Source organism: Mesorhizobium sp. P2_E7 (assembly GCF_056403855.1).
In genome coordinates this window covers 455,278-551,435 of record NZ_JBFUER010000005.1, presented here as the reverse complement: position 1 = coordinate 551,435, position 96,158 = coordinate 455,278, and the positions used below count along the sequence as shown (strand labels likewise).

General features: G+C 63.6%; 97 protein-coding genes and 2 pseudogenes (1 of these 99 running past the window's edge). 46 read left to right on the top strand and 53 right to left on the bottom strand.

Features of this window, described 5'->3' with window-relative positions; all coding sequences use genetic code 11:
• Nucleotides 1-192: pseudogene (locus AC1DYC_RS25615) on the top strand (integrase); the annotation flags it as partial.
• A gap of 71 nt (nucleotides 193-263) precedes the next feature.
• On the opposite strand, the gene AC1DYC_RS25610 reads toward AC1DYC_RS25615, so the two are convergent.
• The 3 genes from AC1DYC_RS25610 to AC1DYC_RS25600 all read right to left on the bottom strand — a co-directional run bounded on the left by AC1DYC_RS25610 (nucleotide 264) and on the right by AC1DYC_RS25600 (nucleotide 2,655).
• The gene (locus tag AC1DYC_RS25610; protein WP_477410539.1) at nucleotides 264-839 is read right to left on the bottom strand and encodes a YceI family protein; all 576 of its coding nucleotides are present in this window, start codon (nucleotides 837-839) and stop codon (nucleotides 264-266) included.
• A gap of 67 nt (nucleotides 840-906) precedes the next feature.
• Complete coding sequence (locus AC1DYC_RS25605) at nucleotides 907-1,482, bottom strand: cytochrome b (RefSeq protein ID WP_477410538.1); 576 nt, start codon at nucleotides 1,480-1,482, stop codon at nucleotides 907-909.
• A 282-nt stretch (nucleotides 1,483-1,764) separates the two neighbouring features.
• Nucleotides 1,765-2,655 carry a LysR family transcriptional regulator gene (locus AC1DYC_RS25600; protein ID WP_477410537.1) on the bottom strand — a complete coding sequence of 297 codons (891 nt, stop codon included), beginning with the start codon at nucleotides 2,653-2,655 and terminating at the stop codon, nucleotides 1,765-1,767.
• Between the two features lie 96 nt (nucleotides 2,656-2,751).
• Between AC1DYC_RS25600 and AC1DYC_RS25595 the strand changes: the two genes are divergently transcribed.
• Nucleotides 2,752-3,747 carry an aldo/keto reductase gene (locus AC1DYC_RS25595; RefSeq protein WP_477410536.1) on the top strand — a complete coding sequence of 332 codons (996 nt, stop codon included), beginning with the start codon at nucleotides 2,752-2,754 and terminating at the stop codon, nucleotides 3,745-3,747.
• Between the two features lie 266 nt (nucleotides 3,748-4,013).
• Here AC1DYC_RS25595 and AC1DYC_RS25590 read toward each other — a convergent pair whose 3' ends face one another.
• The 8 genes from AC1DYC_RS25590 to infC all read right to left on the bottom strand — a co-directional run bounded on the left by AC1DYC_RS25590 (nucleotide 4,014) and on the right by infC (nucleotide 10,886).
• Nucleotides 4,014-4,616: a nucleotidyltransferase family protein gene (locus tag AC1DYC_RS25590; protein WP_477410535.1), complete on the bottom strand. Its 603-nt coding sequence runs from the start codon at nucleotides 4,614-4,616 to the stop codon at nucleotides 4,014-4,016.
• 40 nt (nucleotides 4,617-4,656) lie between these two features.
• The gene (gene pheT, locus AC1DYC_RS25585; protein ID WP_477410534.1) at nucleotides 4,657-7,065 is read right to left on the bottom strand and encodes a phenylalanine--tRNA ligase subunit beta; all 2,409 of its coding nucleotides are present in this window, start codon (nucleotides 7,063-7,065) and stop codon (nucleotides 4,657-4,659) included.
• Complete coding sequence (locus AC1DYC_RS25580; RefSeq protein ID WP_477410533.1) at nucleotides 7,065-7,499, bottom strand: GFA family protein; 435 nt, start codon at nucleotides 7,497-7,499, stop codon at nucleotides 7,065-7,067. The genes pheT and AC1DYC_RS25580 overlap by 1 nt, the downstream gene beginning before the upstream one ends.
• Nucleotides 7,496-8,581 carry a phenylalanine--tRNA ligase subunit alpha gene (gene pheS, locus AC1DYC_RS25575; protein ID WP_477410532.1) on the bottom strand — a complete coding sequence of 362 codons (1,086 nt, stop codon included), beginning with the start codon at nucleotides 8,579-8,581 and terminating at the stop codon, nucleotides 7,496-7,498. The genes AC1DYC_RS25580 and pheS overlap by 4 nt, the downstream gene beginning before the upstream one ends.
• A gap of 160 nt (nucleotides 8,582-8,741) precedes the next feature.
• The gene (rplT, locus tag AC1DYC_RS25570) at nucleotides 8,742-9,143 is read right to left on the bottom strand and encodes a 50S ribosomal protein L20 (RefSeq protein WP_006201247.1); all 402 of its coding nucleotides are present in this window, start codon (nucleotides 9,141-9,143) and stop codon (nucleotides 8,742-8,744) included.
• A 37-nt stretch (nucleotides 9,144-9,180) separates the two neighbouring features.
• Nucleotides 9,181-9,384: a 50S ribosomal protein L35 gene (rpmI, locus tag AC1DYC_RS25565; protein WP_006201248.1), complete on the bottom strand. Its 204-nt coding sequence runs from the start codon at nucleotides 9,382-9,384 to the stop codon at nucleotides 9,181-9,183.
• A 184-nt stretch (nucleotides 9,385-9,568) separates the two neighbouring features.
• Nucleotides 9,569-10,207, bottom strand: a complete 639-nt coding sequence (locus AC1DYC_RS25560; protein WP_477410531.1) for a methyltransferase family protein — start codon at nucleotides 10,205-10,207, stop codon at nucleotides 9,569-9,571.
• A 142-nt stretch (nucleotides 10,208-10,349) separates the two neighbouring features.
• Nucleotides 10,350-10,886 (bottom strand): translation initiation factor IF-3, encoded by a 537-nt coding sequence (gene infC / locus AC1DYC_RS25555; RefSeq protein ID WP_112559872.1) that lies wholly within the window; start codon nucleotides 10,884-10,886, stop codon nucleotides 10,350-10,352.
• Between the two features lie 233 nt (nucleotides 10,887-11,119).
• Here infC and AC1DYC_RS25550 point away from each other — a divergent pair, with 233 nt between their 5' ends.
• From AC1DYC_RS25550 to AC1DYC_RS25535, 4 genes are all read left to right on the top strand, one after another.
• Entirely contained in the window at nucleotides 11,120-11,890 is a 771-nt protein-coding gene (locus AC1DYC_RS25550) for an alpha/beta hydrolase (protein WP_477410530.1), read from the top strand.
• 6 nt (nucleotides 11,891-11,896) lie between these two features.
• On the top strand, nucleotides 11,897-13,039 hold the full coding sequence (locus AC1DYC_RS25545) for a benzoate/H(+) symporter BenE family transporter (RefSeq protein WP_477410529.1): 1,143 nt from the start codon (nucleotides 11,897-11,899) through the stop codon (nucleotides 13,037-13,039).
• A gap of 117 nt (nucleotides 13,040-13,156) precedes the next feature.
• The gene (locus AC1DYC_RS25540) at nucleotides 13,157-13,642 is read left to right on the top strand and encodes a DUF2852 domain-containing protein (RefSeq protein ID WP_477410528.1); all 486 of its coding nucleotides are present in this window, start codon (nucleotides 13,157-13,159) and stop codon (nucleotides 13,640-13,642) included.
• A gap of 119 nt (nucleotides 13,643-13,761) precedes the next feature.
• Nucleotides 13,762-14,520: a M48 family metallopeptidase gene (locus AC1DYC_RS25535; RefSeq protein ID WP_477410527.1), complete on the top strand. Its 759-nt coding sequence runs from the start codon at nucleotides 13,762-13,764 to the stop codon at nucleotides 14,518-14,520.
• Nucleotides 14,521-14,567: 47 nt separating this feature from the next.
• On the opposite strand, the gene AC1DYC_RS25530 is transcribed toward AC1DYC_RS25535, so the two are convergent.
• A complete protein-coding gene (locus tag AC1DYC_RS25530; protein WP_477410526.1) occupies nucleotides 14,568-14,786 on the bottom strand; it encodes a hypothetical protein in 219 nt (72 codons plus the stop codon).
• Between the two features lie 110 nt (nucleotides 14,787-14,896).
• On the opposite strand from AC1DYC_RS25530, the gene AC1DYC_RS25525 reads away from it, so the two are divergent.
• The 6 genes from AC1DYC_RS25525 to AC1DYC_RS25500 all read left to right on the top strand — a co-directional run bounded on the left by AC1DYC_RS25525 (nucleotide 14,897) and on the right by AC1DYC_RS25500 (nucleotide 20,542).
• Nucleotides 14,897-15,556: a phosphoribosylanthranilate isomerase gene (locus AC1DYC_RS25525; RefSeq protein ID WP_477410525.1), complete on the top strand. Its 660-nt coding sequence runs from the start codon at nucleotides 14,897-14,899 to the stop codon at nucleotides 15,554-15,556.
• A 28-nt stretch (nucleotides 15,557-15,584) separates the two neighbouring features.
• Nucleotides 15,585-16,835 (top strand): tryptophan synthase subunit beta, encoded by a 1,251-nt coding sequence (gene trpB, locus AC1DYC_RS25520; RefSeq protein ID WP_352582786.1) that lies wholly within the window; start codon nucleotides 15,585-15,587, stop codon nucleotides 16,833-16,835.
• A gap of 2 nt (nucleotides 16,836-16,837) precedes the next feature.
• Nucleotides 16,838-17,677, top strand: coding sequence for a tryptophan synthase subunit alpha (gene trpA, locus AC1DYC_RS25515; RefSeq protein WP_477410524.1), 840 nt, complete (start codon nucleotides 16,838-16,840; stop codon nucleotides 17,675-17,677).
• Nucleotides 17,678-17,725: 48 nt separating this feature from the next.
• Nucleotides 17,726-18,649 (top strand): acetyl-CoA carboxylase, carboxyltransferase subunit beta, encoded by a 924-nt coding sequence (accD, locus tag AC1DYC_RS25510; protein ID WP_477410523.1) that lies wholly within the window; start codon nucleotides 17,726-17,728, stop codon nucleotides 18,647-18,649.
• 120 nt (nucleotides 18,650-18,769) lie between these two features.
• Entirely contained in the window at nucleotides 18,770-20,095 is a 1,326-nt protein-coding gene (locus AC1DYC_RS25505) for a bifunctional folylpolyglutamate synthase/dihydrofolate synthase (protein WP_477410522.1), read from the top strand.
• 27 nt (nucleotides 20,096-20,122) lie between these two features.
• Nucleotides 20,123-20,542: a VOC family protein gene (locus AC1DYC_RS25500; RefSeq protein WP_477410521.1), complete on the top strand. Its 420-nt coding sequence runs from the start codon at nucleotides 20,123-20,125 to the stop codon at nucleotides 20,540-20,542.
• A gap of 11 nt (nucleotides 20,543-20,553) precedes the next feature.
• On the opposite strand, the gene AC1DYC_RS25495 is transcribed toward AC1DYC_RS25500, so the two are convergent.
• The 9 genes from AC1DYC_RS25495 to AC1DYC_RS25455 all read right to left on the bottom strand — a co-directional run bounded on the left by AC1DYC_RS25495 (nucleotide 20,554) and on the right by AC1DYC_RS25455 (nucleotide 35,682).
• A complete protein-coding gene (locus tag AC1DYC_RS25495) occupies nucleotides 20,554-20,835 on the bottom strand; it encodes a cupin domain-containing protein (protein WP_023681396.1) in 282 nt (93 codons plus the stop codon).
• A gap of 185 nt (nucleotides 20,836-21,020) precedes the next feature.
• Nucleotides 21,021-21,344: a thioredoxin gene (gene trxA / locus AC1DYC_RS25490; RefSeq protein ID WP_023672297.1), complete on the bottom strand. Its 324-nt coding sequence runs from the start codon at nucleotides 21,342-21,344 to the stop codon at nucleotides 21,021-21,023.
• A gap of 73 nt (nucleotides 21,345-21,417) precedes the next feature.
• The gene (gene addA / locus AC1DYC_RS25485) at nucleotides 21,418-24,933 is read right to left on the bottom strand and encodes a double-strand break repair helicase AddA (RefSeq protein WP_477410520.1); all 3,516 of its coding nucleotides are present in this window, start codon (nucleotides 24,931-24,933) and stop codon (nucleotides 21,418-21,420) included.
• Nucleotides 24,930-28,067, bottom strand: coding sequence for a double-strand break repair protein AddB (gene addB, locus AC1DYC_RS25480; protein ID WP_477410519.1), 3,138 nt, complete (start codon nucleotides 28,065-28,067; stop codon nucleotides 24,930-24,932). The genes addA and addB overlap by 4 nt, the downstream gene beginning before the upstream one ends.
• The gene (locus AC1DYC_RS25475) at nucleotides 28,064-28,768 is read right to left on the bottom strand and encodes a nucleotidyltransferase family protein (RefSeq protein WP_477410555.1); all 705 of its coding nucleotides are present in this window, start codon (nucleotides 28,766-28,768) and stop codon (nucleotides 28,064-28,066) included. Before AC1DYC_RS25475 ends, addB begins: the two co-directional genes overlap by 4 nt.
• 14 nt (nucleotides 28,769-28,782) lie before the next feature.
• Nucleotides 28,783-30,294, bottom strand: coding sequence for a tRNA (adenosine(37)-N6)-threonylcarbamoyltransferase complex ATPase subunit type 1 TsaE (gene tsaE, locus AC1DYC_RS25470; protein WP_477410518.1), 1,512 nt, complete (start codon nucleotides 30,292-30,294; stop codon nucleotides 28,783-28,785).
• 8 nt (nucleotides 30,295-30,302) lie between these two features.
• Complete coding sequence (locus AC1DYC_RS25465; RefSeq protein WP_477410517.1) at nucleotides 30,303-32,867, bottom strand: sensor histidine kinase; 2,565 nt, start codon at nucleotides 32,865-32,867, stop codon at nucleotides 30,303-30,305.
• Nucleotides 32,868-33,155: 288 nt separating this feature from the next.
• On the bottom strand, nucleotides 33,156-34,556 hold the full coding sequence (gene ahcY, locus AC1DYC_RS25460) for an adenosylhomocysteinase (RefSeq protein WP_477410516.1): 1,401 nt from the start codon (nucleotides 34,554-34,556) through the stop codon (nucleotides 33,156-33,158).
• 229 nt (nucleotides 34,557-34,785) lie between these two features.
• Nucleotides 34,786-35,682 (bottom strand): LysR family transcriptional regulator, encoded by an 897-nt coding sequence (locus AC1DYC_RS25455; protein ID WP_477410515.1) that lies wholly within the window; start codon nucleotides 35,680-35,682, stop codon nucleotides 34,786-34,788.
• A gap of 290 nt (nucleotides 35,683-35,972) precedes the next feature.
• Between AC1DYC_RS25455 and AC1DYC_RS25450 the strand changes: the two genes are divergently transcribed.
• A complete protein-coding gene (locus tag AC1DYC_RS25450; RefSeq protein WP_477410514.1) occupies nucleotides 35,973-36,707 on the top strand; it encodes an SDR family NAD(P)-dependent oxidoreductase in 735 nt (244 codons plus the stop codon).
• 42 nt (nucleotides 36,708-36,749) lie between these two features.
• Nucleotides 36,750-37,349 carry an NADPH-dependent F420 reductase gene (locus AC1DYC_RS25445; RefSeq protein ID WP_477410513.1) on the top strand — a complete coding sequence of 200 codons (600 nt, stop codon included), beginning with the start codon at nucleotides 36,750-36,752 and terminating at the stop codon, nucleotides 37,347-37,349.
• Between the two features lie 115 nt (nucleotides 37,350-37,464).
• On the opposite strand, the gene AC1DYC_RS25440 is transcribed toward AC1DYC_RS25445, so the two are convergent.
• The 5 genes from AC1DYC_RS25440 to AC1DYC_RS25420 form a co-directional block, all read right to left on the bottom strand.
• Complete coding sequence (locus AC1DYC_RS25440) at nucleotides 37,465-37,755, bottom strand: HPr family phosphocarrier protein (protein WP_477410512.1); 291 nt, start codon at nucleotides 37,753-37,755, stop codon at nucleotides 37,465-37,467.
• A complete protein-coding gene (locus tag AC1DYC_RS25435) occupies nucleotides 37,752-38,153 on the bottom strand; it encodes a PTS sugar transporter subunit IIA (RefSeq protein ID WP_142868692.1) in 402 nt (133 codons plus the stop codon). Before AC1DYC_RS25435 ends, AC1DYC_RS25440 begins: the two co-directional genes overlap by 4 nt.
• A 164-nt stretch (nucleotides 38,154-38,317) precedes the next feature.
• On the bottom strand, nucleotides 38,318-38,770 hold the full coding sequence (locus tag AC1DYC_RS25430; RefSeq protein WP_477410511.1) for an HPr kinase/phosphorylase: 453 nt from the start codon (nucleotides 38,768-38,770) through the stop codon (nucleotides 38,318-38,320).
• Complete coding sequence (locus tag AC1DYC_RS25425; RefSeq protein ID WP_477410510.1) at nucleotides 38,767-40,551, bottom strand: stimulus-sensing domain-containing protein; 1,785 nt, start codon at nucleotides 40,549-40,551, stop codon at nucleotides 38,767-38,769. Before AC1DYC_RS25425 ends, AC1DYC_RS25430 begins: the two co-directional genes overlap by 4 nt.
• A gap of 24 nt (nucleotides 40,552-40,575) precedes the next feature.
• Entirely contained in the window at nucleotides 40,576-41,277 is a 702-nt protein-coding gene (locus AC1DYC_RS25420; protein WP_010912942.1) for a response regulator transcription factor, read from the bottom strand.
• 347 nt (nucleotides 41,278-41,624) lie between these two features.
• Here AC1DYC_RS25420 and AC1DYC_RS25415 point away from each other — a divergent pair, with 347 nt between their 5' ends.
• The 3 genes from AC1DYC_RS25415 (at nucleotide 41,625) to AC1DYC_RS25405 (ending at nucleotide 44,454) form a co-directional block, all read left to right on the top strand.
• A complete protein-coding gene (locus AC1DYC_RS25415) occupies nucleotides 41,625-43,235 on the top strand; it encodes a phosphoenolpyruvate carboxykinase (protein WP_477410509.1) in 1,611 nt (536 codons plus the stop codon).
• An 86-nt stretch (nucleotides 43,236-43,321) separates the two neighbouring features.
• Complete coding sequence (gene arfB, locus AC1DYC_RS25410; RefSeq protein WP_477410508.1) at nucleotides 43,322-43,756, top strand: alternative ribosome rescue aminoacyl-tRNA hydrolase ArfB; 435 nt, start codon at nucleotides 43,322-43,324, stop codon at nucleotides 43,754-43,756.
• An 80-nt stretch (nucleotides 43,757-43,836) separates the two neighbouring features.
• Nucleotides 43,837-44,454, top strand: coding sequence for an alpha-ketoglutarate-dependent dioxygenase AlkB family protein (locus AC1DYC_RS25405; protein ID WP_477410507.1), 618 nt, complete (start codon nucleotides 43,837-43,839; stop codon nucleotides 44,452-44,454).
• Here AC1DYC_RS25405 and AC1DYC_RS25400 read toward each other — a convergent pair.
• From AC1DYC_RS25400 to hisB, 12 genes are all read right to left on the bottom strand, one after another.
• On the bottom strand, nucleotides 44,417-45,955 hold the full coding sequence (locus AC1DYC_RS25400; protein ID WP_477410506.1) for a hypothetical protein: 1,539 nt from the start codon (nucleotides 45,953-45,955) through the stop codon (nucleotides 44,417-44,419). The genes AC1DYC_RS25405 and AC1DYC_RS25400 overlap by 38 nt on opposite strands.
• Before the next feature lie 38 nt (nucleotides 45,956-45,993).
• Nucleotides 45,994-46,389: a GtrA family protein gene (locus AC1DYC_RS25395; RefSeq protein ID WP_477410505.1), complete on the bottom strand. Its 396-nt coding sequence runs from the start codon at nucleotides 46,387-46,389 to the stop codon at nucleotides 45,994-45,996.
• A 50-nt stretch (nucleotides 46,390-46,439) separates the two neighbouring features.
• A complete protein-coding gene (locus AC1DYC_RS25390; RefSeq protein ID WP_477410504.1) occupies nucleotides 46,440-47,477 on the bottom strand; it encodes a glycosyltransferase family 2 protein in 1,038 nt (345 codons plus the stop codon).
• 72 nt (nucleotides 47,478-47,549) lie between these two features.
• On the bottom strand, nucleotides 47,550-48,509 hold the full coding sequence (coaA, locus tag AC1DYC_RS25385) for a type I pantothenate kinase (protein WP_477308431.1): 960 nt from the start codon (nucleotides 48,507-48,509) through the stop codon (nucleotides 47,550-47,552).
• Between the two features lie 133 nt (nucleotides 48,510-48,642).
• Nucleotides 48,643-48,966 carry a phosphoribosyl-ATP diphosphatase gene (locus tag AC1DYC_RS25380; RefSeq protein ID WP_477342700.1) on the bottom strand — a complete coding sequence of 108 codons (324 nt, stop codon included), beginning with the start codon at nucleotides 48,964-48,966 and terminating at the stop codon, nucleotides 48,643-48,645.
• 35 nt (nucleotides 48,967-49,001) lie between these two features.
• Nucleotides 49,002-49,796: an imidazole glycerol phosphate synthase subunit HisF gene (gene hisF / locus AC1DYC_RS25375; protein ID WP_477410554.1), complete on the bottom strand. Its 795-nt coding sequence runs from the start codon at nucleotides 49,794-49,796 to the stop codon at nucleotides 49,002-49,004.
• On the bottom strand, nucleotides 49,793-50,629 hold the full coding sequence (locus AC1DYC_RS25370) for an arginase family protein (protein ID WP_477410503.1): 837 nt from the start codon (nucleotides 50,627-50,629) through the stop codon (nucleotides 49,793-49,795). The genes hisF and AC1DYC_RS25370 overlap by 4 nt, the downstream gene beginning before the upstream one ends.
• Nucleotides 50,626-51,372 carry a 1-(5-phosphoribosyl)-5-[(5-phosphoribosylamino)methylideneamino]imidazole-4-carboxamide isomerase gene (hisA, locus tag AC1DYC_RS25365; protein WP_477410502.1) on the bottom strand — a complete coding sequence of 249 codons (747 nt, stop codon included), beginning with the start codon at nucleotides 51,370-51,372 and terminating at the stop codon, nucleotides 50,626-50,628. Before hisA ends, AC1DYC_RS25370 begins: the two co-directional genes overlap by 4 nt.
• Nucleotides 51,373-51,374: 2 nt before the next feature.
• Nucleotides 51,375-51,665 (bottom strand): DUF1330 domain-containing protein, encoded by a 291-nt coding sequence (locus AC1DYC_RS25360; RefSeq protein WP_477410501.1) that lies wholly within the window; start codon nucleotides 51,663-51,665, stop codon nucleotides 51,375-51,377.
• On the bottom strand, nucleotides 51,665-52,315 hold the full coding sequence (hisH, locus tag AC1DYC_RS25355) for an imidazole glycerol phosphate synthase subunit HisH (RefSeq protein WP_477410500.1): 651 nt from the start codon (nucleotides 52,313-52,315) through the stop codon (nucleotides 51,665-51,667). The genes AC1DYC_RS25360 and hisH overlap by 1 nt, the downstream gene beginning before the upstream one ends.
• Before the next feature lies 1 nt (nucleotide 52,316).
• The gene (locus AC1DYC_RS25350; protein WP_477410499.1) at nucleotides 52,317-52,793 is read right to left on the bottom strand and encodes a DUF2628 domain-containing protein; all 477 of its coding nucleotides are present in this window, start codon (nucleotides 52,791-52,793) and stop codon (nucleotides 52,317-52,319) included.
• Nucleotides 52,794-52,797: 4 nt separating this feature from the next.
• Nucleotides 52,798-53,397, bottom strand: a complete 600-nt coding sequence (hisB, locus tag AC1DYC_RS25345) for an imidazoleglycerol-phosphate dehydratase HisB (RefSeq protein WP_477410498.1) — start codon at nucleotides 53,395-53,397, stop codon at nucleotides 52,798-52,800.
• Nucleotides 53,398-53,636: 239 nt separating this feature from the next.
• Between hisB and hslV the strand changes: the two genes are divergently transcribed.
• The 5 genes and pseudogenes from hslV (at nucleotide 53,637) to AC1DYC_RS25320 (ending at nucleotide 57,820) form a co-directional block, all read left to right on the top strand.
• Nucleotides 53,637-54,188, top strand: a complete 552-nt coding sequence (gene hslV, locus AC1DYC_RS25340) for an ATP-dependent protease subunit HslV (RefSeq protein WP_128302721.1) — start codon at nucleotides 53,637-53,639, stop codon at nucleotides 54,186-54,188.
• A complete protein-coding gene (locus AC1DYC_RS25335; RefSeq protein WP_477410497.1) occupies nucleotides 54,178-54,702 on the top strand; it encodes a GNAT family N-acetyltransferase in 525 nt (174 codons plus the stop codon). The genes hslV and AC1DYC_RS25335 overlap by 11 nt, the downstream gene beginning before the upstream one ends.
• A gap of 4 nt (nucleotides 54,703-54,706) precedes the next feature.
• Entirely contained in the window at nucleotides 54,707-55,306 is a 600-nt protein-coding gene (locus tag AC1DYC_RS25330) for a DUF2585 domain-containing protein (protein WP_477282811.1), read from the top strand.
• A 4-nt stretch (nucleotides 55,307-55,310) separates the two neighbouring features.
• Entirely contained in the window at nucleotides 55,311-56,624 is a 1,314-nt protein-coding gene (gene hslU, locus AC1DYC_RS25325) for an ATP-dependent protease ATPase subunit HslU (RefSeq protein ID WP_023714505.1), read from the top strand.
• Between the two features lie 169 nt (nucleotides 56,625-56,793).
• Nucleotides 56,794-57,820, top strand: a pseudogene (locus AC1DYC_RS25320) (DUF1402 family protein).
• Nucleotides 57,821-57,982: 162 nt separating this feature from the next.
• On the opposite strand, the gene AC1DYC_RS25315 reads toward AC1DYC_RS25320, so the two are convergent.
• The 3 genes from AC1DYC_RS25315 to AC1DYC_RS25305 form a co-directional block, all read right to left on the bottom strand.
• Nucleotides 57,983-59,212 carry an NAD(P)/FAD-dependent oxidoreductase gene (locus tag AC1DYC_RS25315; RefSeq protein ID WP_477410496.1) on the bottom strand — a complete coding sequence of 410 codons (1,230 nt, stop codon included), beginning with the start codon at nucleotides 59,210-59,212 and terminating at the stop codon, nucleotides 57,983-57,985.
• Nucleotides 59,213-59,216: 4 nt separating this feature from the next.
• A complete protein-coding gene (locus tag AC1DYC_RS25310) occupies nucleotides 59,217-59,531 on the bottom strand; it encodes a MocE family 2Fe-2S type ferredoxin (protein ID WP_023744927.1) in 315 nt (104 codons plus the stop codon).
• An 86-nt stretch (nucleotides 59,532-59,617) separates the two neighbouring features.
• Nucleotides 59,618-60,721, bottom strand: a complete 1,104-nt coding sequence (locus AC1DYC_RS25305) for a fatty acid desaturase family protein (RefSeq protein ID WP_477410495.1) — start codon at nucleotides 60,719-60,721, stop codon at nucleotides 59,618-59,620.
• A gap of 168 nt (nucleotides 60,722-60,889) precedes the next feature.
• Here AC1DYC_RS25305 and AC1DYC_RS25300 point away from each other — a divergent pair, with 168 nt between their 5' ends.
• The 10 genes from AC1DYC_RS25300 (at nucleotide 60,890) to AC1DYC_RS25255 (ending at nucleotide 69,706) form a co-directional block, all read left to right on the top strand.
• Nucleotides 60,890-61,921 (top strand): LacI family DNA-binding transcriptional regulator, encoded by a 1,032-nt coding sequence (locus AC1DYC_RS25300; protein WP_352561264.1) that lies wholly within the window; start codon nucleotides 60,890-60,892, stop codon nucleotides 61,919-61,921.
• A gap of 297 nt (nucleotides 61,922-62,218) precedes the next feature.
• Nucleotides 62,219-63,160 carry a sugar ABC transporter substrate-binding protein gene (locus AC1DYC_RS25295; protein WP_477308458.1) on the top strand — a complete coding sequence of 314 codons (942 nt, stop codon included), beginning with the start codon at nucleotides 62,219-62,221 and terminating at the stop codon, nucleotides 63,158-63,160.
• A 112-nt stretch (nucleotides 63,161-63,272) separates the two neighbouring features.
• Complete coding sequence (locus tag AC1DYC_RS25290) at nucleotides 63,273-64,349, top strand: ABC transporter permease (RefSeq protein WP_477410494.1); 1,077 nt, start codon at nucleotides 63,273-63,275, stop codon at nucleotides 64,347-64,349.
• Nucleotides 64,350-64,351: 2 nt separating this feature from the next.
• Entirely contained in the window at nucleotides 64,352-65,119 is a 768-nt protein-coding gene (locus AC1DYC_RS25285) for an ATP-binding cassette domain-containing protein (protein WP_112559919.1), read from the top strand.
• A 125-nt stretch (nucleotides 65,120-65,244) separates the two neighbouring features.
• Entirely contained in the window at nucleotides 65,245-66,240 is a 996-nt protein-coding gene (gene iolG / locus AC1DYC_RS25280) for an inositol 2-dehydrogenase (protein ID WP_477410493.1), read from the top strand.
• Between the two features lie 33 nt (nucleotides 66,241-66,273).
• Nucleotides 66,274-67,068, top strand: coding sequence for an SDR family oxidoreductase (locus AC1DYC_RS25275; protein ID WP_477410492.1), 795 nt, complete (start codon nucleotides 66,274-66,276; stop codon nucleotides 67,066-67,068).
• 87 nt (nucleotides 67,069-67,155) lie between these two features.
• Entirely contained in the window at nucleotides 67,156-67,392 is a 237-nt protein-coding gene (locus tag AC1DYC_RS25270) for a type II toxin-antitoxin system Phd/YefM family antitoxin (RefSeq protein ID WP_477410491.1), read from the top strand.
• A gap of 193 nt (nucleotides 67,393-67,585) precedes the next feature.
• A complete protein-coding gene (locus tag AC1DYC_RS25265) occupies nucleotides 67,586-68,677 on the top strand; it encodes a 3-deoxy-7-phosphoheptulonate synthase (protein WP_477410490.1) in 1,092 nt (363 codons plus the stop codon).
• 176 nt (nucleotides 68,678-68,853) lie between these two features.
• On the top strand, nucleotides 68,854-69,213 hold the full coding sequence (locus AC1DYC_RS25260; protein WP_477410489.1) for an ArsR/SmtB family transcription factor: 360 nt from the start codon (nucleotides 68,854-68,856) through the stop codon (nucleotides 69,211-69,213).
• A complete protein-coding gene (locus AC1DYC_RS25255; protein WP_477410488.1) occupies nucleotides 69,191-69,706 on the top strand; it encodes an SRPBCC domain-containing protein in 516 nt (171 codons plus the stop codon). Before AC1DYC_RS25260 ends, AC1DYC_RS25255 begins: the two co-directional genes overlap by 23 nt.
• Nucleotides 69,707-69,828: 122 nt before the next feature.
• On the opposite strand, the gene AC1DYC_RS25250 is transcribed toward AC1DYC_RS25255, so the two are convergent.
• Nucleotides 69,829-70,464, bottom strand: a complete 636-nt coding sequence (locus tag AC1DYC_RS25250; RefSeq protein WP_477410487.1) for a LysE family translocator — start codon at nucleotides 70,462-70,464, stop codon at nucleotides 69,829-69,831.
• A gap of 128 nt (nucleotides 70,465-70,592) precedes the next feature.
• Here AC1DYC_RS25250 and AC1DYC_RS25245 point away from each other — a divergent pair, with 128 nt between their 5' ends.
• The gene (locus AC1DYC_RS25245) at nucleotides 70,593-71,294 is read left to right on the top strand and encodes a helix-turn-helix transcriptional regulator (protein ID WP_477410486.1); all 702 of its coding nucleotides are present in this window, start codon (nucleotides 70,593-70,595) and stop codon (nucleotides 71,292-71,294) included.
• Nucleotides 71,295-71,305: 11 nt separating this feature from the next.
• Here AC1DYC_RS25245 and AC1DYC_RS25240 read toward each other — a convergent pair whose 3' ends face one another.
• Nucleotides 71,306-72,415 (bottom strand): Gfo/Idh/MocA family protein, encoded by a 1,110-nt coding sequence (locus tag AC1DYC_RS25240; RefSeq protein ID WP_477410485.1) that lies wholly within the window; start codon nucleotides 72,413-72,415, stop codon nucleotides 71,306-71,308.
• 154 nt (nucleotides 72,416-72,569) lie between these two features.
• On the opposite strand from AC1DYC_RS25240, the gene AC1DYC_RS25235 reads away from it, so the two are divergent.
• Nucleotides 72,570-73,415 carry a MurR/RpiR family transcriptional regulator gene (locus AC1DYC_RS25235; protein ID WP_477410553.1) on the top strand — a complete coding sequence of 282 codons (846 nt, stop codon included), beginning with the start codon at nucleotides 72,570-72,572 and terminating at the stop codon, nucleotides 73,413-73,415.
• Here the strand turns inward: AC1DYC_RS25235 and AC1DYC_RS25230 are convergent.
• Nucleotides 73,412-74,302: an AraC family transcriptional regulator gene (locus AC1DYC_RS25230; RefSeq protein ID WP_477410484.1), complete on the bottom strand. Its 891-nt coding sequence runs from the start codon at nucleotides 74,300-74,302 to the stop codon at nucleotides 73,412-73,414. The two genes, AC1DYC_RS25235 and AC1DYC_RS25230, sit on opposite strands and share 4 nt — an antisense overlap.
• Before the next feature lie 139 nt (nucleotides 74,303-74,441).
• Between AC1DYC_RS25230 and AC1DYC_RS25225 the strand changes: the two genes are divergently transcribed.
• The 9 genes from AC1DYC_RS25225 to phnN all read left to right on the top strand — a co-directional run bounded on the left by AC1DYC_RS25225 (nucleotide 74,442) and on the right by phnN (nucleotide 84,287).
• Nucleotides 74,442-75,170, top strand: coding sequence for an SDR family oxidoreductase (locus AC1DYC_RS25225; protein WP_477410483.1), 729 nt, complete (start codon nucleotides 74,442-74,444; stop codon nucleotides 75,168-75,170).
• 274 nt (nucleotides 75,171-75,444) lie between these two features.
• The gene (locus AC1DYC_RS25220) at nucleotides 75,445-77,379 is read left to right on the top strand and encodes a bifunctional 5-dehydro-2-deoxygluconokinase/5-dehydro-2-deoxyphosphogluconate aldolase (RefSeq protein WP_477410482.1); all 1,935 of its coding nucleotides are present in this window, start codon (nucleotides 75,445-75,447) and stop codon (nucleotides 77,377-77,379) included.
• A gap of 32 nt (nucleotides 77,380-77,411) precedes the next feature.
• Nucleotides 77,412-79,262 carry a 3D-(3,5/4)-trihydroxycyclohexane-1,2-dione acylhydrolase (decyclizing) gene (gene iolD, locus AC1DYC_RS25215; protein WP_477410481.1) on the top strand — a complete coding sequence of 617 codons (1,851 nt, stop codon included), beginning with the start codon at nucleotides 77,412-77,414 and terminating at the stop codon, nucleotides 79,260-79,262.
• A 147-nt stretch (nucleotides 79,263-79,409) separates the two neighbouring features.
• Nucleotides 79,410-80,327, top strand: coding sequence for a myo-inosose-2 dehydratase (gene iolE, locus AC1DYC_RS25210; RefSeq protein WP_477410480.1), 918 nt, complete (start codon nucleotides 79,410-79,412; stop codon nucleotides 80,325-80,327).
• 42 nt (nucleotides 80,328-80,369) lie between these two features.
• Entirely contained in the window at nucleotides 80,370-80,618 is a 249-nt protein-coding gene (locus AC1DYC_RS25205) for a DUF3329 domain-containing protein (RefSeq protein WP_477410479.1), read from the top strand.
• A gap of 194 nt (nucleotides 80,619-80,812) precedes the next feature.
• Nucleotides 80,813-81,625: a 5-deoxy-glucuronate isomerase gene (gene iolB, locus AC1DYC_RS25200; RefSeq protein ID WP_477410478.1), complete on the top strand. Its 813-nt coding sequence runs from the start codon at nucleotides 80,813-80,815 to the stop codon at nucleotides 81,623-81,625.
• 151 nt (nucleotides 81,626-81,776) lie between these two features.
• Nucleotides 81,777-82,484, top strand: coding sequence for a DUF1045 domain-containing protein (locus AC1DYC_RS25195; protein WP_477410477.1), 708 nt, complete (start codon nucleotides 81,777-81,779; stop codon nucleotides 82,482-82,484).
• A gap of 43 nt (nucleotides 82,485-82,527) precedes the next feature.
• On the top strand, nucleotides 82,528-83,667 hold the full coding sequence (locus AC1DYC_RS25190; RefSeq protein ID WP_477410476.1) for an alpha-D-ribose 1-methylphosphonate 5-triphosphate diphosphatase: 1,140 nt from the start codon (nucleotides 82,528-82,530) through the stop codon (nucleotides 83,665-83,667).
• Nucleotides 83,664-84,287 carry a phosphonate metabolism protein/1,5-bisphosphokinase (PRPP-forming) PhnN gene (gene phnN, locus AC1DYC_RS25185; protein WP_477410552.1) on the top strand — a complete coding sequence of 208 codons (624 nt, stop codon included), beginning with the start codon at nucleotides 83,664-83,666 and terminating at the stop codon, nucleotides 84,285-84,287. Before AC1DYC_RS25190 ends, phnN begins: the two co-directional genes overlap by 4 nt.
• A 14-nt stretch (nucleotides 84,288-84,301) precedes the next feature.
• Here the strand turns inward: phnN and AC1DYC_RS25180 are convergent, their stop codons facing one another.
• The 3 genes from AC1DYC_RS25180 to AC1DYC_RS25170 form a co-directional block, all read right to left on the bottom strand.
• Nucleotides 84,302-85,291 carry an ABC transporter permease gene (locus AC1DYC_RS25180; RefSeq protein WP_477410475.1) on the bottom strand — a complete coding sequence of 330 codons (990 nt, stop codon included), beginning with the start codon at nucleotides 85,289-85,291 and terminating at the stop codon, nucleotides 84,302-84,304.
• A 41-nt stretch (nucleotides 85,292-85,332) separates the two neighbouring features.
• Nucleotides 85,333-86,871, bottom strand: a complete 1,539-nt coding sequence (locus AC1DYC_RS25175) for a sugar ABC transporter ATP-binding protein (RefSeq protein ID WP_477410474.1) — start codon at nucleotides 86,869-86,871, stop codon at nucleotides 85,333-85,335.
• Nucleotides 86,872-87,008: 137 nt separating this feature from the next.
• Complete coding sequence (locus tag AC1DYC_RS25170; protein WP_181056760.1) at nucleotides 87,009-87,971, bottom strand: sugar-binding protein; 963 nt, start codon at nucleotides 87,969-87,971, stop codon at nucleotides 87,009-87,011.
• A gap of 585 nt (nucleotides 87,972-88,556) precedes the next feature.
• Here AC1DYC_RS25170 and AC1DYC_RS25165 point away from each other — a divergent pair.
• Both AC1DYC_RS25165 and AC1DYC_RS25160 read left to right on the top strand, forming a co-directional pair.
• A complete protein-coding gene (locus tag AC1DYC_RS25165) occupies nucleotides 88,557-89,672 on the top strand; it encodes a LacI family DNA-binding transcriptional regulator (RefSeq protein WP_477410473.1) in 1,116 nt (371 codons plus the stop codon).
• A gap of 315 nt (nucleotides 89,673-89,987) precedes the next feature.
• The gene (locus AC1DYC_RS25160; RefSeq protein WP_477410472.1) at nucleotides 89,988-90,170 is read left to right on the top strand and encodes a hypothetical protein; all 183 of its coding nucleotides are present in this window, start codon (nucleotides 89,988-89,990) and stop codon (nucleotides 90,168-90,170) included.
• 138 nt (nucleotides 90,171-90,308) lie between these two features.
• On the opposite strand, the gene AC1DYC_RS25155 is transcribed toward AC1DYC_RS25160, so the two are convergent.
• Nucleotides 90,309-91,226, bottom strand: coding sequence for a LysR substrate-binding domain-containing protein (locus AC1DYC_RS25155; protein ID WP_477410551.1), 918 nt, complete (start codon nucleotides 91,224-91,226; stop codon nucleotides 90,309-90,311).
• Between the two features lie 87 nt (nucleotides 91,227-91,313).
• Here AC1DYC_RS25155 and AC1DYC_RS25150 point away from each other — a divergent pair, with 87 nt between their 5' ends.
• Nucleotides 91,314-92,024 carry a haloacid dehalogenase type II gene (locus AC1DYC_RS25150; protein ID WP_477410471.1) on the top strand — a complete coding sequence of 237 codons (711 nt, stop codon included), beginning with the start codon at nucleotides 91,314-91,316 and terminating at the stop codon, nucleotides 92,022-92,024.
• Between the two features lie 206 nt (nucleotides 92,025-92,230).
• Here the strand turns inward: AC1DYC_RS25150 and AC1DYC_RS25145 are convergent, their stop codons facing one another.
• From AC1DYC_RS25145 to AC1DYC_RS25125, 5 genes are all read right to left on the bottom strand, one after another.
• Entirely contained in the window at nucleotides 92,231-92,770 is a 540-nt protein-coding gene (locus tag AC1DYC_RS25145; protein WP_477410470.1) for a hypothetical protein, read from the bottom strand.
• Between the two features lie 322 nt (nucleotides 92,771-93,092).
• Entirely contained in the window at nucleotides 93,093-94,235 is a 1,143-nt protein-coding gene (locus AC1DYC_RS25140; protein WP_477410469.1) for a DNA cytosine methyltransferase, read from the bottom strand.
• Nucleotides 94,236-94,399: 164 nt separating this feature from the next.
• Complete coding sequence (locus AC1DYC_RS25135) at nucleotides 94,400-95,116, bottom strand: DUF6339 family protein (protein WP_477410468.1); 717 nt, start codon at nucleotides 95,114-95,116, stop codon at nucleotides 94,400-94,402.
• A gap of 12 nt (nucleotides 95,117-95,128) precedes the next feature.
• Nucleotides 95,129-96,043 (bottom strand): hypothetical protein, encoded by a 915-nt coding sequence (locus AC1DYC_RS25130; protein ID WP_477410467.1) that lies wholly within the window; start codon nucleotides 96,041-96,043, stop codon nucleotides 95,129-95,131.
• A 1-nt stretch (nucleotide 96,044) separates the two neighbouring features.
• Nucleotides 96,045-96,158, bottom strand: the end of a protein-coding gene (locus tag AC1DYC_RS25125; RefSeq protein ID WP_477410466.1) for a hypothetical protein. Its footprint extends 1,686 nt past the window's final position; 114 of the gene's 1,800 nt are visible here — the last part of the coding sequence; the start codon falls outside the window, past its right edge; it ends in the stop codon at nucleotides 96,045-96,047.

The window sequence follows — 96,158 nt, the reverse complement described above, 5'->3', positions numbered from 1 at the left end:
CAGGGCGCCGAAATCTACGTCTCGGCCACGCTGGCAGGCGAACCGGTTGCCATCGAAGAAACGGAGAGCGGCGAATGGGCGATGCGCTTCTATGCCCATCCGCTCGGGTTTATCGACCAGAAGCACAGCAAACTGGTTCGCCGAAGCGCCGCGCCAACCAAACCGCTTGGCGCTGCGGCGAACTCAACATAGGGCAAAACTGTTACCTATGTATCCGGTTCAAACTGTTACCCATCTATCGGCTGGACAAAGTTCTGCCAAGCTCAGCCCTTCTTCCCCGTCAGCGTCATGTCGAAGTCGACGATGTTCGAATAGATCGGCGTGCCGACATCCATTCCGTAGCGGGAGCGCAGCACCTTGCCGGTGACGTGGAATTTGATCGTGCCGCTTTTCAGCCCGCCGAGCTCGGCGGTGAACTTTTCCGCAAAGGTCTTGCCGCGCGCCGTCAGCCGGCCGCTGACCAGCGCCGTGGTGTCGCTGGTGCGCGTCACGCTGGTCGAGCGGAACTGGATTTCCGGATTGTTGGCGGCATCGAACACCGCGTCGGAGCGCAGGAAGGCGTCGATGCGGCCCTGGCCTGTACCGACGCTATCGGGATAGATGGTGAAATTGACCTGTGAACGCCCGACATCGCTGTTGTCGATGCGGATCGATCCCTTGAACCGGCCGAAGGCGCCGTTGAGCCCGCCGCCGCCGACCTTGCCGATGGAGAAGCGGATGCTGGAGCTGGCCGGGTTGACCGTGTAGCTGCCGGCGGCGTCGTTAAGATCCACCGCCGCCAACACAGGCATGGCAAAGCAAGCGGCGACAGCCGCCAATCCTAGGATACGCGCATACATGGGTTTTGTCCTTCTGGGGCAGGCAAAGTCCTGCGTCTTTCCTCCATGAACGAATACGCGGTGCGCCCTATTCCCTGTCGGGCGCTGACGAAGGCGTGATCATGCGCGTAAACACGCTGTCGCGCAGCCAGAAATGATGGCGCAACGCCGCCGCGATATGGAGCACGACCAGCGCAATGCCGGCATAGGCAAGATACCAGTGGACGGCTGCCCAGAAACTCTCGGCAGCGTCGGACAGGCCGAGTGGCAGGTTCGGCATCACGAAAAGGTTGAACGGCATGCTGGGTATCTCCAGCATCGACACCGAAACCAGCGCCCAGCCGGACAGCGGCAGCGCGAGCTGGAAGCCATAGAGCGCCAGATGCGCCAGCGGCGCAGTGCGACGCTCCAGGCCTCCAACCGAGGCCGGCAAAGCCGGCGCAGCATTGCCGAGCCGCCAGGCGATGCGCAGGATGATGAGGCCGAGCAGTAGGAAGCCGAAGGATTTGTGCAGCTGGATGAGCTCGAAGGCGGTGCGCTGGCTGGTCAATCGCACCATGACGAAGCCGAGAATAAACTGGCCAATGAAGATTATGCCGATCAGCCAGTGCAGGATGATTGCCACCCAGCCGTAGCGGGTTGTGGTGTTGGTGATGGGCTGCATGGCAAGAAAACGCTTCCGAATGGCGCTTTCTTCCCGACGTCAGCGCTGCCCCTCATTGCCCTGCCGGGCATTTCTCCCCGTAAACGGGGAGAAAGAAGCAGCGGCCCCGCAGCGCCCTTTCTGCGACGCTGGTAATTGGCGAAATCATCGAGGAGAGCATCCCTCGCCCCGTTTACGGGGAGAGGATGCCGGCAGGCAGGTGAGGGGCGGCGCCAACCTTGGCCAAATGAATTCAATCGAAGCGACGGCGTTCTTCCACCCTCCCCACAACGGGAAGGGTAACTAGCTGCCCACCTTGAAGAAATCCACAAACGCCCTGAGCGCCGGGCGCATCTGGCGGCGGCTGGGATAGTAGACGAAGAAGCCCTCGAAGGGCGGGCACCAGTCCTCCAGCACGCGGATCAGCCTTCCGTCGGCGAGCGGGCCCCGCACATAAGGCTCGAAGACGAAAGCGAGGCCGGCGCCGTCGATGGCCGCCTGGGCGATCAGATGGTCTTCGTCGAGGATCAGCGGTCCTTGTGCGGCGATCTCGATCTCCTCGCCGTCCTTCTCGAACTCCCAGCGGTAGAGGATGCCGCTGGAGAAGCGGAAGCGGATGCAGCGGTGGTCGGCGAGATCGCGCGGGTGACGCGGCTTCGGCATTCTTTCGAAATAGGACGGTGCACCGACGACGGCGCCGCGAATGTCCGGCCCGATGCGCACCGCGATCATGTCGCGTTGCAGGCTCTCGCCGAGCCGCACGCCGGCGTCGAAGCCGCCCTCGACGACATCGGTGAAGCGGTCCTCGATGATGATCTCCAGCACGATGTCGGGATAGGCTGCGGCAAAGCCGCCGAGCCGCGGCGTCAGCGTCAGATGCGCGGCGGTGCGCGGCACGGTCAGCCGAAGGTTGCCGGCCGGCCGGTCGCGCGCCTCGACCGCCGTTTCCAGCGCCAGATCGATCTCCGACAGCGCCGGCCGCAGCCGCTCGAGAAGCTGGGCGCCTTCCTCCGTCGGGGCGACACTGCGGGTACTGCGCGCCAGCAGCCGCACGCCAAGCCTCGCCTCCAGGCTCGACACGGCGTGGCTGACCGCCGAAGGCGCGATGCCGAGCTCGCGGGCCGCGCCCCGGAAGCTGGCGCATTGGGCGACGGTGGCGAGCACGGCGAGTTGGGAGAGGTTCGTTCGGTTCATTGATCTATTTTATAGCACAAGCTGTGCAAAAGACGGATGATTATCGAACGCAAGGCAAGGCGCTATCTCCTGGCCATCGCAACAAGGAGATGCGCCATGAAAACCCGCAAACTAGGCACCGAACTCGAAGTCTTCCCCGTCGGCCTTGGCTGCATGGGCATGAGCTTCGGCTATGGCGGCCAGCCGGAAGTCGAAGCGATCGCCACTTTGCGCCGGGCCGTCGAGATCGGCGTGACCTTCTTCGACACGGCCGAAGTCTACGGCCCCTTTGAGAATGAAATCCTGCTCGGCAAGGCTTTGAAGCCGGTGCGTGACAAGGTGACCATCGCCACCAAATTCGGCTTCAAGATTTCCGAGGAAGGTTCAGGCATGGCGCGCATGGTCGGTGTCGACAGCCGCCCCGAGCACGTCAAGGCGGTGGCGGAAGCCTCGCTGAAGCGGCTCGATACCGATGTCATCGACCTCTACTACCAGCACCGTGTCGACCCCAACGTGCCGATCGAGGAAACGGTCGGCGCCATGGCCGAACTGGTGCGCGAAGGCAAGGTGCGGGCGCTGGGACTGTCGGAAGTGAGCGGCGCGACCCTACGCCGGGCGCATGCCGTGCATCCGATCGCTGCCGTGCAGAGCGAATATTCGCTGTGGACCCGCGATCCCGAAGACGAGGTGTTGGCCGTCTGCCGCGAACTCGGCATCGGCTTCGTCCCCTACAGCCCGCTCGGCCGCGGGCTGCTCACCGGCACCATCGCCAAGCCGGATGCCCTGGGCGACGACGACTGGCGCCGCACCTTGCCGCGCTTCCAGGCAGACGCCATGGCGGCCAACGCCAAGGTCATTGCCTCGCTGGAGAAACTGGCGGCGCAAAAGGGCGTGACCTCGGCCCAGCTGGCGCTCGCCTGGGTGCTGCACCAGGGCGATTTCATCGTGCCGATCCCGGGCGCGCGCAAGATACGCCATCTCGAGCAGAACACGGCGGCGGCCGGGATTGAGCTGAGTGCGGCCGAAGTGGCGGCGATTGGCGATGCGTTGTCACCGGACAAGGTGATGGGCAAGCGCTATACGGAGGAATTGCTGGCGCTGGTGAATGGGTAACCGGTCATCGCGGGGTAAATCGAAAGAGGCGCTTCGGCGCCTCTTTGCGTTGGCGCGTGGCGATGAAGGTTGCGGAGGTTGGCGCGAGGCACCCCCCTCTGGCCTGCCGGCCATCTCCCCCTCAAGGGGGGAGATTAGATGTCATCGGCGCTTTCGCTTTATCGCCAACATTTGCAAGGAAGAGCGCTGACGCTCCAGCTGCCAATCTCCCCCCTTGAGGGGGAGATGCCCGGCAGGGCAGAGGGGGGTGCCTCGCGCCGACGCCCCTACCACGGCACCACCGTGATCTCCGGCCAGCAATCCCTGGCCCGTTTACCCTTGGCCTCATGCGTGCGCTGGTTATCCGTCACCCGGTTCGGCGTGATGCGAAACGAAAAGATGTCATCCAGCCCAAACGGCGCCACCAGCGCCAACTGCCCGTGAGCATCGAACCGCACCCCGACCGCATGCGTCTTCGAGGCAAAATGGCTGACGGATTCGCGGGAACTCGTATAGCGCGGGCAGGGCTGGCCGAATTTTTGCGGGTACCACAGATGCACCCGCGCCTGGTTGCGGACCTCGACCGGCAGCGCAAGCCCTTCGAAATGTTCCGACGCCCGACGAATGACGGCGTCCTCGGCCTCGTAGGACAGGTCGCTGTCATCGAAGTAGAAAAGATCGACGTCCTTGATGCCGTAGCCCGACGGCTTGCCGGTCAGATGGTTCCAGACGCTGTTGTAGAGCACCCCTGAAACCACCAGCCAGTCCGGCAGGTCGAGCGAGCGTGCCCGCGCCAGTGCGTCGCTAACCAGCGGGTCAGCCGACACGATTGCGAAAAACGTTTCCCGTTGTGCTTCGAACGGGAGACCGGAATAACGCAGATGGTCCATCGCCCTTTGGAGAGCGATTCGCCACCTGTCGGCAATCCCCTTACGTCCTCAGCACGCCGCCCGTCTGTTTGCCGACATTGTCGACGATGCGCTTGGCCAGCGCCTCGAAATCTTCGTCGGTCAGCGTCTTTTCGACCGGCTGGATCGAGACTTCGATGGCGATCGACTTCTTGGCGGCACCGAGCGACGCGCCTTCGAAGACGTCGAACACCGAGACGCCGGTGACCAGCTTCCTGTCGGCGGCGAGTGCCGCGCGTACCAGCGTGCCGGCCTCGACAGCCTTGTCGACGACGAAGGCAAAGTCGCGCTTCACCGCCTGGAAGGCGGAGAGCTCCAGCTTCGGCTTGGTTTTCGTCGGCTTGGCCTTCGGCTCCGGCACGGCATCGATATAGACCTCGAAGCCGCAGATCGGCCCCGAAACGTCGAGCGCCTCCAGCGTCTTCGGGTGGAATTCGCCGAACGTGCCGAGCACTGTCTTCGGTCCGAGCTTGATCGTGCCGGAGCGGCCGGGATGATACCAGGCCGAGCCGCCAGGCTCGATCTGCAGCCGGTCGACCGGCGCGCCGCAGGCTTCCAGCGCAGCGATCGCATCGGCCTTGGCGTCGAACACGCCGACCGGGACGGAATTGCCGGCCCAGCTGCGGCCGGAGCCGTCGAGCTTTGCGGTACCACGCCGCACGCCGGCGGCAACGCGCCGCTGCTGCTCCGGCTGGTCGCCTTCATAGGTGCCGGAGACCTCGAACAGCGCGACGTCGCCAATGCCCTTGTCGGCATTGCGCTGCGCGGCGGACATCAGCCCCGGCAGCAGCGAGGGCCGCATGTCGGACATGTCGGCGGCGATCGGGTTGGCGAGCTTCAGCGCCGTCTGGCCGCCGCCGAACAGTTCGGCGTGCCTGGCCGGGATGAACGACCAGGTGACGGCCTCCATCATGCCGCGCACGGCGAGCGAGCGCTTGGCGGTGCGGGTGCGCACCTGCAGCGTGGTCAGGATCTTGGAATTGACCGCATCATGCGCACCCAGCGGCTGCGGCGCGATGTTGTCGACGCCGTGGATGCGCATGACTTCCTCGACGAGGTCGGCCTTGCCATCGACATCCGGGCGCCAGGACGGCACCGCGACATCGACGACATCGCCCGAGCCCTGCGGCTTGAAGCCGAGGCGCGACAGGATGTCGAGGCTTTCAGCCTTGGGCACCTCGATGCCGGTCAGCCGCTTCACTTCCGACAGCGGGAAGGAGACGATCTTGGGCGTATGGCCAGCGTATCCGACGACCTCGGTTTCCGTCGGCTCGCCGCCACAGAACTCCAGCACCAACCTGGTTGCCAGCTCTACTCCCGGCACCATGAATTCCGGGTCGACGCCGCGCTCGAAGCGGTAGCGCGCATCGGTGATGATGCCGAGCGTGCGGCCGGTGCGGGCCGTGGTGATCGGGTCCCAAAGTGCCGATTCGATCAGCACATCCGTGGTGTTCTCGTCGCAGCCGGAATGCTCGCCACCCATGACGCCGGCGATCGATTCGACGCCATTGTCATCAGCGATGGCGCACATCTCAGGCGTCAGCGTGTATTCGCGGCCGTCCAGTGCCATTACCTTTTCACCGTCTTTGGCGCGGCGCACGACAAGATTGCCGGCGACCTTCCTGGCATCGAACACATGCAGCGGCCGGCCGCGGTCGAAGGTGACGTAGTTGGTGATGTCGACCAGCGCGCTGATGGGCCTGAGGCCAATGGCGATCAGCCGCTGCTGCAGCCATTTCGGCGAAGGACCGTTCTTGACGCCGCGCACCAGCCGCAGGGCGAAGCCGGGGCAAAGCTCCGGCGCCTCGATCGTCACCTTGACCGGCGTCTCGCCCTTGCCCTTGATCACCTCGACCGGCGCGGTCTTGAGCCGGCCGAGCCCGCTTGCCGCCAGATCGCGGGCGACGCCGTAAATGCTGGTCGCGTCCGGCCGGTTTGGCGTCAGATTGATCTCGATTACCGGATCGTCGAGATGGGCGTAAGCTGCGAAGCTGGTGCCGACAGGCGCATCGGCCGGGAGGTCGATGATGCCGTTATGCTCATCCGACAGCTCCAGCTCCCGCTCGGAACACATCATGCCGTGGCTTTCGACGCCGCGGATCCTGCCGACAGTCAGCGTCACATCGATGCCGGGCACATAGGTGCCGGGCGCCGCGAAGGCACCGATCAGGCCGGCGCGGGCATTCGGCGCGCCGCACACCACCTGGATGGGCGCCGCACCATTGCCGGTGTCGACCGTCAGCACCCGCAGCCGGTCGGCATCGGGATGCTGCACCGCCGTCAGCACCTTGGCGATGACGAAGGGCCTCAGGCTGGCCTTGTCGTCGACATGCTCGACTTCGAGGCCGATCGATGTCAGCCGCTCGACGATTTCGTCGAGCGTGGCGTCGGTCTCCAGATGATCCTTGAGCCAGGAGAGGGTGAGTTTCATCACTGTGTTCCGTTTTGTCTTTGCCCGTCGGGTCTGGGCACGCTTGTCTTCAAATGGCGCGGCAGGTCGTCGGGCATATGCAGGTAAGGCAGCTGCTCGCGCACATGGGCATGGTGCGTCGGCCGGAAATAGGCCGGCATATCCATGGCGCCGAGCATGAAATAGATGTGGTCTTCCAGCCGCTCGTCGACATAGGCGATCGGCGAGCCGCAAATGCCGCAGAACGAGCGCGTCACCGGGCCGTTCTCGTACATTTTCAGCGCCTTGCCGGTGAAAGCCACCTGCTCGGTCAGGAAGCCGACAAAGGCCGACACCGGCGCGCCGCTGGCCCGCCGGCAATCGCCGCAATGGCAATAGCTGACATGGTGCGGTTCGGCCGAAGCCTCGAACCGCACGGCGCCGCAACGGCAGCCGCCAGTGTGCGGCGCCGTCATGCGGAGAGACCCCCGAACAGCGTCGGCATGTCGAGCGGCCTGAAACCGTAATGCGACAGCCAGCGCACATCGGCGTCGAAGAAGGCGCGCAGGTCCGGCATGCCGTATTTCAGCATGGCGATGCGGTCGATGCCCATGCCCCAGGCAAAGCCCTGATATTCGTCGGGATCGAGCCCGCCGGCGCGCAGCACATTGGGGTGCACCATGCCGCAGCCGAGGATCTCCATCCAGTCGGAGCCTTCGCCGAAGCGCACTTCGCCGGGCCGCGAGCGGTCGCACTGGATGTCGACCTCGAGGCTTGGCTCGGTGAACGGGAAGAACGACGGCCGGAAGCGCATCTTCACCTGCGGCACCTCGAAGAACGCCTTGCAGAACTCTTCCAGCACCCACTTCATGTTGGCGACATTGGCGGACTTGTCGATCACCAGACCCTCGACCTGATGGAACATCGGCGAATGGGTGGCGTCCGAATCCTGCCGGTAGGTCTTGCCCGGAATGACGATGCGGATCGGCGGCTTCTGCTTCTCCATGGTGCGGATCTGCACGGGCGAGGTGTGCGTGCGCAACAGCTTGCGCTCGCCCTTCTCGTCCGGCTGGAAGAAGAAGGTGTCATGCATCTCGCGCGCCGGATGCCCCTCGGGGAAATTCAGCGCGGTGAAATTGTAGTAGTCGGTCTCGACGTCGGGACCTTCAGCAATGGCAAAGCCGAGATCGCCAAAGATCGCCGCGATCTCGTCGATGACCTGGCTGATCGGATGGATGCGGCCGCGCTCGGCCGGCGACTGCCGCACCGGCAGCGTCACGTCGACTGTCTCCGCGGCGAGCCTGGCAGTGACCGCCACGTCCTTCAGTTCGGCCTTGCGTGCCGTCAGCGCTTCGGTGACGCGGTTCTTCAGGCCGTTGATCGCCGGGCCTTTGACCTGCCGCTCCTCGGCGCTCATCGCGCCCAGCGTCTTCAGCATTTCGGACACCGCGCCCTTCTTGCCCAGTGCTGCAACGCGCACCGCTTCGATCGATGCCTCGTCGCCGGCCGAGGCGATGTCGGCCATCAGGGAGTTTTCGAGAGTATCCATGTCACTCATGTTCCGGATCCGATCAGAGCAATTCCAGGAAAAGTGCGAAGCGGTTTTCCGTCCGGAATTGCGTAAAACAAAGACGCTCTAGGCATAAGAAAAACCCGCGCCAGCCGTGCCAGCGCGGGTTCCCCAAATCAAGTGTTGAATAGCTTGGGAAGCGCTGGTCTTAGGCGACAGCGCTCTCAAAAGCATTCGGCGTGGTGTTCTTCAGATATTCGAGCGCGACCTTGGCCTTGGCGACCAGCGCGGCGAAAGCCTGCGGCTCATGGATGGCCATGTCGGACAGGATCTTGCGATCGATCTCGATGCCGGCCTTGTTGAGGCCGTCGATGAAGCGGCCGTAGGTCAGGCCATGCTCGTGGGTCGCGGCGTTGATGCGCTGGATCCACAGCGCGCGGAACGAGCGCTTGCGGTTCTTGCGGTCGCGGTAAGCGTACTGCAGCGACTTTTCCACCGCCTGCTTGGCGATGCGGATGGTGTTCTTGCGGCGGCCGTAGAAGCCCTTGGCGGCTTTCAGGACCTTCTTGTGCTTGGCGTGCGAGGTGACGCCTCTTTTTACGCGTGCCATGTCATGATCTCCTTAAAACGTGTCCAGACCGAATGCCTTAGAGGCCGTTCGGCAGAAAATTCTTGATGACCTTCTTGCCATCCGGTTCAGCCAGAACCATCGTGCCGCGGGCATTTCGAATGAACTTGTTGGAACGCTTGATCATGCCGTGACGCTTGCCGGCCGCAGCCGACAGGACTTTACCCGTACCTGTGATCTTGAACCGCTTCTTGGCGGCCGATTTGGTCTTCATCTTGGGCATTTTGCTACTCCGTATTGGTGGCGCACAATCGCGCTTCTTGTTCGCTTCGGGCGGACCAAAAGCCCGAAAAGCAAATGAAACCGCCACGGCATGCCCTGCCGGGCGGTTTTCTTGGAACGGCGGTCCTATACGTCAAAGCAGGCGCGCGCGCAACACCCGAAGGGCTGCGACGCTCTGTCCGCGATCAAGGGAGCCTGAACAAGACCGGGAGAATACCCGACTGCTGGGCGCCGTCGATGGTCTCGAACACCGGCAGCGCCACCAGGAACACCAGCCCGTCGAGCAAGGTGGTCAACAAAAGCCTTGGCTTGAAACTGCCGGTATCGCCTTCCTGGTAGAGCGACAGTTTGGGAAAGAAGCGCGGCACCCGCTCCAGATAGGCCTGGTAAGGGGCGCCGAGCACTTGCTTGAGGTATTTCTCTTCGCGCAGGATGACGATGTGGAAGGCGCCGGCGCACAGAAGCGCAAACAGGATGATGCCGGAGAACGAGCCGATCTGCGCCCCGACGCCGGCGGCGGCAATGGTCGAAAACACATAGAGCGGGTTGCGGGTAATCGAATAAGGCCCGCCGGTGACCACTTCCGAGGATTTTCGGCCGCCAATATAAAGCGTCGACCACAAGCGGCCGACAATGCCGAGGAAGATCAACAGCACGCCGAACATCTCGATCGTCTCGTGCACCGGGGTCTCCGGCGGAAATGTCGACTGGCCGAAGAGCAGGGCGGCAAACAGCACCACCACCAGCACGGCAAGCACCATCCTGCGCATGTGCTGGTAGCCGCCCAGCTCCTTGACGGGCGCAGGCTTGATTTCATTGGCCATGTCGGGAATCCGATCGTGGAAAAGCTTTGCCGGCGATCGCGGCGTCTGCCAACAAAGCAGGCGCCCCGCCGATCGCCGGGACGCCGTGAGCTATGATTCAGGCCGATTTAGAGCGCTAGATCACGCCTCAACCGAACGTGATCTAACGCGGCGCCAGCACCATCATCATCTGGCGGCCTTCGAGCTTCGGCTCCGCCTCGACCTTGGCGATGGTCGACACTTCCTCGCGCACCTTGTTCAGGAGCTGCATGCCGAGTTCCATATGCGCCATTTCGCGGCCGCGGAAGCGCAGCGTCAGCTTGACCTTGTCGCCTTCCTCGAAGAAGCGCCGCACGGCCTTCATCTTGGTCTCGTAGTCATGGCTGTCGATGTTCGGGCGCATCTTGATCTCCTTGATCTCGATGACCTTCTGGTTCTTGCGCGCCTCGGCCGCCTTCTTCTGGTTGGCGTATTTCAATTTGCCGAGATCGAGGATTTTTACGACGGGTGGCACCGCGTTGGGCGATATCTCGACCAGATCGAGCCCGGCCTCTTCGGCGAGCAGCAATGCGTCGTTGATGGAGACATCGCCTCGGTTCTGGCCTTCGGCGTCGATAAGCTGGACCCGGGGAACCCGGATATCACGGTTGGAGCGCGGGCCATCCTTGGTGGGCGCCGCTGCTTTGAAAGGTCTGCGAATGGTCGTGGTCTCCTTGGCCGTTTCGTTCAGGGTTTCAAATCTAGAAATATTCAGGACGCGCCAATGTGGTGAGCGCGCGGGCGGAGTCAATAGCATAGCGCTGACAGAAAATCACCCTGAACGCTGGTCTGCACCAAACAAAGGATCAGGCGGGCACTTTCCGCCTCGCCTTTGCCTGTGCCAAAAGACCGGCGAGGAAAATCAGGCCCCACAACCAGGATTGGCCGACAGCCATGACCGCGACCATCCTAACCCTTCTGGATGTCCAGGGAATCAGCATCGCGGTGCGCCATGAGGCGGGCACGACGCCAGGCATCGTCTGGCTCGGCGGCTATAAATCCGACATGCTTGGTACGAAGGCCGAGACGCTGTCTGATTGGGCAGCCCGCGAAGGGCGAGCTTTCCTGCGTCATGACTATTCCGGTCATGGTGAATCCGGCGGCGCCTTTGCCGACGGCACCATCTCGAAATGGCTTGGCGAGAGCCTCGCCGTCTTCCGGCGCTTCACCAAGGGCAAGCAGGTGCTGGTCGGCTCATCGATGGGCGCCTGGATTGCGCTGCGCATGGTGCAGGAATTGCGCAAGGCTGGCGACACCGGTGTCGTCGGCCTGGTACTGCTCGCCCCGGCGCCGGATTTCACCAACGAACTGGTCGAGCCGGCGCTGACCGCAGCGCAAAAGCGCGATCTCAAGAAGAAGGGCTTTTTCGAGGAGCCGTCGGACTACTCCGCCGAGCCTTACATCTACACAAGCGCGCTGATCGAGGACGGCCGCAACAACAGGGTGATGACCGGGCCGATCGACACCCATTGTCCGGTCCACATCCTGCAAGGCCTGGCCGATGCCGATGTGCCGGCAAGCCACGCGCTGAAGCTGGTCTCCCTGCTGCCGGCTGACGACGTCACGCTGTCGCTCATCCCCGATGGTGATCACCGCCTGTCGCGGCCGCAGGACCTCGACATGCTGCTGAGAGCCGTGGGCGACATGGTCGTGCGGGCAGGTTAGGCAAGAATGCGCATTTCCATCCCGATATCCGCCTTTGTCGCGGCAATCGTCGGCTTCGGCGGCACGCTGGCCGTCGTCATTGCCGCTGCCAAGGCGGTTGGCGCCACCCAGGCCGAGACAGCGAGCTGGGTGACGGCGCTGTGCCTGGCGATGGCCATCGAGTGCCTGTGGCTGTCCTGGCGCACGAAAATGCCGATCATCACCGCCTGGTCGACACCGGGCCTGGCGCTGATGGCGGCATCGAGCGGCTTTACCATGGCCGATGCCGTCGGCGCCTTCATCGTCACTGGCATCCTGTTGATCGCCACCGGCCTGTTCAAGCCGCTGACCCAGCTAATCGCCAAAATACCGGCCTCGGTGGCGTCCGGCATGCTGGCCGGCATTGTCGTCACCTTCGCCCTCAATGCGGTCAAGACCATTCCCATCGACCCCTGGCTGATCCTGCCGCTGATCGCGGCCTTCTTCGTCATTCGCCTGTTCAACCCGGCGCTGTCGGTGCTGGCGGTGCTGATCGGCGGCGGCACTGCCGCCTTCCTCACCGGCCGTGTCGGCGGCCTGCCGGCGCCGGAACTGTCGACGCTGACGCTGATTGCGCCGCATTTCAGCGCCGCCGCCATTATCGGCCTGGCGCTGCCGCTCTACCTCGTCACCATGGCCTCGCAAAACCTGTCGGGACTGGCCGTGCTGCGCGCCGCCGGCTATCACCCCGAGCCCGGCCCGCTGATCGGCGTCACCGGCCTGTTCTCACTGCTGTCGGCGCCGTTTGGCGGCTCGACCACCAATCTGGCGGCGATTTCGGCGGCGATCTGCACCGGGCCGGACGTGCATCCCGACCCCGCCGAGCGCTGGAAGACCGGCCCCTTCTATGCGCTCGCCTACCTCGTCTTCGCGCTTTTCGGCGCCTCGCTGGTAGCTATCTTCGCGGTGCTGCCGCAGAGCCTGATCGTGCTGGTGGCTGGCCTGGCGCTGATGGGGTCGCTCGCCAACGCGCTGTCGATCGCGCTCAAGGACGAGGACCAGCGCATGGCCGCCACGGTCACCTTCGTGGTCACCGCTTCAGGGCTGACCTTGTTCGGTGTCGGCGCCGCCTTCTGGGGGCTGGTCGCCGGGCTGGTCGTGCTTTTCCTCGAAGCGCTCAAAAAGCGATAATCATTTCAGACCCTTGTCCGGTTTTGGCCGACATTGTCTTGAATCGCCGTTTTCGTCTTCCCATCTCGATTCAACGCAGCCGGGTTTGGCTGTCTCCAACCGAAGGAATGGGAGAAAATGAACACATCCGCATTGATCCGCCCGGGCTGGACGCCGGCGACCATCGCGTTGATGGTGATCGGCTTCATGGTGTTCTGGCCGCTTGGCTTCGCCATGCTCGCCTACATCATCTGGGGCGACCGGCTTGACGGCTTCAAGCGCGACGTCAACCGCGCCACCGACGGCATCTTCGCCGGCTGCCGCCGTGGTTCCGACAAGGCCGCACGCTGGGGCCATGGTTCGGCTCGCACCGGCAACGTCGCTTTCGACGACTGGCGCGAGAAGGAACTCGAGCGCCTCGCCGAAGAGCGCCGCAAGCTCGACGAGATGCTGAGCGAGTTCGACGACTATGCCCGCGAATTGCGCCGCGCCAAGGACCAGGACGAGTTCGACCGCTTCATGGCCAACCGCAACAAGTCGACCGCACCGACGACCTCGGGCTCGACCGAAGCGGGCAAGCCCGCGACCCCCAAGCGCAAGGGCCCGAACCTGCTTGACGACTGAGATCCTGCGACAGGTCTCGGCATGAAAGACGGCGTCGCGCGAGCGGCGCCGTTTCTTTTTTGTTCTCTTTTCGCGTTCGCTCTACTGGTCGTTTTCCTCGAATCGCGTATCGTTCAGCCATGTCCTTCGGCTTCTTTCGCAACCTGACCAAACCAAAGCCCTCGCCTGTCGAAGAGCGAGAGCATGTCGTTGCCGGCCGCACGCTGCCGCTCAAGATCGTCGAGAGCGGCCGGGCCCGGCGGCTGACGCTGCGCATCGATTCCGGCGGCCAGGGCCTGCGCATCACCGTGCCGCCGGGTCTGCGCCGCGGCGAGGTGGAAAAGTTCCTGCACCGCCATCAGGACTGGCTGGAGCAGCGGCTGGCCAAGGTGCCGACACGGCCGCAAGTGCGGCCCGGCATCAAGATCCCGATCCGCGGCGTGGCGCATCGTATTGTCCATGAACCGGCGAAACGCGGCACCGTCACCGTCTCGCGCGACGAGCGCGGCCCGCTGCTGATCGTGCATGGCGAGCGCATACATTTGCCGCGCCGCATCGCCGATTTCCTCAGGCGCGAAGCCAAGAAGGAGATCGAGAAGCTGGTGGTCAAGCACACCGAAGCGGTCGGCAAGCGCGCCAAGGCGATCCGCTTCAAGGACACGTCGAGCCGCTGGGGCTCCTGCACCTCCGACGGCAACCTGTCCTTCTCCTGGCGCATCATGATGGCGCCGACGCCTGTCATAAACTACCTCGTCGCGCATGAGGTGGCGCATCTCAAGGAGATGAACCACGGCCCGAAATTCTGGAAACTGTGCGAGCAGCTCTGCCCCGACACCGACCGCTGCAAGGACTGGTTGAAGCGCAACGGCGGCGCGCTGCAGGCGATTGTTTTCGATTAGTCCGCTAGCGCAAGCGTTTGGGGGTGGCGCCGCCAAGGGGCTTCCGCTCAATCATCATTCGCCGCATTGAGCTCCTCCGGCCGCAGCCCTTCATCGCCGTGGCGCGGCCATGGCAGGAAATTCTGCTCGAATTCATCGCTGCCGAAATAATCCAGCGCCCGGTGCGCCTCCGCCCCGTTGAAGGCCGCCTTGTCCATCAGATGCGCGATCACCTCGCGCGCCTGCGCCATCTTCTGCTTGAGTTGGGTGACGGTTTCGTCTGCCATGATCTTGCTCCCGCCTGCATTGCTTCAGAAGAAGGTAGCGCGTTCCGCCCAGGTGGCAAACAGCATGCTTTTTCTCGACTCTTGTGGCTTTTCGTGCCAATCCCCGCGCCATGGCGCTCGATATCAAGATCTGCGGGTTGAAGTCCGATGAGGCAATGGCTGCGGCATTGGCCGGCGGCGCCAGCCATGTCGGGTTTATCTTCTTTGCCAGGAGCCCGCGCTATGTCGAGCCGGCGGAAGCCGGCCGCCTGCGCCAGGCGGCAATCGGCAAGGCCAGGGCGGTTGCCGTAACGGTCGATGCCGATGACGCCGTCCTGGACGAGATCGTCGCCAAAATGCACCCCGATATGCTGCAGTTGCACGGTTCGGAAACCCCCGAGCGGGTGGCCGAAGTGAAAGCCCGCTACGGCCTGCCGGTGACGAAGGTGTTCTCCGTCAGCGAGGCCGCCGATCTAGAGCGGATAAAGCCTTTTGTCGGCATTGCCGATCGGTTCATGTTCGACGCCAAGCCGCCGAAAGGCTCGCAACTGCCGGGCGGCAATGGCGTCGCCTTCGACTGGCGCATTCTGGCCGGCCTTGACGCCGGGCTCGATTACATGCTTTCCGGTGGGCTCAACGCCGCCAATATCGGCGACGCCCTGAGATCAGCCAATCCGCCCGCAATAGACATTTCGTCGGGCGTGGAAAGCGCTCCGGGTGTCAAGGATCCGGCGCTGATCGAGCAGTTTTTCCGGGCCGTCAGGGCCGCGCGCGACGACCGCGCCGCCTGAACAATTCTTTCGAACCAGGAGATCGGCGATGGACCAGCCGGCGACACCCAATTCCTTCCGCACCGGACCCGACGAGCAGGGCATGTTCGGCATTTTTGGCGGCCGCTTCGTCGCCGAGACGCTGATGCCGCTGATCCTCGACCTCGAACGGCACTGGAACGAGGTCAAGAACGACCCGGACTTCAAGGCCGAACTGACCGACCTGTCGACCCACTATGCCGGCCGACCCTCAAAACTCTATTTCGCCGAGGGGCTGACCAAGCATCTTCGTGAGGTTTCCTCGGCGAAGGGCCTCGGGGGCGGCGCGAAAGTCTATTTCAAGCGCGAGGATCTGAACCACACCGGTTCGCACAAGATCAACAATTGCCTCGGCCAGATCCTGCTGGCCAAGCGCATGGGCAAGAAGCGCATCATTGCCGAGACGGGCGCCGGCCAGCACGGCGTGGCGGCAGCCACGGTTGCGGCGCGCTTCGGGTTCCCTTGTGTCGTCTATATGGGCGCCACCGACGTCGCGCGCCAAAGCCCCAACGTCTTCCGCATGAAGCTGCTCGGCGCCGAAGTGCGGCCGGTCACCGCCGGCCACGGCACGCTGAAGGACGCCATGAACGAGGCGTTGCGCGACTGGGTCACCAATGTCGAGGACACCTATTATCTCATCGGCACCGCCGCCGGCCCGCATCCCTATCCGGAACTGGTGCGCGACTTCCAGTCGGTCATCGGCACCGAGGCACGCGCCCAGATTCTCGAGCAGGAAGGCCGGCTGCCTGACACCATCATCGCCGCCGTCGGCGGCGGGTCGAACGCCATCGGCCTGTTCCATCCCTTCCTCGACGACAAGGAGGTCCGGATCATCGGCATCGAAGCCGGCGGCCGTGGCCTCGACGGCATCGAGCATTGCGCCTCGATGAACGCCGGCGCGCCCGGCGTGCTGCATGGCAACCGCACCTATCTCTTGCAGAATGCCGACGGCCAGATCATGGACGGCCATTCGATCTCGGCCGGGCTCGATTATCCCGGCGTCGGCCCCGAGCATTCCTGGCTGCGCGATTCCGGCCGCGTCGAATATGTGCCGATCCTCGACGACGAGGCGCTGGAGGCCTTCAAGCTGACGACGCGCGTCGAAGGCATCATCCCGGCGCTGGAATCCGCGCACGCCATTGCGCACGCAGTGAAGATCGTGCCCGCGATGGACAAGGACCAGATCGTCATCGTCAACCTGTCTGGACGTGGCGACAAGGACGTGCACACGGTCGCCTCGATGCTGGGCATGGAGATCTGATCATGACGACCCGCATCGACCGCCGTATGGCAAAACTGAAAGCCGAGGGCCGCCCGGCGCTCGTCACCTATTTCATGAGCGGCGACCCGGACTATGACACCGCTTTGTCGATCATGAAGGCGCTGCCCAAGGCGGGCGCTGACATTATCGAAATGGGTATGCCGTTTTCCGATCCGATGGCCGATGGCCCGGCAATTCAGGCGGCAGGCCTGCGGGCGCTGAAAGGCGGCCAGACGCTGGTCAAGACGCTGAAGATGGCGGCCGACTTCCGCGCTGGCGACAACGAAACGCCGATCGTGCTGATGGGCTACTACAACCCGATCTACATCTACGGCGTCGATCGTTTCCTCAAGGACGCGATCGCCAGCGGCATCGATGGGCTGATCGTCGTCGACCTGCCGCCGGAAATGGACGAGGAACTCTGCATCCCAGCGCTGAAGGCCGGCATCAACTTCATCCGCCTGGCGACGCCGACCACCGACGACAAGCGCCTGCCCAAAGTGCTGCAGAACACATCGGGTTTCGTCTATTACGTCTCGATGACTGGCATCACCGGCTCGGCTCTGGCCGACACCGGCAAGGTTGCCGCCGCGGTCAAGCGCATCAAGGGCCATACCGACCTGCCGGTCTGTGTCGGTTTCGGCGTCAAGACCGCCGAGCAGGCGCGCATCATCGGCGCCAATGCCGACGGCGTCGTCGTCGGTACCGCCATCGTCAATGCGGTCGCCAACGTGCTGGGGCCGAAGGGCGAAAAGACCGCCGACCCGGCCGAGGCCGTCGCCACTTTGGTCAGCGGCCTGTCGCAAGGCGTGCGTTCGGCCCGCCTTGCTGCTGCCGAATAGTCGTCTTACCTCTGTAGCCAACTCTTCGTCAGGACAGGAGCCGAAGCGATGAACTGGATCACCAATTACGTTCGCCCGCGGATCAATTCGATGCTCGGCCGGCGCACCGACATGCCGGAGAATCTCTGGATCAAGGATCCCGAGACCGGCGAGATGGTGTTCCACAAGGACCTGGAATCCAACCAGTTCGTCATCCCGTCATCGGGCCATCACATGAAGATTTCGGCCAAGGAGCGGCTGAAATTCTTCTTCGACGACGGCAAATACGAGCAACTTGAGAACCCCAAGGTCATGCAGGACCCGCTCAAGTTCCGCGACGAGAAGCGCTACACCGACCGGCTGAAGGACGCCAAGGCCAAGACCGGTCTGGAAGACGCCATCGTCAACGCGCTGGGCACGGTCGAAGGCCTGCCGGTGGTGGTGACGGTGCAGGATTTCGCCTTCATGGGCGGCTCGCTTGGCATGGCTGCCGGTGACGCCATCGTGCATGCTTTCGAAGTCGCCTTGCAGCGCAAGCGGCCGTTGATCCTGTTCGCCGCCTCCGGTGGCGCCCGCATGCAGGAAGGCATCCTGTCCCTCATGCAATTGCCGCGCACCACGGTCGGCCTCGATCGGCTGAAGGAAGCCGGCCTGCCCTACATCGTCGTCTTGACCAACCCGACCACTGGCGGCGTCACCGCCTCCTACGCCATGCTGGGCGATGTCCACATCGCCGAGCCCGGCGCGCTGATCGGTTTTGCCGGCCCGCGCGTCATCGAGCAGACCATCCGGGAAAAACTGCCGGACGGGTTCCAGCGCTCCGAATATCTGATGGAGCACGGCATGGTCGACATGGTGGTGTCGCGGCTGGAACTACGCGGGACGATTGCGCGGCTGTTGAAGATGCTGCTCAAGGTTCCCGATCAGAAGCCGCTGGAGCCGGAAATCCTGCCGCCGGCGGTCATCCCGACGGAAGCCCGGCCGCAGGTCTGACCCGACATTCCTGGCCGCCTATCAGCGATTGCGCGCGATGTTTCGCGCAGTATCTTATTTGCGCATGATCCTTTCCGAAAACCGATTCGTGTTTTCGGGGTCATGCGCTAGGATTCCCCCATGACCACACTTGCCGCCGACCGCGAAATCGAAGCCCTGATGGCGCTCCATCCTAAAGGCTTCGACCTTTCGCTCGACCGCATCACCAGGCTGCTCGAACGCCTCGGCAATCCGCAGGACCGGCTGCCGCCGGTCATCCACATCGCCGGAACCAACGGCAAGGGTTCGTGCGCGGCCTTTTCGCGCGCGCTGCTCGAAGCCGGCGGCCATCTCGTCCATGTCCACACTTCGCCGCATCTGGTGAACTGGGCCGAGCGCTACCGGCTGGCGGCCGAAGGCGGCGGCAAGCTGGTCGATGACGAGACCTTCGCCGAAGCCATTGCCCGCGTCGCCCGGGCCAATGAGGGCCAGAAGATCACCGTCTTCGAGATACTCACCGCCGTCACCTTCATCCTGTTTTCCGAGCACCCGGCCGCTGCGGCCATCATCGAGGTCGGCCTTGGCGGCCGCTTCGACGCCACCAATGTCGTCGCCCGGCCGGCCGTGTCTGTGATCATGCCGGTGTCGATGGACCACGAAGCCTATCTCGGCGACCGCGTCGAACTGATCGCCGCCGAAAAAGCCGGCATCATGAAGCGCGGCTGCCCGGTGGTGATCGGCGCGCAGGAGAGCGAGACGGCGCTGCAGGTGCTGATCGAAACCGCCGAGCGGCTGGATTGCCCGACCTTCGTCTACGGCCAGGATTTCCTCGCTTTCGAGGAAAACGGCCGCATGGTCTACCAGGACGAGGACGGCCTGATGGACCTGCCACCGCCGCGGCTGCCCGGGCGCCACCAGTTCGCCAATGCGGCGGCAGCGATTGCTGCGGTCAAGGCCGCCGGCTTCGAGATCAGCCACCGCGCCACGGAGAAGGCTATGGCCAAAGTCGCCTGGCCGGGCCGCATGCAGAAGCTGGCGCAGGGCAGACTGGCGGAGTTGGCGCCCGCGGGCGCCGACATCTGGCTCGACGGCGGCCACAATCCGGGCGCGGGCATGGTCATTGCCGAGGCGCTGGCCGAGCAGGAGGAAAAGAACCCGCGGCCGCTGTTCCTGATTGCCGGCATGATCAACACCAAGGACCAGAGCGGCTATTTTCACGCCTTCAAGGGTCTGGTCCGCCACGTCTACACGGTGCCGGTCAGCCTCAGCGATGCCGGCGTGCCCAATGACGAGTTGGCGGTCCGCGCGACGGAAGCCGGTCTCACCGCCGAGCCGGTCAGCTCCGTCGCCAGCGCGCTGATGCTGCTGCGCGACACCTGGGATGGGCCGGCGCCGCGCATCCTGATAGGCGGTTCACTGTATCTCGCCGGCGCGGTGCTGGCCGAAAACGGCACGCCGCCGACCTGAAGCCGGACTTTTCCCGAGGAGCCAGTGATGATCAAGGTGAAGCAGCTCGCCCATGTCTGCATCTTCGCGCACGACCTGGAAGCGACGCGGGCCTTCTACCGCGACGTGCTCGGCCTCGACACGCAGTTCAACTTCCTGCGCGACGGCAAGGTGTTCGGCTTCTACCTCAATTGCGGCGGCCGCAGCCATGTCGAGGTGTTCCAGAAGGACGCCACTGAATACAGCGAACAGAACCAGATCAACCATTTCTGCCTTGAGGTGGAAAACATCGACGTCGCAATAGCGCACATTAAATCGAAAGGCGTCGACGTCACGGCCAAGAAACACGCCTGCGACGACACGTTTCAGGCCTGGATCCGCGATCCCAACGGGGTGAAGATCGAGCTGTTCGAATACACCGAAAAAAGCGCGCAATTCACCGGCGGGGATCGGATCGCCGACTGGTAATTGGCGGGGGTCTATTTCAGCTCAATCTCGATGAAGGCGTATTCACCGTCATTGGCGCTGATGACGTCGTGCTCGACGCCCTCCTTGCGGAAATACGGCGCGCCCTTCTTCATCTCGGCGAAGCTCTCGCCATCCTTGGTCACCAGCTTCACCTTGCCGTCCATCAGCGGCACCACGACGTAGTCATGGCCATGCCGGTGCCAGCCGGTGTTGTCGCCGGGCTGGAAGCGGTATTCGGTGACGATGACGCGCTCATTGTCGATGAAGACGGTGGCCTTGGCGGATCCGGTCATTTGTCTCTCCTGTCCTGCAACAAGCAGATGACATGGAGTGCGCCGGCGCGAGGGCCAGAGAGGTCGGGCGATGACGCCAAAGAAAAAGCCCGGCGCGAGGGCCGGGCTTCGATATCGGGAGTTCTGCTAGGGCAATTCCAAGAAAAGTGTGAAGCGGTTTTCTGTCCGGGATTGCCCAAAAAAGCTCAGGCGAGGCTGCCGTTGATCCAGTGCGACAGCGCGGTCTTCGGGGCGGCGCCGACCTTCATGTCGGCCACTTCGCCGCCCTTGAAGATCATCAGCGTCGGGATCGAGCGCACGCCGAACTGCGCGGCAAGCTCGGGGTTCTCGTCGATGTTCAGCTTGGCGATCTTGATCTTGTCACCGAGCTCGTTGGCGATCTCTTCCAGCGACGGACCGATCATCTTGCACGGGCCGCACCATTCCGCCCAGAAATCCACCACGACAGGCTGCGAGGCGTTGAGCACATCGGCCTGGAAATTGCTCTTGTCGACCTTGACGGTGGCCATGCGAAAATCCTTTCGAAATTTATCTCGCACCAAATGTGGTGGTTGAGCAGCCCTTCTTCAAGCAGAACTTGTGTCACGCTCCCGTGAGTCGGGCAAGGGCATCGTCCATCGCCTCAGCCGGCAGTTCGATCAGCCTCGGCGCCTCGGTAAACAACAGCGCCGCAGTCACCGAGCGGCCGGGATAAAGCGGCCTGAGCAATGCCCGGTAGAGCGCCAGCTGCAGGATATAGGCCGGCTGCACCTGCGCCAGCGAGGCCGGCGCCGGCCGGTTGGTCTTGTAGTCGACGATCGACACTTTTTGCGGCGTCACCGCTAGCCGGTCGATCTTGCCGGAGATCGAGCGCAGTTTGCCCTTCACCTGGAGGCTGCCCATAACCGCGACCTCCGCGCGAGAACTGGACGAAAACAGATCGGCAAAACGCGCATCCCCGAGGATCGCCATCACAGAGGCCAGCGCCTTGTCGCGCTCGGCTTCGGTCCAGTCGGCGCCGGTGCGGCTGAGATATTGCCTGGCCGCGCCTTCCCTATCGCTTTCTGGGAAGCTAGGCAGCATCTGCAGCAATTTATGCAGCGCCAGCCCGCGCATCACCGCAAAGCCAGGCTCCGCTTCATCGTCCAACACCGGCGAGCGCGTATCGACGACCGCCTCCTTGCCCTCGTCGATCAGCGCCGAAGCGCCCGAGGGCGACAGAGGACGCGGCAGCTCGTCGTAAGGCGGCAAGGCCCGGTACAGGTTTGCCGGCAAAAATGGCAGAAGCGGTTGCGGCAGCCGCGCCTCGTCGGCGGCTGCCAGTGCCACCGGTGGCAGCTTGGTCATGATAAAGCGATGCACCGGCTCACCGCTGGCGGGGTGGGGGCGTTCCGTGCTTTCGGGCGCACCTAGCAGCGCGCGGCTGACGATCGAATGCCACGTGCCGGTGCTGGGCGAACGCTTGCCGTGATAGCCGCAGACAATCAGCCGGTCCTCGGCGCGCGTCATACCGACATAGAGCAGGCGGCGGTATTCGTCGTCGGCGAGTTCCCGCGCCCGCTCCGAGGCCGCCCGGGAGAAACCGTTGGCGACATCGCTTGCCGAGCGCCAGAGATAACCTTTGCCGTCAAAGCTGCGCCCCGAACCGTCGAACGGCATCAGCCGTGGCAGATGTTGGTCGCTGAACGGCGCCGAGCCGCCATCGACCAGGAAGACGACAGGCGCCTCCAGGCCCTTGGCGGCGTGGACCGTCATGACGCGGACCTCGTCGCGCGTCTGGTCCATCTCACGCTTGATTTCGGGACCGGTGTTTTCCAGCGTCGCCAGGAAGGCCTCCAGCCCCGGCAGCCCGGTGCGTTCCTCGGCCAGGCAAAAACTCAGGAATTCGTCAAGGATATCGCCGGCCTCCGGCCCGAGCCGGGCAATCATCTTCTTGCGCAGGCCGTCGCGCGCCAGCACCCCGGCGTAGAATTCGAAGACAGGACGGAACGCCGCCTCGTTGGCCCAGCCATCGAGGCGGGCGACGACATTGGTCAGCGCTTCGCTCTCGCCGGCATGAAGGCGCAGTGACGCTATCAGCGAGGCCGGCCTTCCCGCACCAAGCGCAAAAAGCGTCTCTTCCGACACGTCGAAGATCGGGCTGCGCAGCACGGCGGCGAGCGACAGATCGTCCTGCGGCTGGATGAGGAAATGCCCGAGCGCGATCAGATCCTTCACCGCGATGTGGCCGGGCAGGCTCAGCCGGTCGGCGCCGGCGACCGGGATATCGCGGTCCTTCAGCGCGCGCGACAGCGCATGGACGAAGCGGTCGCGCTTGCGCACCAGCACAAGGATGTCGCCGGCTTTCAGCGTGCGCCCCTTGCCCTCGATGACCTCGCGGTTCTTGAGCCAGGCCTGGATCGTCGCCGCGACATGCTCGGCGACCCGCACTGCCGGCGCGCTGGCATGGTTGACCGGCAGCGTCCAGTCGTCGGGCTCCTCGACCGCATCGGCGCCGAGCGACGGCCAGACCTCGACATAGCCCGGGGCATCGTTGCGGATCGCCTTGTGGTCGAGCGGATCCGGATCATGGCTGATGCCACGCCGCACGCCCGGCTCGGCAAAAACGCGATCGACGGCGGCCAGCACGTCGTCGGTCGAGCGGAACGACCAGGTCAGTTTCAGGTCGGCGAAAGAAGCCTCGGCATCACGCACGCGCCCGGCAAACAAAAGCCGGCTGTCGGCAAAGGAATCGGGCGCTGCCCCCTGGAAGGAGTAGATCGATTGCTTCTCGTCGCCGACGGCAAACATGGTGCGATTGGCGCTGCCGCGCTGGCCGTGGCCGACGAAGAACTCTTCCGACAGGCGCTTCACCACCTCCCACTGGTCGGGGCTGGTGTCCTGCGCCTCGTCGAGCAGGATGTGGTCGATGCCCTGGTCGAGCTTGTACTGCACCCAGGGGCCGGCATCGGGCCGCGCCAGAAGGTTGACGGTGCGGGTGATGAGATCGTTGAAGTCGAGGAAGCTGCGGCCACGCTTCAGGCGTTCGTAGCGCACAATCAGCCAGTCGGCGATGGTCAGCGCCGCAGCCGTACCTTCCAGCATCCGGAACAGCGCCAGCCGGTCGGAAACCTCGACGATCGCCTTGACCGCCACCTGGTAGCGGTCGGGGAGATCGGGCAGCCGGTCGAGCAGCGCCTTCTTGAACAGCTTTGCCGGCTCGTAAGGGTCGCCGTCTGCCTTGAGGAAAGCTTTGCTTAGCATCTGCAACCGGCGGATCGGATCCTGGTCGGCGAAGGCCACGCGGGCATAGGGCAGAAGGTTGTTGATCAGGACGCGGGCGTCGGTCGCTTCGACGGCATTCGCGAACGCGGCAAGGAAATCCGGCGGGAAACCGGGCAGCGGCCAGACTGACGCCGCTATGTCCTCGGCGCTTTGCCCGGGGCGGAAATGAAACTCATCGAACAAGGGTTGGAAGCCGGCGCCGGCGCGCCGGACCGCATCGATGAAGCCGCGCAGGCCGTCGCGCTTGCGCACGATTTCGGAGAGCAGCGCGTCGAGCCCGTGTTCGCCGCCGCGCTCCAGCACGGTGGCAAAGGCCTCGGCCAGTCCGGCGTCGCCGGCAGACGTCCCCGAAATCATGTCGCGGCGCGCGGCGGCGAACAGCGAAGCCTCCATCTGCGGGTCGAGCAATTCGAAATGTGCCGGGATGTTGGCTTCCAGCGGGAACTGGTGCAGCACCGATTCGCAAAAGGCGTGGATGGTCTGGATCTTCAGCCCGCCCGGGGTCTCCAGCGCTTCGGCAAACAGCCGGCGCGCCCGGCGCATCGTGTCGCGGTCGGGCCGGCGATCGTCTAGCGCGGTGATGCGAGCCGCCAGTTCCGTATCGCCAAGCGCCGTCCAATCCGACAGGGTCGAGAAGACGCGGTTAGACATGTTGGCGGCGGCGGCCCGCGTATAGGTCAGGCACAGAATCTTCGACGGATCGGTGCCATTGAGCAGCAGCCGGATGACGCGCTGGGCCAGCACATGCGTTTTGCCGGAGCCGGCATTGGCCGACACCCATGCCGAGTTCTTCGGGTCGGAGGCACGCGCCTGGCTGGCGGCCGTTTCGGTGGGGATGGGATAGGCCTTCCTCATGCCTCCCCCGCCTCGTCGTCGTTGTCGCCGCCGGCAGACCATTCCAGCACGCGCGCCAGATGGTCGTAATCGCCGTCGCTCTCGCCCTCACGAAACGGCAGCGCCCGCGACAGATAACCGGTCGTCGGATCGGCATAATGGACGAGCAGCTTTTCCAGCCGCGCCCAGGCTTCTTCGGCAAGGTCTTCGGCGGTCCTCGGCTGGCGGTTGTAGTCGAGGATGGATTCCTCGAACACCTCGCCATTCGGCTTTAGCCGCACGAAGGCAAGCTGCGAGGGTTCGCGCGCGCCAAGCCCCCTGAAGGCGCCGCGCCGCAGAAGCGCACCTTCCAGCGCCAGCTGCGGCGCCAGCAGCGTGTGTGCCTGCGCCTTGGACGGCGAGGAGCCGGTCTTGTAGTCGAGAATGTCGGCCATGCCGCCGGCCAGCTGATCGACGCGGTCGGCATAGCCGGACAGCGTCACGCCGGTACGGCCGACAGCAGTCTTTTCGGCGCGCTCCTCGGCATGCCGCCTTGCGACGGCAGGAGCCCGGCCGCGCTCCCATTCGATGATGTTGGCGGCAAGCTTTTCGAAACGCGGCCACCACACCGCCTCGACATCGGCGGGAAGCGCTATATCGGCAAAGCATGTCCGGCCGGCGGCGATAAGGCGTTCCAGGGCTTCCGGCGCGCGCGGATCGGCAACCTCTGTCGAAAACAGATGCAATATGTCGTGAAACAGCGTGCCGCGCTCGGCCGCACCGGGATCGCGGATCACCGGCTCGAGCGGCAGAAGGCCCAGAATGCGCCTGGCATAGACCGCATAGGGGTCGCGGCGCAGCGTCTCGATCTCGGTGACCGAGAAGTGGGTGGGCCGCACGCCGAGCGGCGGCTTCGGCTGTGGCCGCGGCGCGAAACGCTTCCGCTCGCCGGCATCGAGGGTTCGCGCCCAGGCCAGCAATTCATCGCCGCGCCCGCGCAGGGCGGTGGCGGGATCTTTGCCGATGAAGGTGAGGATGCGCTGCAGCCAGCGCGACGGCACGGCCGGCGCGTCGCCGGCGCGGGCGGAGCGCGTCAGCACCACCTTGTTCGCGCCCATCGCCATCTGGAAATCGTGGGCGGCAAGGCCGATGCGCCGCTCCGGCGGTTCGAGGTCGATGCCGGTCTTCATCAGCCTTGACATAAAGCGGTCGCTTTCCGGCTTGCGCGGCCACACGCCTTCGTTCAGCCCGCCGATGACCAGCGTGTCGACATTCTGCAGTCGTGCTTCCAGCGCGCCCCAGATCGCGATGTTGCGGTCTGTGCCTTGCCCCGGCTTGACCGTTTCCGGCGCAATCAGCGCGTCCATCACATCGGGCCATTCGTCGGCAGCAAAGTCGAATGATGCCGAAGCGCTGACCACGCCGCGCAGCAGCTCGGCGAGTTTCTCGCCGGCATCGCCAGCGTAGAGTCCGGCGAGGCTGCCACCCGCCGTGCGGCCGAGATTTTCCAACGTGGCGACGCTCGCTCTGGTCAGCGCGACGAGATCAGCGTTGTCTTCAACGCGAAAGGCAGTCAACGGCGCCAGCGCCGTCGCAAGCCGGCTCAGCACGTCGCGAGCGTCCTCGATGCCGCGCACGGTCAGGCGCGAGAACCAGAAGGGCTGGCGCTTGTCGCTGCTCAGGCCGGCAAGACGTTCCTCGAACAGCGCCGGCAGCGAGGCGATGTCGGGGCGCCCGGTGCCGCCACGCAATGCCACTAACTCGATGAGCTCGGCAGCATGGCGTACGCCGGTGCGCTCCAGCCCGAGGCCCAGCAGCGGATGCTTGAGCAGCGACAAAAGGCCGACCGGATCGCCGGGCCGGAACACGGCCTGCAACGTCAGCCGCAGCAGGCTGGCCGCCGGCGTGTTGGCGAGCGGCGTGCCACCGGAATCGTCGGCGACGACCCCGAAGCGCAACAGCTCGGCCGAGACACGACGCGCCAGCGCACGGTCACCGGTGACGAGGGCCGCCCGTTGTCCCTGCTGCTCGACGGCGGTCTTCAGCGCAATGGCAATCGCCACCGCCTCGTCGCGTTCACTGGCGGCTTCCACCAGCGTCACATCGGCAAAGGCCTCGGCGATGTCGCCAGCCTTGAACGTGACACGGGTTTCGGCCCACAATTCGGTGGTTTCAGCCGGCCGCAGTGCTTCGCCGACGAGAGCCGCGCGCAATGCCAGCGCCGGCTCGGCTGATACCACCTCCTCGACATCGCCGCGCAGCACGCCGATCTTGCCGATCAGCTTGGCCATGCCGTATTGCGGATGGCCGAGCAGTGCCGGTCGCGCGCTGGGCGATGCAATGGCGGCAAAGGACGCCTCGTCCAACATCCCATCGAGACCGGGCAGCACCACGGCGCCGTTGGGCAGGCCGGCGACCGCGGCAAGCAGTTCGGCCGTGGCGGGAATAGAGCCGGTCGAGCCGGCGGCAATCACCGGGCCTTTCGGCGGATTGCGTTCGAGCCGCTTCGCCTCGCGACGGATCAGCGCATTGCGGTGCGCGGCCGGATTGGAGCGGTCGCGCTCCTCCAGCAATTGCGGCCAGGCGTCGGTGACGATGCGCAGGAAGTCGAGCGTCACCAGCCACCAGCCGGCAAGATTGCCGGTCACTAGATCGGCAAGCCTGGTCCAGTCCGTGCCTTCGGTCTCGATCTCGTCCATCAGCCGGGCGAGGTCGCGCGCCAGCCAGATCGCATCGGCGGCGGAGGCCGGCACGACGATCTCTTCGTCGAACATAGCCAGCACATGCGCGGGCAAGGTGCGCTTCCAGGCCCGCACCAGCGGCGCCAGCAGCAGCAGGCGTTCGATGGCCGCGATCGGCGGCGCCATCTCAAGCTCGGTCGGCGTGCCGGCGTCGAAGGCGGCCTCGTCCTCGTCGAACTCGCCGAGCGGGCGGATGACCGGCAGGATTGCCGAACGGCGGCTCGCTCCCGGTCCGGAAAGCGCGTCGACGAAGGCGCCGCGCAGCGCGCGCGCCGCACGCCGCGTCGGCACATAGATAGTGACATCGGCCAGCGCCAGCGGGTCGCCGTCGAAACGGAAGCCCGGCACCAGCCGTCCCGCCAGCAAGGCCTCGGCCAGAGTCGGCAGGAACGGCGCTCCGGGCGGGATCGAGAGAACGCGGCGCGAGCCGCTCATACCGCTCCTGCGAGGGCAGCGGCGACCGCCGCTTCCGCCTGCGGAATGGCATCGGGCGTGCCGACAGTGATCCAGTGTCCCCGCATCTGCATGCCGAACAGGCGTCCCTCAGCGATCGCCTTGTCGAAATACGCATTGAGGGAATGCGCCCCTGTCGGCGCATCCCTGAAGATAGCGGGATTGACGATCGCTGCCCCGGCATAGATCAGCCCTGCCGGGTCGCCTTTCGAGCGCCGCAGGCCGCCATCCGGCGCCATCAGGAAATCCGTGCCGACACTGTGGCCGGTCGCCGAGTCGAGATCGGTAAGCATCAGCAGAATATCCATTTTCGCGCCATCCCATGCAAGGGCAAGGCACTCGAGGCTGGGCTGTCCGCTGTCGATCCAGAACGTGTCGGCATTGATGATGTAGAAAGGTTCGGCACCCAGCAGCGGTAATGCCTTGACGATGCCTCCGGCCGAATTCAGCAGCGCATCGCGCTCGTCAGAAATGACGATTTTCGGCACCTGCCTGTGGGCGACATAAGCGACGATCTGGTCCGGCAGATAGTGCACGTTGATGATGGCCTTCTCGACGCCAGCCGCCGCCAGGCTGTCCAGCCCCCAGTCGAGCAAGGTCTTGCCGGCGATCCTCACCAGCGGCTTAGGCATGGTGTCGGTGATCGGCCGCATGCGCTTGCCGAGACCAGCCGCCAGCACCATTGCGGTGGTCAGGGTCACGGTGCGCGTTCCTCCAGCAGGCCATGCGCCATATAAAAATCCTTCAACCCGGCCAGCGCCGGATGCGCCAGCGCCCGCCTGAGATAGTCGCGGATGCGCGGCAGGTGTTTCAGATAATAGGGCTTGCCGTCGCGCTTTTCGAGCCGCACGAAAATGCCGAGAATCTTCGAATTGCGCTGTGCCGCCATGATCGCATAGGCCTCGCGGAAAGCCGCCTCGTCAAAGCCGCCGGCGGCATGGCGCGCCGCGACATAGGCATCGACGGTCCGCTGCTCGGTCTCAGGCGAAACGGTGACGCGGGCATCCATGGCCAGAGACGCGACGTCATAGGCGGCCGGACCGATCAGCGCGTCCTGGACATCGACGATGCCGAGACGGTCGTGGCCGGTGCGATCGCCGCGCCAGATGATGTTGGGCGAATGGAAGTCGCGCAACATCAGCGTGTATGCGCTGGCGTCCAGCCGATCGAGAATCGCGCTCCATTCCTTGTGATAGCCGGCGCGCAAAGCCTCGCTGGCCGGGCCGCCTGACACCATCGGCACATACCAGTCGACCAGAAGGTCGGCTTCGATCAGCATGGCGTCGCGATCGAAGGGCGGCACGTCGTGGAAGACGCCTGGCACGGCCTCCATGCGCTGCGGCCAGGTCTTGCTGTGCATCATCGCCAACAATTCGGCCGCTGCCGCATAGCGCTCCGCGACCGGCTCGCCTTGGCCGTCGAGAAAGCCTTCCGAGCCCAGATGTTCAAGTAGCAGAAACCCCTGATCGAGATCGTCAGCATGAATCTGGGGGACGCTGACGCCTTGCGCCAGCAGCGCCTTGTCGATGGCGACGAAGGCCGTCACCGACTGCGCGGTGTGGGCGATCACCGCATAGGGTTTGCCGTCGCGCACCGGTGGTCCGAGCACCAGCCGTGGCGAGTTCATCAGCACGCGCGGCGCGAAACCGGCGCGCGAGACGATCTCGTAGGAACGCGCCGAGGCGTCGCCGACGAAATGGCGCCGCGCGGCGTCGCCCCAGCCGGCCGTTTCGAGGAAATCGCGCATCGCCAGAGATCGGGCCACGCGGTCGAATGCGGCACCTTCGCCCGACAATTTCGCCAATCGGCCTTCGCCCTGATGGATGAGTTCGATCCAGATCGACGTCTTGGGCAGCGCGGCCTCGGCCCGCTCCGGCCATTCGACCAAAGCAGCGCCTTGCAGCAGCGCTTCGTCGAAACCGAGCTCATCGATCTCGCCGGCCGAAGACAGCCGATAGAGGTCGAAATGATGAACGGGAATGCGCGTGTCGTAGCTTTGCACCAAGGTGAAGGTCGGGCTCGGCACGTCCAGGCCGGCATCGTCGGCCAGCGCCCGGATCAGCGCACGCGCCAGCGTCGATTTGCCGGCGCCGAGATCGCCCTTGAGCGCCAGCACGTCGCCCGGCCGCAGCGCCATGGCGAGGTCTTCACCGAGCCTTGCGGTCGCAGCCTCGTCGGCGAGAAAACGCTCCAGCACAACAACAGCCATCGAGCGCGCTACTCGGCTGCGGCGCGGATGCCCGACGGCGCATCGGGGAAGGTACAGATGACGGTCGTGCCCTTGTCCTTGCCGGTCTCGATGCGCACCGAGCCGCCATGCAGTTCGACAAAGCTCTTGACGATCGACAGGCCGAGCCCGGCGCCGCGCCGGCGCCCGCCATTGGTGCGCGGCTCGAAGCGGCGGAACACTGAATCGAGCAGGTCCGGCGGCATGCCGGGGCCGTCATCATGAACGGAGAATTCGACGCCTTGCTCCAGATGCCGGCAGGCCAGCGTGATCGTGCTCGCCTCCGGCGCATAATTGGCGGCGTTGCTCAGCAGATTGTAGAGAATCTGGCGGACCCGGGTCTCGTCGCCGTGGAAACTCGTCGGCGCTGCCGCGGCGTCTATCCTGAGCTTGATCGCATGCTCTTCCAGGCGGTCGGCGACCAGCTCGGCGGCCGCCTGGATGGTACGCTCGACGCTCACCTCCGAAATGTCGAGCTGCATGATGCCGGCGTCGACGGTGGCGAGGTCGAGTATGTCGTTGACGATGGTGAGCAGCACTGACGACGACGAGCCGACATGCTCGACATATTCGCGCTGCTTGGGGCTGAGCGGCCCGGTCGCCGGCAGCGACAACAGCTCAGTAAAGCCGATGATGTTGGTCAGCGGCGAACGCAGCTCATAGGAAACGTGCTGCACGAACTCGTTCTTCAGCTGGTCGGATTTCTGCAGCGCCTCGTTCTTGTCCTTCAGCGCGCGCTCGACATTGACGCTGTCGGTGACGTCGACGAAGGTCATCATCACCTGGCCGTTGGGCAGCGGGATGACGGCGTAGCTGAGCACGGTGCCGTTCTTCAGTTCGGTCTGGCCGTGGCGCTCGCGGCGCTCGTCGTCGAAACCGGTAATGGCGGCGACGAACCCGCCCCAAGGGCTGTCGACGGCGCGCTGGTCGCTGAGATCGCGGATCGCCTGGACATGGACGTTGGGCTTGACCACATCCTGGCTCAGTCCCCACAGCGCGACAAAGGCCGGGTTGGACAGGCGCAGCCGCCCGTCGGGGCCGAACACCGCCACGCCTTCGGCCAGATTGTCGAGCGTCTCGCCCTGAACCCGCACCGCGGTCTGGTAGCGGCTCTCCAGATCCATCTTCTCGGTCAGGTTCTCGAACACCCAGGTGACGCCGCCCTTGGGCTGCGGGTTGGCGACCACGCGAATGGTCTTGCCGTCGGGCAGATGCCACCAGTGCTCCTGCGATTCCACGGCGCGGTAGGCGGCAAGCAAGCCTTCCTTCCAGCGCCGCCATTCCGGCTGCTCGGCGATCTTGCCTTCGCTGCGCAGTCGGTCAAGGAGCAGCGCATTGTCCGGCGCGCTGTGCAGGAAGCCGGAGTCCAGCCCCCACAGTTTCTGGAATGCCTGGTTGAAGAAGCGCAGCTTCTCGTCGGTGTCGAAGATCGCCACCGCCGTGTTGAGCTGGTCGAGCGTGTCGGCATGGCTGCGCACGGTGCGCTCATATTCGCCGCGGATGGTTTCGGTGGCGCTGGTGTCGCAGGCAAGGCCCGCCGAACCGTCGGGGCCGGCGAAGTCGGTGACGGCGAAGACGCGGCGGTCGCCCTCGATCACCGTCGACAGCGTCTGTTCGAAGACCGGGCGCGACTTGTGTTGTTCGGCGATCTGTTCGCGCGCCTGGCCGCCAAGGAATTCCTTGGCTTCGCGCACAGCGGTTTCGGCACTCGTGGCCTCGACCGCTCCGGCATAGGCGCGGTTGACCCATTTCAGCCGGCCGTCGGTGGCGCGCAGCCATGCCGGCATCGGCAAGGCGTCAAGCAGGCCGATCATGGTGTCGTAGTCGGCGGCCAGCCGCTGGTTCTCGATCTTCAGCCTGGCCTGGCTGCGCTGCGTTTCCGACAGTGAGACGAAGCGCACCAGCACATGCGCGGCGCTCTTGCGGCCGTGCACTTCGAGCGGCGCCCCGGCCTGCGATTCGATGACCAGATCGAAGGCTTTGGCCTTTTCACGCAAGGCCGCCACGGCATTTTCCAGTGCCGCCGCCGAGCGGGGCATCAGCCAGCGGCCGAAGGCGAGGAACGCAGCGCGGTCGTCCGGTGCCCCGCTTTCCAGCGGCAAGGTTCCGATCAGCTCCGGCTTCTTGTTCTCCGAAGCCCAGACGATGATGCGCTGGTCGCGCAAATTGAGCAGCGCTTCCGAACGCTGTAGCGCCGCGTTGACGTCGGCGACGCGGGCCCTGAGCTCGACATTCTGGGCCGAGGTGCGGGCTCGTTCGCGGATCAGGAAAATGGCCGAGACCAGAGCGGCGCCCATGACGCCGACGAACATGGCGAGCTGGATGACCTCCACCGCGCTGACCGACAGCCCGGCCTTCTGCGCCATGGATGGCTCGGCATGCGCGGCAAACGAGGTGAGCGGACCGGCAAGCGTGGATGTGGCGAGAAAGCCCGCGACGCGGGCGCCGACGCGCTTCCTTAGGCCGCCGCCTGTCGTGGCGGAGCCAGTGATATCGGAATCGTCGTGGCCGCCGGAAACGGCCCATCCCGCGCGAGGCGGGTTTTCCCCCGGCATGTCTTGGTCCTCTTCGCCGCCTGAATGCAAGACCGCCCAATCAGGAAGACGTTGGTAGAAACGCCCTCCTGATCTAACTCTTTTTTGAAGAGTATGATCTTTTCCGAAAACCGGTTCCCACTTTTCGGGATCATACCCTCGATGCGTGCGCCGGCCCTCGTCCCCGGCCCGCGAATCACCACAATAGCGCGTGCTGGAATCGGCGTGAAGAATCATTCAGCGCAAAAAAGAAGCCGGGCGAAATGTCAATCGCCCGGCTTCAATATCTAGTGGTAACTTGCGCTATGCTTAATAGCGGTAGTGTTCCGGCTTGAACGGACCCTGCGGGGTCACGCCGATATAGGCGGCCTGTTCGCCGGACAGTTCGGTCAGGCGGGCGCCAAGCTTGTCGAGATGCAGGCGCGCCACCTTCTCGTCGAGATGCTTGGGCAGCACATAGACCTGGTTCTGGTACTGGCCGGGCTTCGAGTAGAGCTCGATCTGCGCCAGCACCTGGTTGGTGAACGAGGCCGACATCACGAAGCTCGGATGGCCGGTGGCGTTGCCGAGGTTGAGCAGGCGTCCCTCGGACAGCAGGATCATCCGCTTGCCGTCCGGGAAGGTAATCATGTCGACCTGCGGCTTGACGTTGGTCCATTTCAGGTTGCGCAGCGACGCCACCTGGATCTCATTGTCGAAGTGGCCGATATTGCCGACGATCACCATGTCCTTCATCGAGCGCATGTGGTCGAGGGTGACGACATCCTTGTTGCCGGTCGTGGTGATGACGATGTCGGCGGTCGGAGCCGCATCTTCCAGCGTGACGACTTCAAAGCCGTCCATCGCCGCCTGCAGCGCGCAGATCGGATCGACTTCGGTGACCTTGACGCGGGCGCCGGCGCCCTTGAGCGAGGCCGACGAACCCTTGCCGACGTCGCCATAGCCGCAGACGACCGCGACCTTGCCGGCCATCATCGTGTCGGTGCCGCGACGGATGCCGTCGACCAGCGATTCCTTGCAGCCATATTTGTTGTCGAACTTCGACTTGGTGACCGAGTCGTTGACGTTGATCGCCGGGAAGGGCAGCAGGCCCTTCTTCTGCAGCTGGTAGAGACGGTTGACGCCGGTCGTGGTCTCTTCGGTGACGCCGCGGATCGCTTCCTTCTGCTTGGTGAAGAAGCCGGGCGAAGCCTTCAGGCGCTTCTTGATCTGGGCGACGAAGTATTCCTCTTCCTCGCTCTGCGGGTTGGACAGCACGTCCTCGCCGGCTTCGGCGCGGGCGCCGACCAGAATGTACATGGTGGCGTCGCCGCCATCGTCGAGGATCATGTTGGAGAGGCCGCCATCGGCCCACTGGAAGATCTTGTCGGTGTAGTCCCAGTACTCTTCGAGGCTCTCACCCTTGACCGCGAAAACCGGGATGCCGGCTTCGGCGATCGCCGCTGCGGCATGGTCCTGCGTCGAGAAGATGTTGCACGAAGCCCAGCGAATGTCGGCGCCGAGCGCCTTCAGCGTCTCGATCAGCACCGCCGTCTGGATGGTCATGTGCAGCGAGCCGGTGATGCGCGCGCCCTTCAGCGGCTTCTTGTTGCCGAATTCCTCGCGGCAGGCCATCAGGCCCGGCATTTCGGTTTCGGCGATATCGAGTTCCTTGCGGCCCCAGCCGGCAAGCGAAATGTCGGCGACCACATAGTCCTTGCTACCTGTCATGGCAGTGCTCCGGTGTGATTTGTCTTCAGATGCGCCTGCGCCACACGGCGCGTCGAAGGGCGCGGAATGCCGGCTTGACTAGCAGATCGCCGCCAAGACGACAATGGGATATAAAGAAATCTTTATCCCTGCATGTCTCTCGGCATGCCTTGGAGGTACCCAAATTGTACGCTGGGGTATCCGCTTGCAGGCACGTGTCCACTGCAAGCGTCGCCGGCGACCTGCCGCGTCAGTCGCGCGATACGGACAGTCCCGCGAGAAGCGGCGCGTACGCTGCGAGCCTGCGGGATACGAACTCGGTGAAGAGCCGCACGCGCTTCGTCTTGCGTGTCTCCCCCTGCGTGAGAAGCCAGAGTGTCCCATGCATGGGCAGGTTGGTGCCCGGCACCCTCACCAGCAGGGGGTCGGTATCTCCGACGAAGCACGGGAGTTTCGTCATCCCGATCCCTTGCTGCGCCGCGATGATCTGCGTCTCGGCGTCCGGAGTCCTGAACGGAGCTCCCGTCGTGTGGACTTCTCCCTCGCGCGCCCAGTCCGGAATTCCATGATTGTCAATGACGATCCACCGGATGGGATGAGGCGTGCCCACCCGCAACGCGGCTAGTCGATCGCGAGACATGTACACGCCGCTGAACAACTCAGGTCCCTTCAAGCCGTGAAGATTGAGCGGCAGGGTCTTGCGGTCGGTGACAATGCGGATCGCGACATCGGCCTCTCGGTTGGTCAGATTCGCCAGCTCACCGGACGACAAGATTTCCATCTCGATGTCCGGATGCAGGAGCGCGAAGTCGGCGAGATCCGGCATGAGCAGGTGTGTCGCGAGGAACGGTGGAAGCGTCACCCGCAAAAGCCCGCGCGCGCTCTGGTCGCGCCCGAAGACGCGCGTCTCCAGCTGGTGCGACGACGCTTCCATCTGGTTCGCGAGCTCGAGGACCTCTTCCCCCGCAGCCGTCAGGCGATAGCCCGAAGGCAGCTTTTCGAACATCTGCGCCCCGAGGCGTTCCTCGAGCTGTGCGATGCGTCGCAGCACGGTTGAATGATTCACCCCGAGATGCGCGGCGGCAGCCCGCACCGAGCCTCCGCGTGCGACGGCAAGAAAGTAGCGAACGTCATCCCAGTCGATCATGGTGCAATCCCGCACCGCAGGTGCGCCTTCCAAAGCCTGTGTCCAACACATCGAACAGCATCTCGTATGTAGGTGGCGCGCGGCGGTCAACGTAGCCCATGCCGACAAGCACGGCCCAATTCCGAACGGTGGACACCGATCGTCATGACCGGCGTCAGTCGTCCAGCCGGATCGATTTTGCACCACCGATGTGCGCGTTTCCGCACTCAAAGCCTGACCCCGGCCGACTTACTTCCAGGCTCTCGGGGTTCTTCCCGAACGACCAAAGGCAAAGCCTGAAAGGAAAAGTCATGGGAAAGCTTGAAGGTAAGGTTGCAGTCATCACGGGTGGATCGAGCGGCATGGCGCTGGCGAGCGCCAAGCGGTTCGTTGAAGAAGGCGCCCATGTTTTCATCACGGGCCGGAGACAGGAGGCGCTCGACGAGGCCGTCAAGCTGATTGGCCGGAACGTGACCGGCGTGCGCGGCGACTCGGCCAATCTCGACGACCTCGACCGTCTGTTCGACACGGTCAAGCGGACAAAGGGCAGGATCGACGTCCTGTACGCGAGCGCCGGCATGGGCGAAGCCGTCCCACTGGGCGAGATTACCGAGCAGCATTTCGATGCGGCCTTCGGCCTGAACACGCGCGGCACGCTGTTTACGGTTCAGAAGGCGTTGCCGCTGTTCAACGATGGCGGATCGATCTTGATGACCGGGTCAGTCGCTTCGGTGAAAGGCTTTCCGGGTTACGGTGTGTATGCGGCGAGCAAGGCGGCGTTGCGCTCATTCGCACGCACCTGGCTCAACGAACTGAAGGGCAGGAATATCCGGGTGAACGTGCTGAGCCCGGGGCCGATCGCCACACCGATGCAGGACCAAGTTCTCACCGAGGAGGCGAAGCGGATGTTCGAATCCCTGATCCCGCGGGGAAGGATGGGGCGTCCTGAGGAAATTGCGGCGGTTGCGCTGTTTCTTGCTTCAGACGATTCGACCTTCGTGAATGGGGTGGAGTTGTCTGTCGACGGCGGCTTCTCGGCCATCTGAGAGGCCGGGGGAATCAATACCAACACGGATCGGAGAAGCATTATGAGCTACGCAATTGTAGGATTCGGTAAGATAGGCCAGGCCCTCGCCCACGCCTTCGCCCGCAAAAACATCGACGTGACCGTCGCGAGCCGCCGGCCGCCCGAGGCGTTGGCGCCGAAGGCTCGGGCGATTGGACCCACGGTCGTCGCCAGGTCGCTGCCGGAAGCACTCGAGGCCGACACAATCATCTTGGCGGTCCCTTTCGGGGAGCATAGCGAGGTTGCGAAAGCCCTGCCGAACTGGAAAGGCAAGACGGTCATCGACGCGATGAACGCGTTTCCTGCCCCTGAAGAGCTGGACGGCCTCCCGTCCTCCGCCTTCGTCGCCAAGGCGTTCACCGGCGCCAAGTTCGTGAAAGGCTTCAATCACTTGATTGCAGCCACCCTGGCTACCGATCCGGTCGTCGAGGGCGGCCACCGGGTGGTCTTTCTGTCGAGCGACGACGAGGACGCGACCGCTCCCGTGGCGACCTTGGCCAAACAACTCGGATTCGCGCCCGTCAAACTGGGAAAGCTCAACGAGGGTGGCGCGCTGGTGCACGCACGCGGCCGCACTTGGGGCCAGCTGATTTTCCAGGATTTGTTCAAGAAGGAGCAGTGACGGATTTACTGTCCACTGTCACAGGTGCCGGATCTGTCCACGAGAGCTAATCATAATCCAAGGTCCGGAAGCGGGGCGGCGCTATATCCTGATCAGGTTTTGCACAGCCCGGAGATCAGCACTCTTCGCCGAAGCGTGAGGCGACCAGCTGCTCCAGCGCGTCCATCACCGCGACGGCATCAGCGCCGCTGGCGGTGACGCGGATCGAATAGCCGGGGCTCGCCGCCAGCATCATCAGGCCCATGATCGAGGTGCCGCCGACCTTGAGGCCGTCCTTCTCGACATGGACGGTGGCGTCGAAGCCGCTGGCGACCTGGACGAACTTGGCTGAGGCGCGCGCATGCAGGCCGCGCTGGTTGACGATCGGGAACTCGCGCACGATCTCACCCGGCGACAGCGCGTTCATTTGCTGCTCAGGAGCTGACTGGCGACGTTGATGTATTTGCGCCCCGCAGCCTGCGCCTCGTCCAGCGCGGCCGCCATGTTGTCGCCCTTGCGGATTGACGACAGCTTGATCAGCATCGGCAGGTTCATGCCGGCAATGACCTCCGTGCGGCCGGATTCCATCACCGAAATGGCGAGGTTGGAGGGCGTGCCGCCGAACATGTCGGTCAGAACGATGACGCCGGTCCCGGTGTCGACGCGGCCGACGGCGTCGACGATATCGCGCCTGCGCTGCTCCATATCGTCATCGGCGCCGATCGCCACGGTTTCGAAATTGTCTTGTGGCCCCACGACGTGTTCCACGGCATGGCGGAACTCGGCGGCCAGTTGACCGTGCGTTACAAGCACGAGTCCGATCATGCTATGGTGGCTCCCGTCATCGCCGCTTCACAGGCGCTTTTTATGCTCGCCGGCCATCCCAGGCGGCGGGAGCGCTATCTTGTCGACGCGCGGCGCGTTGACAAGCCCAAAATTGCGCCGGTCATGGCCATTTTGACGCATTGCAGCAAAAAACCGGGGGCGGATCATACGAAAGGCGCAATCGCCAGCCGCGCCATTACGGCCGGCAAGGCCGTCGCAACGTTGCGCTCGATCAGATCGATCCGCGGCACCGGACAACCCGCGATCGGCTCGCTGAGATCTTCCTGAAAGCGGTCTCTCTGATGCTTCGGCACCAACCGGATATGGAGGTCGATCACCCCGCCAGGTTCGAACGACAGCGGCCGTGGCATGAATCCCGGCACTTCCGCGAGGCCGGCAATGGTGGCGGGTACGCGGCAGATCAGTCGCCCGGAGCGAGCGGCCGCAAGCAGCCTGTCGTCCCCGATCAGCCGTGAAAACAGCCCGCGCGCCCGGCAATGGTCGATGAGCACCAGCGCCAGCGTCGTCTTGCCGGCGCCGGACGGCCCGGTGATGAGCACACCGCGTTCGCCGATCAGCAGCGCCGTTCCGTGAATGTTTTCAGCCTGCGGGATCATGCCTCGGCCGGCAGCGTCACCACGAAGCGCGCGCCCTTGATCTCGCCGGGCTTGGTGCCGGGGATGTTCTCGGCGGTCAGCGTGCCGCCATGGGCTTCGACGATCTGCCTGGATATCGACAGGCCAAGCCCGGAATTCTGGCCGAACGCCTCGCCGGCCGGGCGGTCGGTGTAGAAGCGCTCGAAGATGCGGTCGATGGCGTCGGCGCGGATGCCGGGGCCGTTGTCGTCGACGGTGACGATGTTGACCTTGCCCGAGCGTGCCAGGGAAATGGCGATATGGCCGTGGTCCTCCGGCACGAAGGAGCGGGCATTCTCGATCAGATTGGTGATGACCTGGCCGATCCTGAGGTCATGGCCGGTGACAAAATAGCCTTTGACGCCTTGCGGCAACTTGGCGGCCTTGAACTCTATCTCGACGGCCTTCTTGTTGCGCGTCGCCTCACGCGACACGGCGACGAGATCGGTGATGAATTTCTTCAGGTCGACGATTGCCGCATCTTCGCGCGCCAGCTCGGCGTCGAGGCGCGAGGCATCGGAAATGTCGGTGATCAGCCGGTCGAGCCGCCGGACGTCATGCTGGATGATCTCCATCAGCCGGCCGCGTGAATTGTCGTTCTTGGCCAGTGGCAGCGTCTCGACCGCGCTGCGCAGCGAGGTCAGCGGGTTCTTCAACTCGTGCGAGACGTCGGCAGCAAAACTTTCGATCGCCTCGATGCGGGCATAGAGCGCGTTGGTCATGTCGCGCACCGCGATCGACAGATTGCCGATCTCGTCCTGGCGGTCGGAAAAATCGGGGATTTCCTCGCGGCTCTTGACGCCGCGCCGCACACGTACCGCCGCCGCCGACAGCCGGCGCAGCGGGTTGGCGATGGTGGACGCCAAGAGCATCGACAGGATGGCGGTGACCAGTGCCGCGATGCCGAACACCCGCAAAATCGCCTTGCGTTCGGCAGCGACGATCTTGTCGATGTCGCCGCCTTCGGTCGACAGCATCAGCACGCCGAGCACGGCGCGGAAGCGCTGGATCGGCACGGCGACCGAGACGATCTGCTCACCCTGTTCGCTCACCCGCACGATCGTCGACGGGCTGCCGGTCAGCGCCTTGACCACTTCCGGGAAAGCGGCACCGTTGCCGCCGGGCTGCTCGTGATAGACGGGCAGGTCCTTGTTGCGGAAGAAGTCGAAGACGAATTTCTGCACCCGCTCCAGCATATCCGGCTGCTCGTCCTCGACCGGCGGCAGGTCGTAGCGCAGGATCTGGCCGCGCGAATAGAGATGGCGCGAATCGAGCAGCAGATTGGCGTCGCGGTCATAGATGCGGGCGCGCGTGCGGGTCGGCGAGATCAGCCGCCGCAAGACCGGCGCGACGCGCTCGGGATTGATCGGGAAATCGAGATTGTCGAGCTGGTCGGAACCCGGCCCCAGGCTCTCGCCGGCCTGCAGTTCGAGCAGTTTTTCCGGATCGATGCTGATCGAATCCGTCTCGACCGTCGCCGACGCTGCGATCGCGCCGGCGATGATCTCGCCCTGCGTCATCAGGCTTTCGACGCGGGCGTCGATCAGCCCGTCGCGGAAGGTGTTGAGATAGAGGATGCCGGTGACCAGCACGGCCAGGCCGGCCAGGTTGAGGAACAGGATGCGCCGCGTCAGGCTGGAAAAGATGTGATGGCCGAGGAAGCGGCGCATCGGCACCGTGACCCTCGACAGGAATGCGGGCAGAATCCTGGACGGCCGCCTGCCGGCGCCCGCCCGTCTGCCTCGCTCTACGTCAACTGCCATCGAATAGCAGCTCCCGGTCCGTTCTCAGGCTTCGCGGAACCGGTATCCGACTCCGTAAAGCGTTTCGATCATTTCGAAGTCATCGTCGACGGCCTTGAACTTCTTGCGCAGCCGCTTGATGTGGCTGTCGATGGTGCGGTCGTCGACATAGACCTGCTCATCATAGGCCGAATCCATCAGCGCATCACGGCTTTTTACCACGCCGGGGCGCTGCGCCAACGAGTGCAGGATGAGAAATTCGGTGACCGTCAGCGTCACCGGCTCGCCCTTCCAGGTGCAGGTATGGCGTTCCTGGTCCATCACCAGCTGGCCGCGTTCGAGCGAACGGGCCTGCTGGCTCGGCGCCTTTGCCGCAGCCTCGCGGGCACTGGCGCGGCGCAGCACGGCGCGCACCCGCTCGACCAGCAAGCGCTGCGAGAACGGTTTGCGGATGAAATCGTCGGCGCCCATCTTGAGGCCGAAAAGCTCGTCGATCTCGTCGTCCTTCGAGGTCAGGAAGATCACCGGCAGGTCGGACTTCTGGCGCATCCGGCGCAGCAGCTCCATGCCGTCCATGCGCGGCATCTTGATGTCGAGGATGGCGAGATTCGGCGGCCGCGCCGCCAGGCCTTCCAGCGCCGACGCTCCATCCGTGTAGGTCTCGACACGATACCCCTCGGATTCGAGGGCGATCGAGACCGACGTCAGAATGTTGCGATCGTCATCGACAAGCGCGATTGTTGCCATTTCAAGCGGCTCCCTCATGAGCTGGTCCCTTCTGTCTTAGAGAAGGGGCTTTTGCAGGACAAATTAGGTACAAAATGTGGCACAGGCTCCATCCGCTGTCGCGGACGACTTGCCGGCGGTCGCAATCGCACCTCTACACGGATTGGACGAACACTGTGTGCCAATCCTTTGGGCAACCACTGTGATTTTTTGCACATATAAACGATTTAAACAACTTTCAAATTTTTTAAATCGATTAATGATTTGATATCATTTGGGTTTTCTGGTTCTGACCGTCTCAGCCCACCTCGCGGGCATGCCGGAAATACGCCGGCAAACTGCGGCGAATCCAGAAGAAGGGACCCTTGATGTCGGAAGTCGGCAAACGCAACTCCGCCTGCGCGATCGATCGTATCGGCCTGAAAACCACCGGCACGGTGCATTATAATTTCGGTGCGGCCGCCCTTTACGAGGATGCGATCCGCCGTGGCGAAGCCAGGTTGACCGCCGGCGGCGCGCTGCTTGCCGAGACCGGCCAGCACACCGGCCGCTCGCCCAAGGACAAGTTTGTCGTGCGCGACGGTGACACCGAGGCCCATATCTGGTGGGACAACAACAAGGCGATTTCGCCCGCCCAGTTCGAAACGCTGTTTGCCGATTTCCTCGTCCACGCCGCAGACAAGGATCTCTATGTGCAGGATCTCGTCGGCGGCGCCGATGCCGAGCTGAAGCTGCCGACACGCGTCATCACCGAATTCGCCTGGCACTCGCTGTTCATCCGCAACCTGCTCATTCGCCCCGGTGCGGCCGAGCTCGATGAGTTCGTGCCGGAAATGACGATCATCGACCTGCCGTCCTTCCGCGCCGATCCGGCCCGCCACGGCAGCCGCACCGAAACGGTGATTGCGGTCGACCTGACCCGCAAGATCGTGCTGATCGGCGGCACCTCCTATGCCGGCGAAATGAAGAAGTCGGTGTTCACCATGCTGAACTACCTGTTGCCGGCCAAGGGCGTCATGCCGATGCACTGTTCGACCAATGAGGGACCGGCCGGCGACGCCGCGATCTTCTTCGGCCTTTCCGGCACCGGCAAGACGACGCTGTCGGCCGATCCGTCGCGCACGCTCATCGGCGACGACGAGCATGGCTGGGGCCCGCACGGCATCTTCAATTTCGAAGGCGGCTGCTACGCCAAGACGATCCGGCTGTCGGCCGAGGCCGAGCCGGAGATCTTCGCCACCACGCAGCGTTTCGGCACGGTGCTGGAAAATGTCGTGCTCGACGCCAACCGCGTGCCGGATTTCAACGACGGCCGGCTGACCGAAAACACGCGCTGCGCCTATCCGCTCGACTTCATCCCCAACGCCTCGAAGACCGGACGCGCCAGCCATCCGAAAAACATCATCATGCTGACCGCCGATGCTTTCGGCGTCATGCCGCCGATTGCCCGGTTGACCCCGGCGCAGGCGATGTATCACTTCCTCTCTGGCTACACCGCCAAGGTGGCCGGCACCGAAAAAGGCGTGACCGAGCCGGAAGCAACGTTCTCGACCTGCTTCGGCGCCCCGTTCATGCCGCGTCACCCCAAGGAGTATGGCAATTTGCTGCGCGAGCTCATCGCCCGTCACGACGCCGATTGCTGGCTGGTCAACACCGGCTGGACCGGCGGCGCCTACGGCGCCGGCAGGCGCATGCCGATCAAGGCGACGCGCGCCTTGCTCGCCGCGGCGCTCGACGGTTCGCTGAAGGCGGCCGGCTTCCGCACCGACGCCAATTTCGGCTTCGAGGTGCCGGTGGCCGTGCCGGACGTCGACAGCGCCATTCTCGACCCGCGCTCGACCTGGGCCGACAAGGCTGCCTATGACCGCCAGGCGGCAAGGCTGGTCGGCATGTTCGCCGTCAACTTCGAGAAATTCGAAAGCCATGTCGATGCCGTCGTGCTCGGTGCCGCGCCGCGTCTGCAGGAGGCTGCGGAGTAATCGCGACGTCGCTCTCGGTATATCGTTGAAAGGCCCGGTCCCGATCGGGCCTTTTCTTTTTCGGTCCGCCGCGCCATGACTGCGGCATGCCGATCGACGACATCATCATTACCGACGAAGCCGTGATCCACCAGGGCGACCTGCACGAGGATTTCATCCGCTCGTCCGGTCCCGGCGGCCAGAACGTCAACAAGGTGGCGACCGCGGTGCAATTGCGCTTCGACGCGGCCAACGCCACGGGTTTGTCGGAACGTGTGCGCGCACGCACCATCAAGCTGGCCGGCCAGCGCGCCACCAAGGACGGCGTCATCGTCATCGAGGCCGGGCGGTTCCGCACCCAGGAACAGAACCGGGCCGATGCCCGGGCAAGGCTGACGGCGCTGGTCGCCAAGGCCGCCGAACCGCCGCCGCCGCCACGCAAGAAGACCAGGCCGTCGAAAGGCGCGGTGGAGCGGCGGCTGAAGAGCAAGGCCGGGCGCGGCACGATCAAGAAGCTGCGCGGCCGGGTGGATAACGACTAGGTTGAAGGGTGGTGGCGGCTTTCGGGTCGCCGTTTTCGGTTGGCGGTGGCATTGTTGCCCGGATCAACCTGGGTCCACTGATGCTCGTTCTGCCCAAAGGCGTCCGCCATATGCCTGGTTATCTGCCCCGCGCGGCGCAGGAAGCGCTGGTCGACGCGGTCAGGGACGTTGTGCAGCAGGCGCCGCTGTTCGTGCCGGCCATGCCGCGCACCGGCAAGGAGATGAGCGTGCGCATGACCAATTGCGGCTCGCTTGGCTGGGTCACCGACAAGGAGCTGGGATATCGCTACCAGCCGACGCATCCGCTGACCGGAGAACCATGGCCGCCGATCCCGGGCGCGCTGATGCAATTGTGGCGGGAGGTCGCCGCCTATCCCCGCCCACCGGAGGCTTGCTTGGTCAATTTCTACACGCAAGACGCCAAAATGGGCCTGCATCAGGACCGCGACGAGGCCGATTTCTCAGCGCCCGTGGTGTCGGTCTCGCTTGGCGACGACTGCCTGTTCCGGGTCGGGCAGACGACACGCGACGGCGGCACCAAATCGTTCAGGCTGAAAAGCGGCGATGTCGTGGTGCTCGGCGGTGAAGGCCGGCTCTGCTTCCACGGCGTCGACCGCATCTATCCTTCGACTTCGGCGCTGCTGAAGAACGGCGGCCGCATCAATCTGACGCTGCGTCGGGTGACGAAGGCAGTCTAGCATCGTTGCGGACAAGGACCCTCAACGTGTCGTCCTCGGCGATCTGCCGGTAGCCTTGCATGAAGCGGACGAAATCCTGCCGGCCGGACAGCTCGGTCAACCACAAGATGTCCGCTTTCTGCACAATCACCAGCGATGGTCGCCTGGTTTCGAGTTGGGCAAGCTTGTCATCGATGTAGCGATCGGTGATCTGCCGGTAGTGTTCGGCCGCCGCCAGGTTGCCGCTTTGCGCCTCGACCTGCGCGAAATAGGTGGCGAACCCGCCAAGCCAATCGCTGCAGTAGATCGAGATCCAGCTGCCGCCGACCATCCGCGTCAGTGGATGGCCCGCGGCAATGTCCGAGCCCATGAGCGCGACCGTCGGATGGTCCACCGCGGCCTTTATCGTGGCGACGAAATCGGCATCGGGTTTCTGGCTGGGCCAGAAGGGGACAGCATTGGCCAGGATGGTAAGGCCAAGCAAAAGCATACGCGCCGGCACCATGCTCGTGCCCGATGGCGATTGCCTTGCGGGGTCGATCTGGACGGCTCTAAGCAGCAGCGCTCCGGCCATCAGGCTGATCGCCGGGAATGCATGATAGGGCCAGCCCTTGGCCTGATAGACGAGAGGCACGGTGGCCGCCAGCGACGCCAGGACGAACACCATGACCAATGGCGACAAGGTGAGGCCTGGCCGAAGCAGACGCAGCATGTAGAGTGCGACGAGATAGGCCGGCGCGTATTTGAGCAACAGCGCTTGCACGACCCGCAGCCGCATATAGGTGTCGGCCAGCACGGGGTAGATGGTGTTGAGGAACTCTGGATAGAGGTACAGCACGGCGACGAGATAGGCGACGCAGACCAAGCCGATGACCCAGTATTCGATGCAGAAGAGCGACCGGATCGACCCGCGCCGCCAGGCCACGTAAAGCGCCGGAACCAGCACCACCAGCGCATAATAGGGTTTCACCAGCAGCAGTACGCTGCCGCAAAGGCCGGCCAGTACCGCTATCGGCAAGCTCGGCGTGCGCCCTTCCGTCGGCGCGGCGCGCCAGGCCATCAACACCAGCAAAGGCAGAAACAGGGCGATGCCCAGATGCTCCCGCTCGCTGAAAGCATTGCCGGGAAGAATGATCAACAGTGCCAGGAACAGCGGCAACATCGAGACGAGGATGCGGTTCTCGGCAAAGCCGGCCAACATGGCGATCCGCGCTGCAAAGCCGAGACCCAGCAGGCAGATCGCATAGGCATAGAGATGAATGACGACTTCCGGCGAAATGCCGAGCGCATGCGCCAGGGCCACGGCCGGCATGAACAGCCATGGCGTGAACGGCGGATTGACCTCGAAGAGATCGACATAGAGCTGCGAGCCGGCAAGCACCTTCTCGGACATGGTGATTGCCCAACTGGTGTCGGGTATGACACCCCAGCGCATCTGCCAGGGCACGGCGGCCGCCAGCACCAGCAGGCACAAGACCAGGGTCCGCGGCAGCGCTCGCGCGCTGCCCTGGGCCGAAGTCATGGCGGATCTCTCGATGAGCGAAGCGCGGGTCTCCGTACTCATCGGGCCGCCACGAAGACGAATTTGCGCAGGATGATGAAGTTAAGGACCGGAACCAGGACAGAAGCGATTGCCACAGGCACCCATGGCGGCAGTCCGGCGACGTCGGCAAGGATCACGGCCAGTCCGACCGAGAGCAGAAATCCGATCGCCGTGGCACAGGCGAAGCGCACGATCTCGAAGCCAACCGCGCCGTCCGACATGAACGTTACGAAGCGATGCCCGCAATAGGAGAACACCGCGCCGGCGCCGTAGCCGGCGATCGAGGCGAATGTCGCCGGCATGCCGAAGCCATGCCGGGCCGAAAGCGCCAGGGTCAGCACGGCGTAGATCAGGGTCGATACGCCGCCGATTGCGGCAAATCGCAGGATTCGCGCCGGCTCCGAACGGCCCATGGCCCATGACCAGACGCCGGGCAAAGGATCGTTGACCGCCTGGCGCACAGTCAACCGAACCGGCGTTCGCGCGTCGCGGGCGGCGTCTTTTTCGACGCCTGGGAATTGCTCATCGCGGCGACCGCTTCCTCGAAGCCGGTCAGCCGGTCGACGACGTAAAGCGGCCGCCGTTTCACCTCGGCATGAATGCCGCCAACATAAAGGCCGATGACGCCGGTCATCAGCAGATTGATGCCCGACAGGAAGGAAATGATCACCACCGTCGATGTCCAGCCATGGACCACGCCGCTGACAAACAGCCAGGAAAACACCGCGTAGAGGCCGAGCAGGGCGGCGAGGCCGGAAATGGCCAGACCCGCCCACAGCGCCAGCCGCAGCGGCTTGTCGGAAAAGCTGACGATGCCGTGCACGGCCAGCCGCACCATCTTCCAGAACGGATATTTGGTTTCGCCTGCCGCCCGCATAGGCCTCTCGAACGGCACGGCGGTCTGCTTGAAACCCATCCAACCGAACATGCCGCGCACGAAGCGGTCACGCTCGGGCATGCGCTTGAAGGTTTCCAGCGCCTTGCGTCCGATCAGCCGGAAATCGCCGACGTCGCGCGGGATGTCGACGGAGGTCATCTTCTCGATCAGCCGGTAGAAGATACTGGCGCTGACCCGCTTGAACCAGGTTTCGCCCTCACGCCGGATGCGCCGCGCATAGACGATCTCGTAGCCTTCTTTCCACTTGGCGACCAGATCGAGCACCACCTCCGGCGGATCCTGCAGGTCGGCATCCATGACGATGACGGCTTCGCCGGCGGCCGCATCCATGCCGGCTGTAATGGCGATCTGGTGGCCGAAATTGCGCGACAACTCGATCAGCTTGAAGCGATCATCCTCGGCTGCCATGCCGCGCAGGAAGATGACGCTGGTGTCGCGGCTGCCGTCGTCGACGAAAATTGCCTCGGCACGACCGTCCAGTTTGTCCAGCAGCATGCCGATGCGTCGCACCAGCAGCGGCAGCACCGCTTCCTCGTTGAAGATCGGAATGACCAGGGAATAGACCGGGGCCTTGCGGCCCACGGCATCGCTCGCATTGACCACCGCTTGCTCCCGACCCGCTGGAATTGCAGCAAAAACTAGCCGGGATTGCCTAAAGTGCCGTTAACCCAGTCGTCACAGTTTCCTGAGCGCCACTTCCTCGACCAGGTGATTGGCGCCCTTGCGCAGGATGAGGTCGGCGCGCGCCCGCGTCGGCACGATGTTCTCGCGCAGGTTTTTCAGGTTGATGTTGGCCCACAGGCCTTCGGCGATGGCGCGCGCGGCGTCTTCGGAAAGCTGCGAATAGCGGTGGAAGAAGGAGTCCGGATTGCGGAAGGCGGTCTCGCGCAGCCGCATGAAGCGGGCGATGTACCAGTGATGGATCAGCTTCTCGTCGGCATCGATATAGATGGCAAAGTCGAAGAAGTCTGACAGGAATGGCACGATCTTGCCGTCCTTCGGCAATTTGCCCGGCTGCAGCACATTGATGCCTTCGAAGATCAGAATGTCGGGCCGGTCGATGGTGACGAACTCGCCGGGAATGACGTCATAGGTCAAATGCGAATAGACCGGCGCGCGGACATTGCGCTGCGCCGACTTGATGCCCGAGAGAAAACGCAGCAGCGCGCCGACATCATAGCTGTCGGGAAAGCCCTTGCGCTCCATCAGATTGTCGCGCCGCAACACCTTGTTGGGGAGCAGGAAACCGTCAGTGGTGATGAGGTCGACCTTGGGGCTCGACGGCCAGCGCGCCAACAGCTCCTTCAGCACACGGGCCGTGGTCGACTTGCCGACCGCGACCGAACCGGCAATGCCGATGATGAATGGCGTCTTGACCACGTCCAATGCGTTGAAGAAGGCCTGGCGCTGCCGAAACAGCAGCTGGCTGGCCTCGACATGCGCTGAAAGCAGTCGCGACAGCGACAGATAGATGCGCTTGACCTCTTCGAGGTCGACCGGGTCGTTGAGCGAGCGCAGACGGTTGATCTCGTCCTCGGTCAGCGTGAGCGGCGTGTCGGCGCGGAAGTTCGACCATTGCTCGGCAGAGAAGAAACGATAGGGGGAATATTTCTCGGTCGGAGCGAGCTGGTCCATCGAGTTTCCTGCCCTCCTAGAGCATGATGCCGAAAAGTGTGAAGCGGTTTTCGGACGACATCATGCTCCATCTTTGAATTTAGAGACGGATTCAGATTTCAGGCCTTGGCCTGAAATCATCCGGCTCTAGCGGTCAACCCTTCGACCGCGAAGCCTTTTCGGCGACGCCCGAACGGCCGGTACGACCCTCGAGCTCGCGCAGTACGTCGTCCAGCGGAACCCCCGCAATCCCAAGCACGACAAGCCAATGATATATAAGATCGGCACTTTCGGAAACGAGGGCTTTCTTGTCGCCTTTGACGGCGGCAATGACGGTCTCTACCGCCTCCTCGCCAAGCTTCTGCGCGGCCTTGTCCATGCCCTTGGCAAACAGTTTCGCCGTCCACGAGTCCGGGTCGCCGGACTGGGCACGTTGGGCGATGATTGTCTCCAGCTCGGAGAGCGAGAATTCAGCCATGGCGCGGTAGCAAGCCTTTCTTAGCCGGAAACGCTCTAGGGCCGATCGACGGATGAGTCCAGCCGCATCGGCAGCCCGGCCTTGGCCATATGCGCCTTGGCTTCGGCAATCGTGTAGGTGCCGAAATGGAAGATCGATGCCGCCAGCACGGCACCGGCATGGCCGTCGCGGATGCCCTCGACCAGATGATCGAGCGTGCCGACGCCGCCCGACGCGATCACCGGCGCGCGCACAGCATCCGCAATCGCGCGGGTCAGCGCGATGTCGTAGCCGGCCTTGGTGCCGTCACGGTCCATCGAAGTCAGCAAGATCTCGCCGGCGCCACGATCGACCATTTTGCGCGCGAATTCGACCGCGTCGATGCCGGTCTTTTCGCGGCCGCCATGGGTGAAGATTTCCCAGCGGTCGGCTTCATTGGCAGCAGAGACCTTCTTGGCGTCGATGGCCACGACGATGCACTGGTTGCCGAACTTGTCGGCGGCTTCCGCGACGAAATCCGGGTTCTTCACCGCCGCGGTGTTGATCGACACCTTGTCGGCGCCGGCCAAAAGCAGCTTGCGGATATCGGCGACCTGGCGCACGCCGCCGCCGACGGTCAGCGGCATGAAGCATTGTTCGGCGGTGCGGGCGACGACGTCGAAGATGGTTTCCCGGTTGTCCGACGACGCGGTGATGTCGAGAAAGCAGAGCTCGTCGGCGCCGGCTGCGTCATAGGCCTTGGCCGCTTCGACCGGATCGCCGGCATCGACCAGATCGACGAAGTTGACGCCCTTGACGACGCGGCCGTTCTTGACGTCGAGGCACGGGATGACGCGGGCCTTCAGCATCAGTCCTTCTCCATCGTCGCCAGCAATTCGGTGAGCAGTTCGCCGACCAGCGGTGGAACCTCGGCCTGCGCGTCGAAGGCCGGATCGTAGGCCGAGATGGTGACGCCGGAAATCGGCAGCAGACCGGCCATGCCGCACACCGCCTGGCGCAGCTGTTTCGGTTCCGGGCCACCCGGCGTGGTGTAGCGGTTGGCCTGCAGCGCATCGGGATCGTGTACGTCGAGATCGAGATGCAGATGGACCCGCTTGGCGTCCGGCGCCTTCAGCCGGCCGCAGGCCGTTGCCCAGTCGGGGCATTCGGCGCGGATCACCGGCAGCGTCTTCAGCAGCTCCTTTTCGGCGGGGTCGAGATCGCGTGCATTGACCAGCACGCAGCGGGACGGATCGATCGGTTTGAAGCCGGGGATGGAAGAGGCCATCGGCTTCCAGCACAGGCCGAGCACCGTCGCCAGCGCCATGCCGTCGAGAAAGCCGTAGACGGAGGTTTCCGGCGTGTTGAGGTCGCCATGCTGGTCGGCCCAGATGATCGCATCGGCATCTTCGCCGGCGACCGCACCGGCTGATGTCAGGCAGTTGCCGGCAAGCACGATCGGAAACCGGCCGCGGTCGATGGCGATGCGGACTTCGCCGGAGACGGCGTTGCAGACAGCAAAACCGGTCGCGATCTCGCGCTCCTGCTCATCGCCGACCCTGCCGATATCGGTGACGGTGACGTCATGGCCGGCCAGCGTCAACGCATCGACAAGCCCGCCGGCGACGATCGCGTCCGGTCCCTGGCCCATGCCGCCGTGATAGTGGCCGCTGTCATAGGAGGCGAGGATGATGGAGATTTTCACGTGCGGGTCTCCATTGCCTTGCCCCGCAGCACCGCCAGCGCCTCGGCCGGATCGATGCGCCCGTCATAGAGGGCGCGGCCGGAGATCGCGCCTTCGAGCTTTTTCGCGTCGGGCATGGTCATGCGCACAATATCGGCGATCGAGGCCAACCCGCCCGAGGCGATGACGGGGATCGACACCGCGTCGGCGAGATCGATGGTGGCATCCCAGTTGATGCCGGTCAGAACGCCGTCGCGGTCGATGTCGGTGTAGATGATGGCGGCCACGCCGGCGCCTTCGAATTTCTGCGCCAGTTCGATGACGCCGAGGCTGGACGCTTCGGCCCAGCCCTCGACCGCCACCTTGCCGCCCTTGGCATCGATGCCGACCGCGATTTTTCCGGGAAACGCCTTGCAGGCCTGTTTCACCAGTTCGGGGTCGCGCACCGCCACGGTGCCGAGAATGACGCGGGCCAGGCCGCGGTCGAGCCAGTCCTCGATCTGCGCCAGCGTGCGGATGCCGCCACCAAGCTGCACCGGGTTCTTCGTCGCCTTGAGGATGGCGCCGACCGCAGCACTATTGACGCTCTGGCCCTTGAAGGCGCCGTTGAGGTCGACGACGTGCAGCCACTCGAAACCCTGGTCCTCGAAGGCCTTGGCCTGCGCCGCCGGGTCGTCATTGTAGATGGTCGCGGTGGCCATATCGCCGTGCTTGAGCCGCACGCATTTGCCGTCCTTGAGGTCGATGGCGGGAAACAGGATCACGGTCAGGCGCCCTCGACGATTGCAAAATGTCCGGTCGACGCCGCCCGCCTGTGCTTCAGCGCCCTTTGATAGGCTTCGGAACGATAACAGTTCAGAGCCGTCTCATAGGAATCGAACTCCACCACGACATGCCTGCCGAAATCCGACCCTTCGGGGTTGGTGACATCGCCTCCGCGGACGAGATAGCGGCCTCCGAAGGCGGATATGGCATCGCCGATGGCGTCGCGATAACCTTGGTAGCCTTGCGGATCGGTCACCGTGAGCATGACGATCCAGTAACCCTTCTTGCTCATCAGGGCCTCCAGCGCAGGAAATTGGTGATCAGTGCCAGGCCGAGCGCCTGGCTTTTCTCGGGATGGAACTGCGTGCCAGCGAGATTGCCGCGCGCGACAGCAGCGGTCACCTGGCCGCCATAGTCGGCGACGGCCAGCACCTCGTCAGCCTTCTGCGCATCGAGATGATAGGAATGGACGAAATAGGCGTGCAGGCCTTTGGGTCCCGTTGCAATGCCGGAAAACAGCGGGTGCTTTCGGTTGAGGTCGATCGTGTTCCAGCCGATCTGCGGGATTTTCAGCGTGGGATCAGCGGGCGTGATCTCCTTGACGTCGCCGGCAATCCAGCCAAAGCCCTTCGTCACCGTCTTTTCCAGGCCGCGCTCAGACATCAGCTGCATACCGACGCAGATGCCGAGGAACGGCCGCGCCTTGGCGATGGCCACCTCCTCCACCGCTTCCCACATGCCGGCGACGCCGCGCAGGCCCGCGGCGCAATCGGCATAGGCGCCGACGCCGGGCAGGACGATACGGTCGGCGCTGCGCACCCGCTCGGCATCGGCGGTGAGCTCGATGGTCGCGGCAATGCCGGCTTCATGCGCGGCGCGCTCGAAGGCCTTGGTGGCCGAGCGCAAATTGCCCGACCCGTAGTCGATGATCGCTACCCGCATGTCAGCCTTTTCCCGGCGTATGGGTCAGCCCCAGCGTCAGGCCGGTCTGTGCCGGCCGGGCAAGGCTGGCGTCCGGCACGATGCGCGGCAGCGGCGTCGGCTCATCCGCCAGCGTCTCGGCGTCCAGCGTCTGACGGATATCGGCATCGTCCAAATTGTTGGCTTCGACGACGCCCCATTCCCGCCAGCCACGGCGACGAAGGGCTGCGATCCGCAGCCCTTGCCCTTCCAGCCCGATATAGAGCGAGACCAGCAGCGACAGCGCAGAACCCGCCCAGTCCAGCCCTAGCCTTTGGCCGAGCACCGAGATGAGGCCCATGGCGACAAAGGTGAGCGCCGCCTCGACCCATAGTTTGTGCCAGGCGAGCCACAGTGGCGCCAGCAGGAAAGCCAGCCAGGAAAAGCCGTCGCGGACAAAGGCGGTGGCGTCGGCCGCCTCGGTGCGGCCTGGCCGTTCCATCACGACATAGATGGCCATCAGCCTACCCTTTCAGAGATCCCTTGGTGGAGGGAACCGCGTCCGGCTGGCGCGGGTCGCGCTCCAGTGCGAAACGCAGCGCACGCGCCACCGCCTTGAAGCAGGTCTCGGCAATATGGTGGTTGTTGGCGCCATAATGATTGGTGACATGCAGCGTGATGCCGGCATTCTGCGCCAGCGCCTGGAAGAATTCACGCACCAGTTCGGTGTCGAACGTGCCGATCTTGGGCGACGAGAAGGCGACGTTCCAGACCAGGAATGGCCGGCCGGACACGTCGATCGCGGCACGCGTCAGCGTCTCGTCCATGGCAAGGTCGATGGAGGCATAGCGCATGATGCCGCGCCGCTCGCCCAGCGCCTTGGCCAGCGCCTGGCCGATCGCAATGCCGGTATCCTCGACCGTGTGGTGGTCGTCAATGTGCAGGTCGCCCTTGGCCTTGACCGTGATGTCGATCAGCGAGTGGCGCGACAGCTGGTCGAGCATATGGTCGAAGAAGCCGACGCCCGTCGACATGTCGGAGATACCGGTGCCGTCGACATGAACCGAGACCGCGATCTCGGTTTCCTTGGTCTTGCGGCTGACTTCGGCGGAACGGGACGCCATGACCTTGTCCTTGTCTTTGGGCAAACGACTGGGGGCGAAACGGAAAGACAATGCCTCCAAGCGCTCATTTGCTTGAAAACGAAAGCCTTCTAGCAGCATGATCCGGCGATTGCCAGTTGCGATGCGGGCCGCTATCGGAGCCGGTTTGCAATCACCAGCCCCATGCATACATATGGCCGATCGAAATCACTCGTACCGCGCCAATCGCCTTATCGGGATCGCGCGAATCGGAGCACCAAATGTCGAATGAACTGACCATGCACGCCACGACCATCGTGACGGTGCGCAAGGGCAACAAGGTGGTAATCGCCGGCGATGGCCAGGTCAGCCTTGGCCAGACCATCATGAAAGGCAACGCCAAAAAGGTGCGCCGCATCGGCAAGGGCGGCAATGTCATTGCCGGTTTCGCCGGCGCCACGGCGGATGCCTTCACCCTTCTGGAGCGGCTCGAAGCCAAGCTCGAACAATATCCCGACCAGCTGACGCGCGCCTGCGTCGAGCTCGCCAAGGACTGGCGCACCGACCGCTATCTGCGCCGGCTGGAAGCGATGATGCTGGTTGCCGACAAGTCGGTCTCGCTAGCGCTGACCGGCACCGGCGACGTGCTGGAGCCTGAATTCGGCGTCATGGCCATCGGCTCCGGCGGCAATTATGCGCTGGCCGCGGCGCGCGCGCTGATGGACTCCGACAAGGATGCCGAGGAGATCGCCCGCAAGGCGATGCAGATCGCCTCCGACATCTGTGTCTACACCAACAACAATTTCGTCATCGAAACGCTCGATGCCGCCTGAGCCGCCGGTGCTCTACGATTTTCGGCCGGTGACGGAAAAAGACCTGCCGATGATCGCCGGCTGGCTGGCCGAGCCGCATGTCGCCGAGTGGTGGGACGATCCGGAGACGGAAATCGCCGGCATCCGCGAGCATATCGACTCGATTTCGGTCGAACCGCTGATCGTCGAACTCGACGGCCGGCCAATCGCCTATCTGCAGAGCTACGATCCGCATCTCGAGGATGGCCATCCCTATGCCGACCAGCCTTTCGGCACGCTTGGTATCGACCTGTCGATCGGCGTGCCGGACCTTGTCGGCAAAGGTCACGGCTCGGCCATCGTGCGGCAATTCGTCGAACAGCTGTTCGAGGAAGGCGCGCCGCGCGTCATCATCGATCCGCATCCCGGCAATGGCCGCGCCATCCGGGCCTATGAAAAGGCTGGGTTCCGCGCCATTGATCGCAGGCACTCGGAATATGGAGACGTCGTGCTGATGGCTGTCGATGCCGAAGGCGACGCGCAAGAGGGGGAATAGACTGATGACGACACCGGGCGGGGACAAAAATTACTCGGCCTACGAAGACAGCTGGCGGATGGGGCTTCTGCTCGTGCTCGCTCTGCTCATCTTCCAGGCCGGTGCGCTGTACGGCATGGGCCGAACGCCGATCTGCACCTGCGGCTACGTCAAACTCTGGCAAGGCGTGGTGATGAGTTCGGAGAATTCCCAGCATATTTCCGACTGGTACACCTTCTCCCACATCATCCACGGCTTCCTGTTCTACGCCCTGGCCTGGTTCCTGTTCCCGCGCTCGCCGATCGGCCTGCGCCTGGCTTTTGCCGTCGTCATCGAGGGCGGCTGGGAGCTCCTGGAAAACAGCCCGTTCATCATCGACCGCTACCGCGCCGGCACCATTTCGCTGGATTACTATGGCGATAGCATCATCAACTCGGTGTCCGACACACTGGCCATGGTGCTGGGATTTGTGATGGCGCGAAAGCTACCTATATCTGTGATCGTCGGCCTCGCCCTCATCTTCGAACTGGGTGTCGGCTACCTCATCCGGGACAATCTGACGCTCAACGTGATCATGCTGCTGCATCCGTTTGAGTCCATCAAGCAGTGGCAAAGTGGAATTTAGTGATATGACCACCTTCTCTCCCCGTGAAATCGTTTCGGAACTCGACCGCTTCATCATTGGCCAGAAGGACGCCAAGCGTGCCGTGGCCATCGCCTTGCGCAACCGCTGGCGCCGCCAGCAGCTGGAAGGCCAGATGCGCGAAGAGGTGATGCCGAAGAATATCCTGATGATCGGCCCGACCGGTGTCGGCAAGACCGAAATCTCGCGCCGCCTGGCGCGGCTCGCCGGCGCGCCTTTCGTCAAGGTCGAGGCGACCAAGTTCACCGAGGTCGGCTATGTCGGGCGCGATGTCGAGCAGATCATCCGCGACCTCGTCGAGATCGCCATTGGCTTGGTGCGCGAGAAGATGCGCGAGGACGTCAAGGCGCGTGCCCACCTCAACGCCGAGGAGCGCGTGCTGGAAGCCCTGGTCGGCAAGACGGCAAGTCCGGCCACCCGCGATAGCTTCCGCAAGAAGCTGCGCGACGGCGAACTCGACGACAAGGAGATCGAGATCGAGGTGGCTGATACCGGCACCGGTGGCATGCCCGGTTTCGAGATTCCCGGCATGCCGGGCGCCAATATCGGTGTGCTCAACATCAACGACATGCTGTCGAAGGCGATGGGCGGCAAGAAGACCAAGGCGCGCAAGACGACGGTGAAAGAATCCTACGCGCTGCTGGTCAACGATGAGTCCGACAAGCTGCTCGACCAGGACGAAGTGGTCCGCCGGGCACTGGATGCGACGGAAAATGACGGCATCGTGTTCCTCGACGAGATCGACAAGATCGCCTCGCGTGAAGGCGGCATGGGCGCCGGCGTTTCGCGCGAAGGCGTGCAGCGCGACCTGCTGCCGCTGATCGAAGGCACGACGGTGGCGACCAAATACGGGCCGCTGAAGACCGACCATATCCTGTTCATCGCTTCGGGCGCCTTCCATGTCTCAAAGCCGTCGGACCTGTTGCCGGAATTGCAGGGCCGCCTGCCGATCCGCGTCGAGCTTCGCGCGCTGGAGAAGGACGATTTCGTCCGCATCCTGACCGAGACCGAGGCCAGCTTGATCAAGCAGTATATCGCGCTGATGAAGACGGAGGGTGTCGACCTGACCTTCACCGACGACGCTATCGATTCGCTGGCCGGCATCGCCGTCGACCTCAACGCCAGCGTCGAAAACATCGGTGCCCGGCGGCTGCAGACGGTGATGGAGCGCGTGCTGGACGAGATCTCCTACGACGCGCCCGACCGCAACGGCACCAGCGTCACCATCGACGCCGCCTATGTGGAAAAGCATGTCGGCGACCTCTCCAGAAACACAGATTTGTCGCGATTCATCCTTTAAACGAGGGTGCCGGGTGAGTCCGGCGCCGGTTCAGGCGACAATTTCCGGCAAACAGCATGATGTGTGGCCGGATGGTACCATCTGGCCACCTTTCGTCTTGCCGTGTGACGGGGCGCTCTCGACTCAACCGGGAGCACTCCCTAGTTTGCGCGGCAATTCTCTAGACGCAATTCCGGACGGAAAACCGGTTTCCACCTTTCCTGGAATTGCTTGGGCGGCGGCGCATGAAAAAACTGATCCTGATCATTCTCGGGCCAATCATTCTCAGCTTGACGCTGGCGGCGACGCTGTTCGCCGCTGACGCGGCAACATTGGTGCCGGCGGGAAACCGCAATGCCGTGCAGCCCGACATACCCGGCGCGTCCAGCCGTCGCACTCAGGCCACCAACACCACCTTCCAGGCCAAATACCGCAAGGTGTACGCGCTGCTGCAGAGTGACGCCGAACTGCGCGCCAAGATCAGGAAGGCGGCCGCCGCTTACGGCATCGACCCGTTGCATATCGTCGGCGCCATCGTCGGCGAGCACACCTACAATGTCGACGCCTACGACCGGCTGCAGACCTATTACGTCAAGGCGATCTCCTACCTCTCCAGCAGGCTGTCCTTCGCCTATGACGGCGAGGACATCACCGATTTCGTGCATCGGCCGGAATTCAAGAAATGCACAATGGCCGACAGCTACGATCTGTGGGAGTGCCGCGAGCAGGTGTGGAACCACTCTTTCCGCGGCAAAACCGTCGGCGGGACAAGCTTTCCCAACGACCGCTTCGGCGCCACCTTCTTCCAGCCCTATTATGCCGGCCAGACCTTTGGCCTCGGCCAGCTCAACCCGCTGACCGCGCTGCAGATGAGCGATCTCGTCCACAAGGTTTCGGGACTGCCCGAACTCGACGTCAGCGATCCCAACGGGGTCTACAAGACGATCATGGATCCGGATCTGACGCTGCCCTACGTAGCGGCGACGATCAAGAAATCGATCGACGCCTATAAAAGCATTGCCGGCTTCGACATTTCGGGCAATCCGGGGCTGACGGCCACGCTCTACAATGTCGGCAACCCCGAGCAGCGCGCCTATGCGCTGAAAGCCGAAAACGACAAGCGCCGCGCCGCCGGCGAGCCGGTGAAACTGCCGGAAGAGAACTATTATGGCTGGCTGGTCAACGACAAGCTGGACGAATTGAAGGCGCTGTTTTAGGGACACGCGAAGCTCGGGATCCCCTACCTCCCCCTTGTGGGGAGGTCGGACCGAAGGTCCGGGTGGGGGTCTGCGCCGCACCACCACCCCGCTGCTCTGCAGCGACTTGCCGGGGAGAGCTACGGGTCTCGCCCGTCCTTCGGACCCCCACAAGGGGTAGGCTCACGCCGCCAGCAACGACTTCAGCTTCACATCCTGCGAGCCCAGCGCCTCCGCCGCCGGCTTTGCCCGCTTGGCGATGAGCATCTCGGCCAGCCTGATATCGCGCGCCACGGCATTGCCGGGGCCGATGCCGCTGGCGGCCACCAACCTGCCATCCCCCGCCAGGTGGAACAGGATGAAGGCTCCGTCGTCGAGGTCGCGGCGTACCGTGCTTTTGCCTTCGTCGGAAAGCCCGGCGATCTGAAGCGACAGGCCATACTGATCCGACCAGAACCACGGCACCGCCGCGTGCGCCTCGCCGGCGCCCAGCATGTTCCTCGCTGCCAGCGCGCCCTGTTCCTGGGCGTTGCGCCAGGCCTCCAGCCGCACCCGCCGGCCGCCATAGACAGCGAGTGGAAACGAGCAGCAGTCGCCGGCGGCATAGATGTCGGGATCGTCGGTCCGAAGTTCACCGTCGACGGCAATCCCGTTGTCTACGGTCAGGCCCGCTTCGCCAGCAAGCCCGGTGACCGGCACGGCGCCGATGCCGATGACGGCGAGATCGGCAACGATCTCTTGTCCGCCGGCGAGCGCGATGCGCACCTCGGTGCCGTCATCGGCGATGGAGGTGATGCCCTGGCCGGTGAGCACGGCCACGCCTTCGGCTTCATGTGCTCGATGAATAATCTCGGCGATCTCGGCCGGCACGCCCCGCATCAGAATGCGCGGCTGCGCCTCGATGACCGTGACCGCAGCGCCCAGCTTGCGCGCCGCCGCGGCGAGTTCCAGCCCGATGAAGCCGCCGCCAATGATGGCGATGCGGTTTGCAGGGCTGAGGTGGATGCGAATGGCCAATGCGTCGGCAAAAGTCCTGAGATACACGCAGCGCGCACCCAATCCCGGCATCGGCAGCTTGCGCGGTGTCGAGCCGGTCGCCAGCAGCAGTTTGTCGTAGGGCAGGACCGAACCGTCCGACAGCCACACCGCATGTGCCGCACGGTCGATCGTCACCGCCTGGACCGAATGGATGTGCCGGATCGATTTCTCGGCCAGCATTGCGTCGCTGGCGATCGCCTTGATCTCGGGCGCATCGCTCGTCATCGCGTCCTTGGACAGAGGAGGTCGCTCATAGGGCAGATGCGGCTCGTCACCGACCAGCGTCACCGGGCCGTCATAGCCAAGCTCGCGCAGCGTCAGCGCTGCCCGCCCGCCGCATTCGCCGGCGCCGATGATGACCATCCCCTCTTGCATCGTTTTATCCGATCTGGATCAGCACTTTGCCGGCCTCGACCTTCACCGGATAAGTCGCGAGGTTGACGCAGACCGGGGCGCCGCGCGCAGCGCCCGTCTTGTAGTTGAAGCGGCCATTGTGCTTGGGGCACTCGATGATGTCATCCATCACCAGCCCGTCGGCCAGATGCACCTTTTCATGCGTGCACAGCCCGTCGGTGGCAAAATAATCATCGTCCGGGCTGCGATAGATGGCGAAGGTGCGGCCGCCATGATCGAAGCGCATCACATCCTCTTCGTCGATATCGCCGGCCGCGCAGGCCTCGACCCAGTCGCTCATTTTCTCTCTCCCAAAGCAATTCCAGGAAAAGTGCGTAGCGGTTTTCCGTCCGGAATTGCGTCAAAACAAACAGTCTAACAGGATCGTCATTCCGCCGCGGCGGCGACGGCATCGTTGTGGAATTCCTCGCGGTAGGGCCGTGCCGTTGGCGGCAATTCGCGCTTGAGGAAATAGTCTTCGTTGCGCAGCTGGCGCAGAAAGGCCGGGATCATCTCGCGATAGCCGGCCAGGATCGACGGCGTCGGCGCCGGCAGATCGTGCTTGATCAGTTCATGCAGCTTCGGCAGCGCATGGTACGGCACCATCGGGAACATGTGGTGTTCGACATGATAATTCATGTTCCAGTAGATGAAGCGGCTGATCGGGTTCATGTAGACGGTGCGGCTGTTCAGCCGGTGGTCGATGACATTTTCGGCCAGCCCGCCATGCTGCAGCAGGCCGACCATGACGTGATGCCAAGCGCCGTAGAGCCTGGGCAGGCCGACCAGCATCAGCGGCAGCCATGAGCCGAAAGAAAGCGCCAGCGCGATGGTGACGGCATAGATCGCCGTCCAGATGCGGGCGGCGCGGATCGCCCTGGGCTGTTCCTGCTCCGGGATGAAGGTCTTTTCCGCCGCGCTGATGTTGCCGGCGGCGTTGCGCAGCATGTCTGACATCGCATGCCAGGCGTCGAGCACGCCGACAAAGGCCAGAACCACGCGCAACAGGTCCGGCGGGCGCATCACCGATATTTCGGGATCGCGACCGACGATGATGGTATCGGTGTGGTGACGGGTGTGGCTCCAGCGCCAGGTCACCGGATTGCGCATGATCATGAAGCAGGCGATCTGGTAGACCGCGTCGTTCATCCACTGTGTGCGGAACGCGGTGCCATGGCCGCATTCGTGCCAGCGCGAATCGGTCGAAGAGCCGTAGAGCACGCCATAGACGAAGAAGAATGGCACGCACCACCACGTGCCCCAGAACCAGGCGCCGCCGGCGGCACTCAGGACCAGCGCGGCGAGCCAGATCGCGGTGTCGCGGATTGCCGGCCCGTCGGAGCGCTGCATCAGCTCCTTCATCTGCTTGCGGGACACGTCGGTGTGATACCACTCGGCCGCCGAAAGTCCGGTCTCGACGGCGAGCCTGGCGTCGCGGCCGATCAGGCTGTAGTCGCGCCGGGACGGTGCTGCGTCCATCACTGCCGCCATCGAGGTTCCTCCATCAGCGCCTTGCGATCAGCCCACGATGGAAGCTCGGGCGCAATAGCTGGGAATTCAAAATAGCGCCAAGCCATGATAGTCTCAATATCACAAAGATAGTTTCTATCATTTCATATCAGAATGAGGTAATCTCAATTCGCAAGCAGCGGAGGATCCATGGCAAAGCGGCCAACCATCACCGATCTGGCGCGCATCTCCGGCGTCAGCGTCGCCACCGTCGACCGGGTGCTGAACAACCGGCTGCCGGTGCGCGAGGAAACCGCGCGCCGTGTCTATGAGGCCGCGACCGGTATCGGCTATCACGCCGCCGGGCTGATCAAGCAGCGCATGCGCCAGGAATTGCCGGAATACCGACTCGGCTTTCTGCTGCTGCGCGGCAATGATGTCTTCTACGGCGATTTCGCGCGGGAACTGGAAGTGGCGGTCTCGCAATCGCAGCGCTTTCGCGGCGTCGCCACCATCGACTTCGCCAGTTCGCTCGCCGCCGACGAGATCGCCGCCCAGATGCGCAGACTGGCGGCGAAATCCCGGGCCATCGCCGTTGTCGGCCCGGACCATCCGACGTTGACGGCGGCGGTGGAGGCGCTGAAGGCGAGGGGGCAACCGGTCTTCTCGCTGCTGTCGGACTTTGCCGCCGGCATCCGAGAGGGCTATGTCGGCCTCGACAACCGCAAGGTCGGTCGCACTGCGGCCTGGATGATCGCCAAGGCGGCGCCGAAGCCCGGCAAGGTCGCCCTTTTCGTCGGCAGCCATCGCTTCCACGGCCATGAACTGCGCGAGATCGGCTTTCGCTCTTTCTTCCGCGAACACGCGCCGGAGTTTACCGTGATGGAAACGCTGGTCAATCTGGAAGCCAACCAGGTGACCCACGATGCGATGATCGATCTCCTGGCGCGCTATCCGGATCTTGCCGGCTGCTACGTCGCCGGCGGCGGCATGGAAGGTGCGGTCTCGGCGCTGCGGGCGGCGAAGCCGGCAAACATGCCGGTGGTCGTCTGCAACGAGATCAACGCCGAATCGCGCGCAGCACTCGCCGACAACATCCTGACCATGGTGATCTCGACACCGCTCGCCGCTCTGTGCCGCGAGCTCGTCGGGCTGATGGCGCATGCCATCGAGGCCGGCGCCGCCAATGCGCCGGGCCAGACCTTTCTGCCCTTCGACATCTACGTGCCGGAAAACATTTGACCCTCGCCGGCGAGAGTCGGCCCGGAAATGATAGAATCTATCAGAGCGAGCCGAAAATCCGCCATCCGACCGCGGAATCACCCTTGACGTCGCGGCGGAAAATGGAATAAAAATTTCACCAGCTAGGGATTTTGGTTCTTTCGTTCCGGAACATCTGTTTCAAACAGGGAGCCTGGCGTTCCAATCCTTGGAAAACGCCATCCGGAACAAGGACGACATCAGGGAGAGATTCCTCGGGCGATCGGGGATTCCGGGTAGATCGGTGCAGCCGGACACCAAATGTGGAGGAGAAACACAATGAAGAAACTGATTTTGGGCGTCGCCTTCGCGGCGCTGATGAGTTCGTCCGCTTTTGCCGCCAAGATCGGCGTGTCGATGGCTAAGTTCGACGACAACTTCCTGACCGTGCTGCGCAACGGCATGATCGAGCAGGCCAAGGGCATGAGCGGCGTTGAGTTGCAGGTCGAAGACGCGCAGAACGACGTCGCCAAGCAGCTCGACCAGATCAAGAACTTCGCCGCCTCGGGCGTCGACGCCATCATCGTCAACCCGGTCGACACCTCGGCCACGCAGGCGATGTCGGACGCTGCCGCAGCCGCCAAGATCCCGCTGGTCTATGTCAACCGCGAGCCGGTCAACGTCGACACGCTGCCCGACAACCAGGCCTTCGTCGCTTCGAACGAGGCCGATTCCGGCACGCTCGAGACCAAGGAAGTCTGCCGCCTGTTCACCGAGGCCGGCAAGAAGGAAGCCAATGTCTATGTCATCATGGGCGAGCTTTCCAACCAGGCCGCCGTGCAGCGTACCAAGGACATCGACGATGTCATCGCCACGCCGGAGTGCAGCTTCATCAAGATCATCGACAAGCAGACCTCGAACTGGAACCGCGACGAGGCGCAGAACCTGATGACCAACTGGCTCTCGACCGGCAAGCCGTTCGACGGCGTCATCGCCAACAATGACGAAAGCGCCATCGGCGCCATCCAGGCGATGAAGGCTGCCAACGTCGACATGAAGGCGGTCGTCGTCGGCGGCGTCGATGCCACGCAGGACGCTCTGGCCGCAATGCAGGCCGGCGACCTCGACGCAACCGTCTTCCAGGACGCGGCCGGCCAGGGCGCCGGTGCTCTGGACGCAGCCCTGAAGCTCGCCAAGGGCGAGAAGGTCGAGCACAAGGTCTATGTGCCCTTCCAGCTCGTGACGCCGGCTAACATCGACAAGTTCCTGAAGAAGAACTGAGGCAAGCGCTTCGCTCGAACAACGGAGCGGCGCATCAACATCCGCGCCGCTCTTGTCTCCCTCACCGCCCTGACGGGCGGGAGGGCAGGTGCGGCCTCACGGAGGACAAGACATGGCACAGACATCGCATGGCGTCGGCGGGGTCAGCTATGACGCGAAGAAGCGGACATGGCCGGCCGAATTCAACGTCTTCCTGGCGCTCGTCATCCTCGTTATCGTCTTCGAACTGATCGGCCGCATCTTTCTCGGCGACAGCTTCCTGTTCAACACCCGCGACAACGTCGCCGGCATCTTCAATGAGGCCCGCCTGCAGATCATCATCCTGCAGGTGTCGATCGTCGGCATCATCGCCATTGGCGTCACGCAGGTGATCATCTGCGGCGGCATCGATCTGTCCTCGGGCTCGATTGTCGGCGCCACCGCCATGATCGCCATGAGTTTCGCCCAGGTGGCGACGGTCAACGGCAACCCCAACCCCAAGGCGATGTTCCTGGCGCAAGGCTGGACCGACCTGCCGGTCATCGTGCCGGTGCTGGTCGCGATCGGCTGCGGCATGCTCGCCGGCCTGATCAACGGCTCGTTGATCGCCTACACACGCATCCCGCCCTTCATCGCCACGCTCGGCATGATGATCACCGCGCGCGGCATTGCCAAATGGTGGTCCAAGGGCCAGCCGATCTCGTTTCCCACCGACAGTTTTGCCGCCATCAGCACCGGCTCGAGGCCGGTCATCATCTTCCTGGCGCTGGCGGTGCTGTTTCAGCTGATCCTGACCTATACGCGCTACGGCAAGCATTGTTATGCCATCGGATCCAATGAGGATGCCGCGCGCATGTCCGGCATCAAGATCCCCAACCACAAGATCCTCGTTTACACGATCGCGGGCATTCTTGCCTCGCTCGCCGCCGTCGTGCTGTGCTCCAAGAACCTGACGGCGCAGTCCGGCATGGGGGTGATGTATGAGCTCGACGCCATCGCCATGGCGGTCATCGGCGGCGTCTCGCTGTCGGGCGGTCGCGGCTCGATCATCGGCACGGTGATCGGCGCGCTGATCTTCGGCGTCATCATTTCCGGCTTCACCTTCCTGCGCCTCGACGCCTACTATCAGGAGATGGTGAAGGGCGTGATCATCGTCGGCGCGGTCGTGCTCGACCAGTGGCGTCAACGCATGCGGGCATTGAGGGCTTGACCATGTCAGACATCGTCCTGAAGACCGAAAACCTCACCAAGCGCTATGGCGGCGTGCATGCGCTGGAAGGCGCAAACTTCGAGCTGCGCAAGGGCGAACATGTCGCCATCATGGGCGACAACGGCGCCGGCAAGTCGACCTTCGTGCGCCAGATCACCGCTGTCGAGCAGCGCACCAGCGGTCAGATCTGGTTCGACGGCAAGGAAGTGAATTTTGCCGGGCCGATCGAGGCCCGCACCGCGGGCATCGAAACCGTGTTCCAGAACCTGGCGCTCGCCGATGATCTCGACGTGCCGTCGAACCTGTTCCTCGGCCGCGAAAAGGTGCTGTTCAATCTCGGACCGTTCTCGATCCTCGACCGCAAATACATGCGCAAGGCGACGGAAGCCGCGCTGATCCGTACCGCGGTGAAAATCCCCAACCTGTCCAACACCATCCGCCACATGTCGGGCGGCCAGCGCCAGTGCGTGGCGATCGCACGGACCGCGACCTTCGCCTCCAAGCTGATCATCATGGACGAGCCGACGGCAGCCCTTGGCGTGCAGGAAACGGCGCAGGTCGAAAACATCATCCGCACGCTGAAGGACAATGGCGAGCCGCTGATCCTGATCAGCCATAATATGCGTCAGGTGTTCGACCTGTGCGACCGCATCGTCGTCTTCCGGCGCGGCCGCATCGTCGCCAACCTGCGCAAGGAAAACACCGACGGCAACGACATCGTCTCCTATATCACCGGCGCCAAGACCGGGGAGGCGGAACTCGCGGCCTGAACAGGGCGGTCACCCGGTTTTCCGGGACGATCTGCCGCGCTCAGAAATCACGTTGCCACCTTTCCCTGACAGGAAGGGGAGACACAACTCTCTCTCTCGACCCATCCCCCTAGAGGAAATACCCCATGACTGTTCGTTTCGCCCTCCTCGGTGCCGGCCGCATCGGCAAGGTCCACGCCCGCGCCGTCGGCTCCAACCCGCAGGCCAAACTGGTGGCCGTCGCCGATGCCTTCGAGAAGGCAGCGACCGAGCTGGCATCAGCCTATGGCGCCGAAGTGCGCAGCATAGATGCCATCGAGAAATCCAAGGACATCGACGCCGTCGTCATCTGCACGCCGACCGATACCCATGCCGATCTGATCGAGCGCTTCGCCAAGGCCGGCAAGGCGATCTTCTGCGAGAAGCCGATCGACCTCGATGTCAAGCGCGTGGAAAAATGCCTGGCCGTGGTCGACAAGGCCAAGGCAACGCTGATGGTCGGCTTCAACCGCCGCTTCGATCCGCATTTCGCTGCCGTGCGCAAGGCGATCGACGACGGCGCCGTCGGCACCGTCGAAATGGTCACCATCACCTCGCGCGATCCGGGCGCGCCGCCGATCGACTACATCAAGCGCTCGGGCGGCATCTTTCGCGATATGACCATCCATGACTTCGACATGGCGCGCTTCCTGCTCGGCGAAGAGGTGGTGGCGGTCAGCGCCCATGCCTCGGTGCTCGTCGACAAGAAGATCGGCGAGGCCGGCGATTTCGACTCGGTCAGCGTCATCCTCGAGACCGCGTCCGGCAAGCAGGCCGTCATCTCCAACTCGCGCCGCGCCACCTATGGCTACGACCAGCGCATCGAGGTGCATGGCTCCAAGGGCATGGTCGCCGCCGAAAACCAGCGGCCGGTGTCGATCGAGGTCGCCAACGATAAGGGCTATACCCGCCCGCCGCTGCACGACTTCTTCATGACCCGCTATCTCGACGCCTATGCCATCGAGATCGCCGCCTTCATCGCCGCCGCAACCTCGGGCAAGAAGGCATCGCCGAGCGGCGCCGACGGCCTCGTGGCGCTGAAGCTGGCCGATGCTGCGCTGAAGTCGGCAACGACTGGCAAGACCGTCCGCCTCGACAAGTAAGAGCAATTAGGAAGAACCTACGGGAGCAGAGCGATGAGCGCATCAGCCGATCGCAATTCGAACACACGCGCCATCGTCACCGGCGGCGCGCAAGGCATCGGCTTTGCCGTTGCCGAGGCACTGGCCGACGAAGGCTGCAGGGCATTGGCGCTGATCGGCCGCTCGCAGGAGAAGGGCGACAAGGCCGTCGCCCATTTCAAGAAGGCCGGCGTCGACGCGATCTTCATCAGCGCCGATGTCTCGAAAGTGGCCGACTGCAAGCGCGCAGTCGCCACCGCGATCTCGCATTTCGGCACCATCAACGCGCTGGTCAACGCCGCTGCCACGTCCGCGCGGGGCTCGCTGGTCGAAACATCGGAAGAACTTTTCGATCAGATATTCGACACCAATGTGCGGGGCCCCTTCTTCCTGATGCAAGGCTTGGTCGCCCATCTCCTGGAGCGCAAGGCGCCGGGCTCCATCGTCAACGTGCTGTCGATGTCGGCCCATGCCGGCCAGTCGTTCCTGACGCCCTATTCGACCAGCAAGGGCGCGCTGATGACTCTGACCAAGAATGTCGCCAGCTCCTATCGGAAGAACCGCATCCGCTGCAATGCCGTGCTGCCCGGCTGGATGGACACAGAGGGCGAGGCGATCGTGCAGAAGAAATGGCATGACGCGCCCGACGACTGGCTGGAAAAGGCCGAAGCCGCGCAGCCGATGGGCCAGTTGGTCAAGCCGGACCAACTCGCCCGGCTGATCAGCTACATGATCAGCCCGCAGGCCGGCGTCATGACCGGCTCGCTCGTCGACTATGACCAGAACATTGCCGGGGTGATCGGCGAGTAGGCGCAATCGATTAGCCTCGCGCCCTGTTGCGACAGCACCGGCATTCCCACATAGTCCGTGACGTCAGCACGGTCATGGGGGTGAGAAATGCAATCTGCGCCCAGAGATATCAACTGGACTGTCACAAGGGCAAAGGCCCAGCTCTCAGAGGTGATCGACCGCGCACAGTCGGCGCCGCAGACGATCACCAGAAACGGCAAACCAATCGTGGTTGTCGTTTCGGTCGAAGAATGGCAGCGCAAGACCGCGCGAAAAGGTACCCTGGCAGAGTTCCTTCTGAACTCGCCGTTGCGCGGCGCCGATCTCCTTGCATCACCCACGTGACAAACACCCCCGCATCGACTATATGAGCCTCATGATCAACCTGTCCGCCACCTATTGGTACTTTAGCAGCTCGCTGGCGGCGGGAGGATTGCGCTCGATCTGAAGATTGCAGCAACAAGTCCGAACAGCCGCCAGACCTGGCGGCTTTTTTGTTTCAGCCGGCAGGTCTCCTAAAAAACAGGAGCAGAAAGCCGTGTTGACCACCACAGACGACCTCCGGGTCACCGAAATCAGGGCATTGAGCACACCAGATGAGGTGATGCGCGAGATACCGCGCACGCTGACGGCGACGCGCACCGTCGCCACGTCGCGCAACGCCATCCATTCCATCCTTACGGGGGCCGACGATCGACTGCTTGTCATCGTTGGCCCTTGTTCCATCCACGATCCGGTCGCGGCCGTTGACTATGCCAGCCGTCTGGCGGCGCTGCGCGAGACCCTGTCCGACCGGCTCGAGATCGTCATGCGCGTCTATTTCGAGAAGCCGCGCACCACGGTCGGCTGGAAGGGCCTGATCAACGATCCCGACCTCGATGGCAGTTTCAACATCGAGAAAGGATTGCGCATGGCGCGCAACGTCTTGTCGGCGGTCAACAATCTCGGCCTGCCGGCAGCGACCGAGTTCCTCGATATGACCATCCCGCAATACATTGCCGACCTCGTCGCCTGGGGCGCCATCGGCGCGCGCACCACCGAGAGCCAGATCCACCGCGAACTGGCATCGGGCCTGTCCTGCCCGGTCGGCTTCAAGAACGGCACCGACGGCAATTTGCGGATCGCCGCCGAGGCGGTGAAATCGGCCGCCCAGCCGCACCATTTCATGGCGGTGACCAAGGGCGGACGCAGCGCAATTGCCGCAACCACCGGCAATGAGGACTGCCATGTCATCCTGCGCGGCGGCGTTCAGCCGAATTATGATGCGGCAAGCGTCGAAGCGGCCTCGGTCGAACTCGCCCGCATCGGTGTCGCGCCGCGGTTGATGATCGATATCAGCCACGCCAACTCGAGCAAGAAGCCGGAGAACCAGCCCAAGGTGGCGGCCGCTGTCGCCGGCCAGGTGGCGGCCGGCGACGAGCGCATCGTCGGTGTCATGATCGAGAGCAATCTCGTCGCCGGCCGCCAGGATGTTGTAGCAGGCAAGCCGCTTACCTACGGCCAGAGCATCACCGATGGCTGCATCGACTGGGCGACCACCGAGACCGTGTTGCACGGCCTTGCCGGCGCCGTCGAATGGCGCCGCTCGGCCCGCCGCGCCATGATGGAGAACCGGCAGGGCGCCGCCTGATACGAGGCGATGTGGGAAGGGCGGCGGTTCGAAATCCAGCCAGGATTGCGCCGCCCTAGGGTCTGAGGATCGCCCAGTCGATCTGCATCGAAACGAAGTCGATTTGAGGCGCTCGGCAACGCAGCGCTGCGCCTCCCCTTGCACGCCGGCAACCCGTCTGCTAAATACTGAACCATATGGTTCAGTATTCCGACTTGGATGCCTCGTTCGCCGCGCTCTCGGACGCCACCCGGCGTGGCGTTCTGGAGCAGCTCGGACGCGCAGACGCTTCGATCACCGAGCTTGCCGGGAAGTTCCACATGACCCTCACGGGCATGAAGAAGCACGTCGGCGTCCTGGAGCAGGCGGGGCTCGTCACCACGCGGAAGGTCGGCCGCGTGCGGACCTGCAAGCTCGGCCTGCGCGGACTGGGGGAAGAGGCGGCCTGGATCGAGCGGCACCGCCAACTCTGGGACGCGCGCTTCGACGAGTTGGACAAGGTCGTCGAGGAATTGAACCGGAAGGAGAAAGCCGATGCACGAAAGAACCGAGAGTGAGCCCATGAATAGCCGCACGACGGTCGAGCGGAAATCCGAGCGTGAGCTGGTCGTCACGCGAACCGTCAACGGCCCGGCGCGTATCGTGTTCGAGGCGTGGACCAAGCCCGAGCTGTTCAAGCGGTGGTGGGTGCCGAAGTCGATGGGCATGTTCCTGCGTTCCTGCGAGATGGATGCTCGTACCGGGGGCACATACCGTCTGGTGTTCGGCCACGATGCCTCAAAGTCTGACGAGTTCTTCGGCAGGTATATCGAAGTGATACCGCACTCGCGCATCGTCTGGACCAATGACGAAGGTGGTGACGGTGGGCCTGTCACCACGGTGACCTTCGAGGAAAAAGGTGGCAAGACGCTGGTGGTCATGCACGAGCTCTATCCCTCGAAGGAGGCTCTCGACGCGGCCGGCACCGGGGCGGCGGATGCGATGGGCGAGACGTTCGAGCAACTGGACCAGCTTCTTGTCGCCTTGGGCGTGAGCGTGGGACGGTCATGAAGTCGTCGATCTCGCGGGCGGGGCCGCTGCCGCCCTCGACGACAAGACCGGGACTGTGATCCGCAAGCGCAGCGCCGAGACGGATCCTGGGAAGAAACGCGGCGTGATCGCTTGGTCGGAGATCACGCCGCCCTCAGCCCCTCCCATGCCGTGAACACCGAAACCGCAAAAAGCAGCAGCCCGGCTGCCCGCCCTGCAAAAGCGGTCGCCCGCGGATTGGCGACCAGCAGGTTCCGGCTGCGGCCGGCCGTGATGGCCAGCCCGCCATAGATCGCGGCCTGGGTCAGCACCGTCAGCAGCCCCATGATCGTCGCCTGCATCCAGATCGCGCCGTAATCCGGCTTCAGGAACTGCGGGTAGACGGCAATCACGAACAGATACGCCTTCGGGTTGATCAGGCAGGTCACTAAACCCTGGCGAAATGCCTTCCATGCCGAGCGGCTGCCGGCGGGCCCGTCATGGCCGACAGTGATGGAGCTGCGCATCAGCGTGATGCCGATGAAGGCCATGTAAGCGGCGCCGGCCAGCAGCAACGGCTTGAACAGGATCGGCACGAAATGCATCAGCAGACCGACGCCGATAGCGCCGTTCAGCGTGTGCACGATGCCGCCGACCATAATGCCGCCGGTGGCGGCCAGGCCCCTGTCGCGCCCACCGGTCAGCGCATTGGCAAGCACGAACAGCATATCCATGCCGGGCACGATGATGATGCCGAACAGCAGGATAAAGAAGAGCCAGAGATTTTCTGCATAACTCATGTCAGTTGCCTGTCGCTTCCTGCTGGAGTGCCATTGAGGAATTTGTTGATTTTCAAGCCGATAGGCAGTCCAATAGATCATCCCAACTGACGGGGATGTGTCAGTAGCGTTTTGATCCGGGAGAGGAAATGCGCAAGGCGTCGCGCCTGTTCGAGATCATCCAGATCCTGCGGCTGGCACGGCAGCCGGTGACGGCGGCCATGATTGCCGAGCAGCTGGAAGTGACGGTGCGCTCGATCTATCGCGACATCGCAGCACTGCAAGCGATGCGCGTGCCGATCGAAGGCGGGCGCGGCATCGGTTATATACTGCGACCCGGCTTCGACCTGCCGCCGCTGATGTTTTCGATCGAGGAAATGGAGGCGATCGTGTTGTCGCTGGCGTTGCTCGAACGCACCGGCGACAGCGAACTCAAGCAGGCGGCCAAGCGCGTCAGCACCAAGATCGCCGGTGCGGTGCCGCCGCCCTTGCGCCAGGCGTTCGACGCCAATGCGCTGCATGTCTGGGGTTTTGCCGCGCCCGCAATCGGCACCATCGATCTGGCGCTGGTGCGCCGTGCCATCCGCGACGAGGAGAAGCTCGACCTCTCCTATCGCGACGAAATGGGCCGCGCCTCCGAACGCCTGATCCGCCCGATCGCGCTGATCTACTATGCCGAGACCGCCAACATCGTCGCCTGGTGCGAATTGCGCCAGGCGATCCGCAATTTCCGCAGCGACCGCATCGAGGATTGCCAGCCGACCGGCCTGCGCTTCAAGGGCGAAGGCGATCGCTTGCGACAGGTCTGGGTCGACGGCTGGGAGACGAACGCTGTGGCCGCGACCGGGTGAAGTGAGCGGTTCTACCGCACATCCACCCAGCGCTTTTCGTTGAACGATCTTGCCATGGCGTGCACGGTGCGCTCGATCTCCAGCCCTTCGGCGAACTCGATCACCCGCGCCGGCTTGCCGGCAAGCCGCGTCAGCAATTCGTGGCATTCGATGATCTTGAGGTCGTTGAAGCCGAGGCCGTGGCCTGGCGCCGGCAGGAAGGCGTCATAGGGCTTGTGGTGCGGCGCTACCAATATGGTGCGATAGCCCTGCTCTGTCGGGCGGTCGGCGGTGACGTAGAGCTGGATTTCGTTCATCCGCTCCTGGTCAAACAGGATCGAGCCCTTGGAGCCGAAAATCTGGATGGCGATGCGGCCCTTGCGGCCCCAGGCGGAACGGTTGACCAGCAGCGTGCCGGCAATGCCGTTTTCCAGATGCATCAGCACGCTGGCAACGTCGTAGGTTTCGACCGCGCGGCGCCCGCCGGCGGCCAGCTTGCGGTCGGCATAGGGCTTGGCCATGTCGCAGATGACACTGGCGACGCGGCCGAACAGAGTGGAGACCAGCGACAGCGGATGCACGGCGAAATCGTCGAGCGCGCCGTAGCCGGACGCCGCCTCATGCTTCCAGAAGAACAGTGCTTCCGGGTCGGCCATAAAATCCTCGTCCATCTCGATGCGCAGATGGTTGACCTCGCCGATGATCTTCTCGTCGAGCAGCGCGCCGATGTGGCGGATCGCCGGGCTCTGAATGTAATTGTAGCCCAGCGCCGCAACCTTGCCGGACTTCTTCGCCGCGGCTGCCATCGCCTCGGCCTCGGCGAAACTCGGCGCCATCGGCTTTTCGCACCACAAATGCTTGCCGGCTTCGAGGATGGCGATGGCCATTTCCGGATGGAACTGGTTGGGCGTGGTCAAGGAGACGATGTCGACCTCGGGGTCGTTGACCACGGCGCGCCAGTCGCCGGAGGCCTTGGCGAAGCCGAACTCGCCCGCCTTGCGTTTGGCGAGCTCCTCATTGACCTCGCCGAGATGAACCAGTTTTGGCTTGGCGACATCGGGAAAGACGGCGCCGACGGCACTCCACGCTATGGCGTGGCACTTGCCCATGAAACCCGTGCCGATAAGACCGACGCCGACCATTTCTTTTCTCCCAATGCCAAAAGCGACCGGTGGATGAATTAGTCCATTTTTTCTCGGAATGGAATGTCTGCCTCATTTTTTATGGCGTTCTTGCGCAGGCTCGCTATGATGGGGCACAGAGGACGTTTCACGGATGAGCTTGGACGGGCCGACGATGGACGAACGGATACCTCGCGACTTCGAGACGCTGCGCGCCACGATCCTCGATCGCCGCGAAACCTTGCCCAAGCGCATCGCCCAGATCGCCGCCTATGCGCTCGACAATCCCGACGACATCGCCTTCGGCACCGCCGCCAGCATCGCCGCTTCGGCCGGCGTGCAACCCTCGACCCTGATCCGCTTTGCCCAGCAGCTTGGCTTTGACGGCTTTACCAGCCTGCAGCAGGTGTTTCGCGAGCGCCTGCGCGAACGCAACTCCTCGTATGATGAACGCTTGCAGGCGCTGCGCGCCAAGGCCGATGCGGGTGCGGGCCACCGCGCCATTTTCGACGGCTTCGTCGCCGCTGCCAGCACCTCGCTCAACGACATTTCGCGCGCGCTGGACGAAGCGCATCTGGAAGACGCCATCTCGCTGCTGGCCAAGGCCGAGACCATCTATGTGCTCGCCAAGCGCCGCTCCTATCCGGTGGCAAGCTACATCGCCTACGCGCTGGGCAAGCTGAAAATCCGCAACCAGCTGATCGAATCGGCCGCTGGGCTGAACGCCGAAATGGTCGCATTCGCCACCGCGGCGGACGCCGTCATCGCCATCAGCTTCTCGCCCTACGCGCCGGCCACCATCGAGGAAGCCCGCACCATTTCCGAACAGGGGGTGCCGATCGTCGCCATCACCGACAGCTCTTTTTCGCCGCTGGCGCAGTTCGCCAGGGTCTGGTTCGAAGTCGCCGAGGCCGATTTCGCCGGCTTCCGCTCGCTGTCGGCCACCATGGCGCTGGCCATGGCGTTGACCGTCGGCGTCGGCGAGAAGCGGCGCAGCACCGGGCGTAAGCGTAAGGCCTAGATCACCTCTGCCGCCGCCTCGCCTGCCGCCGAAAGCCGCGCCGCATCACGCGCCGGCGGCGACCCGAACTGGCGGGCATATTCCCGGCTGAACTGGGAAGCGCTCTCATAGCCGACGGCAAAAGCGACGCTGGCAACATTGCCCGGTTGGGCAAGCAGCAGATGGCGGGCCTCCAGCAGCCTTATCTGTTTCTGATACTGGATCGGGCTCATCGCCGTCGCCGCCTTGAAGTGACGGTAAAAGGCAGCCTCGCTCATATGGGCGATCTGGGCGAGATCGCTTACCCGGATCGGCTGATGGCAATGCGTCCGGATCCAGGCGATCGCCTGGCCGATGCGGGACAGATGGCCATCGGTGCGCGCCAGCTGGCGCAGCTTTTCCCCTTGCGGCCCCTGCAGCAGCCGAAACAGCAACTCGCGTTCAAGCGCGGCCGCAAGCACGGGTATCTCGGCCGGCCGGTCGAGCAGCCGCATGATGCGACGCAATGCATCGAGCAAATCGTCGTTGACGGGCGAGGTGGAGAAACTGTCGCCGCCAAGCGCCGGCTCGTGCTCGACAAGCAGGGCGGCGACGGCCTGCAGGTCAAGGGCGAAGCCGATGGCGAGGTACGGACGCCCGGCGCTCGCTTCGACGATCTGGCTGATCGTGGGCGTTTCCACCGTGTAGATGAAATAGCTGGCGGGATCGTAGCGCAGAGCCCTGTCGCCGATCAGAACCGTCTTCGCGCCCTGCAGCACGAACAGAATCCCGGAACCCCACACCCCTGCCACCGGTGCCGTGGTGGCTTCGCTGCGGCCGATCGAAACATGCGGGATCGCCGTTCTCACCCGCCGTCCGTTTGCGTGACGGCCGGCAATCTCGATCAGTTCCCGCAAGGCCTCGTTCATGGCGCCAGCATCGTGCATCCAGACGGATGACGCAAGGCGGATGAGAGGATCAGGCAAGAGGAAGAGAGGTTCCGGCGCGCGGCATTGCCGGCGAAGCGCCATCTCTGTGCCTCCGATATGGAGAAATGGAGATATCAAAATGACGACGACGAAAACCGCTGTGGTGACCGGCGCCAACAAGGGCATCGGCCGCGAAATCGCCCGACGGCTGGCGACGATGGGCTTCAAGGTGTGGCTCGGCGCCAGGGATGCCGAGCGTGGCATGACGGCAGAACGAGAATTGCGCGCCGAAGGTCTGGACGTTCAATGGCTTGCGCTTGATGTCACGCAGGACGACAGCGTGGCGGCCGCCGCCAAAATGGTCGGCGCTGAAGGCCCCGGTCTCGACGTGCTGGTCAACAATGCCGGCATCGCCATCAACTACGAGCTGCCGCCGAGCGAGCAGCATCTGGCCGACATCTCGGCAACCTACGAGGTCAATGTCTTCGGGCCGATCCGCGTCACCCAGGCCTTTCTGCCGCTGCTGCTGGCAGCGCCGGCCGCGCGCATCGTCATGGTCAGCAGTTCGACCGGGTCCATCGGCCGCGCGCTCGATTCCGGCACACCGAATCAGGCGGTCAACCTGCTGGGCTACGGCAGCTCCAAGACGGCGCTGAACGCCATCACCGTGGCGTTTGCTCGGGAGCTGGCAGCACGCGGCATCAAAATCAACGCCGCGGCGCCCGGCTACACCGCCACTGACCTCAACGGCTTTAAGGGCCACCGCACCGTGCAGCAGGCGGCTGAGATCGTCATACACCTGGCGACCCTGGATGCCGATGGTCCGAACGCCGGCTATTTCAACGACGATGGTCCGCTCCCCTGGTGAAAGGAGCCGGACGCGAAAGTGCTCCGGCGGCGATCATCCGTAGCACTTTTCCGAGAAGGAATGCTCATTCCATATTGACTATGGATTGGAATTATTATTTCATATTGGCGGCGTCACGCTGCCGCTCGCGCGTGTCCCCCAACTAGGTTGCAAAAGCAATTCCAGCGAAAGTGTGAGCGGTTTCGCGTCCGGAATTGCGTGAAACAAGAGTTAGAGTGGTTCGCCGTGAAACGGCTAGCCGCTCTAACGACAACAAGACTGACGGGAGGTTCCAATGAGCGAAGCCGTGGACGCGAAATACGCTCCGCTCGATGTCATCACCATCGGTCGCGCTTCCGTCGACCTTTATGGCCAGCAGATCGGCTCGCGGCTGGAGGATATCACCTCCTTCGCCAAGTCGGTCGGCGGCTGCCCGGCCAACATCTCGGTTGGCACCGCAAGGCTCGGCCTGCGCTCGGCGCTGCTCACCCGTGTCGGCGACGAGCAGATGGGCCGCTTCATCCGCGAACAGCTGCGGCGCGAAGGCGTCAATGTCGACGGTCTCAAGACCGACAAGGAGCGGCTGACCGCGCTGGTGCTGCTTTCGGTCGAGAGCGAAGGCGTCTCGCCGATGATCTTCTATCGCAGCGACTGCGCCGACATGGCGCTGGCGCCGGAAGACATAGACGAGGCCTTCATCGCCTCGGCCCGTTCCATCGTCGTCACCGGCACGCATTTTTCCCGGCCCAACAGCGACGCCGCCCAGCGCAAGGCGATCCGCATCATCAAGGCCAAGGGCGGCAAGGTGGTGTTCGACATCGACTACCGCCCCAATCTCTGGGGCCTCGCCGGCCATGCCGAAGGCTTTGAGCGCTATGTGAAGTCCGACCGCGTCTCGTCGCAGCTGAAGACGGTGCTGCCCGACTGCGACCTTATCGTCGGCACCGAGGAAGAGATCATGATCGCGTCCGGGGCCGACGATTGCCTGAGCGCGCTGAAGACCATCCGCTCGCTATCCTCGGCAACCATCGTCTTGAAGCGCGGCGCCATGGGCTGCATCGTCTATGACGGGCCGATCAGCGACGACCTCGAAGACGGTATCGTCGGCAAGGGCTTTCCGATCGAGATCTACAATGTGCTCGGCGCCGGCGACGCCTTCATGTCCGGCTTCCTGCGCGGTTGGCTGGGTGGCGAAAACCATGCGACGTCGGCAACCTGGGCCAATGCCTGCGGCGCCTTTGCCGTGTCGCGGCTGCTGTGCGCGCCGGAATATCCGACCTTCGAGGAGCTGCAGTTCTTCCTTAGGAACGGCAGCAAGCATCTCGCTCTGCGCAAGGACGAAGCGATCAACCACATCCATTGGGCGACGACCCGCCGCCGCGACATTCCTTCGATGATGGCGCTCGCCTGCGACCACCGCGTCCAGCTCGAGGACGTCGCGGCCAAGACCGGCGCCGATCCGGCCCGTATCCGCGATTTCAAGGTGCTGGCGGTCAAGGCTGCGGCCAAGGTCGCCGCCGGCCGTGACGGCTACGGCATGCTGATCGACGAGAAGCATGGCCGCGAAGCGATGTTCGAATTCGCCCGCCATCCCTTTGCCTGGCTCGGCCGTCCCGTCGAACTGCCGGGCTCGCGTCCGCTGCGCTTCGAGTTCTCGCAGGACATCGGCTCGCAGCTGGTGGAATGGCCGGTCGATCACTGCATCAAATGCCTGTGCTTCTATCATCCCGACGATCCGGCGGCGCTCAAGGAAGAGCAGCAGCAGAAACTGCGCGCGCTGTTCGAGGCCGCGCGGAAGGTCGGACGCGAATTGCTGGTCGAGATCATCGCCGGCAAGCACGGCACGCTCGACGACACGACGATCCCGCGCGCGCTGGAAGAACTCTATGCGCTCGGCATCAAGCCCGACTGGTGGAAACTCGAACCGCAGGCGTCGGCCGGCGCCTGGGCCAAGATCGAGGCTGTCATCCTCAAGCACGATCCCTGGTGCCGTGGCGTCGTGCTGCTTGGGCTGGAAGCGCCGCAGGACGAGCTGGAAGCTGCCTTCGCCGCCACCGCCAAGGCGCCGATCGTCAAGGGCTTTGCCGTCGGCCGCACCATCTTCGTCCACGCCGCCGAACAGTGGCTGGCCGGCAAAATGTCGGATGACGAAGCGGTCGCCGACATGGCCGCACGCTTCGAACAGTTGACCGAAGCGTGGCTTGCCGCGCGTGGCCGTAAAGCAGCATAAAGGCGCGGCACAGGACTGCGGAGGAAAATACCATGAGCAAGACAATCCGCCTGACGATGGCGCAGGCGCTGACCCGCTTTCTCAGCAAGCAGATGACCGAGATCGACGGCAAGAAAGTGCCTGTTTTCGGCGGCGTCTGGGCGATCTTCGGCCATGGCAATGTCGCCGGCATCGGCGAGGCGCTCTATCAGGTGCGCGACGAACTTCCGACCTTCCGTGCCCACAATGAGCAGGCGATGGCGCATGCGGCGATCGCTTACGGCAAGGCCAATTTCCGCCGCCGCTTCATGGCCGCGACCTCGTCGATCGGCCCAGGCGCGCTCAACATGGTAACGGCGGCAGCGCTCGCCCACGTAAACAGGTTGCCCGTCCTGTTTTTGCCGGGTGACGTCTTCGCCAACCGCATTCCCGATCCGGTGCTGCAGCAGGCCGAGGACTTTTCCGACGGCACGGCAACGGTCAACGACTGCTTCCGTCCGGTGTCGCGCTATTTCGACCGCATCACCCGGCCCGAGCAGATCATTCCGGCGCTGGCGCGCACCATGCAGGTGCTGACCGATCCGGCCGATTGCGGCCCGGTGACGCTGTCGCTCTGCCAGGACGTGCAGGCCGAAGCCTATGACTATCCCGAAAGCTTCTTTGCCGAGCGCGTCTGGCATCAGCGCCGGCCGCGTCCGGACCGTGGCGAACTGGCAGCGGCAGTGGCAGCGCTCAGGGGAGCCAAGAAGCCGCTGATCATTGCCGGTGGCGGCGTGCTCTATTCGCAGGCTTCGGACGAACTGGCGAAATTCGCCGAGGGCGCCCGCATACCGGTCTGCGAGACGCAAGGCGGCAAGTCCTCGCTGCCCGACACCCATCCGCTCAACATGGCGGCGGTCGGCGTCACCGGCACATCGGCCGCCAACCGGCTGGCGGAAGAGGCCGATGTCGTGCTCGCCATCGGCACGCGGCTGCAGGACTTCACCACCGGCTCATGGGCGCTGTTCAAGAACTCCGGCAAGACCATCATCGGCCTCAACGTGCAGCCTTTCGACGCCGGCAAGCACCGCGCTCTGCCACTGGTCGCCGACGCGGCCGAAGGTCTCGCGGAACTCGGTGCGGCTATTAAGGGCTGGAAGGGACCGTCGACATGGACCGACAATTCAGCCACCGGCAAGAAGGAATGGCAAGCCGAAGCCGGCAAGGTGACGGCCTCGACCAACGCCGCCTATCCGTCGGATGCGCAGGTGATCGGCGCCGTGCAGCGCGCTCTGGGATCAGGCGTGACCTTGCTGCATGCCGCCGGCGGTTTGCCCGGCGAATTGCACAAGCTGTGGCAGGCCGGCGCGCCGGGTTCCTACCACGCCGAATACGGCTTCTCGACCATGGGCTACGAGATTGCCGGCGGCCTTGGCGCCAAGATGGCCAAGCCGGATGAAGAGGTCGTCGTCATGATCGGCGACGGCTCCTACCTGATGCTGAATTCTGAGATCGCCACGTCGGTGATGCTCGGCCTGAAGCTGACCATCGTGCTGCTCGACAACAGGGGCTATGGCTGCATCAACCGGCTGCAGATGGCGACCGGCGGCGCCAACTTCAACAATCTCTTGAAGGACTCGCGCCACGAGATCCTGCCCGACATCGACTTTGCCGCGCATGCGGCGAGCATGGGCGCGATATCGGAAAAAGTGCCGTCGATCGCCGGCCTGGAAAACGCGCTGCAAAGGTCAAAAAAGAACGACCGCACCACCGTGCTCGTCATCGACACCGACCCGCTTGTTTCCACCGATGCCGGCGGCCATTGGTGGGATGTGGCGGTGCCGGAAGTCTCCGCGCGCAGCCAGGTCAACGCGGCGCGCAAGGCCTATGACGAAAAGCGGCAGATGCAGACCATCGGCGATTGATACTAAGGCAGCGCCAGCCCCTACCTCCCCCTTGTGGGGAGGTCGGACCGAAGGTCCGGGTGGGGTCTGGCGCCGCACCCCCACCCCGCTGCTTCGCAGCGACCCTCCCCACAAGGGGGAGGGTGAACAAGAATCCGGAGTGACGACTTGAAAGCCAAACTGGGCATGTCCCCCATTGCGTGGTGGAACGACGATCTTGCCGAACTCAGCGACGACGTCTCGCTGGAAGAGTGCCTGCGCCAGTCTCGCTCGGCCGGCTTCACCGGCATGGAAATGGGCCGCCGCTTTCCCAACGACCCCGCTGTCATGCTGCCGATCCTGAAAAAGGCCGACGTGACGCTGTGCGGCGGCTGGTTCTCCGGCACGCTGGTCGATGAGGACATGGGCAAGAACAAGGATCGCATCCAGCCGATGATCGACCTGTTCAAGGCGGTGAATGCGCCTTGCATCGTCTATGGCGAGGTCGGCCGCTCGATCCAGGGCGACCGCTCCAAACCTCTCGCCACCAAGCCGAAGCTGTCGGGCGACGAGATGAAGGCCTATGCAAGGCGGCTGACCGAATTCGGCGAATGGTGCGCCGAGCAAGGCATGCCACTGTCCTATCACCACCACATGGCGGCGGTGGTCGAGACCGAGCCGGAGCTCGATGCCTTCATGCGCCATTCCGGCGACGGCATTCCGCTGCTGCTCGATGCCGGGCATCTGGCCTTTGCCGGCGGCGACGTGCTACGCGCCATCGACAACCACCACAAGCGCATCAGCCATGTCCATGTGAAGGATGTGCGCATGGGCGTCATCGACGGGCTCGACCGCACGAAACAGTCCTTCCTCGACGCCGTGGCGCTCGGCGCCTTCACCGTGCCGGGCGACGGTTCGCTGGATTTCGGCGCCATCGTCCAGCGCTTCGCCGATCATGGCTATGAAGGCTGGTTCGTCGTCGAGGCCGAGCAGGATCCGAAGAAGAACCCGCCGCTGAAGATGGCGCAGGTGGGCCACAAGGAACTGATGCGGGTGATGACGGCCGCCGGCTACACGGTCGAGACCCAAGGCTTTCCCAATGTCTGATGCGACGGTTTCCGCCGCGCCAGCTTGCTGTAGATTGGCCCGATGAAAGATTACGAGCACCCATTCTTCCGGCCGCTGTGGCGGCGCGTTGCCGTCGTCGCCGTCTGCGTGATCTGGGCGATCATCGAATTCGCCTCCGGCACACCGTTCTGGGGCGTCATCGCGCTGGGCTTCGCCGCCTACGCCGTCTGGCAGTTTTTCTATCTCTACAAGCCGGCCGATGAGAACAAGGTAGCACCTGACGAACCCAAGGCGGGCGTGTCGAAGGCAGACACCGAACCGAAGGAATGAAGCGGCCCATGGCTCGGAAGGGCTTGCGGACAGGACACTCGACACCTGGCGAATACGTCGGCGATTGGCTGGAACGCCCCTCGCTTCGTCATCCTAGGGTCTCCGCGACGGAGCTTCGCTCCTGCTCCGCCCTAGGATGACGAAGTCGGGAGGCCTCGGCCGACCTCGAAGATTTTGCGATAGGAGAGACAAAAATGTCGAAACTGCTCGTCAAAGCCGACAAGGGCCATGGCCGCGTCGCCCACGTCACGCCCAAAAGCGCCGGCTGGACCTATGTCGGCTTCGACCTGCACCGGCTGAAGCCGGGTGAAAACGCCACGGGAAAGACCGTTGATCGCGAAGTCTGCCTGGTGTTCGTCACCGGCAAGGGCACCGCAACAGCCGGCGGCCGGGAGCTCGGCGTGCTTGGCGCGCGCATGACGCCCTTCGAAGGCAAGCCATGGTCGGTCTACATCCCTGAGGGGTCGGACTGGTCGGTCACCGCCGACACCGACCTCGAACTCGCGGTTTGCTCGGCGCCCGGCCTGGGCGGCGGCCTGCCGGTCCGCGTCATCGCGCCCGACGATCTCGGCCAGGAGATTCGCGGCAAAGGCACCAACACGCGCTACGTCACCAACATATTGCCGGAGGGCAAGCCGGCCGACTCACTGCTGGTGGTCGAGGTCATCACGCCCGGCGGCCACACATCGAGCTATCCGCCGCACAAGCACGACCAGGACAATCTGCCGGCGGAATCCTATCTCGAGGAAACCTATTATCACCGCCTCAACCCGCCGCAGGGCTTTGCCTTCCAGCGCGTTTACACCGATGCCGACAAGAATGGCGCCCGCGAGCTGGACGAAGCGATGGCGATCGAGGACGGCGATGTCGTGCTGGTGCCCAAGGGCTACCACCCTTGCGCCGCCTGCCACGGCTACGACCTCTATTATCTCAACGTCATGGCCGGGCCGAAGCGGACTTGGAAATTCCACAACGCGCCCGAGCACGAATGGCTGATGAAGACCTGACCGGCCCTCATTTTCGGCTGAACCTATTGGTCCAGCTTCGAAAAATCGTCGGCTAAGGACCTGTGGGGTCGATTCGCCATCGAAAACCCGCATAAGCTTCGTCAATCCGTCATGGAAATCACCTATGGCAGCGGGCTGACGAGGATTTTCGATGCGCTACGCCATCTATTTCACCCCGAGGCAGGACGAACCGCTGGCGCGGCTCGCCGCCAACTGGCTGGGACGCGACCCATTCGGCGGCGCCACCAGGCCGGTGGAAGCGGTGGGCGAACTGTCGGCGGCGGAAGTCGCCTTCCACACCGCCTCGGCGCGCCGCTACGGTTTTCATGCGACGCTGAAGGCCCCCTTCCGGCTGGCCCCGAACGAGACGGAAGCCTCGCTGCGTGCCGCCCTCGACGTCTTTGCCGAAGCGACGCCTAGCGTCACCATCCCGCGCCTTGTCGCCAGCCAGATCGATGGTTTCTTCGCTTTGGTGCCGCAAGGCCCGCTGCCGCCGCTTAATCGTTTTGCCGATGATGTCGTGCTTGGCTTCGACCGCTTTCGCGCCCCGCTGACCGAAGCCGAGATCGAGCGGCGCAGCCCGGATTCGCTCAAACCCGCCGAGTTCCGCAATCTCTGCCAGTGGGGCTATCCCTATGTGTTCGAGACGTTTCGCTTCCACATGACGCTGTCCGGCCGGGCCGGGTCACAGGAAAGCCTACGTCTGCGCGCAGCAATCGACAGCCTGTTCGCCGAGGTGCTGCAGCAGCCCGTGCTGGTGGATGCGCTGACGCTGTTTGTCGAAACCGAACCGGGCGCACCGTTCATGGTGCTCTCCCATCATGCGCTCGGCCGCCGCGCAGCGAGAAAAACCGCCTGACTACCCTGACCAACTTCGCCTGAAAACCCAAGGACTGCCTGAAATGACCGCCGAGACCGTTTTGACCAATGCCCGCATCGTGCTTGCCGACGAGATCGTCGAAGGGTCGCTGCTGCTGCGCGACGGTTTTATTGCCGGCATCGACGCCGGCACCGGGCGGAGCGGCGAGGATATGGGCGGCGACTATATCATCCCCGGCCTGGTCGAACTGCACACCGACCATCTCGAAGGCCACTATGCGCCGCGGCCGAAGGTGCGGTGGAATCCGATCGCCGCCGTGCTTGCCCATGACGCCCAGGTCGCCACCGCCGGTATCACCACGGTGCTCGACGCCTTGCGCGTCGGCATGGACGAGGATGCCGACCTGACCTCCGACGACATCCGCAAACTGGTCGACGCCATCGAAGACAGCGGGGCGAAGGACCGGTTGCGCGCCGACCACTTCCTGCATCTGCGCTGCGAGGTCTCGGCGCCGGATTGCTTGCAAGCCTTTGCCAATTTCGATGGCGACGAACGGGTCCGGCTGGCGTCGCTGATGGACCATGCACCGGGACAGCGCCAGTTCGTCAACCTCGAGACCTACGCCTATTACTATCAGCGCAAGCTGAAGTTGACCGATCGCGACTTCAAGCTGTTCTGCGAAAAGCGGATGGGCGAGTCGGCGCGTTATTCAGGCCCCAACCGGGTTGTTATCGCCGCAGCTTGCCAGGAGCGCGGCATTGTGCTGGCGAGCCATGACGACGCCACATCAGGCCATGTCGACGAGGCGATTGAGCAAGGCGTGCGCGTCGCAGAGTTTCCAACCACGCTGGAAGCCGCCAAAGCTTCGAAAGAGGCCGGGCTCGGCGTGCTCATGGGCGCGCCCAACGTCATGCGCGGCTCCTCGCACTCCGGCAACGTCTCGGCCCGGACACTGGCCGGCGACGGTCTGCTTGACATCCTGTCGTCCGACTACATCCCGTTCAGCCTGATCCAGTCGGCCTTTTTCCTCGGCGACGTCGTCGAAGGCATTTCCCTGCCGCAGGCGGTCGCCATGGTGTCGAAGAACCCGGCCGAGGCCATCGGCCTCAGCGATCGCGGCGTCATCGAACAAGGCCGCCGCGCCGATTTGGTGCGGGTGCGCGTCGACGATCACGTGCCGGTCGTGCGCACCGTCTGGCGCCAGGGCCGTCGGGTCGCCTGATGGTCTCGGCATCGATCGAACGCGAACTCACCGCCGAGGCCTTTCCGGTCCGCAACGGCGTCTTCGTCGCCGTCGTCGGCCCGAGCGGCGCCGGCAAGGATACAGTCATCGGCTATGCAAAGGCGCTGTTTGCCGATGAGACAAGGCTGGAGTTCGTGCGCCGGGTCATCACCAGGCCGAGCGACTCGGCAAGCGAGGATCATGACACGCTGGCCGACGCGGCCTTTGTCGAAGCCGAGGCCGACGGCGCCTTCGCCATTTCCTGGGAGGCGCACGGTCTGCGCTACGGCATCCCGGCCGATGTCGACTGGTCGATTGCCAACGGCCATGTCGCGGTCGCCAATGTCTCGCGCGGGGTCATCCCGGTGCTGCGGGAGCGCTATGCCAATCTGGCTGTCGTCGAGATCACCGCCGCCCCGGAAATCCTCGCCGAGCGGCTCGCCCAGCGCGGCCGCGAGTCGCGCGGCGAAGTGCTCGCCCGCCTCGCCCGCAGCGCCAATGGCGCTTTGTCCGGACCCGGCGTCACCTCGATCGACAATGGCGGCCCGCGCGAAGCCGCCGGCGAGCGCTTCGCCGAAGTGCTGCGCAAGGCGATGGCCTTCTCCGACATGTCGGGGTAATTTAGCGCCAGCGGCTACTCCGCCGCCACGGCGCCCTTCCGGCTGGCGTCGAGCATCAGCCGTCTTGCGCGGAACACGCCCCATTGCTGGTCGACCAGCACGCCGATCAGGATCACGCCGCCCATCACCGCGAAGTTGAGCGAGGAGGGGATGCCGAGCAGGTTGACCAGGTTCTGCAATTCCTGCAGCAGCACGGTGCCCAGGATGACGCCGACCAGCGAGCCTTCACCACCACGCAGTGAAAAGCCGCCGAGCACGGCCGCCGCGATGGCGTAGAGTTCATAGAACTGGCCATGGCTGGCCGGCGAGATCGAGCGCGTATACATGGCGAAATAGATCGCCGACAGCGCCGTCAGCACGCCGCAGATGATATAGGCGGCCATGACGACCCGGCCGGTGCGGATGCCTGAATATTTCGCCGCCTCCTCGTTCTTGCCGATGGCATAGAGATAGCGGCCGAACACCGAGCGGTGCAGCACCACCCACATGACGATGGAAATGACGATAAGCGCAATGAAACTGTTAGGCACGCCATAGCTACGGCCGGCGGTGAGGAATTCGAGTTCGGGGAAATTCTGGCCGAAGGCGAAGCCGGCCGTGCCGTCGCCCGTATAGAAGCGCGCCACGCCGCGATAGATCAAAAGGCCGCACAGCGTCACGACGAAAGGCTGCAGCTTGAGCCGCGTGATCAGCCAGCCATGCGCCAGGCCAATGATGGCACCGAGCACGAGGATCAGCACGAAGGCCAGCGGCCATGGCATATCGCGCACGGCGATGAAGTCGATGAACAGCGTGCCGAGCAGCGCCACCACCGATCCCACAGACAATTCGATGCCGCCGGTGATGATGACGAAGGCCTGGCCAATGGCGAGAATCCCGAACAGGCCGATCAGGTTCGAGGTGTTGGCGAGATTGATCGGCAACAGGAAGCGCGGGTTGATGGCGGTCACCACGGCGCCGACCACCAGGATCAGGATCAGCAGGCCGAGATCTTTCTTGCTCATCGTCGTCTCCCCATGCCGGACCGGCCCGTGCCGGAATCCGGCTAATTTGCCGGCTTGCCGACCGCCAGCAACAGCACGTTTTCCTGGCTGAATTGTTCCTTGTCGAGAATGCCCGAGATCTTGCCCTCATGCATGACGGCGATGCGGTCGGACACGCCGATCACCTCTTCCATGTCGCTGGAGATCATCAGCACGGCGACGCCGGCATCGGCCAATGCCCGCATCAGTCCGTAAATCTCGGCCTTGGCGCCGATGTCGATGCCGCGCGTCGGCTCGTCGAGGATCATCACCTTCGGGTTCATCGCCAGCCATTTGCCCAGCACCACCTTCTGCTGGTTGCCGCCCGACAGCGAGCCGGTGCGCGTCTGCACGGAAGGCGCCTTGATGCCGAGATCTCTCTTCTGCTTCTCGGCGGTGGCGGTCTCCGCACTTGCCGACACCAGCTGCCGCTTCGCATGGGCCGGCAGGTTGGGCAGCGAAATGTTCTGCGCGATCGACAGATCGAGCAGGATGCCGGTCAGCTTGCGGTCTTCCGGCACGAGAAAAATGCCGTGCGCGACGGCATCGGCGGCCGAGCCCAGGACAAGCGGCTTGCCGTCGAGCTCAATCGTGCCGCCAAGCGCGCTGTCGATGCCGAAGAACACCCGCGCCAGTTCGGTGCGGCCGGAGCCGACAAGGCCGGCGAGGCCGAGGATCTCGCCGCGCCTGACATCGAGATCGACCGGCCGGGCAGGGTAGGCGGGGGTACGGATGGCTTTGGCCGACAGCGCCGTGGCGCCCGGTGCTCGCGCCGCTTCGGAGGCTTTCTCGCGCTCCTTCAGCATGCGGCCGATCATCAGCTTGACCATCTGGTCGTGGTTGATGGCGCTCTTTGGCAAAGTGCCGGCGAGCATGCCGTCGCGCAGCACGACGACGCGGTCGGCGACGCGCTCGATCTCGTGCAGGCGGTGCGAAATGAAGATGACGCTGATGCCGTCGGCCTTCAGCGCTTTGATGACATCGAGCAGCTTGTCGGTTTCGGCGATCGGCAGGCTCGATGTCGGCTCGTCTAGGATCACCAGCCGCGCCTTGATCGACAGCGCCTTGGCGATCTCGACCATCTGCTGCTGCGCCAGCGACAGGTTTGCGACCGGCGTATCGGCGGAGAAATTGGCGCCGACGCGCTTCAGCAGCGGCGCCACCATATATCGCAGCTTCGCCCGGTCGACCAGTCGCAGCGGCCCACCGCGCAACGGCTCGCGGCCGAAAAAGATGTTGGCGGCGACGTCGAGGTTTTCGAAAAGGTTGAGTTCCTGATGTACGAAGGCGATACCCGACCCCAGGCTGCCTTCGACGCTAAGCCCGTCATGTGCAACGCCGTCAACGGTGATGGTGCCGCTGTCCGGCCTGGTGACGCCGCCGAGAATCTTCATCAAGGTCGATTTGCCGGCGCCGTTTTCCCCGACAAGGCCGATCACCTCGCCCGGTCTGACCTCCATGGAAAAACCATCCAGCGCGACAACGCCCGGATAGGTCTTGCGCACGTTCTCGAGGCCGAGGAACGGGGTAGTCGCTGCGATGGATGTCTCGGAATAGTTCATCAAGCCACAATTGATCGCGCTTGCAAGCAGCCGCTGGGCCAAAATGGCCCCTTCAGCAGACTGACGGGCCTTCGCCCGCCCGTCAACACGATCGCCGGCCCAAGGCGAACCTTGAGCCGGCGTAACTGCTCGTGGCCTCAGTTTCCGGACATCGCCTTCAGATTGGCCGCATAGGCGTCGACATCGTCCTTGCCGATGATCTTGGTCGGGATGATGATCAGGCCGCCTTCCGGAATGCCGGACTTGTCGCCCTTGAGATAGGCGGCCATCAGCTTCATGCCCTGATAGGCCCATTCGAAGGGCTGCTGCACGACGGTCGCCGCCACGGTGCCTTCCTTGACGCCGCCCAGCGTGATCGGATCGTCATCGAAGCCGACGACGGTGATCGAGCCGAGCTTGCCGGCGTCGCGCAGCGCTTCATAGATGCGCGGCGTGTTGTAGGAGTAGAAGCCGACCATGCAGGTGATGTCGGGGCTGGCGACCAGCGCGTCCTCGACATTCTTCTTGGCGCGTGCCTGGTCGATATCATCGCCGCGCACGTCGACCAGTTCGATCTTGCTGCCGGCGAGACCGTCCTTCATGCCCTGGATGCGCTCCTTGGCATTGTCGGCGCCGAGCAGGCCGACGAAGCCGAGGCACTTGCCGCCGTCCGGCATCGCCTTCTTGGCGATCTCGGCCGCCTGCTTTCCGGCATCGACATTGGACGAGCCGATATAGGCGACGCGCTTGGTCTGCGGGGCATCCGAGTCGGTGGTGAACAGCGCCGTTTCCGAGGCGATCTTGTTCAGCCCGTCGGTCGAGGTCTTGGGGTCGACGGCGGACACCATGATGCCCTTGACGCCGGCGGTCACCAGATCGTCCATCAGCCGCTGCTGGATGGCGACCGAGGACTGCTCGGGATATTTGAGTTCGAGATTGTAGTCGGGCAGTTCGCCCTGCGCCTTCTTGACGCCGGCTTCCGCCGCCTTCCAGAAGTCGGAAGCGCCGTTGACGACGAAGGCCAGCGTCGGCTTGTCGTCGGCGCGCGCAATGGCTGTCGCTGTCAGGCCAAGCAGCAGGGCTGCGGTGGCTACGGATGCATGTCGTATCAAGGATTTCATGTTCAACCTCCCGTTTTGGCCCAGTCGTCGGACTGAACCGATCCTGCATTAACTGATTTGCCGCTTGCGATTTGGACGCCCTCCTCCTCAGGGGTTCCCGGCACTGAAAAGAATGGCGTCGTTCCAGTCGCGATCACGGACTTTAGAGACTCATCCCATGCTCGTAAATAGTCTGATTTGTCTGACATATCACATGTCCGAGACAAAGCTTGCGGACGCAATCCCCGCTCACCATCAGGCTGTTCACTGCACTTTCTGCCGCGCTAGCCATAAACGAGCCGGCGCGACGGATTGACGTTACAGCGCATCTTTGTATTAGTAAACAGTATTAGTAAAAGGTCCCGGGAGACGACTCGACGGCGGCCTCGGGGCTCGCTCACCGGAGAGGCGTCGCCTCGGCTGCGTTTAGATGTATGCCTTGCGGTCATTGAGTTTCCATCGAACGGAGAGGCGTAGCGGCCGCGACCCAAAGCTGATAATAGACATAATCAAATCCGGCGATTTCTATTAGTAGACGGCGCCAAGCCATCTTGTCGGCCTGACAGGCTGCCGCTAGACAGGCGGAGGATTGGGGACACGAATGCCATGAGCGAGACGAGGGATCCGGAGGTCGGCGACACGGCGCGGCGGCGCAAAGCGTCGGCCAAAACCGCCAAAGGCGGTCGCGTCACCATGACCGACATCGCCAGGGCGGCCGGCTGCTCGCAGGCGACCGTCTCCTTTGTGCTCAACAACTCGCCCGGCATCAGGCTGTCGCAGCAGACGCGCGAGCGGGTGATCGACGCGGCGCGTTCGCTCGGCTACACCGCGCCCGCCTTCTCGGCGCTGCGCAAGCCGGTTCCTGCTTTCGAGGGGCTGGATGGGGTCATCGGCTTCGCCGTCGACCAATTGGCAACCAGTCCGGAAGCCGTGGTCGCCATCGAAGGCGCTCGCCAGGCGTCGTGGAATGCCGGCAATGTCCTGCTTGTGGCGCAGACCATGGGCGACGCCGTCATGGAGCCGCGCGCCATCGCGGCCCTCACCAAGCGCGGCATCTCGGCGCTGATCTACATGACCATTTTCACCCGCGAGATCTCAGCCCCCGACTTCCTCTACGGCCTCGATATCCCGGTCATCCTGCTCAACTGCTACACATCCGACTATGCCTTCCCGGCCGTGGTTCCCTCGGAGATCGCCGGCGGCCAGAGCTCGACCCGGCATCTGATCGGCCATGGCCACCGCCGCATCGCCTCCATCACCGGCGAACCCTGGATGCAGGCCGCGCAGGACCGGCTGAAAGGCTATCGCCGGGCGCTCGCCACCGCCGACATACCGTTCGATCCCGAGTTGGTGGTCGAAGGCGACTGGTCGGCAAGTGCGGGCTATGCCGCGACCGTCAAGCTGCTCGCGCTGAAAGACCGCCCGACCGCCATCTTCTGCCAGAACGACCGCACGGCCATCGGCTGCTACGAAGCGCTGAAGGAGGCGGGCCTGCACATACCGCAGGACATTTCCGTCGTCGGCTATGACGACGAGGAGATCGCCCGGCATCTGTTTCCGCCGCTGACGACATCGATCCTGCCGCACATGGCCATGGGCCAATGGGCGATCGAGCAGCTGGAAGTGCCGCCGCCTCCAGGCCGCGGCCGCTATCCCATCACCAAGCTGGAGTGCCCGCTGGTCGAGCGCGACTCTGTGGCGGCGGTGTCTGGACAAAGCTGACGTTCCCATCCCGAAGCAAGTCGGGATGGGTCTGTTCAGTATTTGCGCCTCAGGGAAGGATTCATCCGAACCCCGGGATCAAGCCTTGGCTAGAGCGGGTCACCGTTTCACGAAACGGCGACCCGCTCTAACTCGTTGTTTTGACGCAATTCCGGACGAAAACCGTTTCACACTTTTCCTGGAATTGCTCTAGAACCGCAAGATGACAAAGGAGCGCCTGCGATAGCAGCGCCTGTGCCACCGGCCATGCCGCCAGAACGTGCGGCAGTGCCGTCTCCAGACACGCCGCCTGTGGTGGCGACGGTGCCATCGCCGATGGTAGATCTGCTCGACATCGCCCGGGCCTTCGTCGTCATCAAGAGAATTGGCATCCTGCTTGTCGAGTTCATCGAGAATGCCGTTGCCGATATTGGGAACCCCGGCCACGGCCTCGAGAGGCCTAACCGTGGTAGCAAGCGCCGCGGCCCCCGCAACGCCGAACAATGCTGTCAAGAATGATCGCCGATCCATCAAAACCTCCATCAGCGGATAAGGCTAACATTAGCCAGATAGAGCGGCTGGGACAAAAGGCCAGAGGACTTCGGGGGCTGGTATAAAAGGGGTTAATCAGGCAGATGGCAGCCAGCCAGGCGGCAGTTAGCGCAAGGCCGCGACCGGGCGTCGCGCTTCCCTGGGCCGGGTGACCGAGCCATGCAGAATGCCGCCGATGTTTGCGACCAGAAACGCGGCCAGTTCGCGCGCCGGCGCCTCCAGCCTTTGTGAGGGCGCGATCAACGCCAGCTCGGATGGCGGTTGTTCGGCAAATCCGTCGGCTGCGCTCAGCAGGCGGTGCTCGGGAAGCACCGCATCCGCCGGCAGCAGGCTGATGCCCAGCCCCGACGCCACCGCCGCCTGCACGCCGATCAGCCCCTGGCTTGTGTAGGCGATGCGCCACATCCGCCCTGTCGCTTCGATGGCGCGCGTCGCCCTTTGCCGGTAGATGCAGCCTTGCGGAAACATCGCCAGCGGCACCGGGTCGGCGTCGAGCTCACCGGATGGACCGGCTACCCAGACCAGCTTTTCCGCCCAGCGTCCCAGGCAAGGCGCGTCGCCGGGTTCGCGCTTGATCAGCGCCAGATCGATCTCGCCATTGTCCAGCAGGCGCCGCAGCTCGAAACTCCAGCCGCTGACGGTGTCGAGCCGCAGATGCGGCGAGGCCTTCGCAAACCCTGACAGCAGGTCGATCAGCCGCCGGCCGGCAAAATCTTCCGGCACGCCGAGCCGCACCGTCTTTGGCGCCGCGGGCTGCCGCAGGGCCGCTTCCGCCTCCGCCGAGATCGACAGCAGCCGGCGCGCATAGCCGAGCAGCATCTCGCCCTCTTCGGTGAGCTGCACACCGCCCGGCGCGCGCTCGCGCACCAGCAGGCTGTGGCCGACGCTGTCCTCCAGTCGCTTGATCTGCTGGCTGATGGTCGATTGCGTCAGGTGAATGCGCTCCGCCGCGCGTGTAAACCCGCCGGTTTCGACCACGGCGACGAAGCTGCGCAAAAGATCGAGATCGAGCTCCATTCGAATTTCCACTTGATCCTATCGCAACATTTAATTTTCAAATGACCGAGATCGCTGCCACTGTCCAGCCAACTTTCCCTGAGGTCTCTGCAAATGGCATTGAACGGGCCGCGCCCGACCTGGCTGACATTCGATTGCTACGGAACGCTGATCCAGTGGGACGAAGGCCTGATGGCGGCGATGGAAACGATCCTCGCGCGCAAGGGCCGCAAGATCGAAGCGGAAGACTTCATCCCCATCTATGACCGGCACGAGCACGCGCTCGAGCACACCACGCCGCATTTGTCCTTCGCCGACGTCACCGCAAAGGCCTTGCAGCTGGCGATGCGCGATTTCTCGCTGGAAGCTGCGGCTGACGACGCGGAACTGCTGACCGCGTCGATAGGCAGGATGCCGCCTTTCCCGGAAGTCGTCGCGACGTTGCGCCGGCTAAAGGATGCCGGCTTCAAGCTGGCGATCATCTCCAACACCGATGACGCCATCATCGCCGGCAATGTCGCGCAGCTTGGCGGCGCCGTCGACCGGGTCATCACCGCCGAGCAGGCGCAGGCCTACAAGCCGTCGCGGCAGATTTTTGAACATGCGTGGCGAACCCTCGGCGTGACCAGGGACGAGCTTGTGCACATCTGCGCCAGCCCGCATCTCGACCTGACCGCCGCCCGCGATCTCGACTTCCGCGCCGTGTGGGTCGATCGCGGCACCGGCCGCCACCCGCCGCCCGACTACCAGCCGGACGCCATCGCCCACGGGCTGGATGAGGTATCAGGCGTCTTCGAAGCGGCAGGCTGGCTTCCGGCCCGGTAGCGCACACGAAGCGCGCTACCTGCGAGATGGCAGGCGGGGCCGCTGGCAGCCGCTATCCGGCCGACGCGGCAGCAATTGCATGAATAGTATGGAACGGTTTTCCCGGGAAAAGCGCACGGCGCTTTCCCTAGGAAATTGTATCAAACCAAAGAGGCAGGCCTCGTAAAAGCGGTGAACCGCCTGACCTCACGGCCGATGAGACACTCTCAGCGCCGCGCCAACAGCAGGCAGAGCTGCTTCAGGTCGCGATCGTAGGTGCCCTGGCCGCTGAGCACACTGGCGCAGCGTTTCTTCATCTTGGCGAGCTGGCCAGCCGACATGGCGTTGATGGCGATCACCGCCGGCCGCGTCGGGATTGCCGGCGTGTTGGGATTGCGCGGGCTGGTCGGCGCCCCGCCAATGCCGATGCCGACCCCGGCCGTCACCCCACTGCCCACGCCGACCCCGACACCGCTGCCAACCGATGCGCCGACACCGGCCGCAACACCGCTGGTGCCGCCGACTGTCGCGCCGACACCGGCGGAGACGCCGCTTGTGCCGCCGACCGTTGCGCCGGCATTGATGCCCTTGCTGCCGCCGACCGAAGCGCCGACGCCAAGCCCGCCACCACTGCCGCCGACCGAGACGCCCACCCCGCCGCTGCCGCCAATGCCCACGCTGAGACCTTCCGCACTAGCCGGAAAAGACAAAGCAACGGCAACCGCGCCGCCTGCCAAGACTTTGGTGAAATTTTTCAAGAAACCCATAACGACGCTCCCCGCGTTGGCTGCCCGGATGCAGGTTGCGTAGCATCCGTTACCAATATGATTACGCGAGTGTAGCGTTTTTAGTTTCTGCAGGAATAGGCAGTATTGGAAATCGTTGTTATGGTTGCTCTGACCACTTGGTATAGATGTTGGGAGATTGCCAGGGAAAAACGAGGATTTTGGTGCTTGCCAGGAGAAGCTAGTGAGTGTTCGCGCGTTGAGGTCTATTGGGCGGACAGCTGCGGCGCGGACAGCGCCATGAGCAGCTTTGGCCTGCTGCCAATCAACGCGTTCTTCCCGGCAGCCGCTGGCAAATAGCAGTTTAGGCTGCGCTCTGTATGCGGTGTTGATCTTTGATCTGCATAGCGCTTAGCGCGGCCAGCCCCACTGCATAACCCAAAGCAGGGTGGACTGCGTCGCCTATCCACTTAGCGAGGTGTTTGCGCTTTACTGCTAGTCCGCTGGGTGCGAAATCGAACCAGTCTGGAAACCCCTGAATCCTTGCGGCTTCCCTTGGTGTTATGAGCCGCCGCTCAATTGGATGAACGTATCGCCCTTGCCCAGGCGTCCCAAAGCCGGTTGTTATAGTTTGTGCTGGCCGATCCCAATGCATTCGACCATATACAGCCGTGTAGGATGTTCCGTTTTTGTGGCAGTCGGGCCTCTGGGCGTCCGGCAAGTCGTAGAGATCATGGTCAAACAGATATCTGATTCTCTCGGCGTTAATTGGAGTTACGGTTGGGGTCGAATTGATCAGATCGGTTGATTGCAGATCAAGTAGATCTCCAATCGCCCAAGACAATGGCATACTCTGAGCCTTCAGCGAATCAGCGAACGCGGTAAGGTAGTCTGGCTCTATCAGCGCGTCCTTCGCTGCAATCAAAAAGTGCCTGGTTCGGCGCTGTGCTGCCCCAAGATTGTCGGCCTTAATGACGCCCATAGACGTAGCGTAGCCGGCTGATCTTAGAAGGCCCACGGCGGTTGCGACCACATCCGAGTGCGAATTTTGGACGGTTGGTACATTCTCAATAATGATCACTTTGGCATTTAAAGCGACGCCAAGCGCAACGGCGGTAACGTAGAGATCGTTTCTGGGGTCTTGGCGACGGGTGTGGTTGTTCAAGTTTGAGTGACCCTGACATGGAGGGCCTGCGATAAAAACGTCGATGGACCCAACCTTATCAAGATCAGCGTGGACTGTTTCTGGATCGTACCCAAAACGGGCGCTATCACCGAGGCCCAACACATGAAAATCAACCAGCGACGCCGCACTAGCAGCGATTTTACGCTTCGCACCCATGTTATAGCTATGGATATCTAGCGCCGCCGCGTCGGTATCTATGATTGCAGAGAACTCAACTTCTAAGTTGATGGCCTGAGCTGCCAGTGACAACCCCAACGCAAGGCCGCCTGACCCGCAAAAAGCATCAACAATCCGGAGAGGGGTACCATTCGCCGTTGACAAGACTCGACTACCACGAAGCAACGATTGCCACCAAGCGTGGCGCGGCTCCAGCCCCTCGTCGGCCAAATTAACAAGTGATGTTTCCTGAGATTTGCCAGGTGCTAGTTGCACCTGTCGCGTGAGCTTGGTCCCAATCCTCAGATAAGTTTCATGCACTGAACACCTCACGCCGTGGCTGAGGCAATCCGCTCCCATTGCGAATCGATGAAGCTCGTTGCCCGTGCCTCACTCATTAGCTCAAACATAAGATTAGATCGAGCCCTTTTTAGCTGTTTTGCGAGTGCGCGTATCTGAGCGATCTTCAGGCGTGGCTTGTCGCTCGCGTCCGACGGAAACTGGAACGAGATCAGCGCGCGCGAGAAAGTCCTACAATTTCCGTAACCTTGCCGAAAAAGGTGACTACGCCAAAAATCGATATCACCCCTACGCGCCAGATCATATTTATCAGTTCGGCCATCGTCGACCGACAACTCCGCCCTGAGCCAAAGCCGATAGAGGAGATTTTCAATCGCCGTACCGATGCCAAAATTTTTTGGGTCTCGGCTCTCGCCATACCTTCTATCAATAACGCTTCTGCAGTGGACCACAGCGAGCCAAGTCCAGAACTCTGGGTTTGCCAAGGCGGGATGGGTGGGCAGGATCTCATGCACATGGGCGGTGGCAGCAGCCTCAAACTCTCCTCCGCCGATCGCGCCCTTCGACGGCTTGTAGGTGTCCAGCAATCCATTCAGAAACGTAGCCAACTCCTCGCCAATTGCGTCCCAATCCTCGTCGGCTCCATCATCTGAGTATCGTACCTGGGGTAAGGCTGGGTCGGCTTGCCCATCGCTAGGTAACAGCCATGCACGCGCTTCAGACCTGCTAATGATAGGATATGGCATTGGGGTTTCCTGCTACTTAATGGCCTGTACCACGGCGAGACGGTCCTGGAGGAGTGCACGGGCCCGACCTGGCGTGGTCACCGCATTTTTCAATGTATTAAGGGCCATTGGCGAGTCCTTACTCAGCTGCTGCAACAATGTTGCAAGCGGGCTAGTCGGGTGTGGAGCCTCCAAATCCTTCCATTCGCTCAGGCTCTCGGTAAGGATCGACAGAACTATCTCAGCTGCCAGAAAAGGCTGGAATGCGTCACCCAAATTCGCCGAAGAGACTAGTCGGTTGTGCGCATCTATATGCACGTAAACTCTGGCCACATAAGTGTCCTCTTCGCCTTCGTCGGCTATCCCGCCGGCATACTCCACGAAGTACAACGTTTTTGACGGAAACTGAGCTGCAATCCATTCCTCGTCTGTTCGCGTTCGGATATCGAAAAGGGTAGGAGTCGCGCGGGACTTTAGTGAGAACGTTTTCTGCGCTAGCCAATGTCCCACGACAAACGGTGAACCGGGCAACGGCTCACGGTCCCCACGAAGACAGATGGCTACAGTTAGCTTGAGGTTTCTACCTCCGGCAAAGCGGCTGAGTACATCCGGTGAGATTGTCCATTGGTTCGGCAGCGTGTCCGAGAGAGGCAGATTTGCCAAAACATCCGATCTCTTGAGAAACGGATGCGTAGCCACGAGCACTAGTTCCAAATCGGATGCTCCAAACCCCGACGGAAGCCAACTCTCCGGCTTCACAACGGACGGAAAAACGACTGGCTCTAGCTTCTGAAAGTCGATTTCATCAAGGTCAAACGATGTTTCGGTCGAAGTATCGCCGTCCTTGAAGAGTTTAATCTGGCAGGACCGAAGAGAATCTTCAGCACTTTGGATTTGAAAGAAGGGTCGAACCTCGCGAGGCTCTGTCCTGTGCCAGGTTGCAATCACGTCAAGCCCCCACTGCTTCGACTTCGGGCACGAAACGGACAGTCCATAACGGATCGTATTGCTCTGTCTCGCATACAAAACGCGAAGGTCTATCCGGAGACAACACGAATATCAT

Coding starts and splice junctions, on each gene's coding strand:
- AC1DYC_RS25175 (WP_477410474.1), bottom strand. CDS start 86,871: ATGAACTATTCCGAGACATCCATCGCAGCGACTACCCCGTTCCTCGGC.
- AC1DYC_RS25180 (WP_477410475.1), bottom strand. CDS start 85,291: ATGAGCAAGAAAGATCTCGGCCTGCTGATCCTGATCCTGGTGGTCGGC.
- AC1DYC_RS25350 (WP_477410499.1), bottom strand. CDS start 52,793: ATGGCCATCTATGTCGTGATGGAACGGCCAGGCCGCACCGAGGCGGCC.
- AC1DYC_RS25395 (WP_477410505.1), bottom strand. CDS start 46,389: ATGGGCCGTTCGGAGCCGGCGCGAATCCTGCGATTTGCCGCAATCGGC.
- AC1DYC_RS25435 (WP_142868692.1), bottom strand. CDS start 38,153: ATGATCGGACTCGTGCTTGTAACGCACGGTCAACTGGCCGCCGAGTTC.
- AC1DYC_RS25560 (WP_477410531.1), bottom strand. CDS start 10,207: ATGGCCAATGAAATCAAGCCTGCGCCCGTCAAGGAGCTGGGCGGCTAC.
- AC1DYC_RS25535 (WP_477410527.1), top strand. CDS start 13,762: ATGTCCTTCGGCTTCTTTCGCAACCTGACCAAACCAAAGCCCTCGCCT.
- AC1DYC_RS25590 (WP_477410535.1), bottom strand. CDS start 4,616: ATGGACCATCTGCGTTATTCCGGTCTCCCGTTCGAAGCACAACGGGAA.
- addB (WP_477410519.1), bottom strand. CDS start 28,067: ATGAGCGGCTCGCGCCGCGTTCTCTCGATCCCGCCCGGAGCGCCGTTC.
- trxA (WP_023672297.1), bottom strand. CDS start 21,344: ATGGCCACCGTCAAGGTCGACAAGAGCAATTTCCAGGCCGATGTGCTC.
- AC1DYC_RS25415 (WP_477410509.1), top strand. CDS start 41,625: ATGTCGGAAGTCGGCAAACGCAACTCCGCCTGCGCGATCGATCGTATC.
- AC1DYC_RS25225 (WP_477410483.1), top strand. CDS start 74,442: ATGACGACGACGAAAACCGCTGTGGTGACCGGCGCCAACAAGGGCATC.
- iolD (WP_477410481.1), top strand. CDS start 77,412: ATGAGCAAGACAATCCGCCTGACGATGGCGCAGGCGCTGACCCGCTTT.
- AC1DYC_RS25245 (WP_477410486.1), top strand. CDS start 70,593: ATGCGCAAGGCGTCGCGCCTGTTCGAGATCATCCAGATCCTGCGGCTG.
- AC1DYC_RS25300 (WP_352561264.1), top strand. CDS start 60,890: ATGGCAAAGCGGCCAACCATCACCGATCTGGCGCGCATCTCCGGCGTC.
- AC1DYC_RS25275 (WP_477410492.1), top strand. CDS start 66,274: ATGAGCGCATCAGCCGATCGCAATTCGAACACACGCGCCATCGTCACC.
- ahcY (WP_477410516.1), bottom strand. CDS start 34,556: ATGACAGGTAGCAAGGACTATGTGGTCGCCGACATTTCGCTTGCCGGC.
- AC1DYC_RS25380 (WP_477342700.1), bottom strand. CDS start 48,966: ATGGCTGAATTCTCGCTCTCCGAGCTGGAGACAATCATCGCCCAACGT.
- AC1DYC_RS25315 (WP_477410496.1), bottom strand. CDS start 59,212: ATGCAAGAGGGGATGGTCATCATCGGCGCCGGCGAATGCGGCGGGCGG.
- AC1DYC_RS25360 (WP_477410501.1), bottom strand. CDS start 51,665: ATGAGCAAGAAGGGTTACTGGATCGTCATGCTCACGGTGACCGATCCG.
- AC1DYC_RS25135 (WP_477410468.1), bottom strand. CDS start 95,116: ATGCCATATCCTATCATTAGCAGGTCTGAAGCGCGTGCATGGCTGTTA.
- iolG (WP_477410493.1), top strand. CDS start 65,245: ATGACTGTTCGTTTCGCCCTCCTCGGTGCCGGCCGCATCGGCAAGGTC.
- AC1DYC_RS25455 (WP_477410515.1), bottom strand. CDS start 35,682: ATGATCGACTGGGATGACGTTCGCTACTTTCTTGCCGTCGCACGCGGA.
- AC1DYC_RS25450 (WP_477410514.1), top strand. CDS start 35,973: ATGGGAAAGCTTGAAGGTAAGGTTGCAGTCATCACGGGTGGATCGAGC.
- AC1DYC_RS25145 (WP_477410470.1), bottom strand. CDS start 92,770: ATGGGTTTCTTGAAAAATTTCACCAAAGTCTTGGCAGGCGGCGCGGTT.
- AC1DYC_RS25285 (WP_112559919.1), top strand. CDS start 64,352: ATGTCAGACATCGTCCTGAAGACCGAAAACCTCACCAAGCGCTATGGC.
- AC1DYC_RS25445 (WP_477410513.1), top strand. CDS start 36,750: ATGAGCTACGCAATTGTAGGATTCGGTAAGATAGGCCAGGCCCTCGCC.
- AC1DYC_RS25150 (WP_477410471.1), top strand. CDS start 91,314: ATGGCATTGAACGGGCCGCGCCCGACCTGGCTGACATTCGATTGCTAC.
- AC1DYC_RS25545 (WP_477410529.1), top strand. CDS start 11,897: ATGCGCATTTCCATCCCGATATCCGCCTTTGTCGCGGCAATCGTCGGC.
- AC1DYC_RS25330 (WP_477282811.1), top strand. CDS start 54,707: ATGACGACACCGGGCGGGGACAAAAATTACTCGGCCTACGAAGACAGC.
- tsaE (WP_477410518.1), bottom strand. CDS start 30,294: ATGGCTGTTGTTGTGCTGGAGCGTTTTCTCGCCGACGAGGCTGCGACC.
- AC1DYC_RS25335 (WP_477410497.1), top strand. CDS start 54,178: ATGCCGCCTGAGCCGCCGGTGCTCTACGATTTTCGGCCGGTGACGGAA.
- AC1DYC_RS25550 (WP_477410530.1), top strand. CDS start 11,120: ATGACCGCGACCATCCTAACCCTTCTGGATGTCCAGGGAATCAGCATC.
- AC1DYC_RS25255 (WP_477410488.1), top strand. CDS start 69,191: ATGCACGAAAGAACCGAGAGTGAGCCCATGAATAGCCGCACGACGGTC.
- arfB (WP_477410508.1), top strand. CDS start 43,322: ATGCCGATCGACGACATCATCATTACCGACGAAGCCGTGATCCACCAG.
- AC1DYC_RS25290 (WP_477410494.1), top strand. CDS start 63,273: ATGGCACAGACATCGCATGGCGTCGGCGGGGTCAGCTATGACGCGAAG.
- AC1DYC_RS25420 (WP_010912942.1), bottom strand. CDS start 41,277: ATGGCAACAATCGCGCTTGTCGATGACGATCGCAACATTCTGACGTCG.
- coaA (WP_477308431.1), bottom strand. CDS start 48,509: ATGGACCAGCTCGCTCCGACCGAGAAATATTCCCCCTATCGTTTCTTC.
- AC1DYC_RS25270 (WP_477410491.1), top strand. CDS start 67,156: ATGCAATCTGCGCCCAGAGATATCAACTGGACTGTCACAAGGGCAAAG.
- AC1DYC_RS25525 (WP_477410525.1), top strand. CDS start 14,897: ATGGCGCTCGATATCAAGATCTGCGGGTTGAAGTCCGATGAGGCAATG.
- AC1DYC_RS25170 (WP_181056760.1), bottom strand. CDS start 87,971: ATGAAATCCTTGATACGACATGCATCCGTAGCCACCGCAGCCCTGCTG.
- AC1DYC_RS25475 (WP_477410555.1), bottom strand. CDS start 28,768: ATGGTGCTGGCGGCTGGTCTCGGCAAGCGCATGCGGCCGATCACCGAC.
- trpA (WP_477410524.1), top strand. CDS start 16,838: ATGACGACCCGCATCGACCGCCGTATGGCAAAACTGAAAGCCGAGGGC.
- AC1DYC_RS25405 (WP_477410507.1), top strand. CDS start 43,837: ATGCTCGTTCTGCCCAAAGGCGTCCGCCATATGCCTGGTTATCTGCCC.
- hslV (WP_128302721.1), top strand. CDS start 53,637: ATGTCGAATGAACTGACCATGCACGCCACGACCATCGTGACGGTGCGC.
- AC1DYC_RS25425 (WP_477410510.1), bottom strand. CDS start 40,551: ATGGCAGTTGACGTAGAGCGAGGCAGACGGGCGGGCGCCGGCAGGCGG.
- pheS (WP_477410532.1), bottom strand. CDS start 8,581: ATGAGTGACATGGATACTCTCGAAAACTCCCTGATGGCCGACATCGCC.
- AC1DYC_RS25580 (WP_477410533.1), bottom strand. CDS start 7,499: ATGACGGCGCCGCACACTGGCGGCTGCCGTTGCGGCGCCGTGCGGTTC.
- AC1DYC_RS25430 (WP_477410511.1), bottom strand. CDS start 38,770: ATGATCCCGCAGGCTGAAAACATTCACGGAACGGCGCTGCTGATCGGC.
- hisB (WP_477410498.1), bottom strand. CDS start 53,397: ATGGCGTCCCGTTCCGCCGAAGTCAGCCGCAAGACCAAGGAAACCGAG.
- AC1DYC_RS25165 (WP_477410473.1), top strand. CDS start 88,557: ATGAGCGAGACGAGGGATCCGGAGGTCGGCGACACGGCGCGGCGGCGC.
- AC1DYC_RS25235 (WP_477410553.1), top strand. CDS start 72,570: ATGGACGAACGGATACCTCGCGACTTCGAGACGCTGCGCGCCACGATC.
- AC1DYC_RS25310 (WP_023744927.1), bottom strand. CDS start 59,531: ATGAGCGACTGGGTCGAGGCCTGCGCGGCCGGCGATATCGACGAAGAG.
- AC1DYC_RS25190 (WP_477410476.1), top strand. CDS start 82,528: ATGACCGCCGAGACCGTTTTGACCAATGCCCGCATCGTGCTTGCCGAC.
- AC1DYC_RS25605 (WP_477410538.1), bottom strand. CDS start 1,482: ATGCAGCCCATCACCAACACCACAACCCGCTACGGCTGGGTGGCAATC.
- AC1DYC_RS25220 (WP_477410482.1), top strand. CDS start 75,445: ATGAGCGAAGCCGTGGACGCGAAATACGCTCCGCTCGATGTCATCACC.
- AC1DYC_RS25195 (WP_477410477.1), top strand. CDS start 81,777: ATGCGCTACGCCATCTATTTCACCCCGAGGCAGGACGAACCGCTGGCG.
- AC1DYC_RS25610 (WP_477410539.1), bottom strand. CDS start 839: ATGTATGCGCGTATCCTAGGATTGGCGGCTGTCGCCGCTTGCTTTGCC.
- AC1DYC_RS25505 (WP_477410522.1), top strand. CDS start 18,770: ATGACCACACTTGCCGCCGACCGCGAAATCGAAGCCCTGATGGCGCTC.
- AC1DYC_RS25495 (WP_023681396.1), bottom strand. CDS start 20,835: ATGACCGGATCCGCCAAGGCCACCGTCTTCATCGACAATGAGCGCGTC.
- AC1DYC_RS25595 (WP_477410536.1), top strand. CDS start 2,752: ATGAAAACCCGCAAACTAGGCACCGAACTCGAAGTCTTCCCCGTCGGC.
- AC1DYC_RS25600 (WP_477410537.1), bottom strand. CDS start 2,655: ATGAACCGAACGAACCTCTCCCAACTCGCCGTGCTCGCCACCGTCGCC.
- AC1DYC_RS25230 (WP_477410484.1), bottom strand. CDS start 74,302: ATGAACGAGGCCTTGCGGGAACTGATCGAGATTGCCGGCCGTCACGCA.
- hslU (WP_023714505.1), top strand. CDS start 55,311: ATGACCACCTTCTCTCCCCGTGAAATCGTTTCGGAACTCGACCGCTTC.
- AC1DYC_RS25250 (WP_477410487.1), bottom strand. CDS start 70,464: ATGAGTTATGCAGAAAATCTCTGGCTCTTCTTTATCCTGCTGTTCGGC.
- AC1DYC_RS25205 (WP_477410479.1), top strand. CDS start 80,370: ATGAAAGATTACGAGCACCCATTCTTCCGGCCGCTGTGGCGGCGCGTT.
- AC1DYC_RS25440 (WP_477410512.1), bottom strand. CDS start 37,755: ATGAACGCGCTGTCGCCGGGTGAGATCGTGCGCGAGTTCCCGATCGTC.
- AC1DYC_RS25160 (WP_477410472.1), top strand. CDS start 89,988: ATGGTAGATCTGCTCGACATCGCCCGGGCCTTCGTCGTCATCAAGAGA.
- AC1DYC_RS25240 (WP_477410485.1), bottom strand. CDS start 72,415: ATGGTCGGCGTCGGTCTTATCGGCACGGGTTTCATGGGCAAGTGCCAC.
- AC1DYC_RS25530 (WP_477410526.1), bottom strand. CDS start 14,786: ATGGCAGACGAAACCGTCACCCAACTCAAGCAGAAGATGGCGCAGGCG.
- trpB (WP_352582786.1), top strand. CDS start 15,585: ATGGACCAGCCGGCGACACCCAATTCCTTCCGCACCGGACCCGACGAG.
- AC1DYC_RS25260 (WP_477410489.1), top strand. CDS start 68,854: ATGGTTCAGTATTCCGACTTGGATGCCTCGTTCGCCGCGCTCTCGGAC.
- rpmI (WP_006201248.1), bottom strand. CDS start 9,384: ATGCCCAAGATGAAGACCAAATCGGCCGCCAAGAAGCGGTTCAAGATC.
- AC1DYC_RS25465 (WP_477410517.1), bottom strand. CDS start 32,867: ATGCCGGGGGAAAACCCGCCTCGCGCGGGATGGGCCGTTTCCGGCGGC.
- hisH (WP_477410500.1), bottom strand. CDS start 52,315: ATGCGGGTAGCGATCATCGACTACGGGTCGGGCAATTTGCGCTCGGCC.
- accD (WP_477410523.1), top strand. CDS start 17,726: ATGAACTGGATCACCAATTACGTTCGCCCGCGGATCAATTCGATGCTC.
- pheT (WP_477410534.1), bottom strand. CDS start 7,065: ATGAAACTCACCCTCTCCTGGCTCAAGGATCATCTGGAGACCGACGCC.
- addA (WP_477410520.1), bottom strand. CDS start 24,933: ATGAGGAAGGCCTATCCCATCCCCACCGAAACGGCCGCCAGCCAGGCG.
- iolB (WP_477410478.1), top strand. CDS start 80,813: ATGTCGAAACTGCTCGTCAAAGCCGACAAGGGCCATGGCCGCGTCGCC.
- AC1DYC_RS25500 (WP_477410521.1), top strand. CDS start 20,123: ATGATCAAGGTGAAGCAGCTCGCCCATGTCTGCATCTTCGCGCACGAC.
- AC1DYC_RS25540 (WP_477410528.1), top strand. CDS start 13,157: ATGAACACATCCGCATTGATCCGCCCGGGCTGGACGCCGGCGACCATC.
- rplT (WP_006201247.1), bottom strand. CDS start 9,143: ATGGCACGCGTAAAAAGAGGCGTCACCTCGCACGCCAAGCACAAGAAG.
- AC1DYC_RS25400 (WP_477410506.1), bottom strand. CDS start 45,955: ATGACTTCGGCCCAGGGCAGCGCGCGAGCGCTGCCGCGGACCCTGGTC.
- AC1DYC_RS25295 (WP_477308458.1), top strand. CDS start 62,219: ATGAAGAAACTGATTTTGGGCGTCGCCTTCGCGGCGCTGATGAGTTCG.
- AC1DYC_RS25305 (WP_477410495.1), bottom strand. CDS start 60,721: ATGGCGGCAGTGATGGACGCAGCACCGTCCCGGCGCGACTACAGCCTG.